Genomic DNA, 107,670 nt, shown 5'->3' with positions numbered 1-107,670 from the left:
CCAGCGTGCAGTAGCCATGGGTTTTGGATGTTGTGTGACGATTGGGAGTGCTTTGCAAGGATGGTGGTGGGGGAAGGATAACTCGTCGCGTGGCGACTCGCCCTGCGGGCCGCGCTAAAGCGCGTTGTTTCGCTACGCTCAACTCGAACCTGTCGAAGCTTCTCATCCTTCCCCAGCGTGCAGTAGCCATGGGTTTTGGATGTTGTTTGACGATTGGGAGTGCTTTGCAAGGATGGTGGTGGGGGAAGGATTCGAACCTTCGAAGTCTGTGACGGCAGATTTACAGTCTGCTCCCTTTGGCCGCTCGGGAACCCCACCATGGTATTCATGGATTTTCTGATTGTGATTGAAGGTTGTTACCTTCCCCGCGCGGCGCTCATGTTGACTCGTCTTGCGGTTTAACCTTGTTGCCAAGATTAAGATGGTGGTGGGGGAAGGATTCGAACCTTCGAAGTCTGTGACGGCAGATTTACAGTCTGCTCCCTTTGGCCGCTCGGGAACCCCACCACGATAATTCGTGGATTTAACGAATTTTAACACGCAGAAAGCTGACCGGCTTTCTGGCTAGCGTGACTGCGTAAGCGCTGTCTCGGTAAGCGGGGCGCATCATATCAAATGAAGCGGGAGTGTAAAGCATTGAAATGCAGAAAATGAATCGTTTGCCGTTTTTTTATGCGCGGCGGTGCATCTGTAAGCAGAATGCACCGCCAGCAAGGGTGATTACAGGATCACGGTGCGGTTGCCGTAGACAAATACCCGCTGCGCCAGTACGCGATACAACGCGCGGCTGAGCACATTCTTCTCGACGTCACGGCCGGCGCGCATCATATCGTCAGCGGAATAGGTATGATCAACGTGGATCACGTCCTGCATGATGATTGGCCCTTCATCCAGGCTGTCATTAACGTAGTGCGCGGTCGCGCCGATGATCTTCACCCCGCGCTCGTAGGCCTGATGATAGGGCCGCGCACCAATAAAGGCCGGCAGGAATGAATGGTGAATATTAATCACCTGGTTCGGATAGTGCTGAACAAACGCCGGCGTCAGTACCCGCATATATTTGGCCAGCACGACGTAGTCCGGTTGATACTGATCGATTTGCGCAATCAACTGCTGATCGTGCTGTTCGCGCGTCAGGCCTTCATGACTCACCAGGTGGAATGGAATATCGAAGCGTTCAACCAGCGTTTTCAACGTGTCGTGGTTGCCAATTACCGCGGCAATTTCTACATCCAGGCCGCCGTAGGCGCTTTTCATCAATAAGTCACCCAGGCAATGGGCTTCTTTGGTCACCAGAACCACAATGCGGCGTCGCCCGGCGCTGTGCAGTTCGCGCACTGAACCCTCTGGCAGTGCGCCATCCAGATCGGCCAACAGGGTGGTATCGTTGAAAATGCCTTCCAGTTCGGTGCGCATAAAGAAGCGCCCGGTACGGTGATCGACAAATTCATTGTTCTGCACAATATTAAGTTGATGTTTGTAGCAAATGTTGGTGATTTTGGCGATCAGCCCTTTGGCGTCAGGGCAGATAGTGCGTAATACTTTTCGTTGTACATTTTGATGTGGCATGGCAATGCTAATCCTGTCAGATACTGAACGCCTGACACCGCAGGCGATAACGTGCTTCAGGCCGAGGGCTTATTGCCCGCAGCATTTTTTATATTTTTTGCCTGAGCCGCAGGGGCAAACCGCGTTTCTGCCCGGCTGTGGCTTGACTCCGTCAATATAATACCAGCGTTGGTCAAGGCGAAGAAAGCGTGAACGTTCATGCATCGCCTTGACGTCGCCACTGGCGCCATCGACAAAGCGGGCGATAAACTCAACGAAGCCTTCGTCAGGCCCGATGCCGGCTTTTTCTTCAATGACCGTTAAACCCAGCCATTGGGTATCTTGAAAGCTGTCGACAATCGCTTTGCGCCACTCGTTGGCGTGGCAATCCGGATGCCAGCTGGCGATCAGATAATCCACATGCTGTTTAACATAGGCACTGAAGCGGGAACGCATCAGCAGGCCTGGCGTGGCGGGCGTTTGGACACCGTTGATATACGGTTCGCAGCATGCGTTATACTCCAGCCCGCTGCCGCAAGGGCATAATTCAGACAAATTAACTCCTCAAAAGAGCGAACGATATGAATACTGTTCGAGGCCAGGGGAAATGTAGCGCATAGGTTACCTAACCCGGTTCGATGGTGACAATGTACCCTGAGGTTACACTTGACACAATTCACCGATGATAGAGGCAAGCTATAATGCGACAAATAAAAGTTGGGCTGGCGCTGGGGGCAGGTTCGGCCAAAGGCTGGGCGCATATTGGCGTCATCAACGCGCTCAAGAAAATGGGCATTGAGGCCGATATAGTTGCCGGTTGCTCTGTCGGCTCGCTGGTGGGTGCCGCATATGCCAGCCATCGATTGCCGGCGATGGAAAAGTGGGTGCGCTCGTTCAGCTATTGGGATGTGATCCGTCTGATGGATCTGTCCTGGCAACGCGGTGGTTTGCTGCGCGGTGAGCGGGTATTCAATGCGGTCGGCCAACTATTAAACATTAACGATATTGCGCAATGTTCGCTGAAGTTTGGTGCGGTTGCGACCAATTTGAGCACCGGCCGTGAACTGTGGCTGACCAAGGGCGATATACACCAGGCGATACGCGCGTCGTGCAGTATGCCCGGATTACTGGCGCCGGTCTGGTTTGACGGCTATTGGCTGGTGGACGGTGCGGTGGTCAATCCGGTGCCGATTTCGTTAACCCGCGCCATGGGTGCCGATATCGTTATTGCAGTGGATTTGCAGCATGACGCACATCTGATGCAACAGGATCTGTTTTCAGTGCGTAGCGAACCGGACGAAGCGCCAGTGGCGCGTAACTGGCGGGGGCGACTGCGTGAGCGGATCGGCAAGATGACGGTAAAAAAACCGAACATTACCCCCACGGCAATGGAAATCATGAGCACCTCGATCCAGGTGTTGGAAAACCGGCTAAAGCGTAACCGCATGGCGGGGGATCCCCCTGACGTGTTGATTCAACCCTATTGCCCGCAGATCTCCACGCTGGATTTTCATCGTGCGGAAGAAGCTATCGAGGCGGGGCGGCTGGCGGTAGAGAAACAGCGCGACATGCTGCTGCCGCTGGTAAAAAACAGCTAGTTACGCGTCGCCAATGGCAGGGAGCATTTTCATGTCAATTTCCGGCAGGCATAACTGGCCATTTTGAGCCACTATTACATCATGACAAGGGAAGAGGTCCGGCCAATGGCATTACCACTGACAGACAAGCGCATTCTGATTGTTGAGGACGAACAGGTATTTCGTTCGGTGCTTGTTGGCTACCTGCAATCATTAGGCGCAGTTACCCATGAAGCGACCAATGGCTTGCAGGCGTTGAGTGCTGTTGATGATATCGGCCCGGATTTGATCCTGTGCGATCTGGCAATGCCTGAAATGGGCGGCATTGAGTTTGTTGAGCATCTGCGCCTGCAGGGAGTAAAAATCCCGGTATTGGTTATCTCGGCTACCGATAAGATGGCGGATATCGCCAAGGTGTTGCGATTGGGCGTGCAGGATGTGCTGCTCAAACCGTTAAGCGATCTCAATCGTCTGCGCGAGGCGGCATTGGCCTGCCTGTACCCGAACATGTTCACCTCACCGGCAATCGAAGAGGTTGAATTGCTGCAGGATTGGGACGCGCTAAGCAAAAATCCGTCGGAAGCTGCCAGGTTGCTCAAGCAGTTGCAGCCGCCGGTACAGCAGTCGATTGCCCATTGCCGGATTAACTACCGCCAATTGACTACCGACGAAAACCCAGGGCTGGTGCTGGATATTGCTGCATTATCAGAAAAAGATCTGGCCTTCTATTGTCTGGATGTCACTCGCGCCGGCGATAATGGCGTATTGGCGGCCTTATTATTACGGGCGTTATTTAATGGTTTGCTACAGGACCATTTAGCTAATCAACAGCATCGTCTGCCGCAAATGTCCACATTGTTAAAACAAGTTAATCAATTATTACGCCAAGGCAAGTTGGAAGGGCAATTCCCGTTGTTGGTTGGCTATTATCACGCCGAATATAAAAACCTGATCCTGGTTTCCGCAGGCTTACATGCCAATGTGAATACCGGCGACAATCAAATTCAGCTTAGCAACGGAGTGCCGTTGGGGACGCTGGGCGCCACCTATATGAATCAAATCAGCCAGCGCTGCTCGGCGTGGCAATGCCAGGTCTGGGGCACTGGCGGGCGTTTGCGCCTGATGCTCAGCGCAGAATAGCGGCTTATTGTAAGCAACTATTAACGGCAATTGAGCCGGTTGAAAATATTATTCCTGTCCGAAAACCCTCGATTAGGTAATTGTCTTAAAGTGATTCTATTTGATCGCAGTGTAATGCTCAGCGGTATTTAGCTGGTATACTCCGGGAGTTTGTATAGCGAGTGACGTTCATAATTTGAGCGCGCATCAAGAGAGGAAATAATGTCAGCGTTAAATCGTAAAGTCAGGAAAGCGGTCATCCCGGTTGCGGGCTTGGGCACACGGATGCTGCCAGCGACGAAAGCCATTCCCAAAGAAATGCTGCCGCTGGTTGACAAGCCCCTGATTCAGTACGTGGTCAATGAATGCATTGCGGCTGGAATCAGTGAAATCGTTTTAGTGACGCACTCCTCTAAGAATTCCATCGAAAACCATTTTGACACCAGTTTTGAGCTGGAAGCGATGCTGGAAAAACGCGTAAAACGCCAGTTGCTGGATGAAGTCCAATCCATTTGCCCAAAAGGCGTAACGGTGATGCAGGTTCGCCAAGGCGTGGCAAAAGGCCTTGGTCATGCGATCATGTGCGCCTATCCAATGGTGGGCGATGAGCCAGTGGCGGTAGTACTGCCGGACGTTATCATCGACGAGTACAGCGCCGATCTGAGCAAAGACAACCTGCATGAGATGTTGGCGCGTTTTGAACAAACCGGCGTCAGCCAGATTATGGTGGAGCCGGTGCCGCAAAAAGACGTCGGCAACTATGGTGTAGCAGACTGTCAGGGCCATCAGTTACAGCCGGGTGAAAGCGCGCCGATGGTGAGCGTGGTCGAAAAACCCTCGCCGGACCAGGCGCCGTCCAATCTGGCTATTGTCGGCCGTTATGTGTTGTCGGCCGATATCTGGGCGTTGCTGGCGAAGACACCACCCGGGGCCGGTGACGAGATCCAACTGACCGATGCGATTGATATGCTGATGCAAAAGGAACCGGTCGAGGCTTATCACCTGAAGGGTGTCAGCCACGACTGTGGTAACAAGCTCGGCTATATGCAGGCCTTCGTCGAGTATGGCATGCGCCATGCCAGCCTGGGCAAGGATTTTTCTCAGTGGCTGCAACAGTTGACAGCCACTGAACAAAAATAAGTTTCTTTTCCGTATTAATTTGAAAAACTAGGATTTTCCCATGAAAGTAACAGTTTTTGGTATTGGCTACGTTGGCCTGGTGCAGGCTGCGGTGTTGGCTGAGGTTGGCCATGACGTTATGTGTATTGACGTTGACGAGCGTAAAGTCGAAAACCTGAAAAAAGGGAATATCCCTATTTTTGAACCGGGTCTGACGCCGCTGGTGCAGCAGAATTTTGAAGCCGGTCGTCTGCATTTTACTACCGATGCACAGGCTGGCGTGGCACACGGCACCATTCAGTTCATTGCGGTCGGTACGCCGCCGGATGAAGACGGCTCCGCCGATCTGAAGTACGTTACCGCCGTGGCGCGCACCATTGCTGAACACATGACCGACCATAAAGTGGTGATCGACAAGTCTACCGTACCGGTCGGCACCGCTGACAAGGTGCGTCAGGTGATGACTGAGACCCTGGAGAAACGCGGCAGCAAGGTACCGTTTGACGTGGTTTCCAACCCGGAGTTCCTGAAAGAAGGCGCAGCGGTTGCCGACTGTATGCGTCCTGAGCGTATTGTTATCGGTACCGATAACAAAGAGGTGATTGAACCGATTCGTGAACTGTACGAACCGTTCAACCGTAATCACGATCGCATGATCCTGATGGATATTCGCAGTGCAGAGCTGACCAAATACGCCGCCAACTGCATGCTGGCGACAAAAATCAGCTTTATGAACGAGATTTCCAACCTGGCCGAACTGCTGGGGGCAGACATTGAAAAGGTGCGTCAGGGTATCGGCTCCGATTCGCGCATCGGTTATCACTTTATTTATCCAGGCTGCGGTTACGGCGGCTCATGCTTCCCGAAAGACGTTCAAGCGCTGATCCGTACCTCCGAGCACATCGGTTATCAGCCGAAGCTGCTGCAGGCGGTCGAGCAGGTGAACTATCAGCAGAAATACAAGTTGACCACCTTTATCAAACACTATTTCGGTGAGGATCTGGCGGGCAAAACCTTTGCTCTGTGGGGCCTGGCATTCAAACCGAATACCGATGACATGCGTGAAGCATCAGCACGGGTATTGATGGAAACGCTGTGGGAAGCCGGTGCCAAGGTGCAGGCCTACGATCCGGAAGCGATGAACGAAGCGCAGCGCATTTATGGCCATCGTGACGATCTGAAGCTGATGGGCACCAAAGAAGCCGCGTTGCAGGGTGCCGATGCGTTGGTTATCTGTACCGAATGGCAAAACTTCCGCGCGCCGGACTTTGATGTCATCAAATCCACCCTGAAGCAGCCGGTGATCTTCGATGGTCGTAACCTGTACGATCCGGAGCGTCTGGAAAGCCGCGGTTTCACCTATTATGCAATTGGCCGCGGCGCTTCGGTGCAGCCGGTTATCTAAGAGGTGAGCATGAAATTCCTGGTTACCGGCGTCGCAGGGTTTATTGGGTATCACGTTGCCGAGCGTTTGTTGGCGGCCGGGCATCATGTTGTCGGTATCGACAACATGAATGACTATTATGATGTCAGCCTGAAAACTGCGCGTCTTGATTTATTGGCCGGGAAACCGGCCTTTCAATTTATCGCGCTGGATCTGGCTGACCGCGATGGCATGGCCACATTATTTGCCGAGCAACAATTCCAACGGGTCATTCATCTCGCCGCGCAGGCCGGGGTGCGTTACTCGTTGGAAAACCCGATGGCGTATGCCGATTCCAACCTGATTGGTCATTTGAACGTGTTGGAAGGCTGCCGGCATAATAAGGTTGAACATCTGCTGTATGCCTCGTCCAGTTCGGTTTATGGCTTAAATCGCAAGCTGCCTTTTTCGACGGAAGATTCTGTTGACCATCCGGTGTCGCTGTATGCGGCGACCAAAAAGGCCAATGAACTGATGTCGCACAGTTATTCGCATTTATATGGTTTGCCAACCACCGGGCTGCGTTTCTTTACCGTCTATGGTCCGTGGGGGCGCCCGGATATGGCGCTGTTTAAATTCACCAAGGCCATTTTGGCCGGCGACAGCATCGATGTATATAACCACGGCGAGATGCAACGTGATTTTACTTACATTGATGATATTGCCGAGGCGATTGTTCGCTTACAGGACGTGATCCCGCAAGCGAATGCCGATTGGAACGTGGAGCAGGGGGCGCCAGCGACCAGTTCCGCGCCGTATCATGTTTATAATATCGGCAACAGTAGCCCGGTAAAACTGATGGAATATATCCAGGCGCTGGAAAATGCTTTAGGCGTCACGGCACGTAAAAATATGCTGCCGATGCAACCAGGCGACGTGTTGGATACCAGTGCGGATACTGCCGAGCTGTACCGCGACATTGGCTTTAAGCCGGCGACCAGCGTTGAGCAAGGGGTCAAACACTTCGTCGACTGGTATAAGGCATTTTATAAAGTGCAGTAAATGTACAATCTGATGGCAATATAAAGGGGCTTATGCCCCTTTTTTATTCACATCACCTTCCGTGGCTGCAAACAAAAAGGCTCCCAATGGGAGCCTTTAAGATGCACGGCAGAAACGCTATTACAGCAGGAAATCGTCCAGCGATTTACCTTGCTCTTCGATAGCTTTCTTAATTACCGCTGGCGTACGGCCTTGGCCAGTCCAGGTTTTCATCTCGCCGTTTTCATCTTTATATTGGTATTTAGCCGGGCGCGCTGCACGCTTGGCTTTACCCGCGGCTTTATTTGCTGCCATGGTTTGCAGCAGTTCGTTAGGATCAATACCGTCTGCAATCAGCATTTCGCGATATTGTTGCAGTTTACGCGTACGCTCTTCGATTTCCGCTTGAGCCTGGCTATCTTCTTCGCGACGTTCGTTCACTACAACTTCCAGTTTTTCAAGCATCTCTTCCAGCGTCTCCAGGCTGCATTCTCTTGCCTGTGCGCGCAGAGTACGGATGTTGTTCAAAATCTTTAATGCTTCGCTCATTGTCCTACTCTCAAATTATATTGGTGGGGGGCGTCTCGATAATAATAGAGTGCTCTTTTCCTTTCTGCAATAGCCAAATTGAGATGGATACTCAAATTTACCATTTAAAAATGCCTTAATCAGAACTGTCCGGGTAATAACATCTACTCCGCCGAGTTTTTACCGTTGGGCTGTTAAGTCAAATTTTCAACAGCACGGCTCGGCATTTTTTTTGCTTAAAAGGCTTTCATCGCAAAGATATAATTGTGTTTTATATGGTTTGTTCAACTGAAATCTGTGGGGTTAATCACGTATATCAACATGCAAACATTGTAAACAATAGGGGTATATTGGTAAAGATAACCGCAAAAGCGGCATGGCGGCAGCGTGTCGATAAAAATCACCTTTGCCGATGATAATTGATTTAAACAGCGGTTATCGACCCACAGGCTATTCAGCGCTGCGCTTTAGCCGCGGGGGAGGATAAAGGATATCTTTAATCATCAGGCTAAATCATTAGCGTTAATTAATGATACTGCGCGCGGGGAGAGTGGAAATAGCGTTGGGACCCTGATTATGGCGCTATATGTTTCATCCGACGGTTGTCAATCTGCACTAAGATTATTGCCGTCGGGATGCTGAGCGTCGAGTAAGCCTATGGTACACTCACTCGCTGAATCGCCCACCTGGATGTTTCTTATCCCATTGGAATTACTGGCTATGGCTCAACTCTATTTTTATTACTCTGCAATGAATGCAGGAAAATCCACTGCCTTGTTGCAATCTTCATATAATTATCAAGAACGTGGTATGCGTACGCTGGTGTTCACCGCCGAGATCGACCACCGCTTTGGCGTGGGCAAGGTCAGTTCACGAATCGGTCTGTCGTCCCAGGCGCAGCTTTATAATAATGAGACAGCGCTGTTCGCCATGATTAACCAGGAACACCAACAACAGCCGGTACACTGCGTGTTACTGGACGAAAGCCAGTTCCTGACCAAGGCGCAGATTGAGCAATTGTGTGATGTTGTCGACCAGTTGGATATCCCGGTGTTGTGTTATGGATTACGTACTGACTTTCTTGGCGAACTGTTTATTGGCAGCCAATATCTGCTGGCCTGGGCGGACAAGCTGGTGGAGTTGAAGACCATCTGTCATTGCGGTCGCAAAGCGAACCGGGTGCTGCGTCTTGACGAAAACGGCCAGGCAATGCAGGCAGGGGAACAGGTGGTTATTGGCGGTAACGAGAGTTACGTTTCGGTCTGCCGCCGCCACTATAAAGAAGCGATGCATGCGCTCGATTAGGTAAACCAGGTTATCGACTCTCCCCACAAACCCGCCTGATGGCGGGTTTTCTGTTGATAGCAAGCTTGGCACTCGTGTGGGGTAGCCGAGCCTGGCGTTGCTGAGGGCCAGGGTGGGCATCAGGCGTCAGGACAATGGTAGCAGGCGGTCCAGGCGCTTGACGCCGCTACCGTCGGTTCTGCTGGCTGTCGGCGTGTGTCAGACATAAAAAAACCCGCCTTTCGGCGGGTTTGTTCATATCAGCATAGCGTTACTTTTTGAGCTTCTTTGCTGCTTTGCTAGCGACCGGTGCAGCCGCTTCCTCAACGTCTTCGAACTCGCTGAATTTGCGGCCGTAGAAGGTATCCAGCATGATTTGTTTCAATTCGGCAATCAGCGGATAACGTGGGTTGGCGCCGGTACATTGGTCGTCAAACGCATCCTCAGACAGCTTGTCGACTTTTGCCAGGAAATCGGCTTCCTGCACGCCAGCTTCGCGAATAGAGGCTGGGATACCGAGTTCGGTTTTGATTTCGTCCAACCAGCCGAGCAGTTTCTCGATTTTCTGGGCGGTACGGTCGCCTGGTGCGCTCAGGCCGAGGTGATCGGCGATTTCAGCGTAGCGGCGGCGTGCCTGCGGACGATCGTACTGGCTAAATGCCGTCTGTTTGGTCGGGTTATCGTTGGCGTTATAGCGAATAACGTTGGAAATCAGCATCGCATTGGCCAAACCGTGCGGAATGTGGAACTCGGAGCCCAGTTTGTGGGCCATCGAGTGACAAACCCCCAGGAAGGCGTTGGCAAAGGCGATACCGGCAATGGTGGCGGCATTGTGAACGCGCTCACGTGCTACCGGGTTCTTCGCGCCTTCTTTGTAGCTGGCTGGGAGATATTCCTTCAGCAGTTTCAACGCTTGCAGTGCCTGGCCGTCGGAGTATTCATTGGCCAGTACCGAAACATAGGCTTCGAGGGCGTGTGTTACTGCATCCAGGCCGCCAAAGGCGCACAGCGATTTCGGCATGTTCATCACCAGGTTGGCATCGACAATCGCCATATCTGGCGTCAGGGCATAGTCTGCCAGTGGATACTTCTGACCGGTTTCATCGTCAGTGACCACGGCAAACGGCGTGACTTCAGAACCGGTACCGGAGGTTGTGGTGATAGCAATCATTTTTGCCTTCACGCCCATTTTCGGGAATTTGTAGATGCGTTTACGGATATCCATAAAGCGCAGCGCCAGATCTTCGAAATGGGTTTCAGGATGCTCGTACAACACCCACATGATTTTGGCGGCATCCATCGGCGAACCGCCGCCCAACGCGATAATCACGTCTGGCTTGAAGGAGTGCATCTGCTCGGCGCCTTTGCGCACGATGCTCAGGGTTGGATCCGCTTCAACTTCAAAGAACACTTCGGTTTCGATGCCATGCGACTTCAGCACGTTGGTGATCTGGTCGGCATAACCGTTGTTGAACAAGAAACGGTCGGTCACGATGAATGCGCGTTTGGCACCGTCGGTAGCCACTTCTTCCAGTGCGATTGGCAGGGAGCCACGACGGAAGTAGATAGATTTCGGAAGTTTATGCCACAACATGTTTTCTGCTCGCTTCGCTACAGTTTTCTTGTTGATCAAGTGTTTTGGACCGACGTTCTCGGAAATGGAGTTACCCCCCCACGAGCCGCAGCCCAGCGTCAGCGATGGCGCCAGTTTGAAGTTGTACAGATCGCCGATCCCGCCTTGTGATGCCGGGGTGTTGATCAGAATACGTGCGGTTTTCATCTTGTCGCCGAAGTAGGCGATGCGTTCCTGCTGGTTGTCCTGGTCGGTATACAGGCAGGAGGTGTGGCCGATACCGCCCATTGCCACCAGTTTTTCTGCTTTGTCGACGGCGTCTTCAAAGTTCTTGGCACGGTACATGGCCAGCGTAGGTGACAGTTTTTCGTGTGCGAACGGCTCGGATTCATCAACCAGTTTCACTTCGCCAATCAGCACCTTGGTGCTGGCTGGAACGGTAATACCGGCCATTTCCGCAATTTTTACCGCCGATTGACCGACGATAGCGGCGTTAAGCCCGCCATTTTTCAAAATGATGTCCTGTACGGCCTTCAGCTCCTTGCCTTGCAGCAGGTAACCGCCGTGGGTAGCGAAGCGCTCGCGTACCGCATCGTAAACCGAGTCCACCACGATAACCGACTGCTCTGAGGCGCAGATAACGCCGCTGTCGAAGGTCTTCGACATCAGAATCGACGCCACGACGCGTTTGATGTCGGCGGTTTCGTCAACCACTACCGGAGTATTACCGGCGCCCACGCCGATGGCCGGTTTGCCGGAACTGTAGGCGGCTTTCACCATACCAGGGCCGCCGGTAGCCAGAATCAGGTTCAAATCTGGGTGGTGCATCAGCTGATTGGACAGCTCGACGGAAGGTTGATCGATCCAGCCGATGATATCTTTTGGCGCGCCCGCAGCGATAGCCGCTTGCAACACGATATCTGCCGCTTTGTTAGTGGCGTTTTTGGCACGTGGATGCGGGGAGAAGATGATGCCGTTACGGGTCTTCAGGCTGATGAGTGCCTTGAAGATTGCGGTGGAAGTCGGGTTGGTTGTCGGGACGATGCCGCAGATCAAGCCAATCGGTTCGGCGATGGTAATGGTACCGAACGTGTCGTCCTCGGACAGCACGCCGCAGGTTTTTTCATCTTTATAGGCGTTATAAATATATTCGGAAGCGAAGTGGTTTTTGATGACCTTGTCTTCAACGATACCCATACCGGATTCTTCGACGGCCATTTTAGCCAGAGGGATACGTGCATCGGCGGCGGCGAGGGCAGCAGCGCGGAAGATCTTGTCAACTTGCTCTTGGGTAAAGTTGGCATATTCGCGCTGGGCTTTTTTGACACGCGCTACAAGCTCGTTCAATTCAGCAACGTTTGTTACAGCCATAGTGCTCTCCTGATAATGTTAAACTCTTTCAGTAAATAAGCCGTGCGAGCAACCAGTATAGTCAATGTTCGGAAGACGTTTGCCAAAAGCAAAGTATTTCCGTTGGTTAGCCTCACTTGCTGCTGATTTGCTTAAAGAGCTTTTCCAGGGCCGGAGCCGGCGATAATGACCTGTTCGCTAAAACTGTCCTACTCCCTGGCTACGACTAAGAGCTTAACTATTCCTGAGTAGTCATTTTGTGATTTAAATCATAAAAAGTGTTGGCTGACACCATTCAGCATGGCTTTGTTGAGAGTGTTTCTCATTTATGTGCCAAGAGGTGTTTTATGCAACAATAAATCACCTTGATGATTCGTTAATTTAACCTTGATTAAACATTTAATTATCATTGCTGCATCTGCAGAAAAATGCTGTCGCGGCGGATGGATTACCCTGGGTATTTCTATTACATTAGCGCGCGTGGGCGACGTCTCTTTTTACAGCTATTAATGCGGAGTGGTTTGTGGGCCAATCTTTGCTGGATTTTTCCGGCTATATAAAATTCTTTGTCGGTCTGTTTGCGTTGGTCAACCCGGTGGGGATCCTGCCGGTGTTCATCAGTATGACCAGCTATCAGGCGGAGGCGGGGCGCAATAAAACCAACCTGACGGCCAACCTGTCGGTGGCGATCATCTTGTGGACCTCGCTGTTCCTCGGTGAGGGGATCTTGCACCTGTTTGGTATCTCGATTGATTCATTCCGCATTGCCGGCGGAATCCTGGTGGTCACCATCGCCATGTCGATGATCAGCGGTAAACTGGGCGAGGACAAACAGAACAAACAGGAAAAATCAGAGAGCGCCATCCGCGAGAGCATCGGCGTGGTGCCGCTGGCATTACCATTGATGGCCGGGCCGGGGGCGATCAGTTCCACCATCGTCTGGAGTTCGCGTTACCACAGTTGGCAAAACCTGCTTGGTTTTACGCTGGCGATCGCACTGTTTGCCTTCTGTTGTTGGCTGTTGTTTCGAGCGGCACCTTTGTTGGTCCGTTTGCTGGGGCAAACGGGTATTAACGTTATCACGCGCATTATGGGACTGTTATTGATGGCGTTAGGTATCGAATTTATCGTCACCGGCATCAAGGCCATTTTCCCCGGTCTGCTGTAAGCATCTTATTCGTCATCCTCCCGGTTATTTCCTGTTTGACAACCCCGGCCGTTCGAGCGAGCAGCGTCCGGGGATCGCCTTGTCATGCCTGCTCGGCGAACCGCAAATCGACGGTGAAATGCCGCTCATTCCTAAAATTATTTTTAACGTTTAAACTTATTTATCTTCGCGCATTAAATAGGTGCAAATTGTGAGTATTTATTCAGCAAATGCACTATTTTGTGGCATAAATTCCACTTTGCAGCCAATCAAAAGCCATGAGCGTTATTTTAGCGCCTTTAATAGCCGCATATTTGCCCTTTATCCGCGGCTTTAGTGCCATTTTGCTGTTAATTTAGTCACATCATTCTGTAGGGCTTGTCTGACTGCTATCCAGGTGTTATTAGTGATTAATTCCCTATCGGCAGGTGTTTGTTCTTTGAACAGCATGTTTGTTAACTGAATGTTTGTTTCTTGTCGGCGCGCCGGTTTTACCGATGAGTCGCACCGGTTTTTATTTTATTTATTGTTTTATATCAATGGATTGAGGGTTGTTTCTTGGGGTTTTACTCCCATGTCCCAATCCGCGCTTCGGCTAATAAAAGAGAATTGCTTAACATTTTCGTAAAAATTATTGGCTAAGGATTTTTGCATCTGCTAATTTCCGAGCAACTTTCCTGACGATAATTTGTGGCGCAGCGAGCAAAGTAGGAACGAATTTTGCTGGGGTTGGTTAATCTCGAATTCCTATAAATATTTCGTACAAATCGTTAAGCCCCGGTGTTGGGCGAAAAGGAGCCTCGACTATGCAGCAAATCTTGAAGCGCACGCCGTTGTCTTGTGTCATTACACTATTGAGCATGGCGGCGCTGCATACCGTGCAGGCGGCGGAAGTTCCGGCCGGCGTTGAACTGGCCGCGCAGCAGAACATCGTGATCAATAACGGTTTGGAAGTTGCTTCATTGGATCCGCATAAAGTCGAAGGCAATCCGGAAAGCAATATCATTCTTAATCTGCTGGAGGGTCTGGTCAGCACCGACGCCAACGGTCACGTGACGGCGGCGGTTGCCGAGCGTTGGGAACAGCGCGATTTCAAGGTATGGACCTTCCATTTGCGCCCGGCGGCGGTGTGGAGTGATGGTTCGCCGGTGACCGCGCAGGATTTCGTTTACAGCTGGCGTCGTTTGGCCGATCCCAAAACCGGCTCGCCTTACGCCAGTTATTTGCAGTACGCCAAGATTGAAAATGCGGATGCCATTCTGAATGGCAAGCAAGCGCCGAAAACGCTGGGCGTCAAGGCGATTGATGAGCATACCTTGCAGCTGACATTGAGCGAACCGGTGCCGTACCTGCTCAGCATGTTGACCCATACCTCAATGAAACCGGTCAAACAGTCGGTGGTCGAGAAATATGGCGAAAAATGGACTCTGCCGCAACATTATGTCGGCAATGGCGCCTACCGCCTGAAACAGTGGGTGGTAAACGAACGCATCGTGCTGGAGCGCAACGCAAACTATTGGAACAACAAGGCGACGGTGATTTCACAGGCGACCTTCTTGCCGATTGCCTCGGAAGTCAGTGATGTAAACCGCTATCGCAGCGGCGAGATCGATATTACCAACAGCGCCATTCCACCAACGCTGTTCGGCAAGATGAAACGCGAGGTTCCCGATCAACTGCACGTTAATCCCTACCTATGCACCTTCTATTACGAAATCAACAACCAGCGTGCGCCGTTTACCGACGCTCGGGTGCGGGAAGCGGTAAAATTGACGCTCGATCGCGACATTATCGCCAACAAGATAATGGGACAAGGGCAAATCCCGGCCTACGCCTTTACCCCGAGTTTCACCGACGGGGGGCGCTTCACGCCGCCCGAGTGGGCGGGCTGGACACAGCAGCAACGTAACCAGCGCGCGAAACAGCTGCTGGCTGAAGCCGGGTTCGGCGCCGATAAGCCGCTCAAGTTCAGGTTGCTGTACAACACCTCCGATCAAAACAAGCAGCAGGCGATTGCCGCCGCCTCGATGTGGCAAAAAAACCTTGGCGCCGATGTCACACTGCAAAATCAGGAATGGAAAACCTCGCTGGAAAGCCGCCATCAGGGGCAATTCGACGTGGCACGCGCCACCTGGTGCGGTGATTATAACGAGCCCAGCGCTTTCCTGAATCTGGCGCTATCCGATAGCAGCAATAACACGCTGTTTTATAAAAATGCCCATTTCGATGCGCTGATGGCTGCCAGCTTGCAGGCACCGGATGCGGCGGCGCGGGCGCTGATTTATCAACAGGCGGAAAACCAGCTGGATAAGGATTCGGCGTTGATACCGGTGTATTACCGCGTCAGCGCGCGTTTGATTAAACCCTCGGTCGGCGGCTTTACCGGTAAGGATCCGCTGGACTACACCGATGTGAAGAATCTGTACATCATCAAGCAGTAAGGGGTATTACGCCACGACAACAACGTGAGTAATACGGGGAAGGCCGGATGCCGCATTCGTTCCGCGGCGACGGATCAACAGGCCTGACAAATGGGCAACGCGGGTGCACCGATTGGCCTGTGATAATAATAAACTGGAGTAGATCAATGACCAACATCACGAGAAAAACGCTACTGGCTGCCGGCATTATGGCCGCGCTGGGCATCACCACCGCCGGCAGTGCGTTTGCCGCGGTGGTGCCGGCAGGGGTACAACTGGCAGAGAAGCAAGAGATCGTCAAGAATAACGGCTCGGAAGTGCAATCGCTGGATCCGCACAAAATCGAAGGGGTACCGGAAAATAACGTCACCCGCGATTTGATTGAAGGTTTGGCCAACAACGGCGTAAACGGTGAAGTCGAACCTGGCGTGGCGGAAAGCTGGGATAATAAAGATTACAAAGTGTGGACCTTCCACCTGCGCAAAGATGCCAAATGGTCAAATGGCCAACCGGTGACGGCGCAAGACTTCGTCTACAGCTGGCAGCGCGTGGTTGATCCGAAAACCGCATCGCCATACGCCAGTTACCTGCAATATGCTCATGTAGAAAACGTTGATGACATTATCGCCGGCAAAAAAGACAAATCGACGCTGGGCGTCAAGGCGATTGACGATCACACCTTCCAGGTTACGCTGACCGAGCCGGTGCCGTATCTGGTTGAAATGACGCCGCACTACGCGATGAAACCGGTGAACAAAGACGCGGTAGAAAAATTTGGCGAAAAATGGACTCTGCCGCAGAACTACGTCAGCAATGGCGCGTATAAATTAAAAGATTGGGTCGTCAACGAACGCATCGTCCTGGAACGTAACCCGGAATATTGGGATAACGCGAAAACCATCATTAATAAAGTCACGTTCCTGCCTATTTCATCGGAAGTTACCGATGTTAACCGCTACCGCACTGGCGAAATCGACATGACCTATAACAACATGCCGATTGAACTGTTCCAGAAGCTGAAAAAAGACATTCCGCAGGAAGTGCATGTGGATCCGTACCTGTGCACTTACTACTACGAGATTAACAACCAGAAAGCGCCATTTACCGATGCGCGAGTGCGCGAAGCGCTGAAACTGGGGCTGGATCGCGACATTATCGTCCACAAGGTGAAAAATCAGGGCGATCTGCCAGCCTACAGCTTTACCCCGCCGTACACCGATGGCGCCAAGCTGACGCCGCCGGAATGGTTCGGCTGGACGCAGGAAAAACGTAACGAAGAAGCGAAGAAACTGCTGGCGGAAGCCGGCTATGGCCCGGACAAGCCGCTGACCTTCAACCTGCTGTATAACACCTCCGATCTGCACAAGAAGCTGGCGATTGCCGCAGCGTCAATCTGGAAGAAGAACCTGGGCGTCAACGTCAAACTGGTCAATCAGGAGTGGAAAACCTTCCTGGATACCCGACATCAGGGTAATTACGACGTTTCGCGTGCCGGCTGGTGTGCCGATTACAATGAGCCGAGCACCTTCCTGAACATGATGCTGTCGGACAGCAGCAGTAATACCCCACATTACAAGAGCGAAACCTTTGACCGCTTGATGACCGACGTGCTGACGGCGAAAACCAAAGAAGAACGCGCCGCGCTGTACCAGAAGGCCGAAGTTCAACTGGACAAGGATTCGGCTATCGTACCGGTCTACTACTACGTCAACGCCCGTCTGGTGAAGCCTTACGTGGGCGGCTATACCGGTAAGGATCCGTTGGACAACGTGTACGACAAAAATCTGTACATCATTAAGCATTGATACGGTGAGGGCCGCGGGCGATTGTCTGCGGTCCAGTCAAAATAATAAGCCGTCATCAGGCTGGAGCACAGGGTTAGGGCAATGCTGAAATTTATACTTCGACGCCTGTTAGAGGCGATCCCGACGTTATTTATCCTTATTACCATTTCATTCTTCATGATGCGTCTGGCTCCCGGTAGCCCGTTCACCGGTGAGCGCGCATTACCGCCGGAAGTGTTGGCAAACATTGAAGCGAAATATCACTTGAATGACCCGATCTGGAAACAGTACGGCCATTATTTATTGCAGCTTTCGCAGGGTGACTTTGGCCCGTCATTTAAATACAAAGATTATTCGGTCAACGATCTGGTTGCCAGTTCATTCCCGGTCTCGGCCAAACTGGGGGCAGCGGCGTTTATTTTGGCAGTGTTGTTTGGCGTGAGCGCCGGGGTTATTGCCGCGCTCAAGCAGAATACCAAATGGGATTATACGGTGATGGGGTTTGCCATGACCGGGGTGGTGATACCCAGCTTTGTGGTGGCGCCGCTATTGGTGCTGGTGTTCGCCATCACCTTGAAATGGTTGCCGGGCGGTGGTTGGAACGGTGGGGCGCTGAAATTTATGATCCTGCCAATGGTGGCGCTGTCGTTGGCGTATATCGCCAGCATCGCGCGTATCACCCGCGGCTCGATGATTGAAGTGCTGCATTCGAACTTTATCCGTACCGCGCGCGCCAAAGGCCTGCCAATGCACCGCATTATCTTCCGCCACGCGCTGAAACCGGCGCTGCTGCCGGTGCTGTCTTATATGGGGCCGGCGTTTGTCGGCATTATCACTGGTTCGATGGTGATTGAAACCATATATGGTCTGCCGGGCATCGGCCAGCTGTTCGTTAATGGCGCATTGAACCGCGATTACTCGCTGGTGCTGAGCCTGACCATTCTGGTCGGCGGCCTGACCATTTTGTTCAATGCGATCGTTGACGTGCTATATGCCGTTATCGATCCGAAAATTCGTTATTAAGCTGGAGCACGCCAATGATGTTGACTAAAAAGAACAGCGAAGCTCTGGAGCATTTCAGCGAAAAGCTGGAAGTGGAAGGGCGTAGCCTATGGCAAGACGCACGTCGTCGTTTCATACACAACCGGGCGGCGGTCGGCAGCCTGTTCGTGCTGGCACTGATCACGCTATTCGTGATCGTGGCGCCCTGGCTGTCACAATTTACCTATGACGATACCGATTGGGCGATGATGTCGGCTGCGCCGAGCATCGAGTCTGGCCACTATTTCGGTACCGACTCCTCTGGCCGTGACCTGTTGGTGCGAGTGGCAATCGGCGGGCGCATTTCGTTGATGGTCGGGGTAGCCGCGGCGATGGTGGCCGTGATCGTCGGCACGCTGTACGGCTCGCTTTCCGGCTACCTGGGCGGCAAGACCGACTCGGTGATGATGCGTTTGCTCGAGATCCTCAACTCCTTCCCGTTCATGTTCTTCGTCATCCTGCTGGTGACCTTTTTTGGCCAGAATATCCTGCTGATCTTCGTGGCGATCGGTATGGTGTCGTGGCTGGACATGGCGCGTATCGTGCGCGGACAAACGCTGAGCCTCAAGCGTAAGGAATTTATTGAAGCGGCGCTGGTGGGCGGGGTATCAACCCGTAATATCGTGCTGCGCCATATCGTGCCGAACGTACTGGGGGTAGTGGTGGTGTATGCGTCGCTGCTGGTGCCAAGCATGATCCTGTTCGAATCGTTTCTCAGCTTCCTGGGGCTGGGCACGCAGGAACCGCTGAGCAGCTGGGGGGCGTTATTGAGCGACGGCGCCAACTCGATGGAAGTTTCACCGTGGTTGCTGATGTTCCCGGCCGGCTTCCTGGTTGTCACTCTGTTTTGTTTCAACTTTATCGGCGATGGTCTGCGTGATGCCCTCGACCCGAAAGATCGTTAAGGAGTGCCACCATGAGCACCATTGAAAACCCGCAACTGCAAACCCGGGACACGGCGGCAACTCCGCTGCTGCTGGATGTGCAGGATCTGCGCGTCACCTTCGCCACGCCGGACGGCGATGTGACGGCGGTCAACGACCTGAACTTTGATCTGCGCGCCGGCGAAACGCTGGGTATCGTCGGTGAATCCGGCTCCGGCAAATCACAGACGGCATTCGCGCTGATGGGATTGTTGGCCAGCAATGGCCGCATCGACGGCTCCGCCAGGTTCAACGGCCGTGAAATACTCAATCTGCCGGAAAACCAGCTCAACAAGCTGCGGGCAGAAGAAATCTCGATGATCTTTCAGGATCCGATGACTTCGCTCAATCCGTACATGCGCGTCGGCGAACAGCTGATGGAAGTGCTGATGTTGCATAAGAACATGAGCAAAAGCGCAGCGTTCGAAGAGTCGGTACGAATGCTTGATGCGGTGAAAATGCCGGAGGCGCGTAAGCGCATGCGTATGTATCCACACGAGTTTTCCGGTGGTATGCGTCAGCGTGTAATGATTGCCATGGCGTTGCTGTGCCGGCCAAAATTGCTGATTGCCGATGAACCGACCACCGCATTGGACGTTACGGTGCAGGCGCAGATCATGACGTTGCTAAACGATCTGAAACGTGAATTCAACACCGCCATTATCATGATCACCCACGATCTGGGCGTGGTGGCCGGTATCTGTAACAAGGTGCTGGTGATGTATGCCGGTCGTACCATGGAGTACGGCAGCGCGCGCGATGTGTTTTATCACCCGAGCCATCCGTACTCGATTGGGCTGCTTAATGCGGTGCCGCGTCTGGATGCGGAAGGCGAATCCTTGATGACCATTCCCGGTAATCCGCCCAATCTGCTGCGCTTGCCGAAAGGTTGCCCGTTCCAGCCGCGTTGTCCGTATGCCATGGAACAGTGCGCCAGTGCTCCGCCGTTGGAGCAATTTGGCGAAGGGCGCTTGCGCGCCTGCTTCAAACCGCGGGAGGCGTTGGTATGAATACTGCAACCGACAAGAAAGTTCTGCTTGAGGTCGCCGATCTGAAGGTGCACTTCGACATTCATGATGACAAACAGTGGTTCTGGCAGCCGCCGAAAACGCTAAAGGCGGTTGACGGCGTGACGCTGCGCCTGTTCGAAGGGGAAACGCTGGGCGTGGTGGGGGAATCCGGTTGCGGCAAGTCAACGTTCGCCCGTGCGCTGATCGGCCTGGTAAAAGCCACCAGCGGCAAGGTGGCATGGCTGGGCAAGGATCTGCTCGGGATGAACGACGCTGACTGGCGTAAAACCCGCAGCGATATTCAGATGATTTTTCAGGATCCGCTGGCATCGCTCAATCCGCGGATGACCATTGGCGAAATCATCGCCGAGCCGTTGCGTACCTACTATCCGAAGATGCCGCGCCAGGAAGTAAAGGACAAGGTCAAGGCGATGATGTTAAAAGTCGGGCTGTTGCCGAACCTGATCAACCGTTATCCGCATGAGTTCTCCGGTGGCCAGTGCCAGCGTATTGGCATCGCGCGAGCCTTGATACTGGAACCGAAACTGGTGATTTGCGATGAGCCGGTTTCTGCCCTCGATGTATCGATCCAGGCGCAGGTGGTGAATCTGTTGCAGCAGCTGCAGCGTGAAATGGGTCTGTCATTGATCTTTATCGCTCATGACCTGGCGGTGGTGAAGCATATTTCCGACCGGGTGCTGGTGATGTATCTTGGCCACGCGGTGGAACTGGGCACCTACGATGAGGTGTATCAGAACCCGCAACATCCTTACACCAAGGCGCTGATGTCGGCGGTGCCGATCCCCGATCCGGACAAGGAGCAGGTCAAGCAGATCCAACTGCTGGAGGGGGAGTTGCCGTCACCGATCAATCCGCCGTCCGGCTGTGTATTCCGCACCCGTTGTCCGATTGCCGGGCCGGAGTGCGCCAAAACGCGGCCGCTGCTGGAGGGTAGCTTCCGGCATGCGGTGTCGTGCCTGAAGGTCGATCCGCTGTAACCCGCAGCTAAAAACAAAAAACCTGCCCATCGGCAGGTTTTTTTATGCGCCAGCGGCGATCATTCTTTCCACAGAATGTGACACAGCTTGTGATCTTTTTCACGGCAGATCAATACGCGGGCGTACACATCGTTGATCGGTTCGCCGTCGGCGTCAGCCAGGCCGATAACCACTTCGGCAAAGAAATCCGGATTCAGATCGTAATCGACGTGTTCCTGCCAGTCTTCAGCCGGGTCGTACAGTTCTGCACCGCCGCGTTCTTCAAACTGTAGATTGAACAGCAGAATATCCGCCGGATCCAGATTGTCGCCGGCCAGCTCCAGGAATATGTCATATGCCTGTTCCAGCGTTTCGTCTTCAGTAAGGCGGTTATTCAAATCCATAAAAAAATCCCGATAACAAATGATTTGGCGTTATTAAACCACGCCCGCCATGCCATTTACAGCAGCGGACTGAAAAAGTAAAACAGTCGTTCGACAATACGATGCCAAAACGGCCGCTTGAGCCACTGCCGGGCTTCCAGCAGCCTGGAGCGGGCGATGTAATCATCCTGTACGCAAGCCAGATCGCTGCCGAAACCGTCATCGTCAATCACCAGGGTGATTTCAAAATTCAGCCACAGGCTGCGCATATCGAGGTTCACCGTGCCGACCAGGCTCAGTTGGCCGTCGACCAGCACGCTTTTGGTATGCAGCAGGCCGCCTTCGAATTGGTAAATCTTTACCCCGGCTTCGAGCAACTCGGAAAAGAACGCGCGGCTGGCCCAGCGTACCATCATCGAATCATTGTCGCGCGGCACGATAATGCTGACCTCGACGCCGCGCAGCGCGGCGGTGCATATGGCGTGCAGCAAGTCATCGCTCGGGACGAAATAGGGGGTGGTCATGATCAACTGCTCACGGGCGGAGTACACCGCGGTCAGCAACGCCTGATGGATCATTTCCTCCGGGAAACCTGGTCCGGAGGCGATCACCTGAATGGTGTGGCCGCTTTCCTGCTCAAACGGCATGATGTTCATGTCCGGCGGCGGCGGTAGAATGCGCCGGCCGGTTTCAATCTCCCAATCGCAGGCGTAGACAATTCCCATGGTGGTGGCTACCGGGCCTTCCATACGCGCCATCAGATCAATCCATTGGCCAACGCCGGCATCCTGTTTGAAGTAACGCGGATCGACCATGTTCATACTGCCGGTATAGGCAATATAGTTGTCAATCAGCACCACTTTACGGTGCTGGCGTAAATCCATACGACGCAGGAAAACGCGCAGCAGGTTGACCTTCAGCGCTTCGACCACCTCAATGCCGGCGTTGCGCATCATGCCGGGATAGGGGCTACGGAAGAACTGCACGCTGCCGGCGGAGTCCAGCAACACACGACAATGAACCCCACGGCGCGCAGCGGCCATCAAGGATTCGGCGACCTGATCGACCAGACCGCCCGGTTGCCAGATGTAGAACACCATTTCGATGTTATGACGAGCCAGTTCGATATCACGGATCAGCGCCTTCAACGTGGAGTCGGTGGTGGTCAGTAACTGCAACTGATTGCCCTTGACGCCGTCGATGCCCTGGCGGCGATCGCAGAGTTGAAACAGTGGACGTGCCACTTCGCTGTATTCGGTGGCGAAAATTCGCCGACTTTCTTTTAATTCATTAAGCCAGCGGGCGGTCGATGGCCACATGGCCTTGGCGCGCTCGGCCCGCCGTTTACCCAGGTGTAATTCACCAAACGATAAATAAGCGACGATGCCGACCAACGGCAGAATGTAGATAATCAGCAACCACGCCATGGCAGAAGGCACCGCGCGACGCTTCATCAAAATACGCAGCGTGACACCGGCAATGAGCAGCCAGTAGCCGAATACCATGAGCCAACTGATTACGGTATAAAATGTTGTCATAAAGGCGAAAAATCCCGTTCGCAAACCACCAACGATGAGTGTACGCACAGAACGGAAAAGGGGAAACCTTTTCCCAACGGTTAAGTGACATAAATGTGATTGCCTTAAGGCACTTGGCGAAAGCAAAAACGTTACTTTTGTTTCTATTGGCAACGGCGAGACTGAGCGACGTCCGACTTGGATCGTCGACAGAAAGGTCTATAATGCCGGCGGTTGGTATCGAAAGCAGAAGTGGCGAAGTAATTATGAGACGCAGTAGAAATGAAGTAGGTCGTTGGCGCATGTTGCGACAGAGTCAACGCCGTAGGCACCGCTGGCTGGAGCGTCAGTCATGTCATTACCGGCATATTATTCGCGTGCGGCGGCGATTGGACGATCAGCACCGCCGGGCGTTACTGTTTACCGTATCCTGCGAATGGTAAGACTAAAACAGTCCCTGCGGGGACTGTTTGCCAATTTATTTGCGCATCATGTAGCTGAGTGCTGCGCTTCCCAGCGCCATCAACAGCGCGGCTGCCGTCAACACGGCAACAAAGGCCCGATCGAAGGCGGCACGCGCCAGGTCGACCAGTTGAGTGGCCTGTTGCGAGCTCAACGCCGATGCCAGACGCAGTGCTTCATCCAGACTGTCATACGCCAGACTGGATACCGGCATGTCGTTCGGCAACTGCAGACTGTGACTATAGATTGCCGTCATCATTCCCCCCAGTAACGTCACACCCAATACGCCGCCCAATTCGTAGGCAACGTCTTCAATCGACGCCGCCATGCCGGATTTATCTTCCGGGGCGTTGAGCATGATGGCGGTTGACGCGGCGGTAATCGCGCCCCCCAGACCAAAACCGGCAACAAACAGCCAAGCCAGTTGCCACAGCGGCGATGACTGATAGCACAACACCAGGCCGACAAAGGCGACGGTGGTCATGACACACCCGCTCAGAATCAGGTGTGGCTCACCGTAGCGCGGCAGCAGCAGACCCGCCAGCGGTCCGGCCAACGCCGATGCCAGTGGGATCGGCAAAATAAACAGCCCGGCCTGCAACGGCGTCAGGCCGTTGACCAGCTGTAAACGTTGGCTTAACACCAGTTCGACGCCGACCAGGGCCACCATCGACAGAATAGCCACCGACACGCCACCGGCGAACAACCGGTTATGAAACAGCGTGAAGTCGATCATTGGATATTCGGCTCGCCGTTGACGTCGCACGAACAGCGTCAGGAACAGTATGCCCAGCGCGCCGGCACAGGCCAGGGCGAACAGGGACGGTTGGCTTTTACTGAGCTCTTTCAGCGCGTAAATGGCGCCAACCAGACCGAGCATGATTTGCAGTGAGCCAATGATGTCATAGGGGCGTTTATTGCCACCGCCGCAGTGCGGGATCAGCCACCAGGCGAAGGGCAATACCGTTAACACCACCGGTACATTGATCAGGAACACAGACCCCCACCAGAAATACTCCAGCAACATGCCGCCAACTACCGGACCGACCGCCGCACCGCCGGATGCCACCGCAGCCCAGATGCCGATTGCCAGGGCGCGCTCGCGTGGTTCGCTAAACACGTGACGTACGATAGATAAGGTGGCAGGCATCATCATTGCCGCACCAACGGCCAAAAAGGCGCGGGCGGCGATCAACCCCTCGGCGCGACCAGAAAAGGCGGCGCACAGCGAAGCCAGGGCAAACACGGGCAAGCCGGCGATAAACATTTTTTTATGGCCAATGCGGTCGCTGAGCATACCGGCGCCCGGCAACAGACCGGCAACCACCAGCGGATAAGCGTTGACGATCCATAATTTTTCAGAGGCGCTGGCATCGAGCGCCTGCGTTAAGCGCGGCAAGGCGGTATACAGTACCGTCATGTCGATAATGATCAAAAAAAGTGCGGTGGAGACCATCGCCAGGATCAACCAGCGATTATTTGCATGCATAATAACGTCCTACTGACAGAAACAGCGAGAACCCTCTCGTCGCTGGGAGCTGACCGATGGCCATCGACCACGGGTAATGGCTATAATATAAATCCATACGTATGTATTGAAAAGAGGTATTCCTCAATGGGACGTCAACGAAGCATCGATCGCGACCGGGTGCTGGATGCTGCTGAAGAGATCGTGGCCAGCCAGGGGGCTGCCGGGTTAACCATTGACTCGGTTGCCAAAGCAATGGGGATTTCCAAGGGCGGGGTACAGTACTGTTTTGGCAATAAGGACGCCCTGATTGATGCCATGTTTGAACGTTGGGGCAAGGCGTATGATGAGGTTTTCACCCAGATAGCCGGCAGCGACCCCTCGCCGCTGACCCGGGTGCAGGCGCATATGCAGGCGACGCGCAGTTCAGATCAGGCCTCGAGCGCCAAAGCCGCCGGGCTGATGGCTACGCTGATACAAACACCGCAACATCTTGATAGCACCCGCGAATGGTACCGTGGGCGGATTGAGTCGTTGGATGTCACCAGCGAGCAGGGCAAACGCGCCCGTCTGGCTTTCCTGGCCACCGAAGGGGCGTTTATGCTGAGATTTTTTGGCCTGATGGAGATCGACCAGCAACAGTGGGAGGCGATGTTTGCCGATATACAGCGCTATCTCCTTGCGGCCACGGAAGAATAACTCAACGCCAGCGCCTGCCTATCGCACTGATAGCTGGCGAAGGAAATGGCTGTCGGCTAAGGTAATCGGACAAAATATTCCCTCGAAGACCTTGGCCAGCGACCTCCGCGCTGGCTTTTTTTTGCTTAAAATACCTGTTTGAACGGTTTGACCACCACCTCGCCATACACGCCTGCGGCGACGTAGGGATCTTGCTCAGCCCAGGCCTGGGCGGCTGCCAGCGAGGCGAATTCGGCAATCACCGTTGAACCGGTGAAGCCCGCAGCGCCGGGATCGTTGCTGTCGATCGCCGGATGGGGGCCCGCCACCAGCAAACGGCCTTCGTCACGCAGTGCCTGCAGTCGGGCAAGATGGGCCGGGCGAACCGACAGGCGGTTTTTCAGCGAGTCCGGTACGTCTTGTGCGTAGATCAGATAAAGCATTTTTCACCTTTAAAATCATTGCCATACAACGGTAAAAACAAAGTAGCGCAAAACGGCCCTCAAGGAAACCGTTTTTGCCGCAGTCGGTGCTGATGCCTTGAAGCGACTAACCTTTATTCGTATAGTGCCGAGCGCATGATAGATACCATTAACCAAAAGGTAGAGAAATGACGGAACGGGTCAGAGAACAACTTCACCTGCCAGCAGGCAAGCGTAAACTGCTGCTGCATTCCTGCTGCGCGCCGTGCTCGGGTGAAGTGATGGAAGCGATACAGGCATCCGGCATCGATTACGCCATTTTCTTCTATAACCCGAATATTCATCCGCAGAAAGAGTATCTGCTGCGTAAAGAGGAAAACATTCGTTTCGCTCAGCAGCATGGGGTGCCGATTATTGATGCTGACTATGATACCGACAATTGGTTTGCCCGTGCCAAGGGCATGGAAAACGAACCGGAACGCGGTATCCGCTGCACCATGTGTTTTGACATGCGCTTTGAGCGCACGGCGCTGTATGCCCATGAACACGGTTATGACACCATTTCCAGTTCGCTCGGCATATCCCGCTGGAAGAACATGCAGCAAATCACCGACTGCGGTATTCGCGCGGCTGCGCCGTATCCCGAACTGGTGTATTGGGACTATAACTGGCGTAAAAAGGGCGGCGCCTCACGGATGATCGAGATCAGCAAACGCGAGCGGTTCTACCAGCAGGAATACTGCGGCTGCGTTTATTCCCTGCGTGATACCAACCTGCATCGCAAGGCGCAGGGACGGCCATTGATCAAGCTTGGCGTGTTGTATTACGGCGATGATGAATAAGCCGAACGAACTGGTAGAACAACCCGCTGCGGCGGGTTTTTTATCGTGTTGAATCCGCGTCATCAAGGTTAAAAACAGGTGTATTGCTAGCAAAAAAAGCGAATGAAAAGTTAATGTTTTTGGGGCCGATGCGACGCAAAACGCCGAAACATGCCGATTGAAGCGATAGTTTGTCTTTCGTTATTGAATATGATTGCTATTTGCATTTAAACTTGGCGAACCAGAGGAAACAGAATCATTATGCCGCTAAAAAAGATGTTCCTTATTCGCCGTTTGTCAGTGCCGATTGTCCTTTCCGTTGGCTTGCACAGTGCCTTGGTTGCCGCGTTGCTCTATGCGTCGGTCAAGGAAGTGATGGATTTGCCGAAACCGGAGGACGCGCCTATCAGCGTCATGATGGTCAACACCGCCGCGTTGGCCGAACCGCCACCGCCGGCTCCCGCACAGCCGGAACCGGAGCCGGAGGTACAGCCAGAACCAGAGCCAGAACCAGAGCCGATTCCCGAACCGCCACCGCTACCCAAGGCGATTCCAAAACCGGAGCCGGTGAAGCCCAAGCCGAAACCAAAACCCAAGCCAAAGGTCGAAAGACCGCTAAAGCGCGAACCGAAGAAGGTAGAACCGCGTGAACCATCGCCGTTTGAAAACGATGCGCCGGCCAAACCTGTTGCCAAAGCGCCGGTGAAACAGGCTCCAACCGCACCGGTGACCGGCAACTCGCGCAATCTGGGGCCGAAACCGTTGAACCGTGTTGCACCGTTATACCCAGCGCGCGCGCAAGCGTTGCAGATAGAAGGGCGGGTCAGAGTGCAGTTTGACGTAGACAGTGATGGCCGTCTCAGCAACGTGCGCATTTTGTCAGCGCAACCGCGCAACATGTTTGAGCGGGAAGTGAAGCAGGCGATGCGCAGATGGCGCTATGAAGCCAAAGAGGGCAAGGATCTTATCGTCAACATTCAGTTTAAACTGGATGGCAGCGCTTCACTCGACTGATTCTTGCTCAGCCGCAATAAAAAAGGGTCGCGATTATCGCGACCCTTTTTGCTGACGGCAGTCAGGTTATTCGGCAAAACCGACGCGGAAGTTACGCTTCCCATCCGGCAATGCGCGCGAGTTACCTTCGTCATCGACCGCAACATAGGTAAATACCGCTTCGGTAGCGCGATAGCGTTGGCCGATCGGCGCGGAAGAAACCTTCTTTACCCAGACTTCGACGTTAATGGTAATGGAACTGCGACCGGTGCGGATGCATTGCGCGTAACAGCACACCACATCCCCGACGGCGACGGGCTTGAGGAAGGTCATACCATCAACGCGAACCGTAACCACCCGGCCCTCGGCAATCTCTTTCGCCTGAATGGCACCACCGATATCCATCTGCGACATCAGCCAGCCACCAAAAATATCGCCGTTGGCGTTGGTATCCGCCGGCATCGCCAGCGTGCGCAGTACCAGTTCTCCACTGGGTAAAGGTCGTTGTTGTGTCATAGCTGTCTGCTTTTTGAGAAATGGATCACATTATACTGCCCGCAGCAACGGCGACGGGCATTAACAAATTTGTAACTATTTTTTCTGTTCTTCTGGCATGTGCTTATAAATATAGACGCCGCTCAGCAAGGTGAACACCAGCGTCAATGCGGTCAGGCCAAACACTTTGAAATTGACCCAGACGCTTTGCGGCAGCCAAAAGGCGACGTAAATATTGGCCAGACCGCAGGCCAGGAAGAACAGCGCCCAAGCCAGATTGAGGCTGTTCCACACCCCTTGTGGCAGCGTCAGCTCTTTACCCAGCATGCGCTGGATCAGCGGCTTCTTCAGCACCAGTTGGCTTACCAGCAATGCCAGTGCGAACAGTGCATAAATGACCGTGACCTTCCATTTAATAAACAAATCGTTATGGAATACCAGCGTCAGGGTGCCAAACACCGCCACCATCACGAAGGTGATCAGCGTCATCTTCTCGACCTTGCGGTATTTAACCCAGGTGAAGACCAGTGCCAGCGCGGTGGCGACGATCAGCGCCCCGGAGGCGACATAAATATCGTAGAGCTTGTAAAAAGCAAAAAAAACAATCAGCGGGAGGAAATCAAGAAACTGCTTCATAAATCAATCCATCATCTATTCATCGGTCGACTATACCGGATTCGGTCAGATCTGTGTACCACGGCAAACTGTCGATTATCGGCGTTTGGCGGCAGAATTTCTGCCGGTTTGGCAAGAATTTGCATGAATTTACCTAGCGTCGCCGCCGATGATACCGGCCGCATGATACGCGTAATCATAGTCGGAGCGTGCGGCGTGACAGCATCGGTTACGCAATGGCATTTTCCGACACCGCTTCAATGCCGGCGTCCGTCGTTACCAATGGTGTATGTGCAGGCAACCTGGCCGGAGAGCGGGCAGGGCGAGCGCCGTTGTTGTGCTATGGGGTGCAATCTGGCGCAATAAATAAAAAGGGCACGCCGTGGCGTGCCCTGGTACAACTCTGTTGTTTATCAGCCGCGCAGCAGCATATACAAACGGAACAGGTAAATCAGCAACAGTGCAGAAACCAGGTTGCTCAGTGCGGTCAGCACTACGCTGGCGACGTTCGGGGTCAGCACCGACAGATGACTGACCAGGAACAGCACCAGCAATTTGGCCGCCAGCCACAGCATCATCGCCGGCACGATCACCCGTGCATTGGCGAAGGCCAGCTTGGCGCTCAGTTTCAACGAAGCGAACACGCCTTTCTTGTCGGCAGAGCTTATCACCGGCGCCAAAGAAAATGCGATGGCCAGAATCACTCCCGGCACCACGAACAGCGTCAGGCCAAGCTGGATCACCAGGGTACAGATGAACAGCAGCAGCAACAGTCGCGGTAATTCCGGTGCTGCCGCGCCGATGGCACGTAGAGCACTGACCGGCTGGCCTTGTGACACCAGGCGAATCAGCGTCAGCATACCGCCAACCAACAGCACATTGCCGACCAATGCCGAGATGGTGGCGGCAGCCGATACTTTCAGCAACACCATTTGTTGTTCAGGCGTCATTTGCTGAATGATGTCCTGAATACCCATCCCTGCGGATGTGGCAAAATCGCTTTCCGTTGCGGTCAAAATCTTCAACTGCTCGGCATCAGGGCTGAAAACCTGATTAAGCAATACCGAAATGAACGCGGTCAGCAGTGCCATCAGCAAGATGCTGGCCAGCTGATTACGGAAAAAGTTAAAACTGTCACGGTACAATGTGTTAGCCGTGATAGGCATGCAGACTCCTTGGCGTCGAGAACAGAGACAAATCAGTGGGCGATTGTACCTTGTTCCGGCTCACTGTGGCACCCCGCAAGTGACATGACGCTGATTTCTTCGACGATTGTGGTTTGCGGCAGCGATAACGGCATGGCAACCGGCAGCGGCGGCAGGCCATAACGTGCGCGAGCCCGATCGCAGGCTTCGTTGCGGATACCGTTTTCTCCGGATTGATCAAACTCCCGACAGGGCGAAGGCCGATTAAGATAGATGGAACAGGACACTGCAGTGCCGATCTCGCCATCCAGCGCTGTACATCGTGGGGACTTGCTATTGGTCCCCTGCATGCAACGCAGGAACGGGGTTAACGGCTCGGTAAGTGGTGAAGGGACGATGCCGCCGCCGTCATCGGCTTCAGCCCAGTAGAATGACACTCGAAAATAGGCGCAGCAGGCGCCACAACTGACACAGGGATTGAGTATTTCGCTCATCTTGATTGCCCACCGACTCCTTACGGCCACCAACCAAAACCAACATGAAGCGAAGAAACTACCCAGTCGCCTGATTTTTGGCAACTGAAATTTTGCGTTTCACTCTGTTGGCGGCTCTCTGCGTTTTTTGATTCAGATCAATTCTTGATTTATTAACCAGTTAAGTAACCTTGTTTTTGGTAGGAATTAATTTATTTACACATAAGATGTGATCTCGATTGGATCATAAATACCCTGTAGTAGGTATATTCGTCGAGTCTGTAAACCACACTAATGGAATGGATAATGAAAAAGACAACTCTGGTGGTATTGGCGGCTATGATGGCCCCGATGGTGGCAAGTGCGCATCAAGCGGGTGATTTCCTGTTCCGTGCGGGTACCGCAACGGTGCGTCCGACAACCGGTTCGGATGACGTGCTGGGGCAGGGATCGTTCAAGGCGGATAATAATACCCAGTTAGGCCTGACCTTCGGCTATATGGCCACCGACAATATCGGTATCGAGCTGCTGGCAGCCACGCCGTTTCGCCATAAGGTGTCGCTGAACGGCAAAGCCGTCAACGGTGACATCGCCACGGTGCATCAACTGCCGCCAACCTTGATGGCGCAATACTATTTTGGCGATCGGCAGGATAAACTGCGTCCGTATCTCGGGGTAGGTGTCAACTACACCACTTTCTTTGACGAAAAGTTCAATGACAATGGCAAGGGCGCCGGGTTGAGCAATCTGAGCCTGAAAGACTCGTGGGGCGTGGCGGCTCAGGCCGGTCTGGATTACAACCTGGACGAGCACTGGATGTTGAACATGTCGGTATGGTGGATGAATATCGAAACAAAAGTTCGCTTTGATGATGCCGCCGGTGAGCATCACAGCATTGATACGCGTCTTGATCCGTGGGTGTTCATGTTCGGTGCCGGTTATCGCTTCTGATAACCGTGATGCCTGAAACAGGGGAGCCGTCCGGCTCCCCTGTCGGCATCGTTACTTGACCTGCATAACGTTTTCAACCGATTTCACACCGGCCACGCCGCGCGTTACCTGCACAGCGCGGTTGGCATCGGCGCTAGAGCTTACGAAGCCGCTCAACTGCACTCGCCCCTTGAAGGTTTCTACGCTGATTTCAGTCGACTTGATCGATTTGTCTGCCAGCAGCGCTGATTTTACTTTTGTCGTCACAACCGTGTCATCAATATACCCGCCAGTCCCTTCAGAGGTTGCCGTCGGCGCACAGGCGCTTACCGCCATCGCCATCACCGCCGCCGCACACAGGGCTGAAAGGGTTTTGAATAGCTTCATAAATTACTCTCCATGCAATGTTATTTTTGTTGAAACTACGGACACAATCTATTGTGTGACAAGACGCGAATGAGTTCAAATGCGCGCCGTGTTTTTTGCACTTAGCTGCGGGTAGCTGCCTTCATTTCACTGACGAACGCGCCCAGTCTGGCGAGCATCTCGGCCGGTTGTTGCTGGTGCTGTTCAATGATTTTAACTATTGCAGACCCGGAAATCGCGCCGGCGGCACCGGCCTGTAATGCATCACGCACCTGTGACGGTTCGGAAATGCCGAACCCCTGCAGCGGTGGTGCAGCGCGGTATTCACGCAGCGTGTTGACCAAATGGTGTAGCGGCAACTGGGCGCGGCTTTCGGTACCGGTCACCCCGGCACGCGACAGCAGGTAGGTATAGCCACGGCCGTGCGAGGAAATTTCCCGCAGCAGATCGTCATTGGCGTTCGGCGGGCAGATAAAGATTGGCGCGATATCATGTCGCAACGCCGCAGCGCGGAATGGCGCAGACTCTTCAAACGGTACATCGGCGATCAGCACCGAATCGACGCCGACTTGCGCGCAGCGCTGATAAAACGCATCAATCCCTTTATGGAACACCAGATTGGCGTACATCAGCAAACCAATCGGTATCTCCGGGTGTTTTTGGCGAATGGTCGCCAGCATTTCAAAGCACTGGGTTGGCGTTACGCCGGCGGCAAATGCCCGCAGCGCGGCGCTTTGAATCGTCGGGCCATCGGCCAGCGGATCGGAAAACGGGATGCCCAGTTCCAGCGCATCCGCGCCGTTTTCGATCAGGGTATCGATAATTTGCAGCGACAGCGTCGGATTGGGATCGCCCAGCGTGACGAAGGGCACGAAAGCACCTTCACGTTGGCTTTCCAGGCGCTTGAACAGTTGCTGGTAACGTTCCATCAGATTTCTCCCCGTGCTTTCAAAATATCGTGAACGGTAAATATGTCCTTGTCGCCGCGGCCAGACAGGTTAACCACCAGAATCTGCTCTTTTTGCGGCGTTTCACGGATCATTTTCAGCGCGTGGGCCAGCGCGTGGGAAGATTCCAGGGCCGGAATGATGCCTTCATGACGGGAGAGCGCCTTGAACGCATCAAGCGCTTCGTCGTCGGTGATTGAAACGTACTCCGCACGGCCGATGCTATTAAGATAGGCATGTTGCGGCCCGACGGAAGGGAAATCCAGCCCGGCGGAAATCGAGTACGACTCTTCGATCTGTCCTTCGGCGGTTTGCATCATCGGTGCCTTCATGCCGAAATAGATGCCAACGTGGCCATGCTTCAGTGGCGCGCCATGCTGACCGGTTTCGATCCCGAGGCCCGCCGGTTCTACGCCGATCAGGCCGACGCTGGTTTCGTCGATAAAGTCGGCGAACATGCCGATGGCATTGGAACCGCCGCCGACGCAGGCCAGAACCGCATCGGGTAGACGTCCTTCGCGTTCTAACACCTGTGCTTTGGTCTCTTCGCCGATCATCCGCTGGAATTCACGCACGATGGTGGGATACGGGTGCGGACCGGCGGCGGTGCCGAGCATGTAGTGCGCGGTGTCGTAGCTGCCGGACCAGTCGCGCAACGCTTCGTTGCAGGCGTCTTTCAGCGTAGAAGAACCGCTGTGTACCGGGATGACCTCGGCGCCCATCAGCCGCATGCGGAACACGTTTGGCGATTGGCGTTCGACGTCCTTGGCGCCCATGTATACGCGGCACTTCAAACCGAGCAGGGCGCTGGCCAGCGCCGAGGCTACACCGTGCTGACCGGCGCCGGTTTCGGCGATGATTTCCGTTTTGCCCATCCGTTTGGCCAGCAGCGCCTGTCCCAGCACCTGGTTGGTTTTATGCGCGCCGCCGTGCAGCAAGTCTTCGCGCTTTAGATACAGCTTGGTGTTGGTGCCAGCGGTCAGGTTTTTGCACAGCGTCAGCGCCGTTGGGCGCCCAGCGTAGTTTTTCAGCAGATCGATAAATTCAGCCTGGAATTCAGGGTCGCGCTGGGCGCTGACGAAGGCTTCTTCCAATTGATTCAGGGCCGGCATCAGAATTTGCGGTACGTACATACCACCAAATTCACCGAAGTAGGGGTTAAGCAGCGTCATTATGTTTCCCGTCAATTATCTTGGTTAAATATCGTCATCAGTAGGCACGCAGCGTCTGGAACACCGCGGCGATACGATCGGCATCCTTGATGCCAGGCGTGCTTTCAACGCCGGAATTGAAATCCAGGCCGGCACAGCCGAGTTGCGCGGCTTCGACGCAGTTGTCGGCGCTCAGGCCGCCGGCCAGCATCACGTTGTCGAGATCCTCTCCGTGCAGCACACTCCAGTCGAAGCGTTGGCCGGTGCCGCCGGCGCCGTTGTCCAGCAGATAGCGGTCAACTTGTTGCAGCTCACGAGCCGGTACACGGTCTTTCACGCTTAGCGCTTTCCAGATTTGGCATGAGGATGGCAGTTTGGCGCGCAGCGTGGTGATGTAGGCCTGATCCTCCGCGCCGTGCAACTGCACGGCCTTCAGACCCAGGCGCTCAACGGTTTGCGCCACGGTATCCACCTGCGCATCACAGAACACGCCGACATAGTTGAGCGGTGCGCCGGAAATCACTTCCCGCGCGCGGCTGATGTCCACATAACGCGGTGAACGGCCGACGAAGATCAATCCGCCATAGTTGGCACCGGCCTGATAGGCCGCCGCAGCGTCTTGCGCACGCGTCAGCCCGCAGACCTTGTTGTCGCCCAGCAGCACGCGACGCACTGCGCAGCGCAGATTGTTTTCCGACATCAACGCACTGCCGATCAGAAAACCGTTGGCGAAGCGGCTAAGCTCGCGGATCTGACCGTAATTGTTGATGCCGGATTCGCTGATCACCGTCACGCCGTGCGGCACGCGCGGCGCCAGCGTGCGAGTGCGATCGAGATCGATGCTCAGATCGCGCAGGTCACGATTATTGATGCCGACCACTTTGGCCTCCAGCGCAATCGCACGCTGTAATTCATCTTCGCTGATCACTTCGGTCAGCACGCCCATGTCGAGGCTGTGCGCCACCGCCGCCAACTGGCGGTACTGTTGATCGTCGAGAACCGACAGCATCAGCAGTATGGCGTCGGCCTGATAGTAGCGCGCCAGGTAGATTTGGTACGGATCGATAATAAAGTCTTTGCACAGCACCGGTTGGGTCACGGTTTTGCTGACCAGTGGCAGGAAGTCGAAGCTGCCCTGGAAGTATTTTTCATCGGTCAGCACCGAAATTGCCGATGCATAATCCCGGTACACCCCGGCAATCTCCAGCGGATCGAAGTTTTCGCGAATCAACCCCTTGGAGGGCGACGCTTTCTTGCATTCAAGAATAAACGCCGTTCTGGTGCCTTGCAGCGCATGGTAGAAGCTGCGTGTGCTGGGGGCGATATCCTGTTGGAAGCTGGCCAGCGGCTGTTGTTGCTGTCGTGCTGCGACCCATTGCGCCTTGTCACGAACAATCTTGTTGAGCACGGTTTCCTGCATCATTTATCCTCTTGCTGCCAGAGCGGTCACTCGCTCATAGGCCTGTCCGCTATGAATCATGTCCAATGCCTGCTGCGCATTGTGGCGCAGGTCTTCCTGTCCGAATAACTTCAGCAGCAACGCGACGTTAGCCGCGACCGCTGCGGCGTGTGCCGGGTCACCTTTACCTTGTAACAACCGTGCCAGAATGTCACGGTTTTCTTCCGGCGAACCGCCCAGCAGCGATGCCAGCGGATAGCTGTCCAGACCAAAGGAGGCCGGCGTCAGACTGTAGCTGTCAATTTCACCGTTGTTCAGTTCGGCCACCTGGGTGGTGGTGTGGATGGCCACCTCGTCCATACCGCCGCCGTGCACCACCGCAGCGCGCTGATAGCCCAGCACGCGCAGAGTTTCGGCAATCGGCAGCACCAGTTCCGGGCTGTAAACGCCAATCAGCGCCAGCGGTGGGCGTGCCGGATTAATCAACGGGCCTAGCACGTTGAACACCGTCCGGGTTTTCAACTGCTGGCGCACCGGCATCGCGTGGCGGAATCCGGTGTGATACTGCGGTGCAAACAGAAAACATACGCCGAGTTCATCCAGTGCCTTGCGCGCTTGCTCTGCCGGCAGATCCAGGCGAATGCCAAATGCCGCCAGCAGGTCGGAGGAGCCCGAACGGCTGGAAACGCTGCGATTGCCGTGTTTGGCAATCTTGGCGCCGCAGGCCGCCGCCACAAATGCGCTGGCGGTGGAAATATTAATGCTGTTGGTGCCGTCGCCGCCGGTGCCGACGATATCGGCAAACGCATAGTCCGGCCGAGGGAACGGTTGGGCATCCGCCAATAAGGCCTGCGCTGCGCCAGCGATTTCTGCCGGGCGTTCGCCGCGGATCTTCATACTGATCAGAGCGGCGGCTAACTGGCTTGGTTCCAGCTCACCGCGCACGATGGCGCTGAACAACTGCTGGCTTTCCTGCTGGTCCATTGATTCTGAACGGTACAGTTTCTCAAGAATAGATTGCATCAATGTGTCCTCTGCTTACTTCGCCAGCGCCCAGGCCAGAGTTTGCTCCAGCAAACGTGCACCCTGGGTGGTCAGAATAGATTCAGGATGGAACTGGAAACCACATACGCGATCGGCATCGTGCCGTACCGCCATCACCATTTCCCCGAACTGTGCGTTGACCGTCAGTTCGGCCGGGATATTGCTGCCGACCAGCGAGTGGTAGCGTGCGACCGGCAGCGGGTTGGCCATGTCGCTGAACATCGCTTCGCCGTCGTGGCTAATGGCGGACGCCTTGCCGTGCAGGATCTCGCCGGCCTGGCCGACATGGCCGCCGTAGGCTTCGACAATCGCCTGGTGACCGAGGCAGATACCGATTATCGGCAACCGGCCCCGCAGGCGTTGCAGCAGTGTCGGCATACAGCCGGCGTCGGCTGGGGTTCCGGGGCCGGGCGACAGCATCAGCACCGGCTGTGTCATCTGCTGTAAACGGTCAATGATCGCTTCGGCAGCCACCTGATTACGGTAAATCACCACCTGATGGCCGCTTGAGCGCAGTTGATCGACCAGGTTGTAGGTAAAGGAATCGACGTTGTCGAGCAGCAGGATATCGGCCATCAGAATACCTCCTTGGCATGATGCGCGGTGGCGATGGCACGCAGCACGGCACGGGCTTTATTACGGGTTTCATCGGCTTCCGCCTGGGGGACCGAGTCCAGCACCACGCCGGCGCCGGCCTGTACGGTGGCAATGCCGTCTTCGACATAGGCCGAACGAATAACGATACAGGTATCGAGATCGCCGGTGGCGGTGAAGTAGCCTACAGCGCCGCCGTAGCTACCACGACGGCTGCCTTCGGAGGCGGCAATCAGTTGCATGGCGCGAACTTTGGGAGCGCCGCTCAGGGTGCCCATATTCATGCAGGCCTGATAGGCATGCAGCACGTCAAGATCGCTACGCAGGCTGCCGACCACCCGAGACACCAGATGCATGACGAAAGAATAGCGGTCGACTTTGGTCAGGTCGGCGACGTAACGGCTGCCGGCGGTACAAATACGCGCCAGATCGTTGCGCGCCAGGTCAACCAGCATCAGGTGCTCCGCCAGTTCTTTATGGTCGGTGCGCATTTCCAGTTCAATGCGGCTGTCGAGATCCAGATCGAGCGCGCCGTCCTGACGCCGACCGCGCGGACGGGTGCCGGCGATCGGGTAGATCTCGATCTGACGGTTGCTGGCGTCATATTTCAGCGCGCTTTCCGGTGAGGCGCCGAACAGCGTGAAGTCGTTGTCCTGCATGAAGAACATGTAAGGGCTTGGATTGCTGTCCTTCAACGTTTGGTAGGCTGCCAACGGTGCCGGGCACGGCAGCGAAAAGCGGCGGGACGGCACTACCTGGAAAATCTCACCCTGACGGATGGCCTGTTGCATGTGGCTGACCACTGCGCTGTATTCTTCATCGCTCTGGTTGCAGCTCAACTGCATGTCTGCCAGCGTTTGATGCGGGATGGGCTGCGGTGTCTTCTTCAGCTGTTGCTGAACCTGTTGTAGCCGTTGTTGCAGGCGTTGCCGCTCGGTATTGTCACCGGTGAACACGCTGGCTTGCAGGCGGGCAACGCCATGCTGGTGGTCGAGTACCAACAGGGTTTCCGCCAGATAGAAACAGAAATCCGGGCAACGCTGGTCATGGCGCAGCTCAGGCAAGTCTTCGAAGCCGGCGACCAAATCGTAGGCAAACAGACCGCCAAGCATCATGGCTTCACGCTCGTCGGCCGGCGAGTCGACCACCTTCAGCAGCGTACGCAATGCGTCGAACACCGACAAGGAACGCAGACGCGCATCTTCGTCCTGCACCGCGTCAATGCGCGGGAAGGACAGCTCACGGCCATTTGGCCGCGCTTCATTATGCACTTCTGCCGGTAACGCCTCGTCCAGCAACGGCAGCAGGGCCGCGCCGTTGGCGGTCAGGGCTTGCACGCTGACCTGACGACCCAGCGCGGTGATGCGCAGCGCACTGTCGATCACCAGCAGGCTCTGCAGGTTTTGCTTGCTGTTGATTTCCGCGGATTCCAACAGCAGGGTGGCCGGACGTGCGCCGCACAGCTGGTGGAAAATGGTGGTCGGATCGCCGCGATAACTGGCTTCGGCCTTCAGCAATGTCAGTTGTGGTTTGGTCATTATCGGTAGTTCCAGTTAAATTCTGTCCATAAAAAAGCCCGCGTAACGGCGGGCTTGGAGAATCTGCAGTGTCAGATGACAGGTATGCGATTACACCGCCCGCGAAAGGGAGGTACGCCACCAACGAAGAAGAGAAGTCTGTTTGCTCATTTTTATGCTCTCTCTGGTTATCATCCAACGGGATATTCAACACGGCCATTGCCGTGAACTTGTGTACTAGTTAACTGGTTCGAGGTGGCGATGTCAACCCTCTTTTTGCACAATGTGTTAGCGCCATCGGGTTTTTTCCCTTCCACCGCCGGTGTAGCCTGCCGGCGTGGGTACAGAATAGATTTCCGTCCAACCGGCAATAGAGGCTATGATGACGGCCCAAGCCATAGCCGGATATTTCTTTTGACTGACAGTAACCCTCAGCCCTCCGCATTTACGCTGTACGACCTTCATAGCCATACCACCGCCTCCGATGGCTACCTGACGCCAACGCAACTGGTGCAAAGGGCGGTGGAGATGCGGGTAGGCGTATTGGCCATCACTGACCATGACACCACTGCCGGCCTGGCCGAAGCTGCTGCGGCTATCGCACAGCTGGCGCTGCCGCTGCAATTGGTCAACGGCGTTGAAATCTCCACGCTGTGGGAAAACCATGAAATTCACATCGTCGGCCTGAACATTGACGTCACGCACCCGGCGATGGTGCAACTGCTGGCCGAACAAAGTGAACGACGCACGCTGCGCGCGCAGGAAATTGGCCTGCGGCTGGCCAAGGCGCGCATCGAAGGCGCCTATGAAGGCGCTCAGCGTCTGGCTGACGGCGGTGCGGTGACCCGTGGCCATTTTGCCCGCTATCTGGTGCAGAAAGGCGTAGCGGACAACATGGCGCAGGTATTCAAGAAATACCTGGCGAAAGGGAAAACCGGCTACGTTCCACCGCAGTGGTGTACAATAGAACAAGCTATTGATGTGATTCATCAATCCGGTGGGCAGGCGGTGATGGCTCACCCTGGGCGTTACGATTTGACCGCCAAGTGGCTGAAACGTCTGTTGGCACACTTTGCCGAACAGCACGGTGATGCGATGGAGGTCGCCCAATGCCAGCAGGCGCCGAACGAACGCAGCCAATTGGCCGCGTATGCGCAGGATTTCCAACTGCTGGCATCACAAGGGTCGGATTTCCATCAGCCCTGTTCGTGGATTGAACTTGGTCGCAAGCTGTGGTTGCCAGGTGGCGTGGAGCCAGTCTGGCGTGATTGGCCGCAGGCGCAGTAGCGATCCTGACGTAACACCTCAGGCGAACAACGTGGGCGGGGCCGTCCGCGTGTACCATTTTAGGAGCAATACATGAGCCAGCTTTTTTATATTCATCCAGACAATCCTCAGCCACGTTTGATTAACCAGGCCGTGGAAGTACTGCGCAAAGGCGGAGTCATCGTCTACCCGACCGATTCAGGCTATGCGTTAGGCTGCAAGCTGGAAGAAAAAGCCGCAATGGAACGAATCTGCCGCATCCGTCAGTTGGACGGCAATCATAATTTTACCCTGATGTGTCGCGATCTTTCCGAGCTGTCCACCTATGCCTATGTGGATAACAGCGCGTTTCGCCTGATCAAAAACAACACGCCAGGTCATTACACGTTTATTCTCAAGGCGACCAAGGAAGTGCCACGTCGACTGATGAACGACAAGCGCAAGACCATCGGGTTGCGTGTGCCGTCCAATCCGATCGCTCTGGCGTTGCTGGAAGAGCTCAACGAGCCGATGATGTCGACCACCCTGATGCTGCCGGGTAATGATTTTGCCGAATCCGATCCAGAAGAAATCAGCGATCATTTGGGTAAACAGGTCGAACTGGTGATTCACGGCGGATTTCTCGGGCAACAGCCGACCACGGTAATTGATCTGACTGAATCTTCGCCGGAAGTGGTGCGTGAAGGGGCAGGCGATCCGACGCCATTTCGCTGAAAACCCCCGCGGTGCCATCAACAAATTCTGAAAAATAGCGCCTCACGGCGGCAAGCGCCGTGAAAAGCGCTATTCTACAAGGACAAAACTGATAATGGCAGGATGCGTGGCGATGATTAAACAGGCTTTTATGGCGGTGGTATTACTGGTTTCGTTTGCGGCAAACGCCGGTTTTTACTCCGGTAGCGCGTTGCTCTCCGAAAGCGAAGGTTACGTAAAAAACAAAAACGGCACGGCAACCGTTGCACAAGCGCTGGATGGCGGCATGTTCATGGGCTATGTCGCTGGCGTATTTGATACTTACTCGATGCAGGGTAACCGCAACATTTGCCCCGATACCGGCATGAGCGTTGGTATGGCGTCGGATGCGGTGATGCAATACCTGAACGAACACCCAGAGCAACTTCATTATTCGGCACCTTCGGTGATCATGCTGGCGCTGTCATCCGCTTTCCCGTGTGAACGGCACTGATACCGGTGCATTTTGTGCTGATTGTTCCATTCGATGCGCTTTACCGGTTCCCGCTCGTTATTCAATAGGTTAACTGTCATAACGCTGTCATGTTACCGCCGACAATCATCTTGAACCGTTCGAGATAGGGGGGGAATATGACAGCGTTTGTTCACTGACAATACCCGACGAACCTGGCTAATTGTCAGGGCATCCATTTCGATTTATTAGAACCCTTTAGCTTAAAATTCGTGTAGTATGTCTGACCCCTGAGCATCGGGCGTGGCATCTGCCGTGACGCCCTTTGGCGTGCTTTTTTTTAAAAAATCTTACAATCCGGCAGGTTAGCGTTTTTTTAAAGCTAACTTGTTGATGACGCTATTATATACGACGCCTGTGAAGGCGACACTAGAGGTTGCTCAATGAGCGAAAAGTTACAGAAAGTTTTAGCGCGTGCCGGTCACGGTTCGCGCCGCGAAATCGAAACCATGATTGAAGCCGGGCGCGTCAGCGTTGACGGTAAAATCGCCAAGCTGGGCGATCGTGTCGAAGTCGTTCAAGGAATGAAGATCCGCTTGGACGGGCACGTTGTTTCGATCAAGGAATCCGAAGAAGCGGTTTGTCGCGTATTGGCCTACTACAAACCAGAAGGCGAACTCTGCACCCGTAGCGATCCGGAAGGCCGACCAACGGTATTCGATCGTCTGCCTAAACTGCGTGGGTCACGTTGGGTGGCCGTTGGCCGCCTGGACGTAAACACCTCGGGTCTGTTGCTGTTCACCACCGACGGTGAGCTGGCCAACCGCTTGATGCACCCGAGTCGCGAAGTCGAGCGGGAATATGCGGTGCGCGTGTTTGGCCAGATTGACGACGACAAAGTGAAGCAGCTTAGTCGTGGCGTACAGCTGGAAGATGGCCCGGCGGCGTTTCGTACCATCAGCTTCCAGGGCGGCGAAGGCCTCAATCAGTGGTATAACGTGACCCTGACCGAAGGGCGCAACCGCGAAGTCCGTCGCCTGTGGGAAGCGGTAGGCGTGCAGGTCAGTCGTCTGATCCGCGTGCGCTATGGCGACATCAACTTGCCGAAGGGTATTCCACGTGGTGGTTGGACCGAACTGGATCTGCCGGCCATCAACTACCTGCGTGAACTGGTCGATCTGCAACCGGAAACCGTCAGCAAACTGCCGGTGGAACGCGAGCGTCGCCGTGTCAAGGCGAACCAGATCCGCCGCGCGGTCAAGCGCCATAGCCAGGTGTCAACCGGCCGTCGTAGCGCCGCGGGCGGCAAACCAGGCAAGCCAAGCAAGCGTAACTAAGCGTTGCTACGTAGCCGCCACGCGCGGCTACGCTTTATCACCAATCAATTCCCTGTTGCGCTTTGATGCCGGCATCAAACGCATGCTTTACCGGCCGCATTTCGGTCACGGTATCCGCCAGTTCCAGCACATCCCGATGACAACCTCGTCCGGTAATCATCACCGTTTGATGGGCAGGGCGTTGCGCCAACGCCGTCAACAGTTCTTCCAGTGCCAGATAGCCGTAGCTGACCATATAGGTCACCTCATCCAACAGCACCAGATCCAGTGCGCTGTCGGCCAGCATTCGCTTGCCATGTTGCCATACCGCCTGGCAGGCGGCGCTGTCAGTGTCTTTGTTCTGTGTCTCCCAGGTAAAGCCGGTGGCCATGACCTGAAATTCCACGCCGTGTTGCTGGAGCAGATTTTTCTCGCCGTTTGGCCATTCGCCCTTGATAAACTGGATCACCCCGGCACGCATGCCGTGGCCGACCGCGCGCGTAACCGTGCCAAACGCGGCGGTGGTCTTGCCTTTACCGTTGCCGGTGAATACCAGCACTAAACCGCGTTCGTCCTGCGCGCTGGCGATACGGGCATCGACCTGTTCCTTCAGACGTTGTTGCCGTTGCTGGTGACGATCTTCGGTCATGCAGGCTTTCTCCTATTCGGCAGCGCCGGGTTTGCGATTGGGTTGGGCATCAAAGCTCATGCCGGTTTTACGGCGGCTGTCATCGCCCATCAAATACAGGTAAAGCGGCATGATATCAGCCGGGGTCTTGAGCTTGTTGCGGTCCTCGTCCGGGAAGGCATTTGCCCGCATATTGGTGCGCGTTCCCCCCGGATTGATGCAGTTTACCCGCAAATTACGACTTTTATATTCTTCCGCCAACACCTGCATCATGCCCTCGGTGGCGAATTTGGAAACTGCGTAGGCGCCCCAGTTGGCGCGGCCCGTTCGACCGACGCTTGAGCTGGTGAACACCAGAGAACCTGCGCTGGATTTCAGCAACAGCGGCAGCAATGCCTGGGTCAGCATAAAGGTGGCGTTGACGTTGACCTGCATCACCTCGTTCCACATCTCCATGGTTATGTCGGCCATCGGCACAATGTCGCCCAGCAGACCGGCGTTATGCAGCACGCCGTCGAGGCGTGGCACCTGGGCTGCCAGATCGTCAGCAAGCTGTTGGCACTGCTCTGGTGTGGCATGAAGCAGATCCAGCGTGATGGTAGACGCCGGCCGGCCGCCGAGGGCGGCTATTTCGTGTTGCACCGCCTGCAGTTTGCTTTCGGTGCGTCCCAGCAGCACCAGTTGCGCGCCGAAACGGGCGTAGGTCAGAGCGGCCTCGCGGCCGATGCCGTCTCCGGCGCCGGTGACGAGAATGATGCGTTGATCGAGCAGGTCATGTTTGGGGTTGTAGTGCACAATAATTCCTCGCGCCGAGATCGCTTTCCCGCGTTGCCTGGGGAAAAGCAGTGGGTGAGGAGGCCAGGCAAGGGGAGCAAAGGCTCGACCGCCAGGCTGGCCCCGCAGCGAATTTGTCTCATCAATTTGATGAATAATGCGTGTTATATGCCTGAAATGGATCGCATTTTCAATGATTAGCCGGCAGAAACGGCATTCTTTTGTAACAAAAACGGAACAATCTCAGCTTGGTTGTGCATAAAACGCCCCCATAACCTCAGATGCTCGCCCGTTTGACGTTGTTGGCGCGTGGCATCCTGATGCATGTAATTTTCATTTGGCCGCGACAGCCGCAACGTCGGTTGGCTAGAATGAGCGGAGTATACTAACAACCTGTAAAAAAGGCGGAATCTGTGGAGTTTATATCTGTTTACGGCCTGTTTTTGGCCAAGGTTGCCACGGTGGTGATTGCCATCGCCGCGCTGGCGCTGTTAGCGGTGAGCCTGGGGCAACGTAAAAGCCAGCAAAAAGGGGAGCTGCAACTCACCGATCTCGGTGAGCAATATCGAGAAATGCAGCGTGAAATGCGTCTGGCGCGGATGGGCGCGGCAGAACAAAAGATGTGGAGTAAACAGTTCAAGAAGCAGACCAAGGCCGACGATAAGCTCAAAAAGCAGCGTGCGAAATCGGGGGCGGCGCAAGCGAGCAAACCTTGCCTGTATGTGCTGGATTTCAAAGGCAGCATGGATGCGCATGAAGTGACGTCGTTGCGGGAAGAGATTTCGGCAGTGCTGGCGGTGGCCACGGCGGAAGACGAAGTGCTGCTACGGCTGGAAAGTCCGGGAGGCGTGGTACATGGTTATGGTTTAGCCGCGTCGCAGTTGGAACGCTTGCGCAAGGGCGGCATCCGTCTGACGGTCGCGGTGGACAAGGTGGCTGCCAGTGGTGGTTACATGATGGCCTGCGTGGCCGACCGTATCGTGGCGGCGCCTTTCGCCATCATCGGCTCGATCGGCGTGGTGGCGCAAATCCCCAACTTCCATCGCCTGCTGAAAAAGAACGATATCGATGTTGAACTGCATACCGCCGGCCAATTCAAGCGTACGCTGACGCTGTTTGGTGAAAACACCGAGCAGGGGCGCGACAAGTTTCGCGAAGACCTGAACGAAACCCATGAGCTGTTCAAGCAGTTTGTCCATCAGCAACGCCCGTCGCTGGATATTGACAGCGTGGCGACCGGCGAGCATTGGTTTGGTACCCAGGCGAAGGAAAAGGGGCTGATTGATGCGGTGGGCACCAGCGATGATTTGCTGATCGCCGAGATGGAAAATCATGAAGTGGTCGGGGTGCGTTATAGCCGACGCAAGCGGTGGGTGGATCGGTTCACCGGCAGCGCGGCGGAAAGCGCCGACCGCCTGTTGCTGCGCTGGTGGCAGCGTGGGGAAAAACCGTTATTGTAAGGCAAACGGGGGGCTTTCGGCCCCCTGTTTTTTTCTAATCGACCAGATGATATTTATCTGAGAGCAGGTGCGCCAGATGTTTAAACATATTAAACACCGCCGTCGTTTTTGCGGTTGGCAAGCCGTCCGGATCTAAAAAGAATTCGCCGCGAAAAACTAAAACTCCGCTTTTTTGTTCCACCTCGGTGGCTACCATACCGTGAAGATAATCTTCATGTTGGCGAATGATGTTATTTGCTTCTGACAGCAGACATTGACGGGTGATTGGGGATGTATTAGTGCGCATTTATTACACTCCAGACATATACTCTGCACATATTCTAACGCCGGTTGACGTTTGGCCGCAAACCGAGTCGGGTTTATTTGCCATCTGGATGGCCAGTTGTTGTTGCCGATTGGCGAAATCATCCTTTCCGTGCTAATTAGGTTGCGTGGCGTTTTTTATCAGGTACAGTGTGGGATTTTGTGGTATCGGGTGGAAGATTTTGTTTACGCTGCCAATGAGCCAGCGTCGTTCATACCTCTGGGGCGTGGGCGGAATGCAAGGACTTTCAGCAACTTGCCTTTAGGTTGAGCAGTTAAGCAGCCAACGGGAAAAAATATGTTGATCTCCAGCCAGACTGCCGCAATATAAAAAAGAGATGTGAATTGCTGCGATACGGCAAGTTAAAAGGCTTCTTTTTAGAAGAAATAAATTAGGTAAAGGTAAATATGGGTAAAGCTCTCGTAATAGTTGAGTCCCCGGCAAAAGCCAAAACTATTAATAAATATTTAGGAAATGACTACGTGGTGAAGTCCAGCGTGGGTCATATCCGTGATTTGCCGACCAGTGGCTCAGCCAGCAAAAAGAGCGCTGACTCAACAGAAAACAAAGCCAAGAAAAAAGTTAAAAAAGACGCAACGGCGGCGCTGGTTAATCGAATGGGCGTTGACCCGTATCATGGCTGGAAAGCACATTATGAAATTCTGCCGGGTAAAGAGAAAGTTGTTGCCGAGTTAAAAAATCTGGCGGAAAACGCCGACCACATCTACCTCGCAACTGACTTGGACCGCGAAGGGGAAGCCATTGCCTGGCACCTGCGGGAAGTGATCGGCGGAGACGATACGCGTTTTAGCCGCGTGGTATTTAACGAAATTACCAAAAACGCCATCCAGCAGGCCTTTAAAGCGCCGGGTGAGTTGAATATCGATCGTGTCAATGCGCAGCAGGCGCGTCGCTTTATGGACCGCGTGGTGGGCTATATGGTTTCGCCGCTGCTGTGGAAGAAAATCGCCCGCGGCCTGTCCGCCGGACGTGTGCAATCCGTTGCGGTGCGGTTGGTGGTAGAGCGCGAGCGCGATATCAAGGCCTTCGTGCCGGAAGAGTTCTGGGAACTGCACGCCGACCTGCTGGCGAAGGATGATACCGCGCTGCGGATGGAAGTGACCCATGCCGGCGGTAAGCCGTTCAAACCGGTCAATCGCGATCAGACCCATGCGGCGCTCAACCTGTTGGAAAAAGCCCGTTATACGGTGCTCGATCGTGAAGACAAGCCGACCAGCAGCAAACCGGGCGCGCCGTTCATTACCTCGACGCTACAGCAGGCCGCCAGTACGCGTCTGAGCTTCGGCGTGAAGAAAACCATGATGATGGCGCAACGGCTTTATGAAGCTGGCCACATCACCTACATGCGTACCGACTCTACCAACCTGAGCCAGGATGCGCTGAACATGGTGCGTGGTTACATTGGCGATAACTTCGGCGATAAATACCTGCCGAAAGCGCCTAACCACTACAGCAGCAAAGAAAACTCGCAGGAAGCGCACGAAGCGATTCGTCCTTCCGACGTCAGCGTGGTGGCGGAGCAGCTCAAAGACATGGAAGCGGACGCGCAGAAGCTGTATCAGCTGATCTGGCGGCAGTTCGTGGCCTGTCAGATGACGCCGGCGCAATACGATTCCACCACTCTGACGGTACAGGCCGGCGACTATCAGCTGCGCGCCAAGGGCCGTACGCTGCGTTTCGACGGTTGGACCAAAGTGATGCCGGCTCTGCGCAAAGGCGATGAAGATCGCACCTTGCCGTACGTTGAAATCGGTAGCGAGCTGGATCTGCAACAGCTGCTCCCAAGCCAGCACTTCACCAAGCCGCCGGCGCGTTACAGCGAAGCGTCGCTGGTCAAAGAGTTGGAAAAACGAGGTATCGGCCGTCCGTCGACCTACGCGTCGATCATTTCGACCATTCAGGATCGTGGTTACGTGCGGGTGGAAAACCGCCGTTTTTACGCCGAGAAAATGGGCGAAATCGTCACCGATCGGCTGGAGGAAAACTTCCGCGAACTGATGAATTACGACTTCACCGCGCGCATGGAAGACGGCCTAGATCAGGTGGCGAACAATCACGCCGAATGGAAAGCGGTACTGGATGAGTTCTTTGCCGAATTCAGCGAACAGCTGGAAAGGGCAGAAAAAGATCCGGAAGAAGGCGGCATGCGGCCAAACCAGATGGTGCTGACCAGCATCGCCTGCCCGACCTGTGGTCGTCAGATGGGGATTCGTACCGCCAGCACCGGTGTGTTCCTCGGTTGCTCTGGCTACGCGCTATCGCCGAAGGAGCGCTGCAAGACCACCATCAATCTGGTTCCCGAAACGGAAGTGCTCAACGTTCTCGAAGGGGACGATGCGGAAACCAATGCCTTGCGTGCCCGTCGCCGCTGCCAGAAATGCGGTACGGCAATGGATAGCTATCTGATTGATAACCAGCGCAAGCTGCACGTCTGCGGTAATAATCCGGCGTGTGACGGTTATGAGATTGAAGAGGGTGAGTTCCGCATCAAAGGCTACGATGGCCCGGTTGTGGAATGCGAAAAGTGTGGCTCTGAGATGCACCTGAAAATGGGGCGTTTCGGCAAGTACATGGGCTGCACCAACGACGAGTGTAAAAACACCCGCAAGATCCTGCGCAACGGTGATGTCGCGCCGCCGAAGGAAGATCCGGTTCCGTTGCCGGAGTTGCCGTGCGAAAAGTCTGACGCCTATTTCGTGTTGCGTGATGGCGCGGCCGGTGTGTTCCTGGCTGCCAATACCTTCCCTAAATCGCGCGAAACCCGTGCGCCGCTGGTGGAAGAGTTGCAGCGCTTCAAGGATCGCCTGCCTGAAAAACTGCGCTACCTGGCGGATGCGCCGGTTGCCGATCCGGAAGGTAACAAGACGCTGGTGCGCTTTAGCCGTAAGACCAAGCAGCAGTATGTGTCTGCCGAGAAAGACGGTAAGGCTACCGGCTGGACCGCGTTCTTCATCGACGGCAAGTGGGTTGAAACCAAGAAGTAAGCGTTGTTGATGGCAACAATCTTAAAAACCAGCCCGAGTGGCTGGTTTTTTTTGCCCTGAAAAGAACGGCCAGGGTATAGCCCGGTTGGTTTTGGTGCCTGGTCGGCAGATTGCGCGTTGATAACCATGCGGAATAATCGTTATCATTGTGTGACGGGGATCTATACTTGAAGCTGTAGCATGATATAGTGGTTATATAAAAAGATTTCTTATGATTAAAGCTTATTAACAACGGCGTTTTCTTCAGCATCTGGGTAAACACTGTGTTTATAGCGCGTAAACTCATCAGCCTTCAGCATACCGGGAAACACCGATATATCTGATTGCGGCCAGGCCGCAGTGTTTAACCTAGGATGGTATAAGATATGAAATTGCAGCAGCTTCGTTACATTGTGGAAGTGGTTAATCACAACCTGAATGTGTCTTCGACAGCAGAAGGGCTTTATACCTCGCAACCCGGTATCAGTAAGCAGGTGCGGATGTTGGAGGACGAGCTGGGCATTCAGATTTTTGCCCGTAGCGGCAAGCATCTGACCCAGGTGACGCCTGCCGGCCAGGAAATCATACGCATCGCGCGTGAAGTGCTGTCCAAGGTAGAAGCGATTAAAGCCGTGGCCGGCGAGCATACCTACCCGGACAAAGGTTCGTTGTACGTTGCTACCACCCATACGCAGGCACGTTATGCATTGCCGAACGTCATCAAAGGCTTTATCGAACGCTACCCACGGGTATCGCTGCACATGCATCAGGGCTCACCGACGCAGATCGCCGAAGCGGTGTCCAAGGGCACCGCGGATTTTGCCATCGCCACCGAAGCGCTGCACCTGTATGACGATCTGATCATGCTGCCGTGCTACCACTGGAACCGCGCAGTGGTAGTGAAACCCGATCATCCACTGGCCGGCAAAAGCCAGATTACCATCGAAGAGCTGGCTGAATATCCGATTGTCACCTACACCTTCGGTTTTACCGGTCGTTCTGAGCTGGATACCGCCTTTAACCGTGCCGGCCTCACGCCGCGTATCGTTTTTACCGCCACCGATGCCGATGTTATCAAGACTTACGTGCGCCTGGGACTGGGAGTTGGGGTGATCGCCAGCATGGCGGTGGATCCGGTTCAGGATCCGGACCTGGTCACCGTTGATGCCCGTGATATCTTTACCTACAGCACCACCAAAATCGGCTTCCGCCGCAGCACTTTCCTGCGTAGCTACATGTATGACTTCATTCAGCGTTTTGCCCCGCATTTGACCCGCGACGTGGTTGATACCGCCGTAGCATTACGTTCGAACGAAGACATCGAGGCGATGTTCAAGGATATTTTGCTGCCGGAAAAATAAACCGCCAAATTAGCAGCCGCATGCTGTTTCAATCATCTGGCGTGCGCTCAGCCGCTTGATTTGGACACAGATCGAGCTGGATTCAACGGGAGAGGCGTTCACTCTCCCGTTGTCACCTGCTTTAGCATTACCTAACCCCCTTGTTGACGCCGCGATCCCTGTTAAGAATCCCTTCGGCTGACCCCTGTAGCACGGCGACGCTAAAGCGGCTTGCTACCAGAAAGTCATCGCCACGTCGGCCGCGACCGACCTCTCACAACGTCAATCCTTCCGCCTTGATTGCCGCTTGTACCGTCGGTCGGCACATGATTCTGCTGTGCCAGGCTGCCAGATGCCCAAGGGAGGACAAGTCCACCTCCAGCCCATATACCGATACCATCCAATCGGCCTTCGCCCAGTTGGTCAGGGCAAACAGGTAACCATCGGCAATGCTGAAACGGTCGGTGGCCAGAAATTCCTGCTGCGCCAGTTGACCGTCTAGCCACTTGAAATGGTTGAACAGTTTCTGTTGTGCGATGGAAAAATAGCCGCCCGCGTTGGCACCATGGAAAATGGGCACAAACCCCTTATGGATCTCGCTGGTAAGAAAATTCAGCCATTCAAGTAACCGATAGCGTTCGATGGTGCCATTGGCCGGAGCCAGGCCAGACGCTGGCGCCAGATCGGCAATATATTGAATCAGCGTCACGCCTTCTCTGAACACCTCGCCGTTTGCCAATTCCAATGCCGGCACGTAGCCCAGCGGATTGATTTGATAATAATCCTTGCCACCATCATAGGTATGGGTTTTGGTATCTACCGGTACCAGAGTAAATGCCAGACCGGCTTCGCGTAGTGCAATGTGTGGGGACAGCGAGCAACTTCCAGGGGCAATGTAGAGCTTCATGTATCTTCCTTATCCGTATAGCGTGACGCCAGCTTAGCAATGCCGGTTGTTATTGGGAAGAAGGCACATTATTGTAGTGTAGGTACAAAAAGTATACTTGGTGAAAAACATGAAACAGGTGATTTCCGGTTGTTCAATCGAAGAGGCGATGAATCTGATTGGCGGACGCTGGCGTTTGCTGATCGTTTCCTACCTGTTCGAACGACCAAAGCGCTTTAGCGAACTACGACGTGATATTCCGTCAATTTCCCAGCGTATGTTGACGATGGATCTGCGGGCGCTGGAGTCTGCCGGTATCGTGCTGCGTACGGTATATCCTGAAGTGCCGGTGCGGGTGGTCTACAGTCTGACGCTCGAGGGACGACGGTTGGAAAAAGTGGTTGACGCGGTGAAGGAACTGGGATTGTGGCTGAAAGCAAGGCCGGCAGCGACCCACTCAGAACACCATGATTAGATTAGGGTTATATTGACCCGCCCGCTGTTGCAGCACCATTGCCGCTGGTATTAGCTGCGGCGACTTGCGCGTCTAAGCCATTATCTTTCCTGAAGATCTACGCCGTTAATTGCTGTTGCCTATCACTGTGATCAAATCGTGTTGTTATCAAAACGTTACGGTCTGTATGTGTTATCTTTAAACAAGACCTCAGTGATTACCCTGTTTTAGACATAATAAAAATGGAGGAGCTATGTCGTCCGATCTTCGTGAAACGAGTATGGATACGCTGGTTGCGCTGAATAGTAAGTATCACTATTACAGCTTGCCGCTGGCGGCAAGAACCTTAGGTGACATTGATCGGCTGCCAAAGTCGATGAAGGTGCTGTTGGAAAACCTGCTGCGTCATATTGATGGTGAAACGGTACTGGAACAGGATCTGCAAGCGCTGGTCGACTGGCTGCAAACCGGTCATGCCGATCGTGAAATTGCCTACCGACCCGCACGCGTGCTGATGCAGGACTTTACCGGCGTACCGGCGGTGGTCGATCTGGCGGCGATGCGTGAAGCGGTACAGCGTCTGGGGGGCGATGTCGAACAGGTGAACCCGCTGTCGCCGGTCGATCTGGTGATTGACCACTCGGTTACCGTCGACGAATTCGGCGACGACCAGGCGTTTGATGAGAACGTCCGTATCGAAATGGAGCGCAACAACGAGCGTTACACTTTCCTGCGCTGGGGGCAAAAAGCCTTCAATCGCTTTCGCGTGGTGCCGCCTGGTACCGGTATCTGCCATCAGGTAAACCTCGAATATCTGGGGCAAACGGTGTGGCATACCGAAGAGCAGAGTAAACAAATCGCTTATCCGGACACGTTGGTCGGTACCGACTCCCATACCACCATGATTAACGGCCTGGGTATCCTTGGCTGGGGCGTCGGCGGTATCGAGGCCGAAGCGGCCATGCTGGGTCAGCCGGTATCGATGCTGATCCCCGACGTGGTCGGTTTCAAGCTTACCGGCAAGCTGAGTGAAGGCATCACCGCCACCGACCTGGTATTGACCGTTACGCAAATGCTGCGCAAGCACGGCGTAGTGGGCAAGTTTGTGGAATTTTACGGTGACGGTCTGGCGCAATTACCGTTGGCGGATCGCGCCACTATCGCCAATATGGCGCCAGAATATGGTGCGACCTGCGGTTTCTTCCCGGTGGATGAAGTGACGCTGGGCTACCTGAAGTTGAGCGGCCGTAGCGAAGAGCAAATCGCGCTGGTGGAAGCCTACGCCAAGGCGCAGGGCATGTGGCGTTACCCGGGCGATGAGCCAGTGTTTACCAGCTCGCTGGCGTTGGATATGGCAACGGTAGAAGCCAGCCTGGCCGGGCCGAAACGGCCACAGGATCGGGTGGTGCTGTCCGGCGTGCCGCAGGCGTTTGCCGCCGCCACCGAACTGGAAATCAGCACGCAGAAGAAAAAGGCCGAGTCGGTGCCTTTTACCCTCGATGGGCAGACGCACGAACTGCATAACGGCGCGGTGGTGATTGCGGCGATCACCTCTTGTACCAACACCTCGAACCCCAGCGTCATGATGGCGGCGGGTTTGCTGGCGAAAAACGCGGTGAAGAAGGGCCTGCGGGTCAAACCCTGGGTGAAGACCTCGCTGGCACCCGGCTCCAAAGTGGTTACCGACTATTTTGATAGCGCAAAACTGACCCCTTACCTGGAAGAACTGGGCTACAACCTGGTGGGCTACGGGTGTACTACCTGTATTGGTAACTCCGGCCCGCTACCGGATCCGATCGAACAGGCAATTCGCACTGGGGATTTGACGGTCGGCGCGGTGCTTTCCGGCAACCGCAACTTTGAAGGGCGCATCCATCCGTTGGTGAAAACCAACTGGCTGGCGTCGCCGCCGCTGGTGGTGGCCTATGCGCTGGCCGGCAGCATGAAGGTGAATCTTGCCAGCGATCCGCTGGGTATCGGCCGCGACGGCAAGCCGGTTTATCTGAAGGATATCTGGCCAAGTAATACCGACATCGCCCATGCGGTGGAGGAAGTTCGCACCGATATGTTCCATAAAGAGTATGGCGAAGTGTTTGACGGCGACGAGATCTGGCAGTCGATTCAGGTCGCTGGCTCGGCAACCTATCCTTGGCAGGAAGATTCCACTTATATACGCCATTCGCCGTTCTTCAGCACCATGCAGGCGTTGCCGGATGCGGTACAGGACATCAAATCGGCGCGCATCCTGGCAATCCTGGCCGACTCGGTGACCACCGACCATATTTCGCCGGCCGGTAATATCAAGCGCGACAGTCCAGCGGGACATTACCTCAGCGATCGTGGGGTGGAAGCCATCGATTTCAACTCCTACGGTTCACGCCGCGGTAACTACGAGGTGATGATGCGCGGTACTTTTGCCAATATCCGTATCCGCAACGAAATGGTACCGGGGGTTGAAGGCGGCTATACCCGTCATCTGCCGTCGCAGAATCAGATGTCGATTTACGATGCCGCAATGCAGTATCAGCAGGAACAGGTGCCGTTGGCGGTGATCGCTGGCAAGGAATACGGCTCGGGATCCAGCCGTGACTGGGCGGCGAAGGGGCCGCGATTGTTGGGCGTTCGGGTGGTGATCACCGAGTCGTTCGAGCGAATTCACCGTTCGAACCTGATTGGTATGGGGATCTTACCGCTGGAGTTTCCGCAGGGTGTGACACGCAAAACGCTGGGATTGACCGGGGATGAGCTGATCAGCGTCAGCGGTTTGCAAGACTTGCAGCCGGGCCAGACGGTACCGGTGCACATCACCTATGCCGATGGTCGGGAAGAGGTGGTGAATACCCGCTGCCGCATTGATACCAATACCGAATTAACCTACTACAAGAATGATGGCATTTTGCATTACGTCATCAGGAAAATGCTGTAAAACAATCAGGGCACCGCAAGGTGCCCTGATTGTTTTGGCCTCCGGCTGACTATTTCTGGTCCAGCAGGTGACCCATTTTGGCGGCCTTGGTCGCCAGGTAACGCTCGTTCTTTGGGTTGCGGCCGACGATCAGCGGTACCCGTTCGATAATATTGATACCCGCCTCGGTCAGGATTTCGACCTTCTTCGGGTTATTGGTCAGCAAGCGTACCGCATCGACGCCCAACAGTTTGAACATGTCGGCGCACAGGGTAAAGTCTCGCTCGTCGGCGGCGAAACCGAGCTGATGGTTGGCCTCAACGGTATCCGCGCCCTTGTCTTGCAGGGCATAGGCACGGATTTTGTTCAGCAGGCCGATGTTGCGGCCTTCCTGGCGGTGATACAGCAGAATGCCGCGGCCTTCTTCGGCGATGTGTTCCAGCGCCGCTTCCAGTTGGAAACCGCAGTCACAGCGCAGACTGAACAGCGCATCGCCGGTCAGGCATTCTGAATGCACGCGCGACAGTACCGGCGTGTCGCCGGTAATATCACCGAAAACCAGCGCCAGATGATCGTGCCCGGTGGCCAATTCTTCGAATCCCACCATCAGGAAATCGCCCCAAGGTGTCGGCAGTTTAGCCTCTGCCACCCGTTTAAGCTGCATGTTACTCTCCACAAACCTGTTCGATTAAATCGCTGCGCCGCATGGTACGTCCGGCGTGACCGCCTGACCAGCACTAAAATCCGCGCTCGCGATTCACATGTCGTTATTATCGGCTATTTTGCCATAACTTCTTGCCCGGTGGTGCTCAGCAAAGCAGCATCCGTGGCTATCATTGCCATCGTCGATCTTATGCACTTAATTTTTCGCGTATTATTGAGATTACAAGATTGTTACACTGCCAGTTGGGCTGATAAGAGGGACAATGCATGTTTGAGATAGCAAAACGCACGGCGGGTGGGGCAATCGTGCTGCTGTTGATGCCGCTGGCGGTGTGGTTTTCCGGCTGGCTCTGGCAGCCGGGCGGTAATGATACGCTGCTAAAAGCGATGTTCTGGCTGACAGAAACGGTAACTTCCCCCTGGGGCCTCATTACCAGCGTGCTACTTTCCGCCTGGTTCCTGTGGTGCCTGCGCTTTCGCCTCAAGCCGGCGATCGGGCTGTTTGTGCTGCTCAGCGCGGCGATTCTGGTCGGTCAGGGCGTTAAGTCGCTGATCAAGGAGCGAGTGCAGGAACCGCGGCCCTTTGTGGTGTGGCTGGAACAGGCGCACGGCATTGATGAAAAGTATTTTTACTCGCTGCACCGTAACGCGCGTGGGGCCTTGGTAAAGGAGCAACTGGCAGAACAGACGCTGGTGCCGGCATGGCTGCGCAAGCATTGGCAATTTGAAACCGGTTTTGCCTTCCCGTCTGGCCATACCATGTTTGCCGCCAGTTGGGCGCTGCTCGGCGTTGGTTTGCTGTGGCCTCGTCGTCACTATAAAACCGTGGCGGTGCTGATGCTGTGGGCTACCGGCGTCATGGGCAGCAGGTTGTTGCTGGGCATGCATTGGCCACGCGATCTGGTGATGGCAACCGCCATCGCCTGGCTATTGGTGACCATCGCCTGTTGGTTGGCACAGCGCTGGTTCGGACCATTGACGCCGCCGCCAGAAGAGCAACGGGAAATAACCCAGCGAACCCCCCGCCATTGATAACCTTGCGGGCGCCTCTCAGGCGTCCGCGATCAGCACTTTCACGCCAAGTTTTTCGAACGCCTCAATCGCTGCCTTGCTGATGCCCTTATCGGTGATCAGATAGTGGATATGCTGCCAATCGCACGGCAGCGCAAACATTGACACTTTATCAATCTTGCTGGAGTCGGCCACCACATACACGGTATTGGCCGCGTTGATCATCGCCATTTTTACCTTGATATCGGTTTCGCTCGGGTAGCTCAACCCCAGCCGCGGCGAGATACAGGCGGTTGCCAGAAACAGCTTTTGCGCCAGTACGTTTTCGAAGAAGCTGGCCGCCTTGTCACCGGAGGTCGACAAGGTGGGGAATTTAAAGGTGCCGCCGGTCAATAGAATGTTCACCCCGGGCTCGCCACCGAGTTGCAATGCGATATTGACGGCGGTGGTGGTAACCGACAGTTTCTTGATATGGCTGAGATGATTGGCAATGGCAGTGGTGGTGGTGCCGGAATCGAGAATGATGGTATCGCCCGGTTCGATAAAACTGGCGGCCAGTTTGCCGATGCTGTCTTTTTCCGCCAGTTGGGTTTGCCGCTCGAGCATCAGTGCATGGGTATTCTGCTTGCCGTCGACCAGCGTGGCGCCGCCGTGAAAACGCTGCACGTAGCCTTGCTGCTGTAACACACGCAAATCGGTACGGATGGTCGCCTCGGTCAGGTTAAAGGCGTCGGTAAGCATTTTGACCGTCGCCGAGCCGTCTTCACGGATCATGTCGAGGATCTTCTCGCGCCGTTGTTGCATTTCCACCAACTGTTCACTTTTGCTTTTCAATCGAAATACTCCTTTTGCCGTTAAGGCACTTTCTGCCTCCCGTCACGGCTTCTGACACGTCAATCCCGAGCAATACCGCTGAATTCTAGCTTGCCAATAGTGATAAAGCCATTGATAAACCGCGGGTCATCTTTGGTTTTCATATGAAAGTCATTGTTGAGTGAGCGATCGCCGCCTGGCGGTTTTTAGACCGTTATTCAGTTGATTTACCCATTATCGACCGGCTATCGCCAGTTGGCTATACGTTTAACACAAGTTAATTATCGATTCATTTTTGTTTAAACTTTGATCTGGCGCTCAATAATTATCGATATTGCCATATATGATTTCATTCGAAAACCAAATGATGATTTTTTACGCCGTCTAGCAGTTAAAACGGCAATCATACCCAGCCAAGACGAGGTGATGATGGACTTTCAGGCGATTAAAAACACGGCGCGGCAGGCGCGCCGCTACGTCGTGACCATGAACCATAAAGCGGGCAAGGGCCACACCGGCGCCGATCTGTCAGAAATCGATATCATCTGCACCCTGTATATGGCGGTGATGGATCGCAGCCAGGCACGCCCGGATCAGGACCGCTTCATTTTGTCCAAGGGACACGGGGCGGGCGGCTTCTATTGCAGCTGCGCAGCGATGGGGCTACTCGATCCGGCAGTACTGGATCAGTTTATGGGCGATGACACATTGCTGGCCGGGCATCCGGTGCATCAGAAGCTACCGGAGCTTATCGAAATCAACTCCGGCGGGCTGGGGCACGGTTTGCCGATCGCCGTTGGGTTGGCGTTGGGCAACAAGCTGGCTGGCCGCGCGCACCGGCGCGCCTTCGTGCTGTTGGGGGATGGTGAGCTGGCGGAAGGCTCCAACTGGGAAGCCGCGATGGCTGCCAGCAAGTTCAAGTTGGACAACCTGATCGCCATCGTCGATCGCAATCGGCTGCAACTGGCCGGCAAAACCGAAGCCATCATGCCGCTGGAGCCATTGGCAGAAAAATGGCGAGCATTCGGTTTTGAAGTGATTGAATGCGACGGCCATGACCCGGCGTCGCTGGTTGAGGCGATGACCCGTGCTGGCCAAGACCAGCCGCGGGTGATTCTGGCGAACACCGAAAAAGGGCATGGCGTGTCGTTTATGGCGAACGTTGCCGCCTGGCATCACGCGGTACCTGACGATCAACAGCTGGCGCAGGCGCTGGCGGAACTGGAGAACTGAACATGCAAGATTTACGTGACGCAGTGGTCGCGACGCTGATCGAACAACAGCAGGCCGGCGCGGAGCTCAGTGTGATGGTCGCCGATTCGACGTCAACCTCCAAAATCGCGCCGTTCGAAAGCGCGTTCCCCGAACGGGTGATCAACGTGGGGATTGCCGAGCAAAATATGGTCGGCATGGCCGCCGGTATGGCGTTGAGCGGTCGCACGGTATTTACCGCCAACGCGGCGCCGTTTCTGTTCGCCCGTTCCAATGAGCAGATGAAAAATGACGTCTGCTATTCGGAAACCAACGTGAAGATGCTTGGCCTGAACGCCGGGTTTGGCTACGGTGCGCTGGGGGCGACGCACCATTGCATGAATGATATTGCTATTGCCCGTACCCTGGGCAATCTGGCGGTTTATGCACCTGCCGACGCACGCCAGGCCGCGGCGATTGTACGCCATGTCATTGCCCACCGAGGGCCGGCGTATATTCGCATGGACAGCGACAAGCTGCCGTTGCTGCATGACCAGGATTACCGTTTCCGCCCCGGCCAGCCGGAGGTACTGCATCAGGGCAGCGGTGCCCTGGTGTTCTGTCTGGGCACCCTGGCACACGAGGCGTTGCACGCGGTGGCACAGGGCGATAACCCGACCGTGGTATCGCTGCCGTCGCTGTGGCCGTTGGACGAACTGTCGGTAATGGCGCTGATCCGCGAGCATCAGCGGGTGATCACCATGGAAGAGCATGTGCTGAGCGGCGGGTTGGGCACCATTATCGGCGAGATCATGCTGAAGTATCAGTTGGCGCAATCGCTGACCACGCTTGGCGTTCCAGCGTATCAATTCACCCACAGCAGCAGCCGCGCCGCGTTGCGTCGGCAATATGACATCGACGCAGCAGGACTGCACCAGCATTTGAACCACTAAGGGGAATCGGATGAGCCACAACGAATACGACGTAAATTTACGCTACGGTGTCGACAGTCAGATGTCATTGGTCGGCAAAACGGCGGTGATTACCGGTGGCCTGGGCGGCATTGCGATGGCGACCAACCACATGCTGCTGGAAAAGGGCGCTCAACTGGTGCTGATGTACCCGGAATTCGAACAGCACCGGCTGGCAGAAGCTCGGCAGCAACTGGGGGATGCACAGGTGGCGTACCAGTCGTGCGACGTTACCGATCCGACGTCGGTGCATAGTGCCTTTTCCGCCGCGCAGTTGCGCTTTGGTCAGATTGATATTCTGGTCAACTGCGCCGGCTACGTCAATCTGCAACCGGCGACGGAAATTACGCTGGCGGAGTGGCAGCAGCATATTGCCGTCAATCTGACCGGGCCGTTTCTGTGCGCGCAGGAAATGGCGCGTCGAGCGATCGCCGGCGGACACGGCGGCAAGATCGTTAATATCGCCTCGCAGGCGGCATCGATCGCCATTGACCATCACTGCGCCTACACCTCGGCCAAAGCCGGGTTGCTGGGCATGACCAAAGTGATGGCCAAGGAGTGGGCGCCGTTCGGCATTACCGTCAATACCCTGTCGCCGACGGTGGTGTTGACCCCGATGGGCGAAAAGGCCTGGCGCGGCGAAAAAGGTGAAGCGATGAAGAAACTGATCCCTCTGGGGCGCTTCGCCTATACCGATGAAATCGCGGCGGCGATCCTGTTCTTTGCCAGCAACGGCAGCGACATGATCACCGGCGCAGACCTGATGATCGACGGCGGATTTACCATTTGGTAAGCGGCACCCCGCAGATTGCAAACACCAGAAGATGTTCAACACAACGATAAGAGAACGACATCATGAGAAAGATAGCAACGATCCTGACGTTATTCGCCGGTGTTGCCGCGTTGTCCGCGCAAGCGGCGGAAAAGGGCACCATCGCCATTCTGGTCAATTCGCTCGATAACCCGTATTACTCCGCCGAAGCCAAAGGGGCGGCAAACAAAGCCAAGGCGCTTGGCTATCAGACCCTGGTGCTGTCGCACGGCGAGGACGTCAAGCGCCAGGGGGAACTGATAAGCCTGGTTATTGGCCGTAAAGTGCAGGGCATTCTGTTGGACAACGCCGATTCACAGGCTAGCGTCGCCGCAGTGCAACAGGCTAAAAATGCCGGTATTCCCGTGGTGCTGATCAACCGCGAGATCCCGGTTGATGGCGTGGCGTTGGCACAAATCACTCACAACAACTTCCAGGCTGGCTCTGACGTGGCTAACCAGTTCGTCGAAAAAATGGGGGAGAGCGGAAAATATGCCGAACTGACCTGCAACCTGGCGGACAACAATTGCGTTACGCGATCCAAATCGTTCCACAATGTGATTGACCAATATCCGCAGATGGTCAGCGTGGCGCGTCAGGATGCCAAGGGCAACCTGTTGGAAGGTAAGCGCATCATGGATAGCATCTTGCAGGCGCACCCGGACGTCAAGGGCGTGATCTGCGGCAACGGGCCGGTGGCTCTGGGGGTAGTGGCGTCGTTAAAGGCCGCTGGACGTCAGGATGTCACGGTGGTTGGTATTGACGGCAGCAATGATGAGCGTGATGCGATAGTTAACGGCGATCTCTACGCCAGCGTGATGTTGCAGGCGCAGGCGATTGCCAGCCAGGGGGTGGAAATCCTTGACGCTTACTTCACTTCCGGCAGCTACAGCGGCAAGGAACGCATTATGTTCCGTGGCATTCCGATCGACAAAAGCAATGCGCAGAAGGTGAAAGACTTCAACTTCACGCCATAAACCACAGCGATGTCTGTTTCAACGCCCCGCCCAGGCGGCGGGGTGCGACGGGAGGGGTTGTTATGTCCATGCGCATTGCGCTGGCGGCCGCGGTCATGCTGACGCTCAGCGGCTGCCGTATCGTTTCACAACAAAAGTTGGCGGAGTTGCAAGCGCCGGTCAATCCCCATCTGGCGCAGGCGGGCGAGATCTATCGCCAGCAGATTGCGCCGCAGGTGGTCAACAGCGCGTTGCCATTGGCCGAGCTGATGAAGCGGATTGAACAGGCGAAAGATTTCGACGGCGCCTGCCAGCAGTTGGGCTATCGCGCCCAGCCGGAATTTCCTTGCCACTTCACTACCGTGGTCAGCGGTGAGATCGTCGCCATTAATAGCCGTTCGCGCAGCGGGCGGGTAACCATCAAGCCGGACGGTGCGCCGTTGGGTGCCGTGGAGGTGCAGATTGGCCCGGTGTATCGCGGCACCGTATTGCGTGACGGCTATCGCGGCTTGAACTACGGCGATTTCAACGATCAAACGTTGTTTGGCGAATTTGGCAAGGCGATCAATCAGGCGTCGATTGAGGGACTGGGCGGCTTCAAGCCAACGGTCGGTGAAAAAATTACCGTGTATGGCGTGTTCAGCAGTTGGCAGATGCCTGCCGAACCCTTGCTGCTGACGCCGGTGCGCATCCAACCGCAGGGGGGACTATGAACAGTCCGGTCATCATTGAAACCCATAACGTCTCGCGGCTCTATCCTGGCGTTACCGCGCTGGATAACGTCAATTATCGTGTGTTGCGTAATCAGGTCAACGTACTGATTGGTGAAAACGGCGCCGGTAAGTCCACCATGATGAAACTGTTGGCCGGCGTTGAACGGCCGTCGTCCGGCACCATCGAACTGGACGGGCAGCGCCTCGAACTGTCGTCTACCCAGCAGGCGGAAAAACACGGCATCAGCATCATTTTTCAGGAGTTGAACCTGTTTCCCAACCTGTCGGTGATGGACAACATCTTTATGGCCAACGAGTTCTTTCAACGCGGGCGTATCAACGTCGAGTACCAATATCAGCTGGCGAAGGCGCTACTGGCGAGGCTGGAACTGGACATCGATCCGCATATGCCGCTTGGCAATCTGGCGATTGGCCATCAGCAGTTGGTGGAGATCGCCCGCGCGTTGGCCAAGGACACCCGGGTGTTGATCATGGATGAACCGACCTCGGCGCTCAGCCAGGCGGAAGTCCGCACCTTGTTCAGCGTGATTGCGGACTTGAAGAAACGCGGCGTGACGTTGATTTATATCTCCCACCGACTGGAGGAACTGATGGAGATCGGCGATCACATTACGGTGTTTCGCGATGGCCGCTTTGTCGCTAGCGAACCGGTGGCCAACGTCAGCATTCCCTGGATCATTGAAAAAATGGTCGGCGAAAAGAAAAAGCAGTTCGATTACCAGCCTGCACCCCAGGGCGAGGAAGTTTTGCGGGTCGAACATCTGACCCTGCCGCATGAAAACGGTGGCTACCGGCTTAATGACGTCAGCTTTTCGCTGCGTAAAGGGGAAGTGATCGGCATTTATGGCCTGTTGGGCGCGGGGCGCACTGAACTGTTCAAGGTGATCAACGGCGTGATGAGCCACAGTGACGGGCGTATTTTTCTCAATGGCAAAACGGTCGAGCGCCTGAGCTTCCGCCAGAGAATGGCCGACGGCATGGTGATGGTGCCCGAAGATCGTCAGGCGGAAGGGTTGGTGCAGATGATGTCGATTGGCGCCAACATGACGCTGGCCAGCCACGGCTGGAATGCCATTGCGCCGATTCGCCGCACTGCCGAAGCGGCGGCGCTGAACGGCATGATCGAAAAACTGGCGATAAAAGTCAGCGATGCAGACCTGCCCGTCACCTCGCTCAGCGGCGGTAACCAGCAGAAAGTGGTGCTTGGCAAGGCACTGTTGACCGGGCCGCAGGTGGTGTTTCTGGATGAGCCGACGCGCGGTATCGACGTTGGCGCCAAGACCGATGTCTACCACCTGATTGGCGCCATGGCACGGCAAGGACTGGCGGTGATGTTTTCCTCTTCGGAACTGGATGAGGTGGTGTCGCTGGCGGATCGGGTAATGGTAATGGCTGACGGCCGATTGACCGCCGATTTGCCGCGTGAACAGGCCGATCGAGAAACGCTGATTCGCGCCTCAACTCCGCACGCATAAGGATCACGAGATGCAAACCAAATATCGACTGTATATGTATTTGCTACAGGCGCGCACCTTTATTGCATTGCTGCTGGTGGTGCTGTTCTTCAGCAGTATGGTGCCTAACTTCCTGACGGTATCCAACCTGTTGATCATGACGCAGCATGTCGCGATTACCGGTCTGCTGGCGGTGGGTATGACACTGGTGATCCTCACCGGCGGCATCGATCTGTCGGTCGGGGCGGTGGCTGGCGTATGCGGCATGATCGCAGGCGCGCTGCTGACGGTCGGCGTGCCGCTATGGGGCGACAATCTGCTGTTTCTTAACGTGTTTGAAGTGTGCGGCGTGGTGGTATTACTGGGACTGCTGTTCGGTCTGATAAACGGCACGCTGATTACCAAACTGGGGGTTGCGCCGTTTATCTGTACCCTGGGCGCCATGTACGTGGCGCGCGGCGCGGCGCTGCTGACCGCCGACGGTAAAACCTACCCCAATCTGGTGGGCATGGAGGCGCTCGGCAACACCGGCTTTGCCACGCTGGGATCGGGCTCGCTGTTCGGTATTTACAATCCGATCTGGCTGATGATGGCGGTGGTCGTGCTGGGCATCTATATCACCAAGAAAACGCCGCTTGGTCGTTATATCTATGCCATCGGCGGCAATGAGCCGGCGGCACGGCTGTCCGGCGTGCCGATCGTCAAGGTAAAGCTGTTCGTTTATGCCTTCTCTGGCATGTGCGCCGCGCTGGTCGGGCTGGTGATTGCCTCACAGTTGCAAACCGCCCACCCGATGACCGGCAACATGTTCGAGATGGATGCCATCGGCGCCACGGTGCTGGGAGGCACCGCCTTGAGTGGCGGTCGTGGACGGGTATTTGGCTCGATCATCGGCGCGTTTGTCATCGTTTTTCTGGCCGATGGTCTGGTGATGATGGGCGTCAGCGAGTTCTGGCAGATGGTAATCAAAGGGCTGGTGATCGTCACGGCGGTGGTGATTGACCAATTCCAGCAGCGTTTGCAGAGCAAAGTCACGCTGATGCAACGTCACGAAAAAAAGACAGCACAACCATTAACCGAGGTGAGCCATGGCTAGCAAGGATTGCATTATCGCGCTGGATGAAGGTACCAGCAATGCCAAAGCGGTGGTGGTGAATGCACAGGGTCAGGCGATTGCCAAGGCCAGCCGCGCGCTGCAGTTGCAGACGCCACAGGCCGGATGGGTAGAACAGCGTGGCGAGGATCTGCTGACGGCGTCGCTGGCGGTATTACGCGAAGCGATGGCGGCGGTAGGCGATCAGCGTATCGCCGCCATCGCCATCAGCAACCAGCGGGAAACCGTGATTGGCTGGTTGCGCGCCAGCGGCCAGCCGATTGGACCGGCGCTGAGCTGGCAATGCTCACGTACGGCAGCGTTTTGCCAACAGCTGCGGCGCGATCGGCAGGAACAGCCGATCCGCCAGATCACCGGCTTGCCGCTGGCGCCGCTGTTTTCCGCGAGCAAAATGCGCTGGCTGCTGGATAACACGCCTGATGGGCAGCAACTGGCTGCCAATGGCGAACTCTGTCTGGGTACCATCGATGCCTGGTTGCTATGGCAACTCACCGGTGGCCAGTCCTTCTGCTGCGATCAATCCAACGCGGCGCGAACGCAATTGCTGAATTTGGCGAGCGGCGACTGGGATGACGAAATGCTGGCGTTATTCGGCATCCCGCGCACGGCACTGCCACAGGTTTGTCCGTCGAGCCACCGGTTTGGGATTACTCAAGGCATTGACGGCATCGCCGACGGCATTCCGATCTGCGCGATGATTGGCGATTCCCATGCGGCATTGTATGGCCATGCGCTGGGGCAGACCGGGCGGGTCAAGGCCACCTACGGTACCGGATCGTCGGTAATGGCCCCCGTTGAAGATGTCGTTCAGGGGATGACCGCGCTGGCAACCACCATCGCCTGGCATGACGGCAAGCGTTTGCAGTATGCGCTGGAAGGCAACATTCCCCATACCGGCGATGCGCTGGCGTGGATGCTGTCGATTACCGGCGATGTTGAAGCACAGTTGCTGAACCAGTTGCCGGACAGCGTAGCGGATACCGACGGCGTTTATTTTGTGCCGGCGCTCACCGGAACCGGCGCCCCATGGTGGGATGACCGGGCGCGTGGCGTGATTTGCGGACTGAGTCGCAGCAGTCAACGGGCGCATCTGATTCGCGCCGCGCTGGAGTCGGTGGCCTACCAGATAGCCGATGTGATCGCGGTACTGCGCAGTCAGCCGGGCTTTAACCTGCGGCAGTTGATGGCCGACGGCGGGCCTAGCCGCAACGACTGGCTGATGCAGTTTCAAGCCGATCTGCTCGGTTGCCCGGTGGTGCGCAGCAACACGGCGGAACTGTCCGCATTGGGGGCGGCGCTGTTGGCGATGCGACAGTTATGGGGCTGGGATCGACAGCGATTGCAGGCCATGTTGCCGCAACACGATGAATTCACCCCGGATATGCAGCGCCATCGGCAACTGCAACACAGCTATCTGGGGTGGCAGCAGGCGGTGCTGCGCACGTTATGGCAGCCCGAAACGGCGTTATCTTCTGGAGAACAAGCGAGATGAAACGTGATTTTAGTGGGAAAACCGTGGTGATCACCGGCGCCTGTCGCGGGATTGGCGCCGGCATTGCGCAACGATTTGCCGAGCAGGGCGCCAATCTGGTGATGACGTCTAATGCCGATCGGGTGCACGCTACCGCCGAGCGGTTACGCCAGCAGTATGCGGCGAACATTCTGGCGCTCAACGCCGATGTGACCGACGAAGCACAGGTTGGCGATCTTTATCGACAGGCGTGGGAGACCTTTGGCAGCATCGATGTCTCGATACAGAATGCCGGAGTGATTACCATCGATCGTTTTGATCAAATGCCGAAAAGCGACTTTGAAAAAGTGCTGGCGGTGAACACCACCGCCGTATGGTTGTGTTGTCGTGAAGCGGCGAAATATATGGTGAAACAGCAGGGGGGCAGGCTGATCAACACCTCGTCCGGCCAGGGGCGGCAAGGATTTATCTATACGCCACACTACGCGGCCAGCAAAATGGGGGTGATTGGCATTACGCAAAGCCTGGCGCTGGAACTGGCGGCTCATCACATCACGGTAAATGCCTTTTGTCCGGGCATCATCGAGAGTGAAATGTGGGACTATAACGATCGCGTGTGGGGCGAAATTCTCGGCACGGCGGAAAAGCGCTACGGTAAAGGAGAGCTGATGGCCGAATGGGTCAAGAATATCCCGCTCAAGCGCGCCGGACAGCCACAGGACGTTGCCGGGCTGGTGGCCTTCCTGGCCTCCGATGACGCGGCCTATATCACCGGTCAGACCATCAACGTTGACGGCGGATTAATCATGTCATGACGTGACCACGTCACAAAAACCGCGACGACATCGGCGTCGCGGTATCCCTCGGTTGCAATCTGTCTTTTCGTCCCCATCTATTATTGATAAACCCCGCCTTTTGAGAAGCTTTCTCATTAATTTATACGGGAGGGTTATTTATTGCTGAATATGCCACCATCGCCAAGGATTTATCGCACGCCAGGGTTTCCCTGCCGCGATGGGAAATGCTAACTTAATGGTTAGGGACGCCACGTATGGGCATAATTCATCCGATTAACTCGGCATCGCGGGAAAGAATGTGAAATATTTGCTTATTTTTTTGCTAGTTCTGGTGATCTTCGTGATTTCCGTCACATTGGGTGCGCATAACGACCAGGTCGTGACGTTTAACTATTTGGTTGCGCAGGGCGATTATCGCGTCTCTACGCTGCTGGCTGCGTTGTTCGGTACCGGGTTTGTGCTCGGCTGGATTATTTGCGGCCTGTTTTATCTGCGTACGCGCATTGCGCTGGGCCGCGCCGAACGCAAGATCAAAAGGCTGGAACTGCAGCTTGAATCGCCTGCTGACCCAGCGGCTCAGCCCGTTGTCAGCAAGGAATAATCTTCTATGTCAGAGCTGCTGTTTCTGTTGCTGCCCGTCGCCGCCGCCTATGGCTGGTATATGGGCCGCAGAAGCGCTCAGCAGGATAAACAGCAAGAGGCCAACCGACTGTCGCGCGAATACGTCGCCGGGGTCAACTTCTTGCTTTCCAACCAGCAGGACAAAGCGGTCGATCTGTTTCTCGATATGTTGAAAGAGGACAGTAACACCGTCGAGGCTCACCTGACGTTGGGTAACCTGTTCCGTTCGCGCGGCGAAGTCGATCGCGCCATTCGTATCCATCAGGCTTTGATGGAAAGCGCCTCATTGACCTTCGAACAGCGTTTGCTGGCGGTGCAGCAGCTCGGTCGCGATTATATGGCCGCCGGGCTGTACGATCGCGCTGAGGATATGTTCAGCCAACTGACCGACGAAACCGACTTCCGTATTTCCGCACTGCAACAGCTGCTGGTCATCCATCAGGCGACCAGCGACTGGCAGAAGGCGATTGACGTGGCGGAAAGGCTGGTCAAACTGGGTAAAGACAAACAACGCATTGAAATTGCGCACTTCTACTGCGAACTGGCGTTGCAGGCGATGGGCAGCGACGATCTCGACAAGGCGATGAGCCTGTTGAAGCGCGCCGCGTCGGCGGACAAGCAGTGCGCACGCGTTTCGATCATGTTCGGCCGTATCTATATGGCGCAGGGAGAGTTCGGTAAAGCGGTAGAATCACTCAAGCGCGTGCTGGATCAGGACAAGGAACTGGTCAGCGAAACGCTGCCGATGCTGCACGAATGCTATGAGCAGTTGCCGCAGTTGCAGGGCGCATGGGCTGAATTCCTCAAACGTTGCGTGGAAGAGAACACCGGTGCCACTGCCGAACTGATGCTGGCCGAAATCATCGAACAGCATGAAGGGCGCGAGGTGGTGCAGGTCTATATCAATCGACAGCTGCAACGTCACCCCACCATGCGGGTGTTCTATCACCTGATGGATTACCACCTGGCGGATGCCGAGGACGGGCGCGCCAAAGAGAGTCTGTTGCTGCTGCGCGATATGGTTGGCGAACAGATCCGCACCAAACCACGTTATCGCTGCCACAAATGCGGCTTTACCGCCCACTCGCTATATTGGCATTGTCCATCGTGCCGCGCCTGGGCGTCGGTGAAACCGATCCGCGGTCTGGATGGTCAATAAAAAACGGGGCGAATCTTCGCCCCGTTTTATCTTCTTTGCTTATTTCTTCTTGCTGTTCTTCACGCCGGTTTTTAACAGTTGGCGCAACTTCTTGAGTTCTTTCTGGCTTAACGGCTGTTCGATGGCTTCTTCGGTTTCTTGATTATCAATTTCGCCGTGGTGCAGCGCGCCTGCTTTTTTGCTGGCCGCATCGGCAGTGACTGCTACTGCAAAGCTGTCTTCCAGGCGTTGACATACTTCGGCACTTAACGAGAGTTGACTCTCCAGAGCCGCAGCTTTGATTTTTTCTTTTAATTCCAGAGGAATTTTAATAGTCAGTGTCGATATCTCGCTCATTTTGAAGCCTTTCTGCGATTAGAAGATCTCAAGCTAAGCCAGTAACCTTTCACTGTCTAGTGTGTAATAAAAATTTAATATATATGTAACATTTGGCGGGGAGAGGAACGGCGAGGGCGAATCAGGAAGGGCCCAGCGACTCGGGCCCTATACCAACAGATATTATTTATAGATAACTGCGGTACCGTGCATCAGGTTGTTACCGGTGGTTGAGGTAATGCGGTAGCCGCTGGCTCCCTGGGCTTGCGCCTTGGCGGCCAGCTTGGCCTCCAGACCGCTGAGGGTCGACGCGTGGCCAGCAGAGACGACGCCTGCGGCGGTCAGGTTTTCTGCCTGAGTCATATCAACCGGCTCGGCGGCAACGGAAGCAAACGAAGTCATGGCGATAACGGCAGCTGCTGCAAAATATTTGATGTTTTTCATAATTGGCTCCAGATGTATTTTTCAGTTGGGAAGCGACTTGCTTCCGATGAGTTAAATGATATAGCAGCCAATAAAGAATAAAACCGGATATTGCTGAGTATCTTTATCAAATAATTTGATTGAAAATTTACCCATCTTGACGCTGCTTTACAGCGGGTGAGCTAGCTAAAAACGCTTCCTGACCGGCAATGACGGAAAGTGGCGTAAGATTACCTTTATCGTCAGCACGGTTGCGGCTGGGATTTCGACGGGCTGGCATGTAGAATGCGGCGGTCGGTTTTTACGGGTGATGACCATCCATGTCCATTTTACAGAAGGGTGAACAAATGAAGTCGGAAAATAAAACCAATAACAAGGGCTTAAAATCGTCGCCGATTATCGTTGCGCTGGATTACGCCGATAAAAATGCGGCGCTGGCCTTTGCCGATCGCATTGACCCGCAACACTGTCGGTTAAAAGTGGGCAAAGAGATGTTTACGCTGTTCGGGCCACAGTTGGTCAACGACCTGCATCAGCGTGGCTTTGACGTCTTTCTGGATTTGAAATTCCATGACATTCCCAATACCACCGCGCGCGCGGTGGCTGCCGCCGCCGAACTGGGTGTGTGGATGGTCAACGTGCATGCCAGCGGCGGTGCGCGCATGATGACCGCCGCCAAAGAGGCGTTGCAAGCTTATGGCGCCGACGCGCCGTTGCTGATTGCGGTCACCGTGCTGACCAGCATGGAGGCCGACGATCTGCGCGGCGTCGGTATCGATCTCGAGCCGGCGGCGCAGGCGGAGCGTCTGGCTCGCCTGACGCGCGATTGCGGTCTGGATGGCGTAGTCTGTTCCGCGCAGGAGGCTGAACGACTGAAGGCCGCCTGTGGTCGCGAATTTCAGCTGGTGACGCCGGGCATCCGCCCGGCAGGCAGTGCCGCCGGCGATCAACGCCGGGTGATGACGCCGCAACAGGCGTTGGCTGCCGGTGTCGATTACATGGTGATTGGCCGGCCAATCACCCAATCAGCCGATCCGGCCGCGACGCTGGCCGCCATTCGCGCCTCATTGGCGTAAAGGAGCGTGCGATGAATGATAACAATAGCCGACTGGTATACTCCACCGACGGCGGACGCATCAAGGAAGCGGAACCGCAGCCGCAGCGCGCCAAAGGTGACGGTGTGGTACGCATCCAGCGTCAAACCAGCGGCCGTAAGGGCAAGGGCGTTTGTCTGATTTCCGGCGTCGATCTGGATGACGGCGGATTGGAAAAATTGGCGGCGGAGCTGAAGAAAAAGTGTGGTTGCGGCGGTTCGCTTAAAGACGGTGTGATCGAAATCCAGGGTGATAAACGCGATCTGCTCAAACAGCTGCTTGAAGCCAAGGGCATGAAAGTCAAACTGGCAGGCGGTTAAGCGCTGTGGCCATGCCGCAGTACATCACTGCGGCATGGCATTGGGTGTTGCTTGGGCGTTAACCCGAGTCTGCAGCAAGACACCGCAGACAAAATGTAGACAGACCTGAAATTGTTATTGCTCGTTAATGCGTCAAAGCGTTATCGCTTTTGCCCGCCTTTGCGGCAGCGGTCTCATCCATCAGCGGCTTATTTGCCGACCTGATGACCGATGATCCCACCGACTGCGGCACCCCCCAACGTCCCCAATGCGCTACCATCGGTCAGCACTGCACCGCCGACTGCACCGGCACCGGCACCGATTGCGGTGTTACGGTCGCGTTTGGACATGTTGGAACAGGCGCTCAATGAAAACGCCAGGGTAATAGCCAGAGCGGCTGTGGCAAAACGTTTAGTGATAATCATCATGACTTCTCCTTAGCATTGGCTATATGGAAGTGCCTTAATAAGTATAGGCGTGATCCATCAAATAAGCCTGCTACTAACACCCATACAGTATCGAAATAAAACTTGGCATTTTTTGCTAAAAGCCAAATAAATAAAACCTGACGGCAGTGTTGCCGCCGTTAATTAGTATAAATACCTACACAAATATTCACAGGTAAAAAGTCTTAAATTCCTTATTAACTGCACGTGATTTGTGCTTTTTATCGGCAATCCGTCACCGGAGGAAGCAGGCTAGGGGCATCGAGTGCGCAGAAACGCTTTTCCAGCAGAAATCTGCGCGGTCTTTAGCTAATTTTGCCATACCTGCCACCGCCGTCGCCTTTGACAATAGGTCAAGAATACGCGATTGAGGAACAGCCGATGCTTAACGAACTAAAACAACAGGTGCTGGAGGCCAACCTGGCATTGCCGCGCCATAATCTGGTCACCTTTACCTGGGGCAACGTCAGCGGCGTCGACCGCCAGTCGGGCCTGATGGTGATAAAACCCTCCGGCGTTGAATATCCGGCAATGACGCTCAATGACATGGTGGTGGTTGAACTGGAAAGCGGCAAGGTGGTGGAGGGCAGTAAAAAACCCTCTTCCGATACTGACACCCATCGCGCACTGTATCTCGACTTCGCATCGATTGGCGGCATTGTGCATACCCATTCTCGTCATGCCACCATCTGGGCGCAGGCCGGACTGGACATTCCCGCATGGGGCACCACCCATGCCGATTATTTCTATGGCGACATTCCCTGTACCCGTCTGATGTACGACGACGAAATCGACGGTCGTTACGAATGGGAAACCGGCCGGGTGATTATTGAAACCTTCAACCAGCGTCAGTTGGATGCGGCAGCGCTACCGGCGGTGCTGGTGCATTCTCACGGCCCGTTTGCCTGGGGAAAAGACGCCGACACAGCGGTGCATAATGCGGTGGTGCTGGAAGAAATAGCCTATATGGGGATTTTTTCGCGCCAGCTGGTGCCCGGTTTGCCACAGATGCAGCAAATCCTGCTGGATAAACATTACCTGCGCAAGCACGGTAAAAACGCCTACTATGGCCAGTAAACAGCCTCAGTGACCTCGGGCATAGGCTATGCCCGAAGTCGTTATTCGTTGACCAGATCGAAGGCAATACCGCTGCGCTTTAACTGATGCTGATAATCCAGCGACAGGCGTGAGTCGGTGATCACGCGTCCGATTTTGGCCAACGGCCTTAAAGGATTGGCTTGAATCTGACCAAATTTGGACGAATCGGTCAGGATGATGTTTTCCACCCCTTTCTCCAGCACTGCATTTACCACGTCAGCACGCATCATATCGCGACCGGTGAAGCCGGTTTCTGCATGGTAGCCGTCAATGCCAATAAACGCCTTGTTGAAATGCACCTGCTGAATACACATGCGGGTTAGCGGACCAACCACGGTTTCGCTTTTTTTCTGGTAGATACCGCCGAGTACGATCACCTCGCACTCGGTCTCCTTGAGCAGATTGGCAATGTAATGGCTGACGGTGATCAGCGTGACGTGCTTGCGCTCGGCCAGATAGCGTGCCAGCAGGGCGTTGGCGCTGCCGCTTTCGATAAAAACCGTCTCGCCGTCATTGATCTGCGTGGCGGCATATTGCGCCAGCTTTTGCTTGAGGATGAAGTTGGACATCATGCGCGCATCGACATCGTCGCTTTCGAGCGCCAGTGCCGAACCGTGTACGCGTTTCAGATAGCTGCGCTTTTCCAGCAGGGTCAGATCCTGGCGGATGGTGACCTCGGAGACGCCAGCCGCGCGAGCCAACTCGCCGACGCTAATCCGCCGACGATCGTTGACCAACTGTAAAATGGTTTGTTGTCTTGAATTCATAATGACCTGATGGTGCGATTGCCAACGGGCGGCCGCAAAGATAAAAGTATAAATAATCAGTTTTGTTCACGCGATAACGGTATCGACGCATTAAGGGATAATGCGGTAAAGATAAGCGAATTTCCAGCCATGCGTATCACTAAATTATGATATGGGTCAAGAAGTTGCCCATAGCCGGTTTAGGGTCGACTGGCCGCACGCCGGTATAGCCCGTCGATGCCGCGCCGTTCGGCGTTGGCGGCAGCGAGTGCCAGCGCATTAATCAGCGCGTACGCGCCACTATCGCTTATGATGGTGTGAACACGGATAAACCCATTACGATTCAGGAGGCTTAAATGGAGCTTTACCTTGATACCGCCGATGTTAGCGCGGTGAAACGTCTGGCGCGCGTGCTGCCACTGCACGGTGTGACCACCAATCCAAGCATTGTGGCACAAGCAGGAAAACCGATTTGGGAGGTGTTGCCGGCGTTGCGCGACGCGCTGGGCGGAACCGGCAAATTGTTCGCCCAGGTGATGGCCGGCGATGCCGAACGCATGGTGGCGGATGCGGTGCTGTTGCACCAGCGCGTACCGGGTTTGATCGTCAAGGTTCCGGCCACCGCCGAGGGGCTTGCGGCAATCAAGAAGCTGAAGAGCATGTCGATCCCGACGTTGGGGACCGCCGTTTACGGCGCGGCACAGGGGCTGTTGTCGGCGTTGGCCGGCGCCGAATATGTAGCACCTTACGTTAACCGCGTCGACGCCCAGGGGGGAGACGGTATCGTCATGGTACGCGAACTGCAGCAGTTGCTGACGTTGCATGCTCCGCATGCCAAGGTGCTGGCCGCCAGTTTCAAAACGCCACGTCAGGCACTGGAATGCATGCTGGCCGGCTGCCAGTCGCTGACGTTGCCTGTCGGGGTGGCGGAGCAGTTGCTTGCCACGCCGGCGGTGGACGCCGCGGTTGCAACCTTTGAACAGGATTGGCAGAACGCGTTTGGTACCCATCTGCTTGGCTAAGGGGTGAGAGGATAGCTACAGGCGGCTCTTGCCGCCTTTATTGTCGTTGGTCTTTATTTTAAAACGATTAACCTTAAATATTGAAACTGCGTTTTGATATTATGCGTCCGATCACTTTAATTCAGCAATTGAACAGTTAATCTGCGCAACGAAATCATCAACGAAGTCTGCCCAAGTCGGTGGCTGTCGGCGATGCGTTGCTGTAACCCGTTCAAATTAAAGTGGAGTAGGTAATGCAGATCAAACGTGCGATAGACAAGATCCCAGGCGGCATGATGCTGGTGCCGCTGTTCATTGGCGCGGTGTGTCACACCTTCGCGCCGGGGGCGGGCAAGTATTTCGGCTCGTTCACCAACGGATTGATTTCCGGCACCGTGCCGATTCTGGCGGTATGGTTCTTCTGCATGGGCGCCTCGATCAAGTTGAGCGCCACCGGCACCGTATTGCGCAAGTCGGGCACGCTGGTGGTCACCAAAATCGCCGTAGCCTGGCTGGTGGCAGCGGTAGCGTCGCGTTTGTTGCCAGAGAACGGCGTAGAGATCGGCTTCTTTGCCGGACTGTCAACGCTGGCCCTGGTCGCGGCGATGGATATGACCAACGGTGGCCTGTACGCCTCGATCATGCAGCAATACGGCAGCAAAGAGGAAGCCGGCGCCTTTGTGCTGATGTCGCTGGAATCCGGCCCGCTGATGACCATGATCATACTGGGCACTGCCGGCATCGCCTCGTTCGAACCACAGGTGTTCGTTGGCGCCGTGTTGCCGTTCCTGGTGGGCTTTGCCTTGGGCAATCTCGATCCGGAACTGCGCGAATTTTTCGGCAAGGCGGTGCAAGCCCTGATACCGTTCTTCGCTTTCGCGCTGGGTAACACCATCGATCTGAGCGTCATCGCGCAAACCGGCCTATTGGGGGTGTTGCTGGGGGTATCGGTGATTATCATTACCGGTATCCCGTTGATTATTGCTGACAAACTGATCGGCGGTGGGGACGGTACCGCCGGGGTGGCGGCATCCAGCTCGGCCGGCGCGGCGGTGGCAACGCCGGTATTGATTGCTGAAATGGTGCCGCAGTTCAAGGCGGTTGCGCCGGCAGCCACCGCCTTGGTGGCCACCTCGGTGATCGTCACCTCGGTGCTGGTGCCAATCATCACCGCCATGTGGTCTCGGCGGGTCAAGGCCAGGGCGGCGATGCGCGAACAGATGGCAATGGTTAAATAAAACAAGGGCGCCGAAGGCGCCCTTGTTAATGCCGCAGCTCAAAGGCGTCCGGTTTGTTCGCGCAGCGTCACCTCCGATTCCTTCACCGTCGGGATACTGGAGTTCAATGCTCTGCGTATCACGAAGAAGGCAGAAACCAGCATCGTTACCGCCACCAGCATAAAGAAAGCGCACAGCGCGGCATTAATCTGATTGCTGAACACAATGGTTTCCATATCTTTCAGCGTTTTGGCCGGTGCGATAAGGGTGCCTTGCTCAATGCCGGCCGAGAACTTGTTCGCCTGTGCCAGGAAACCGATGCTCGGTTTCTCATGGAAAATCTTCTGCCAGCCGGCGGTCATCGAGGTGATGAACAACCACACCGTCGGCACAATGGTCACCCAGGCGTAGCGCTGCTTCTTCATTTTGAACAACACCACGGTACCGAGGATCAGTGCCATTGACGCCAGCATCTGGTTACCGATGCCGAACAGCGGCCACAGGGTATTAATCCCGCCCAGCGGATCGACCACTCCCTGATAGACGAAGAACCCCCAGCCGGCGACCGCCACCGTGGTGCCAGCCAGGTTGCCGAACCAGGAACGGTTGTTGGCCAGGCGCGGCACCGCCACGCCGACCAGATCCTGCACCATAAAACGGCAGGCGCGGGTCCCGGCGTCGACGGCAGTCAGGATAAACAGCGCTTCGAACAGAATGGCGAAGTGATACCAGAACGCCATCATCCCACGGCTGTTGAATACCTCGCTGATGATATGCGCCATGCCGACGGCAAACGTCGGCGCGCCACCGGCGCGTGACAGCACCGAATTTTCGCCGACGTCTTTGGCGATCAGCGCCAGTGTTTCCGGGGTCACGATAAAGCCCCAGCCGTTAATCACCTGCGAGGCGTTTTCCACCGTGGTGCCGATCAGCGCCGCCGGTGAGTTCATGGCAAAATACACGCCAGGATCGAGCACCGAGGCGCAAATCAGCGCCATGATGGCCACGAAGGACTCCATCAGCATGGCGCCGTAACCGATAAAGCGGATGTGACTTTCGCGTTCAACCAGTTTCGGCGTGGTGCCGCTGGAGACCAGCGCATGGAAGCCGGAAATCGCGCCGCAGGCGATGGTAATGAACAGGAACGGGAACAGGGCACCGGCGAATACCGGTCCGGTACCGTCAATAAAGCGTGATACCGCCGGCATCTTCAGCTCCGGCATGGCAAACACGATCCCCAGCGCCAGACCGATGATCACGCCGATTTTCATAAAGGTGGACAGGTAATCGCGCGGCGCCAGCAGCAACCACACCGGCAGTACCGACGCGACAAAACCGTAAATCACCAGAACCCAGGTCAGCGTAGTGCCGTGCAGGGTAAAGAACGGTCCCCAGTAGGGGTGCTGCGCCACGTTGCCGCCGTAAATAATCGCCAGCAACATCAGCACGAAGCCAATCACCGAAATTTCCGCGATTTTCCCCGGGCGGATAAAGCGCATGTAGATGCCCATAAACAGCGCGATCGGGATAGTAGCGGCGATGGTGAACAGGCCCCATGGGCTGTCGGCCAGTGCTTTGACCACTACCAGTGCCAGTGCCGACAGGATGATGATCATCACGCCAAGCGCGCCGAGCATGGTGATCACGCCGGCGAAGGCGCCAAGTTCCTGCTTGGCCATTTCGCCCAGCGAGCGGCCATCACGCCGGGTGGAAATGAACAGGATCAGGAAGTCCTGCACCGCACCGGCCATCATCACGCCAACCAGGATCCAGATGGTGCCTGGCAGAAAACCCATCTGCGCCGCCAGAATGGGGCCTACCAGCGGCCCAGCACCGGCAATGGCGGCAAAGTGGTGGCCGAACAGTACCCATTTATTGGTCGGGACGTAATCCAGCCCGTCGTTACGGCGCTCTGCCGGGGTCAGCCGTCGATCGTCCAGTTCGAAGACGTTTTTGGCGATAAACAGGCTATAAAACCGATAGGCAATGCTGTAACAGGCAACGGACGCCACCACCAGCCAGACCGCGTTGACATGCTCGCCGCGGCTGAGTGCCAGCATCGCGAAGGCAAACGCCCCGACCAACGCCACCGCTAGCCAGATTATTCCGGACTTGACGTTCTTCATGGTTAACAACTCCTTGGTGTGCAGAGTAGTGAGAGAGGTCATCAATGTTGTTATGAAGGTAAACACCAAGTTAAAAATAGGAGGTTTACGCACGAAGAGAAACCGCACGGATAAGAAATGTGAGCTCAGGCGAGTATTAGTGAAAAAACAAGATGATGAGGTCACCTTGGTCGGCGGGGCGCGTGACGGATGCCACGGAAAAAATCGGGCGCCATAAAGGCGCCCGACAAGCAGCGTAGTGGGTGGGCGGTTATGGTGCCGGGCGGGCGATCACGCTGCGGGTTTCCATCCGCACTTCGGCGATGGTGACTTGCAGGCTGTCGCTCTGGCGATAAACCACGTCGCCTTTCACCTGCACGGTGCCGGTATCCTGGCTACACACCAGCTCGTCGCGCACCGCGTGGATGAATGGAGCAGGGATGAACGCCACGGCGCCATTTTCCAGCAAACGGACACGCAGTCCACCGCGGGTGACGTCGATGATTTCCGCCTTGAAGCGGGTATCGGTGCCGGCCTTGTCTTGCAGAAAACGGGCATACAGCCAATCGCCGACGTCGCGTTCCGCCATCCGGTTCAGACGGCGACGCTCCGCCAATTGGACGGTGATCGCTTCCTGCGGTTTCTGCGCGGCCTGTTCGCTGATAATGGCTTTCAGCAGGCGGTGGTTGACCATATCGCCGTATTTACGGATGGGTGACGTCCAGGTGGCGTAAGCTTCCAGCCCGAGGCCAAAGTGCGGACCCGGCTCGGTGCTGATTTCGGCGAAGGTCTGGAAACGGCGAATACGGCTGTCGAGGAATTGCGTCGGCTGTGCGTCAAGGTGACGGCGCAGCTCGCAAAAGCCTTCCAGCGTCAGCAGTTTTTCGGCCTCGGCTTGTACCCCGTTGGCCTGCAGTACGCTGACTGCCTGTTCCACCAGCGCCGGGTCGAAGCCGGTGTGCACGTTGTAGATGCCGAACCCCAGACGATCGCGCAGCACCACGGCGGCGCAGACGTTGGCGGCAATCATGCACTCTTCAACGATGCGGTTGGCGGTACGGCGTTGCTCGGTGATGATGTCCAGCACGTCGCCTTTCTCACCGAGGACAAAGCGATAGTCCGGCCGATCCTTGAACACCAGCGCATGCTGGTGACGCCAGCCGTTGCGCGCATCACAGACCCGCTTGAGCAGGGTAATCTGCTGGGCGATAGCCTCGCTTGGCGGTTGCCAGCCGGCAATGCCGTCCAGCCAGTCGGAGACTTCGTCATACACCAGTTTGGCTTTCGATTCGATTTCGGCGGCGAAGAAATGGATATCGCTGCCCAACGCGCCGTCAGCGGCGATGGTCACGCGGCAAGCCAGTACCGGGCGACGCTCATTGGCGCGCAGCGAGCACAGATTGTCGGACAGGTCGCGCGGCAACATCGGGATGTTGAAACCCGGCAGGTAGTTGGTAAAGGCGCGTTTGCGGGCAATGTCATCCAGCGCGCTGCCCTGATCGACGAAGGCGGTCGGGTCGGCGATAGCGATGGTCAGTTGCAGGGTACCGTCGGCGTTCTCCTGAACAAACAGCGCATCATCCATATCTTCGGTGCTGGCGCTGTCGATGGTGACAAAATCCAGACCGGTCAGATCTTCACGCGCCAGAGTGGCGGTCGGCTGATGGGTAGCCGCCATTTCTGGCGCTTCCTTTTCGAGATTATGTCGTGCCAGCGTGACCCACCATGGCGCAAAGTGATCGTCGGCGTTGGTAATGAAATCAGTCAGCTCGGCATGGAAGCTACGGTCACCTTTCAGCGGGTGTCGACGCATTTCCGCCACCGCCCAATCGCCGGCCTGGAAGTCATGTGTCAGTTCACGCCCTGGACGACATTGAATCGCATCTTTCAGCAACGGGTGATCCGGCACGATTGACAGGCGATCGTCTTTCTTCTGTACCCGACCGACAAAGCGTGACAAGAATGGCTCGACCAGGGTTTCCGGCTCGGCGATTTCACGTTCTTTCTCGGTGTGGACGGTGGCGACGATGCGGTCGCCATGCATGACTTTTTTCATGTACGGCGGCGGGATAAAATAGCTCTTTTGGCCATCGACCTCTAAAAAGCCAAAGCCTTTCTCAGTCCCTTTTACTACGCCTTCAACACGCGGGGTTTGAGAGTGAAGTTGCTGTTTAAGCTGCGCCAGCAGCGGGTTATCTTGAAACATATCGTCCAGTGAATGGGTTGTGAGTGGCAAGATTTGCGGCTGACAGTTTTACGCGAATCACCCGCTGCGGGCAAGCCTGATATCACGCTTTTCCACACCCGCAGCGCGTTTTTTAGCGATATCAGGCCTGCTTACTCAGGCAATGCGCAGCGTGACTGACGCAGGCTCACGACGTATCGCCACCGGGATCGATTTGGAGGTTGGCGTGCCGGTACCGTCGCCAAAGCTGGCCAGCGGCACCAGCGGGTTGGTTTCCGGGTAGTAGGCCGCCAGGTTGCCGCGTGGAATAGCATAGCTCACCAGTTTGAAGCCACTGACCTTGCGCGTTACGCCGTCATTCCACAGGGTTTCAATCTCGACCCGCTCGCCGTCCTGCATCCCCAGTGCGGCAAGATCGTCTGGATTGATAAACAACACCTCGCGTTGGCCGTAAACGCCGCGATAGCGATCGTCGAGCCCATAAATCGTGGTGTTGTACTGATCGTGGGAACGCAGGGTTTGCAGAGTGAACGGCGCCGTCTGCCCGGCCAACTGTGGGAACAGGCTGTCGGGCAGCGCTGCGGCACCAAATTCCGCCTTGCCGCTTGGCGTGGCGAAGCGCAGTTCGGCGGCAGCGTTGCCGAGATAAAAGCCGCCCGGCAATTCGCAACGCGGGTTAAAATCGTCGAAACCGGCTATGGTGGCGGCGATGTGATCGCGGATCAGCGAATAGTCGTCCGCTAGCGCCAGCCAGTCGAGCGGCTGATTACCCAGCACCGCATCGGCGATGCCGCAGACGATCGCTGTTTCCGAGCGCTGACTGTCCGATAGCGGTTTGCCGATGCCTTCCGAGGCGTGCACCATGCTGAATGAGTCCTCGACGGTAATAAACTGCGCTCCGCTGGCCTGCATATCCTGTTCGGTGCGGCCGAGCGTTGGCAGGATCAGCGCGTCTTTACCGGTGATCAGATGGCTGCGATTCAATTTGGTGCTGATGTGTACCGTCAACCCGCAGTTACGCAGCGCCTGTGCGGTGCGTTCGCTGTCCGGCGCCGCTGCCGCCAGATTGCCGCCAAGCGCAATCAACACCTTGACCTCGCCGCGCAGCATCGCTTCGATCGCTTCTACCGTATTGTGGCCCGGCTCACGACGTGGCGAAAAATTGAAGTGCCTGGCCAGACTGTCAAGCAGCGCCGTCGGCGCTTTTTCATCAATGCCCATGGTGCGGTTGCCCTGCACGTTACTATGGCCACGCACCGGACACAGACCGGCGCCCGGCTTGCCCAATTGGCCGAACAGCAGTTGCAGATTGGTGATTTCACGCACCGTGGCCACCGAGTGCTTATGCTGGGTGACGCCCATTGCCCAGGTGCAAATCACCCGCGGTGCCGAGCGGTAAATCTCGGCCGCTTCGCGCAGCTGCGTTTCGCTCAGTCCCGACTGCTGGGTGATCTTCGCCCAACTGGTGGCGTCAACCTGCGCCAGATAGGCGTCGACTCCGACGCAGTGCTGCTCGATAAACGGCAAATCGAACAGGCCGACCTGGCCGGCAGCCTGCTGCTGTCGGTGGCTTTCCAGCAATGCCTTGACCATCCCGCGTACCGCCGCCATATCACCGCCGAGGTTGGGCTGATAATAGGCGGAACTGATCGGCGATGAGCTGGGTGTCAGCATCTGAATCGGGTTTTGCGGATCGGCAAAGCGCTCAAGTCCGCGTTCGCGCAGGGTGTTGAAGCTGACGATGCGCGCGCCGCGGCGGGCGGCATGTTTCAGGCTGTGCAACATGCGCGGATGGTTGGTGCCGGGGTTTTGACCAAACACGAAAATCGCGTCGGCCCGCTCGAAATCATCCATGCGGATGGTGCCTTTGCCGACGCCAATGCTCTGTTTCAGGCCGATGCCGCTGGCTTCATGACACATATTGGAACAGTCGGGGAAGTTGCTGGTGCCGAGCATGCGCCCGAACAGCTGATACAGATAGGAGGCTTCGTTACTGGCGCGGCCGGAGGTATAGAGTTCGATTTGATTGGGATTGTCCATCCGCTTGACGTGCTGGGCAATCAGCGCCAGCGCATCCGGCCAGCTGATGGGCTGATAACGATCGCTGTCGGCATGGTAGCGCATTGGTTGAGTAAGGCGGCCCTGATACTCAAGGAAATAATCGCTCTGTTGCAGCAGCGTACTCACGCTGTGGGCGGCAAAAAACTCTGCTGTAACCGCATGGAGGGTGGCTTCCCAACTGACGGCCTTGGCGCCGTTTTCGCAAAAGCTGAAGGTACTGTGATTGTCATCGCCCCAGGCGCAGCCGGGACAGTCGAAGCCGCGTACTTTATTAACGCGCATCAGATTGCGCAGGTTTTTCAATGCTTGCTTGCTGTCCAGCACGTAGCGGGTGGTGGCTTCCAATGAGCCCCAGCCGCCCGCCGCACCGGTATACGGTTTGATAGACGGTTTAAATTTCATTGTGGTCTTCGCAGGTGATTGTTGTCAGAAAGTGAACGCTTTATTAAGCGTTTTGAGTCTTTATGTCACAAGTCTAGGGGCGCGCGACGCAAGCGTCTAATCGAATAGGGCAATGATGGCATAGAGCGGGTTTATCGCACCCAGCTGACATACAAATGGTTGCATTATGTTATCCGCTGCAAAAGTCTAACGATTCCGCCAGACGATGCTTTAGTGCAGTCTATGTCACGGATTTATATTGCAATATTTGAGGAAGAGTGAGTGAAGCGTTCAGTATCGGCTGTGGTAATCGGGATTTTGTTGCCGCTGGCAGCGCAGGCGGCAGACACGGCAGGCGATTTTCCCTCGCTAACGCCGCCGCCAATTGATGCGGCATCGTATGTATTAATGGATTACGCCAGTGGCCAGATTATGGCGCAAAACCACGCCGACCAGCGGCGTAACCCGGCCAGCCTGACCAAATTGATGACCGGGTTGGTGATTGACCATGCGCTGGATCAGCACAAAATCAGCCTGGACGATGTGGTGACGGTGGGCAAGGATGCCTGGGCAGCAGGCAATCCGGTGTTCAAGGGATCGTCGCTGATGTTTTTAAAGCCAGGTGACAGGGTCACGGTTCGCGACCTGAGCCGCGGTATCATTATTGATTCCGGCAACGATGCCTGCGTGGCGATGGCTGACTACGTCGCCGGCAGCCAGACGGCGTTTGTCGACCTGATGAACAACAAAGCAGCGCAGCTGGGATTGAAAAATACCCATTTTGAAACCGTTCATGGCCTCGATGCTCCGGGGCAGTACACCACGGCCGGCGATCTGGCGGTGATTTCACGCGCCATCATCATGAGCGAACCGGCGGAATACCATATGTACAGCGAAAGGTCGCTGACCTGGAATGGTATTACCCAGCAGAACCGCAATGGGCTGCTGTGGGACAAAACGCTGCACGTCGACGGCCTGAAGACGGGCCACACCGAATCGGCCGGTTTCAATATCATTGCTTCCGCCACCGAGGGCGATCGTCGGCTGATCGCGGTAGTGATGGGGGGTAAAAGCCCTAAAGGGCGCGAAGAACAGGCGCGTAAGCTGTTGAGCTGGGGGCTGCGTGATTTTGACAGCGTGCGTGTATTCAAGGCCGGTCAGCCATTGGGCAACGAGGCGGTGTGGTACGGCGACCGGTCGCGGATCGCGGTCGGCGTAGCGCAGGATCGTTACCTGACGCTGCCAAAAGGCGAAGCGAGCAAGCTGAAGGCGCAATATGTGCTCAACGTCCCACGCCTTGAGGCGCCGTTGCCACAGGGGCAAACCGTGGGGGAAGTGCGCGTCAGCGACAATGGCAAACTGTTGGCAACGCTGCCGCTGGTCACCCTGCAGCCGACGGCGGCTGGCAGCGTATTTTCACGCCTGATGGATTATCTGCGGCTGAAAGTCTGATAGCGGCATCCGATGCGTTGGTAATGATATACTCCGCGTAGTAATCATTATTTGAGCCAATACATGGATATTAAGCAGCTGATCTACCTGTGTAATCTTGAGCGCGAAAGGCATTTCGGTCGGGCAGCGGAGGCCAGTTTCGTCAGTCAGCCGACGCTGTCGATGCGCTTGAAAAATCTTGAGAAAGAGCTTGGCGTGGCGTTGATCAACCGCGGCAACAACTTTGAGGGATTTACCGCCGAAGGCGAGCGGGTACTGGCCTGGGCGCGCGAGATTGTCTCGGTCTATCAGGGGCTGAAGCTGGAGGTGGAGGCACTTAAGCATGGTCTGAACGGCACCTTGCGTATTGGCGTGGTGCCGCAATGCAGCATTACCCTGGCGCAAATGCTCAAGGCGGTGAGTGAAAAGTACCCGCAGCTGGATTACCGGGTGGCAGTGCTCAGCGCCGATCAGCTGCTGGAGGCGCTCACCGCCCATACGGTGGATATCGGCATCGGTTTCTTTGAGTTACCGACGCTAAAAGAGTTGCATTTTCAATCACAACCGTTGGCCGACAGCGGGGTGGAACTGGTGTTCCATCCGCAGCATTTTCCGCAGTTGGTCGACGATGCACCGCTGACGCTGGCAGACGTGGCTGCGTTACCGCTGTGTCTGGCAGAACCGACCCGCTATTTCCGCCGCTATCTCGATCAGAACTTCCGTGAGGCGGGGCTGTCGCTGCAAGCGCGGGTGGAAACCACCTCAATCTTTCAACTGTTGCAGTGCATTTTTGTCGGCCTGGGTTGCGGACTGTTCCCACATGGCAATCTGCTGCCGGAAATGACGCCGCAGCTGCTGCGTCGACCCATCGACATTACGCCGATGTCACGTCACGCGGCAGTGGTGATTGCCGAGCCAGGGCGTGCCACGCCGCTGGCGCAGCACTTCTTCGACGCGGCGCAGGGCTGGCTGTTAGACTAGCGGCACGGGTGTCGGACACTGCTGTGCCGTCAGCGCGTCGCCGAGGCTGTAGCGCAGGCGGTTTTCCCAGGCATACAGCGCGCTGGTCAGGATCGCTTCCAGCGCCTGCGCCTGACTCAAACCCAGGTTGAATAACGGTTGCACGTTTTGCGGAGTAAATTTTTCCGGTGAGCGCGTCAGATCGGCGCTGACCTGTATCAGTGCCGCACTCAACCGATCGTCCAGCTGTTGCTGCGCCTGGGCGATATCGTCAAACAACGCCCGGACCAGCTGCGGTTGCGCCACCTCTGCTGCCGCCTTGGCGGCGCAATAGCGGCTACCGTTGATGCGCGAGGTGACCAGCGCGCTGAGTGCCTTCAACCGTGGCGAAAGTCCATAACCAGATTGGCTGATGGTATTGAACACCCCGTTGCGCTCGCGCAGTGCGGCGGCGTCGTGTGCCAGCAGTCGGTAATAGGGCTCGCCACGTGCATTCGGGTGGCTTTGGTCCAGCACGTCCAGTTGCTCGGCATTGGCTACGGCGACATCGACCAGCGGTAAGCGGGGCTGCCAGCTTAACGACTCGAGGCTGAACTCCGCAGCCGAGGCATCGTTGATGCTTGGGAAACCAGGCACCAACGCCGTCGGTCTGCCGGCCAGCGCCGCCACGCCGGCCACGACCCGCGCCTGATAGCTGACAAACCCAATAATCTGTGTGAATGAGATTATATCGGCAGTGCTGAGGCCAACCTCGGACAGTTGCTGCACAGCTTTATGGCAGATCAGCGTGGGATGGGTGGCGAGTTGGCGGGCGTACTGGGTAATCTGCGCTAAACGAATATTGCTTTCACGGGAGGCGTCGGGGCTGTCGAGCGGAGCAAGACGGGCGGCATAGTGGCTACACAATGCCTGAACGCCGGTCACCTGAGCGACGGTCAAGGCGGTACACAGGCGATCGTAAGGTGACAACGTCACGTAACGCGACAGCGTCACCCGCTCCGGAAACAATACTCGGCAACTGTCGAGCGAGGCGCTAAATACCGGTGCGCGGGCAATCAGGGCGTTATTGAGTGCGGCGTCGGCAAACTCGCCAAGGCCAAGTAAAAAGCGATCGCGCACACCGGCTGCTTGCGGTTGCAGCGGCGAATCGCCGCGTACGCTGCTCTGGGTTTCGTGATACCACTGGTTGTGGTGAGGGCGGCGCAGCGCTTCCATTGGGCTGGGGTTGCTCATCAGTGCGATATCCTGTCGTTTGATCTGCTCAACGTAGGGGATATCCTCACCGATTCGATTGGCGAGATAAAATAATGTTACGTGCTAATCCATAACTGAAAAGAATAAAATATAATTTTACTGCGCAAAAATGTAATTAGTATTTGCGATTATTGACTAACGCAGCGCCGGCGGGCCGCGGTCCCGGCCCGCAGCCCGTGGCGGACGGTCATTTCAATTCGAGTTCATTCATCGCCGCAATATTGAAACCGCCGTCGACATGAACAATTTCACCACAGATGCCGGCGGCCAGGTCCGAGCATAAAAAGGCGGCGGTGTTGCCGACGTCTTCAATGGTGACGGTGCGGCGGATCGGCGTAACCGCTTCGCAATGCGCCAGCATCTTGCGGAAATCCTTGATGCCCGATGCCGCCAGCGTACGGATTGGCCCAGCGGAGATACCATTGACCCGTACGCCGTCCGGCCCCATGGCGTTGGCCATATACCGCACGTTGGCCTCCAGCGAAGCCTTGGCCAGGCCCATGACGTTATAATTGGGGATGGCGCGCTCAGCGCCGAGATAAGACAGCGTCAGCAGCGCCGAGCCGGGGTTGAGCATGCCGCGGCAGGCTTTGGCCAGCGCGACAAAACTGTAACTGCTGATATCGTGGGCAATGCGGAAGCCCTCGCGGTTGACGGCGTTGAGGTAGTCGCCGTCCAGCTGTTCGGCGGGAGCAAAGCCGATGGAATGCACCAATCCGTCAAAGGTCGGCCAATCGGCCGCCAGCGTGGTGAACAGTGCGTCAATGCTGGCATCCTGCCCGACATCGCATTCCAGCACCCGCGTCGAGCCCAATGCGGCAGCGAACTCCACCACGCGCGGCTTCAGTTTGTCATTCTGATAGGTGAAGGCCAGTTGCGCACCTTCACGCTGCATCGCTTGCGCAATGCCATAGGCGATCGACAGTTTGCTGGCCACGCCGGTAATCAGTATGCGTTTGCCGTTGAGAAATCCCATAACAATGATCCTCCTGGTGGTAGAGACAGGCAGCGTACGCGGCTAGAATTTACCGCCGTCACGCCGCCAGGCATCGGCGGTCAGCGCTTCGCCAAAATGGCTGGCGATCAGGCGGCGGGTGAGATCGTGCAGCGGGGCAGCCAGCACTTCGGCAGTACTGCCGCGCTCAACGATTTCACCTTCGTGCATCACCATCACCTGATCGCTGATGTGTTTCATCATGCCCAGATGCTGGGTCACATAAATGTAGGCGATACCGTGTTTTTCCTGCAGTTCGAGCATCAGGTTGATGATTTGCGAACGCATCGACATATCCAGTGACGCCAGCGCTTCGTCGGCGACGATCACTTTCGGTTGCAGGATCAGTGCACGCGCCAGCGCGACTCGCTGCTTCTGGCCAGAGGCCAGCATATGCGGATAATAATAGGCGTGATCCGGCAGCATGCCCACTTGGCGCAGCGTCTGGTTAATGTGTTGCTCACGCTCCGAGGCTTCCAGATCGGTATTCAGGCGCAGCGGGGCGTCGAGCAGCTGACCGATGCGCTGACGCGGATTGAGCGAGGTGCTGGGATCCTGGAAAATCATGCGGATGCGCTGACTGCGATAGCGGTAATCGCCAAAAGCCAGCGGATGATCGTCGATCAGCAATTCTCCGGCGCTCGGCTCCACCATGCCAGACAGCATTTTCGCCAGCGTTGACTTGCCGGAACCGTTTTCGCCGATGATGGCCAACGTCTGGCCTTCACGCAGGGTAAAGCTGACCGATTTAACCGCCTCGACGTGCTGACGACGGAACAGCCCGGTGCGATAGCGGTAGGTCTTGCTCAGGTTACGCACTTCCAGCAACGTTTCCATGTTATTGCTCCTCCATGTTCAGCGGGAAGTGGCAGGCAAACAGATGGTTTTTCACCGGACGCAGGCGTGGGGTTTCGATGCATTTCTTTTGTGCATAAGGGCAGCGCGGCCCCAAACGGCAGCCGATTGGCAGGTGCTCCAGTGAGGGAATCGCTCCCGGCAGCGTGTTCAATCTGCTTTTGTGCGGCAGCGAACGGCCAAAGTCAGGCATCGCGCGGATCAGCGCCTGGGTATAAGGGTGGTGCGGCGTCGCCAGCAAATCTTCGCATTGCGCACTTTCCACCGTTTGACCGCAGTACAGTACATTTACCCGGTCGGCCCATTTGCTCATCATCTGCAAGTCATGGCTGATCAGCAAAATGGTGGTGTTGTTGTTTTGATTAAGCCGCGACAACAGGCGGAAAATCTGTGCCTGGGTGGTGGGCTCCATGGCGTTGGTGGGTTCGTCGGCTATCAATAACCGTGGCTGGTTGGCCAGCGCGATGGCAATCATCACTTTCTGGCATTCACCTTCGGTCAACTCGTAGGGGAAACTGCCCATGATATCATCATGATCCTTGATGCCGACGCGGTGCAGCAGCTCGATGGCGCGGCGCTTGCGCCAGTTGACGCGTTGCCACCAACGCCCCTTGAAGGTCCAGCCGGGGATCGCCTGCGCCAACTGACGTCCGATGCTTTCGGACGGATCAAGACAGGACTGCGGCTCCTGAAAAATAATCGATACGTTGTGGCCGACCAGTCGGCGTCGCTCACGTGGCGTTAATTGCAACAGGTCGATATCGTCAAAGCGGAAACGATCGGCGGTGACGCGCCAGTTATCTTTGGTTACGCCACAAATCGCTTTGGCTATCAGGCTCTTACCTGAGCCTGACTCACCCACCAGGCCACGGATTTCACCTTCGCTCAGCGTCATGCTAACGCGATCCACCGCCTTGACCGGCCCGTCGGCGGTCATAAATTCAATCGTCAGATTGCGGATATCGAGTAACGGCATTATTCCACTCCCGCATTGATTGCGCGGCGCATGCCGTCGCCCAATAGATTGGTCAGCAACACGCTCAGCATGATCGCCGCTCCCGGCAACATTACCGTCCAGGGCGCGACATACACCAGTTCCAAGGAATCGCCGAGCATCGCGCCCCATTCAGGCGAGGGCAACTGCGCACCAAGATCGAGGAAACCCAGCGCGGCGATATCCAGGATCGCCATCGACAGCGCACGGGTAAATTCGGTTACCAGCACCGCAGCGATATTCGGCATCACCGCGAACCATAAAATCTGCAGCGTCGTGGCGCCATCAAGGCGTGCTGCCACAACGTATTCTTTTTCCAACTCGTCGTGCACCGCGCTGTAAATGGTGCGCACCATACGTGGCAACAACGCCAGCCACACCGCCAGCATCGCGTGCTCGAGCTTCGGCCCGATAAATGCCACCACCACGATAGCCAGCAGCAGCGACGGGATTGACAGCAGGGTGTCGAGAATATGATTCAGCACCGCCGAGCGCAGGCCGTGTGTCACGCCGGCGAACACGCCGAGGATCACACCGATAACGGCAGCGGCGAGGGTTACCAGCAGCGCCGAACCATAGGTGGCGGCGGTGCCGGTGAGCAGACGACTGAGAATGTCGCGGCCCAGGTCGTCGGTACCAAGGAAAAACGATACGTTGCCGTAGCGCGACCATGAGGGCGGCAATAGCTGGTAACCAAGGAATTGCTGGTCAAGCGCATAAGGCGCCAGCAGGCTACCGAACAGCGACAGCAGGATCAGCGCAATCACACCGTAGAACCCGATCATCGCCAGCGCATCGCCATAAAAAATCCGCCAGGTGTAACGCAGCGGGCTGGGCATTTTCTTTTCACGGTATACGTTATCGAAGGGCATACCATTCCTTATGTTTCAGTGGGTTGGTTGCCGCACCGAGGATATCGGCCAGGACGTTGATGGTGATGACCAGCGTACCGACCACCATCACCCCGGCAGAAATCGCCGCGTAGTCCTGCTGGCGGATGGCGTTGATCAACCAGCGCCCCAGTCCGGGCCAGCTGAACACCATTTCGGTGATCATCGCCAGCGTCAGCATGGTGGAGAACTGCAACCCGAGCTTGGGTATGATTGGCGGCAGCGCATTGTGCAGCACGTGGCGACGAATGATGGTAAAGCGCGACAGGCCGCGCGTCGCCGCCGCCTTGATGTAGTTCTGGCTGAAGACATCGTCGGTGCTGATGCGCATCAGGCGCACCACTTCGGTGGTTGGCGCAACCGCCAGTGCCGCGATGGGCAATACCATATGGCGCAGGGCGCTGGCGATCATCTCCGCACGATAGGGAGAATCAGACAACCAGGCGTCGATCAGTGCAAAGCCGGTGACGTGTTTCACCGGGTACAGCAGATCAAAACGGCCGGATACCGGCAGCCAGCCCAGGTGCAGTGAGAAGAACAGCATCATCAGCAGCGCCAGCCAGAACACCGGCATGGAAAAGCCCAGCAGCGCAAAAGTGCTGATGGCGGTGTCTTGCCATTTACCACGCAGCACGCCAGCGATGATGCCCAGCGGAATGCCCACCAACAATGCCAGGGTAAACGCCAGAATGCACAGTTCCATGGTGGCGGGGAAGACTTCGCTGAGCTGTTCGCTGATCGCCTGACCGTTAATGCTGGATACGCCGAAATCCCAGTGCAGCAGGCTGACGAAGTAGAATTGATAGGCGTCCCACAGGCCGGCGCCGTTGAGCGGCGCACGCGGGGTAAAATAGCTCAGGCTGAAGCTGACCAGCGTCAGCAGGAACAGCGTGATGATCAGCAGTAAAAAGCGGCGTAGGGTAAAAATAATCACTTTTTCGCTCCCTCTGCGGCTTCGCGGTACACGCCGGCAAACGACGCATTACCGAACGGGCTCAATACCAGCCCCTTGATATCATAACGGTAGGCCTGCAGGCGGAGTGAGGATGCCAACGGCAGCACCGGCAACTGTTGTTCCAGAATTTTTTGCGCCTTTTGATAGTTTTCGATGCGTTGTGCCAACTGCTGGGAAAGCAGGGCATTTTGCAACACCTCGTCGAAGCCCGGATCACACCAGTGAGCATAGTTGGTTTGCGAGCGGATTGCCGCGCAGCTCAGCAGTGGCCGGAAGAAACTGTCCGGATCGTTACTGTCGGTAGCCCAGCCCGTCAGGGTAAGGTCGTGGTTCATTTCCATTAGCCGCGCTTCCTGGAAACGGCCCTCTACCGGCACGATAGTGACGTTAACCCCCACCTGCGCCAGATCGGCCTGGATCAGTTCGGCAGTTTTCAGCGGGCTTGGGTTGTAAGACTGCGATGCGGTCGGCACCCACAGTTTGAGGTTCAGGTTCTCAATGCCTGCCTGCTTGAGCATTTGTCGCGATTTGGCCGGGTTGTATTCGGTGATGTGCGCTTCGTTATCGTAGGCCCATGACGCACGCGGCAAAATCGAGGCGGCGGTTTCGGCAGTACCGTAGTAAATCGACTGCATCAGTCGCTGGTTGTTGATCGCCAGTGAAATCGCCTGCCGTACCTTCAGATCGTCGAACGGCGGCTTGCGGGTGTTGAACGCCAGATAGGCGATGTTCATGCCCGGGCGCAGCGTCAGGCGCAGGCGTGGATCGTCACGCAGGATAGACAACTGGCTGGCCGCCGGATAGGCCAGCACGTCGCACTCGCCGGTCAGCAGTTTCGACAACCGACCGGTACCGCCGGCGCTCATGTCGATCACCACCTGCGCCATGCGTGGCTTGCCCTTCCAGTAGGCGTCATTGCGTGCCAGCCGGATGTACTGGCCGGAGCGGTATTCATTGAGCAGGAAGGGGCCAGTGCCGACCGGCTCGCGGTCGATCATTTCCTGTTTGCCGGCCTGCGACAGCTTATCGGCATATTCTGCCGACAGCACCGGGGCATAGTGGGTTGCCAGGTGCCACAGGAAGGAGGCATCCGGCGCCTGCAGGCGTATTTCGACGGTGTAGTTATCGAGTTTTTTTACGCTCTGCACCGAATCGCCAAATTGCAGGCTGTCAAAGTAAGGGTATTCGCCACCGTTGACATCATGATAAGGGTGCTTCTGGTTGAAGACCCGTTGGAAGCTGAACACCACGTCGTCGGCATTCAGTCGGCGCGTCGGGGTAAACCAGTCGGTGGTCTGGAACGGCACATCCTTGCGCAGGTGAAAACGGTAGGTTGCGCCGTTATCCAGCACCTCCCAGCCTTGCGCCAGTTCGGGGATCAGACGATAAGTGTATGGATCAACGTCCAGCAAGCGATCGTACAGCTGGGCGGCCAGGGTATCGACCGTCAGGCCGCTGCTGGCCATCTGCGGGTTGAAGGTGTTCAGTATGCCGCTGACGCAATAGACAAAACCATGTTGCCGAATGTCCGGCAGTGCCGCGGCGGAGGCGGTCGTTGGTGCCGGTGGAACGGCCGCAATGGCCGAGCCGCCAAGGCATAACGTCAATATCCAAAGGGGTAAACCACGCATAGAAGCTCATGGGTTAATAAGCAATAGCGTTAGTGTACCGTACTCTGGCGATCTGCCCAATTCCTTGCATGCAATGACCGTATTTTTTGCTGATGGATTAAGCGCTTCGCTGCTTTGCAAAGGTGGCGTTGACCTAAACATCAATGATGGTTATGTTATAACATAACAATATCGTATTGCATTTTCGTTAAATCCACATTAATGAGTCAGAGGAAACATGGAAAAAACAGTATCGTCCAACCTGCCGCCATTGCCGGATGCGCAGGCCTGGCGCACAGAGAGAGGCGTGATTGACCTGGATTGGGTCGGGATGCAGGGCATAGCATTGCCGTTGGAACTGGCCGGGCGACCGCTGGCGGCGCAGATCAATGCCAGCATCAACCTGCGTGGCAGCCGAGACGGCGCGCGCGGTATTCATATGTCGCGCCTTTACGCCGCGCTGGATGGCTTGACCCAGGGGGAGCTAACGCCTCGGCGTATCATTACCACCCTGAACGATTTTTTACACTCGCAGCCAGCGCATAGCGATCGCGCGCAGTTAACCATCAGTGGCGATTTGCTATTGTCACGCCCGGCGTTGGTCAGCGCGCAACGCGGCTGGAAAAGTTACCCGCTGTGTATTGAGGCACAGCTGGCCACGGTGCCCAGGTTAACGCTGAAAGTCGGAGTGGCATATTCATCAACCTGTCCCAGTTCTGCCGCGCTCAGTCGTCAGGCTGCACAACAACAATTTCTGGTTGATTTTGACGCGGAGTCAACCAGCCTTAGCCGCCAGCGAGTGGCTGAATGGTTGGGTTTGCACGGTATGCCGGCAACGCCGCACAGCCAACGCAGCTGGGCCTGGGTAACGGTCGAGCTGTCGCCCGATGAGCAGACCGTACCGGTGATGACGCTGATTGAGCGCATTGAACACGCGTTGGGCACGCCGGTACAAACGCTGGTCAAGCGGCTGGACGAGCAGGCTTTCGCCCTGGTCAATGGCCAAAACCTGATGTTTTGTGAAGATGCTGCGCGCCGGTTGTATAACGCGCTGCAAGCATCCTGCCGTTATCGTGCAGGCCAGGTGGTGGTTGAACATCAGGAGAGTCTGCATGCTCACAATGCGGTGGCGCAACTGAGCTGGCAGGAGGATGACGATGTTGCGTAAAAATCCCAGCGGCCATTTGCCGCAGGTGTCACCAAAGGCTTATATCGATCCGACCGCCATTATTTGCGGACGGGTGATGATAGGTGATTATGTTTATGTTGGCCCTTACGCGGTGATCCGTGCCGATGAGCTTAACCCCGACGGCGAGTTGGAACCGATCGTCATTGGTGCCCATTCCAACATTCAGGACGGGGTGGTGATTCATTCCAAGGGCGGGGCGGCGGTTACCATCGGTAGCTATAGCTCGATCGCCCATCGCGCCATTGTGCATGGTCCCTGCCGTATAGACGATCGGGTATTTATCGGTTTCAACAGCGTGTTGTTCAATTGCCATGTGCGCAGCGGCTGCGTGGTGCGTTACAACGCGGTGGTAGACGGGGTGACGCTGCCGGAAAACCGCTATATCCCCTCAACTGAGCGCGTCGGTGTCGACAGTGATTTATCGCGTTATGCGGCGGTGGATCGTGATGCGTTGCAATTTTCCGAAGAGGTGGCGGCCACCAATATTGCGCTGGTACGGGGCTATCAGGCATTACGTAATGAATTTTGACCTGCACGGACTGATGGCTAATTGCACAATATTGCTGTGGTAATGAGAAAATTTCTCAACAAAGTACTTTACAGATGATACTGAGAACCATTATCATCGCTTGGCAGTTCACGGAAGGCCTCGCCTTGTGGCCCGATGTGGAAGGCACGACATTGCTCACATTGCTTCCAGTGTTTCTTAAGCCAGCTCGGGTGCTGGCTTTTTTTTTGCCTATCGCCAAGGTCTGCTGACCGCACCCCCAATTCCCCCCGAACGCCGCTGACGCCGGATTATTCCTATTCTGCGCAAAATCGGGCCACTTGCTTGTCGAGTTGAAAATTTCCACGGATACTCACAACATGTAAAAGCAATCCCATCGCGTGTCAGGTCATTACATGTTTATATTTATAGTCGCGCCCGTGGCGGTAAAGATTAATTACACGGTGAGCGAAGCTCTTTGGCTAGCATTGCGTGTTGGCAACCTGGTAGCAAAGGGATGAAACGACATGAACGTGCTTAATTATTCAAGCAAGACCACTCTGGTTAAGTTATCTCTCGCACTCTCTGATTTTCTCTTTTTTGTATTATCGCTGTTAATCGCCGTTTATCTGGTCGATCTGTTTGGTGGTAATATCCGTGATTTTATCCCCGAATCGGAAATGAGCGCGCGTTTTATGACGCATGTCATGTTGGCAGTATTATGCGTGGGATGGTTCTGGGTGAGATTGCGTCATTACAGCTATCGCAAACCGTTTTGGTTTGAGCTCAAGGAAGTGGTGCGTACTTTGCTGATCTTTGCCGTCTTCGATCTCGCCATGGTGGCGTTTTCGATGTGGCATTTTTCACGCTATGTCTGGGGGCTTACCTGGTTGTCGGCGCTGGTGCTGGTGCCTCTGGCGCGCGCAATAGTCAAACGGATACTGGATGCGTTTGGTCTGTGGAAAAAACATACGGTGATTATCGGCAGCGGGAAAAATGCCTGTGATGCCTATGCCGCATTGCAAAGTGAAGAAATTCTGGGTTTTGCTATCTGCGCGTTTTTTTCAAGCGACCAAACCGGTGCCAGACAATTAATGGGCATTCCAATCATTGATGATGAACAGCAACTGTGGTCGCAGTGCGATCCACAATTGACTCAGTTTGTGGTGGCGCTGGAGTTTGACCAGCATGCGTTGCGTGATCGATGGCTTAAAACGCTGGCAAAACATCATTGTCGTTCGGTTTCGGTGATCCCGACGTTGCGCGGCGTGCCGCTTTATGGCACAGACATGTCATTCATTTTTAGCCACGAAGTGATGATCCTGCGGGTGAGCAATAATTTGGCAAAAAGATCCTCGCGATGTCTAAAAAGGACTTTTGATATTATTGGCTCGGCGATCATTATTCTATTACTGGCGCCGGCATTGCTCCTACTGTGCTATTTGGTATCGAAAGATGGCGGTAGCGCAATTTATGGGCACCAACGGGTCGGCCGAGACGGTAAAAAATTTAATTGTCTGAAATTCCGCTCAATGGTGGTGAATTCGCAACAGGTGTTGCAGGAGTTGCTCGAACGGGATGCCGACGCGCGTGCAGAATGGGAAAAGGATTTCAAACTTAAAAACGATCCACGTATTACTCGCATTGGCCGCTTTATTCGTAAAACCAGTCTGGATGAATTACCGCAACTGTTTAACGTATTAAAAGGGGAGATGAGCCTGGTGGGGCCCCGCCCGGTAATCGAAAAAGAGCTGGAGCGTTATGCGGGTGACGTCGATTATTACTTTATGGCAAAACCAGGGATGACCGGACTGTGGCAGGTCAGTGGTCGCAATGACGTTGATTATGACACCCGCGTATATTTTGATGCCTGGTATGTAAAAAACTGGTCGCTGTGGAACGACATCGCGATTCTGTTTAAAACCATCAATGTGGTGTTAAAAAGGGACGGTGCATATTAATCGAATGCCTGATGTTGCCACTGGCCTCGCCGGGAAAGGCCGCGATATGAAAAGCCAGCGCTGATTGCAGTGGCCTATAATCGGCGTGCTGCCGCATTCAGGCGGCTATTCGCCCTCTGCCGCCGAGGTGGAATGTGCTTCTTCGGGCCGATCGTTTTGCAGCAGCGCGTGCTTTTTTAGCATGCCGCGCAGTTGATGGTAGCTCAGTCCCAGCAGTTGCGCTGCCTTGCGCTGATTGAAACGACCTTGCTGCAAGGCTGACTCCAGCAGCTTTTTCTCCTGCTGATTCTGCCAGCTCTTCATATCCAGTGGCAGTGCGGGCAGCGCGTCGCCGTGCGGTTGGCGCGTGGTTGCTGCGCTGGCGACGTGGCGGGCAAAGGGATTGATGATGATCTCATCCAGCGCGCTGCTGCTGGTGCCATGGCGATACACTGAACGTTCAACCACGTTTTTGAGTTCGCGCACGTTACCCGGCCAGGCGTAACTCAGCAACGTGTCACGGGCGCGCTCGGTAAAGCCGGGGAACAGCGGCAACGACAACTCTCTGCACATCTGAATGGCAAAATGCTCAGCCAGCAGCATGATGTCCTGCTGACGCTGGCGCAGCGGTGGCAGTTGCACCACATCGAACGCCAGCCGATCGAGCAGATCGGCGCGGAATTTGCCCGCCGCCGCCAACGCCGGCAAATCGTCGTTGGTGGCGCACACCAGCCGTACGTCAACCTGCAGCGGCTGGCTGCCGCCGACGCGCTCCAGGTGACCGTACTCAATCACCCGCAGCAGCTTTTCCTGCACCAGCATCGGCGCCGTGGCTAATTCGTCCAGAAACAGCGTACCGCCGTCGGCGCGTTCAAAACGCCCGAGATGACGTTTTTGCGCGCCGGTAAAGGCGCCTGCCTCATGACCAAACAATTCAGAATCCAGCAGGTTTTCGTTTAACGCCGCGCAATTGAGCGAAATGAACGGCCCTTGCCAGCGGTTGGAAAGATAATGCAGACGATGGGCGATCAGCTCCTTGCCCGTGCCGCGTTCACCTATCACCAATACCGGTTTGTTCAACTTTGCCAGTTGTGAAACTTGTTCCAATACTTCAATAAAGGCATTCGCTTCGCCTAACAGGTTTTCGATCTGCTCGCTCATGATGAAATTCGCCAATAGTTGGTGAGGATAATCACTTTACAGGATGCTGGCGTTGAGTCAAAAATAAATAATTATTGTTTTTCAATGATATAAAAGTTGGCACGGGTTTTGATTATATCTCTGTGTAAGCCGTTACCCCTAACGTGGCGCTTGAGACGCCATCGACACCAAGAGGAAGTAAATTATGGGCATTTTTTCTCGTTTTGCCGACATCGTGAACGCCAACATCAATACGCTGCTGGATAAGGCAGAAGATCCGCAAAAACTGGTGCGACTGATGATTCAGGAGATGGAAGACACTCTGGTAGAAGTGCGTTCCACCTCGGCGCGTGCGCTGGCGGAGAAAAAGCAGTTGCTGCGTCGCATCGAGCAGGGCGAAACCCAACTGAGCGACTGGCAGGAAAAAGCCGAACTGGCGCTGCGTAAGGACAAAGAAGATCTGGCTCGTGCGGCACTGATCGAAAAACAGAAGGTTGCCGATTTGATCGCCACCTTGACGCAGGAAGTTGCCACCGTTGAAGAAACGCTGACGCGTATGAAAAGCGAAATCGGCGAATTGGAAAACAAACTGACCGAAACACGTGCACGTCAGCAGGCGCTGACATTGCGTCATCAGGCGGCATCATCCTCGCGTGAAGTGCGTCGCCAGTTGGACAGCGGTAAACTGGATGAGGCGATGGCGCGTTTCGAGCAGTTCGAACGCCGTATTGACCACATGGAAGCGGAAGCCGAAAGCATCAGCATCGGTAAAAAGAAATCGCTTGATCAGGAGTTCGCCGAACTGAAGGCGGATGATGCCATCAGCGAGCAGCTGGCGGCGCTGAAAGCGAAAATGAACCGTTCAGAGTAATGCTCCAGCGGCCGCCGGTATGGCGGCCGCCGATGAAAGACGACATAAGAAGGAAAAAAAATGAGTGCTTTACTCCTTGCCATTCCGTTGACGATTTTTGTGCTGTTTGTCGCACCGATTTGGCTTTGGCTGCATTACAGCAATCGGCAGCAAAGCGGCATTCAGCTCAGCCATCAGGAAATGCAGCGTCTGGCGCAGTTGACCGACGATGCCAAACGCATGCGCGAACGTATTCAAGCGCTGGAAGAGATCCTTGATGCCGAACACCCGAACTGGAGACAGTCTTGATGAACAATACGCTGGGCAGTAAAAAGCTGTATCGCGTGCCGGAAGAAGGCATGGTGAAGGGCGTCTGCGCCGGCCTGGCGCATTATTTCGACGTGCCGGTACGCCTGATCCGCGTTATCGTGGTGCTGTCGATGATTTTCGGTCTGTTCTTCCTGACGCTTATCGCCTATTTTACGCTGGCCTTTCTGCTGGAAGACGCGCCGGCCAGCCGCTTCGATGGCGAACATCAGCGCACGCCGCGCCAGTTGCTTGACCGGCTGGAATATGAACTGGGCAGCGGTGAACAACGCTTGCGTCAGGTTGAGCGCTACGTCACTTCAGACACCTTCGGCGTGCAAAGCCGTTTTCGCAAGCTGTAACCTGTTACGCGTTCCTTTCCGCACCGATCTGCGTAGCGCAGGTCGGGCATATCGTCTGTTCCCCTTGATTCTCTTGCCGGAGGGCATTCCATGAACAAAACTTCAGCTATTAATGGCGCTAAAACCTCCACGTTCAAGCAAGGAGCAGCTGCAATGTTGAAGACATTGTCTAAAGTCATCATCATAGGGTTAATGAGTTACGGGCCGGCGGGGGCAACCTCATGGTTGCTGAAGACCGTCAGCCGCAAACCGCTGCGCCTGCTATTGGCGGTGGTATTGGAACCGTTGTTGCGCAAAGGGCTAAACACGCTGTTCGGGCGTTATACCCGCTAACGGCAAGCGCTAACCCGGTGCGCCGGCCAACCGGTAATGCTGCGCTTTGCAAGGTAAAAGGTATCTGCCAAGGAGAAGAATGAAACGTTTGCAAAATGAGTTAACCTCGCTGGTCAATCGCGGTATCGATCGTCATCTGCGTCTGGCGGTGACCGGCTTGAGCCGCAGCGGCAAAACGGCGTTCATCACGGCTTTCGTCAATCAATTGCTTCATGTGCACAGCGGCGCCCGCATGCCGCTGTTTTCGCCGGTGCGTGAAGAACGGCTGCTGGGGGTGAAACGCATTCCTCAGCGCGATCTGGGTATTCAGCGCTTTACCTATGACGAAGGACTGGCACAGCTGTATGGCACACCACCGAGCTGGCCGACGCCGACGCGTGGCGTCAGCGAAATTCGTCTGGCATTACGCTACCGCTCCAACGATTCGCTGCTGCGCCATTTTAAAGAGACCTCGACCCTGTATCTGGAAATCGTGGATTATCCGGGTGAATGGTTACTCGATTTACCGATGCTGGAACAGGATTATCTGGCCTGGTCGCGGCAAATGACCGGCCTGTTGCAAGGCGACCGCGCCGAATGGGCCAAGCCGTGGCTGGCGCTGTGTGACACCCTCGATCCTTTGGCACCGGCGGATGAAAACCGGCTGGCGGCGATTGCGCAGGCCTACACTGATTATCTGCTGCGTTGCAAGACCGAAGGGCTGCATTTTATTCAGCCGGGCCGCTTTGTGCTGCCGGGCGATATGGCCGGCGCGCCGGCGTTGCAATTTTTCCCGTGGCCGAAAGTCGATGCCAGCGGCGAATCCCGGCTGGCGCAGGCTGACAAACACACCAATATTGGCATGCTGCGTACGCGTTTTAACTATTACTGCCAGTCGATCGTCAAAAACTTTTATAAAGAGCATTTTTCCCGCTTCGATCGCCAGATCGTATTGGTGGACTGTCTGCAACCGCTGAACAGCGGGCCACAGGCCTTCAACGATATGCGGCTGGCGCTGACGCAGCTGATGCAAAGTTTCCACTATGGCAAGCGTACGCTGTACCGTCGGCTGTTTTCCCCTACCATCGATAAACTGATGTTCGCCGCCACCAAGGCCGACCATATCACTGCCGATCAGCACGCCAATCTGGTATCGCTGTTGCAGCAGTTGGTGCAGGAGGCGTGGCAGAACGCTGCGTTTGAAGGCATCAGCATGGACTGCGTCGGGCTGGCCTCGGTGCAGGCAACCGAAAGCGGTATCGTCGATCACCAGGGGCAGCGCATCCCGGCGCTGAAGGGCAGTCGCCTGGCAGACGGTGCGCCGCTGACAGTGTTCCCCGGCGAAGTGCCAGCGCGTTTACCCGGCCCGGCCTTTTGGCATAACCAGGGGTTCCACTTTGATGAGTTTCGTCCACAGGCGATGAGCGTGGACAGCCCGTTACCGCATATTCGTCTGGATGCGGTGATGGAGTTTTTGCTGGGAGATAAATTGCGATGAGCGAACCGTTAAAACCGCGTATCGATTTTGAACAACCGTTGCAAGCACCGCAAGAGCCGGTGCTGCGTGCCGGGATGGCCTTTGATCAACGCCAGGCGGAAAACTTCCTGCCGATCGCGGAGCAGTTGGATGCGAGCGAAGAAGAAGGGCGAGCGGAAGGCATCGTCAATGCAGCGTTGAAACCAAAGCGCAGCCTGTGGCGCAAAATGGTGAGCGCCGGACTGGCGTTGTTTGGCGTCAGCGTGGTGGCGCAGGGCGTGCAGTGGCTGCACGACGCCTGGCTGCAGCAAGACTGGATTGCCCTCGGTGGCGGCGTAGCGGGTGGGTTGATTGTCTGCGCCGGCGTTGGCTCGGTATTGACCGAGTGGCGCCGGTTATACCGCTTGCGCCAGCGTGCGGAAGAACGCGACGTCGCGCGCGATCTGCTACACAGCCATGGTCTGGGCAAAGGGCGCGAATTTTGCGAAAAGCTGGCACGTCAGGCGGGGCTGGATCAGGGGCACCCGGCGTTGCAGCGCTGGCAGGCGTCGCTGCATGAAACGCAGAACGACCGGGAAGTGGTGGCGTTATATGCCAAACTGGTGCAGCCGGTACTGGATAATCAGGCGCGCAGGGAAATCAGCCGTTCGGCGGCGGAATCAACGCTGATGATTGCCGTCAGTCCGTTGGCGCTGGTGGACATGGCGTTTATCGCCTGGCGTAATATCCGGCTGATCAACCGCATTGCGGCGCTGTATGGCATCGAACTGGGCTACTTTAGCCGTTTACGTCTGTTCAGACTGGTATTGTTGAACATCGCCTTTGCCGGCGCGTCGGAACTGGTGCGCGAAGTGGGTATGGACTGGATGTCGCAAGATTTGGCGGCGCGGCTTTCAGCGCGAGCGGCGCAGGGCATTGGCGCTGGTTTGTTGACCGCACGTCTCGGCATCAAGGCTATGGAACTGTGTCGACCGCTTCCCTGGCTGGAGGGGGATAAGCCAAAACTTGGGGATTTTCGCGGACAACTGATCAATCAGTTGAAGGACACCATGAAGAACAACAGCAAGAAAGAAAAATAATCCTGCTGGCCGCATCGCTCCCGGTGCGGCCAATTATCTCAAGGCGTAAGCCGCGCTTGACGAAAGCATTTCCCGCTGTGATTTGTTGATAATTATCCAAAAAATCCCTGCTGACTATGATAATCCACCAAGAGTAAGCTAAAATGACGCCGATGGTGTTATTCGGTTGCGTTTAAACTCATCAATGACAACGATAAATCAGAGCCCTGTCAACTTTTGCTGACAGATCGCTTCTTCCGTCCGGGATGAGAGAGTATCATGGTCGCCAATCATCCCGCGTACGTAAAACCTGCAAAAATAAGGCCACTACTGATGCGTTTGGAAGTATTTTGCGAAGACCGGCTCGGTCTCACTCGAGAACTACTCGATCTTTTGGTATCGCGCAGCATTGATTTACGTGGCATCGAAATCGATCCTATCGGCCGCATTTATCTCAATTTCTCACAGCTTGATTTCGATACATTTCGCGCGTTAATGGCCGAAATCCGCCGCATTGACGGCGTTACCGACGTACGTACCGTCAATTTCATGCCGTCCGAGCGTGAACATCGCGCATTGCGCGCGCTGCTGGAGTCGATGCCGGAGCCGGTGTTCTCCATCGACATGAAGGGCAAGGTCGAACTGGCCAACCCCGCCGCACTGGCGCTGTTCAGCCTGAACGAAGACAAGATCCGCAATCAGACAGCCGGTCAGCTGATTGGCGGCTATAACTTTACCCGCTGGTTGGAAAATGAACACGCGGCGCCGCACTCTGAGCGGGTGGTGATCCGCAGTCAGGACTTCCTGATGGATATTACGCCAATCCACCTCGAAGATGAAAACCATCAGCACGATACCGTGGGTGCGGTGGTGATGTTGAAATCAACCGCGCGCATGGGGCGGCAGTTGCAAAATCTGTCGGTGAATGATGATACCGAGTTTGATCATATCATCGCCGTCAGTCCGAAAATGCGCCAGGTACTGGAGCAGGCACGCAAGCTGGCGATGCTTGACGCACCGCTGCTGATTATCGGCGACACCGGTACCGGTAAGGACATTCTGGCGCGCGCCTGCCATTTGCGCAGCCCGCGCGGCAAGCTGCCGTTTCTGGCGCTTAACTGCGCGGCACTGCCGGATGACGTCGCGGAAAGCGAACTGTTCGGCCATGCCGCGGGCGCCTATCCCGGCGCGACCGCCAGCAAGAAAGGCTTTTTTGAGCAGGCGAACGGCGGCTCGGTGCTGCTGGATGAAATCGGCGAGATGTCGCCACGCATGCAAACCAAACTGCTGCGCTTTCTTAACGACGGTACCTTCCGACGCGTCGGCGAAGATCACGAAGTGCATGTCGATGTTCGCGTGATCTGCGCCACCCAGAAGAACCTGATCGAACTGGTACAGCGCGGCGAGTTCCGCGAAGACCTGTATTACCGCCTGAACGTGCTGACCATTACCATTCCACCGCTGCGCGAACGGCCGCAAGACATCATGCCGCTCACCGAACTGTTTGTGGCGCGCTTTGCTGACGAACAGGGCGTGGCGCGGCCGAAGCTGGCGAGCGATCTTGGTGGTTTCCTCAGCAAATACGGTTGGCCCGGCAACGTCCGTCAGTTGAAGAACGCCATTTACCGTGCGTTGACGCAAACCGAAGGCTTCGAGCTGCGGCCGCAAGATATCGTTCTGCCGGAATTTGAAGTGGAAATGTCATTGGGCGACGAAGTGCTCGACGGTTCGCTCGACGATATCAGCAAGCGTTTCGAACGTTCGGTGCTGACACGCCTTTATCGCACCTATCCAAGCACGCGTAAATTGGCTAAACGGTTGGGAGTATCACATACCGCCATCGCCAACAAGCTGCGTGAATACGGCCTCAGCAGCCGCAAGCCGGTGGAAGACGGCGAAGAGTAAAAAAAAAGCCCGACATGAGCATCGGGCTTTTTTATTTGGCGTTACTTCAGCGTCGCCAGCGCGGCTTGGTAATTCGGTTCGGTGGTAATTTCGTTGACCAGTTCGCTGTACAGGACATTGTCCTGACCATCGAGCACCACCACCGCGCGCGCGGTCAGGCCGGCCAGCGGACCGTCGCTGATTTCTACGCCGTAAGCCTGTTTGAATTCAGCGCCACGCAGGGTCGACAGCATCACCACGTTGCTCAGGCCTTCCGCGCCGCAGAAACGGGACTGGGCAAACGGCAAATCGGCAGAAATGCACAGCACCACGGTATTGTCCATTTCGCTGGCAAACTGGTTGAACTTACGCACTGAAGTGGCGCAGACGCCGGTGTCGATGCTCGGGAAAATGTTCAGCACTTTGCGTTTGCCGGCGAAGCTGCTCAGCGTCACGTCTGAAAGGTCTTTGGCAACCAGTGAAAACGCCTTGGCGCGATCGCCAGCCTGCGGCAGTTGGCCGGCAACGGCTACCGGGTTACCTTGAAAATGTACTGTCTGAGTCATGACTTGGTTCCTTTTAAGGGGTTTGATACAAAGGTATTAACCTAATTGAGCGGCCATCAGGTTGGCATTTAACATTAGGTTCACACCCTGTCGACAGTTTAAGTCAACAATGGCTACTTGGATATATAAAATTGGCTAAATAGTTGTATATATTAGAATACATCCGCGTACTGGCGTCACAGGGTGCGTTTTTTCATTCAGGAGCCACGATGAGAAGCATGCATTTTTATCCTCAATCCTGGCCATTGCGTAGCGCGTTCGTTATCGCGCGCGGCAGCCGCACGCAGGCCGACGTAGTGGTGGTGGAAATCGAGCAGCAGGGCGTGTGCGGTATTGGTGAATGTACGCCATATCCGCGCTACGGTGAAAGTGAAGGTTCCGTGATGGCGCAACTGGCGGCGATGGTGTCGGCGATCGAAGGCGGTGTTACGCGCGCTCAACTGCAACAGCTGATGCCGGCCGGCGCGGCGCGCAACGCGCTGGATTCGGCATTGTGGGATCTGGAGTGTCGGCAGCAGGGCGAAAGTCTGTGGCAACGCAGCGGTATCAGCGCGCCGCAACATATTACCATGGCACAAACCGTCAGTATCGCGACGCCGGAGGCGATGGCCTTTGCCGCCTTGGAGCTGTATCACCAAGGCGCCACGCTGTTAAAAATCAAGCTGGACGACCATTTAATCAGCGAGCGGTTGGTGGCCATTCGCGGCGCGGTGCCGAAGGCGACGCTGATCGTCGATGCCAACGAGTCGTGGCAGGCAGAAGGGCTGGCGGCGCGTTGCCAACTGCTGGCAGATCTGCAGGTGGCGATGCTCGAGCAGCCGCTGGCGGCCCACGAAGACCAGGCCTTGGAAAACTTTATTCACCCGTTGCCGATCTGTGCTGATGAAAGTTGCCATACCCGCGACGACCTGCCGACGCTGGCCGGTCGCTATGAAATGGTGAATATCAAGCTGGATAAAACCGGAGGGTTGACCGAAGCACTGGCGTTGGCGGCACAGGCGCGTCAACAGGGACTGGCTATCATGCTTGGCTGCATGTTATGCACCTCGCGGGCGATAAGCGCCGCGCTACCGTTGGTGCCGGGCGCGCGTTTTGTCGATCTTGACGGGCCGACCTGGTTGGCGCAGGACGTTGAACCGGGGCTGGATTTTGCCTGCGGCGCTATTCGGCTGGAGAGTGAATAACGCCGCCGTAGGCCGCCGTTAATCCGGATAAACCAGCAGTTCGATCATGGCGTCCAGGTATTTTTCGCTGGCTTCATCGGCCGAAATGGGCGGGAATTCGGCGGTGATACAGGGCAATGACAGATCGGCGCACCAACTGCCAAACGAACCGGGGGTTTCGTAACCGACGCTGCTGACCAGCGGCAGGGCGAATTTATGTGACAACCATACGCCAAGATGTGAGCTGTCAGGATCTTCGATACAGGCCAAAGGCTCATGAAAAGACACCACCCAGCGCGGTTTCAAGCGGTGGATCAAATGGCATAACGCCTGAGTTTCCGGCTCGGAACCGGGGCGACCGCCGGTAGAAAGCTTGACGTCACGGCTAGACGCCGCGCTGTTCCAGCGATAAACCGTATCCCCGGAGCGCCAGTTGGCGGCGGGGAAGTTACGGTTGAGATCGACGCCGTTGGCATTGGCCCGCAGACCCAACTGGCAACCGTCCGGATTGACCGCCAAAATGACGTGATGGCGTAACCTGGCCGGCGAAATGCTGCGTAGCGCGCAAGACAGCGTAACCACGGCGGCATTCTCATCGCCATGCGTTCCGGCGATCACCAGTCCTGTTTCCGGGCCGCTGACCGCAGCCGGAAAATACAGCAGCGGTGCGCCTAACAACGATTTCCCGTAACTTTCTCCTGCAACGGCCAATTGGCCACGTTCACTGCGTGGTCGCTGTTGAATCATGGTGTGGTCCCGTAGTGCCAATGTAAGTTAAGACGATTGTTATTTTATTCAGTGTATTACGCTTTGGTGCAACTTTCCCAGCGCAATGTTTCACCCTGCTGGAAATCCTTGTCCATAATGTAAACAGTGTCAATTTGCTGACAGCGTTATCACTCACCGAGACTCAGGAGCGTTGATGAAAGCGATAGCCGTGACAAAAATCGGCGCAGAACCACAGGAAATCGAGCTGGCCAAGCCGGTTGTCAAACCAGGTCAGATCCTGGTGAAGCTGGCGGCGGCCGGGTTGAATCCGTTCGACTGGCGGGTGGCGGAGGGTTTGCTGGAGGGTAAGCTGCCGCATATTTTCCCCTTGGTGCTGGGCGTTGACGGCGCCGGCGAGGTGGAAGCCATCGCGCCAGACGTTACGCGTTTCCGGCCCGGCGATCGCCTGGTCGGCAGCTTTCTGTTCGGCGTGGTGGGCGCCGGCAGTTATGCGCAATATGCGGCCATCGATCAGCATGCGGCGTTGGCGCGGGTACCGGATGCCGTTAGCCTGAACGCTGCTGCCGCGTTGCCGGTGGCCGCAGGCGCGGCGTTGAAAGCGCTGGAAAAACTGGCATTACCGGCAGGTTCGCAGGTGGTTATCGTCGGTGCTAGCGGCGGCGTAGGGCGCTTTGCCGTGCAGTTGGCCAAATTGCAGGGGCTGACGGTTATCGCCACCGGCGCAGCGGATAGCCGCGCCAGCCTACATACGCTGGGGGCCGACGTGGTAATCGATCACCACCAGGCACCGCTGGCGCAGCAGTTGTTACAACGTTATCCGCAGGGCGTTGATGGCATCATCGATCTGGCAAGCGACGTCGACGGCTTCAGCGCGTTATTGGTCAGCGTACATCATGGCGGCGCGGCGGTTAGCACCCTGGGGGCGGCACTACCCGATCGACTCAGGCCGCGCGGATTGCATGGCGGCAATCTCAACGCGCAGATCAACGCCGAAGAACTGGCGTTATTGGTAGAAAAAGTGGCGCGTGGCGAATTGCAGATCCCGCTCGAGCGCATGGTGTCCATCCGCCAGGCGCCGGCAATGCTGGCTGCCAGCAAGGCCGGCGGCGCGCGTGGTAAAACCGTGCTGAATATTGACTGGTAGCGCCGGCATCGAGGCTTGATATACTGATGTCATGCCAAGCCGATAACCAGAAAGAGGATGTTATATGCCAGTTGCCCGAGTAATTGCCCATTACAGTGAAAATACCCAGGATACTATTACCCTGCTGTGCGGCGTCGATGATGAAAACCAGATCCGCCAGGGCGAGTGGTTCGGCGTTGTGAAGAATGACGACGGTCGTGGTGATGAATCCAACTATCCGTTTACCCTGCACGTGGATTACCAACGGGACGCGTTCTATCTCGATTACGGCTATGACGACGTGGACGCGCGTCAACTGCAAAATACCGACATTCATCAACGCCCGTTGGCGGAAAAAGGTGTATTTACCATTTTCGATGAAGAAGAGGGTGAAGAGTTCAGTTATCAGATTACCAGCGTGCATTTGTACGATTGATTATCCTGCCGTTATACCGATACCCGCGCCTGTCGCGGGTATTTTTTATCGTTTGTCGCCCAGTTTTTAAATCTAGTTGCTCTCTGGCTATAGGTCTGCGCGATCTTGTGCTATATGATAAATAATTCAGATGGTTAACTCGGGATGATTGATGATGGCGATAAAAATAATTCAACGGCGTTTTCGTTTGGCGTGTTGTGCCGTAGCGGTCAGCACCAGCTTTAGCGCCACAGCCGCACAGGTACCGGCCGGCACCGCGTTGGCCGAAAAACAGGAAATTGTTCGCCACATCAAAGACGAGCCGGCCTCGCTCGATCCCATCAAAGCGGTGGGTCTGCCAGAAGCGCAGGTTGCTCGCGACTTATTCGAGGGATTGGTCAATCAGGACGCACAGGGCAAAGTGATACCCGGCGTCGCCACCGGCTGGAAAAGCAGCGACAATCAAACCTACATTTTCACCCTGCGTAAAGATGCGCGTTGGTCCAACGGTGACCCTGTCACGGCTGAGGATTTCGTTTACAGCTGGCGACGGTTGGTCGATCCTGCCAGTCTGTCGCCTTTTGCCTGGTTCGCACAGCTGGCTGCTATACAAAACGCCGAGGCGATCATCGCCGGCAAAATGCCCGCCGACCAATTGGGTGTGACGGCAGTGGATAAATACACGCTGAAGGTGCAGTTGAATAAGCCGGTGCCATATTTTGTCAGTCTGACGGCTAACTTCAGTTTGTTCCCAGTACCGAAAGCGGTAGTAGAAAAATATGGTAATGACTGGACTCGAGTCGGCAATCTGGTGGGCAATGGTGCCTTCACGCTACAGCAGCGGGTGGTCAATGAAAAACTGGTGCTGGTGCCAAACCAGCACTATTGGGACCATGCACATACC

Annotated in this window: 101 protein-coding genes, 2 tRNA genes, 1 other RNA gene, 1 pseudogene and 1 other annotated feature (1 of these 106 running past the window's edge); of the genes and pseudogenes, 60 read left to right on the top strand and 45 right to left on the bottom strand. The window is 55.7% G+C overall.

Annotated features, from left to right (window positions below; translation table 11 throughout):
• Positions 1-61: 61 nt before the first annotated feature.
• The 5 genes from ACCC84_RS05965 to ACCC84_RS05945 form a co-directional block, all read right to left on the bottom strand.
• Positions 62-187, bottom strand: a non-coding RNA gene (locus ACCC84_RS05965) — RtT sRNA.
• 46 nt (positions 188-233) lie between these two features.
• Positions 234-318: transfer RNA gene (locus ACCC84_RS05960), tRNA-Tyr, on the bottom strand.
• Between the two features lie 104 nt (positions 319-422).
• Positions 423-507: transfer RNA gene (locus ACCC84_RS05955), tRNA-Tyr, on the bottom strand.
• A gap of 213 nt (positions 508-720) precedes the next feature.
• The gene (gene purU / locus ACCC84_RS05950) at positions 721-1,569 is read right to left on the bottom strand and encodes a formyltetrahydrofolate deformylase (RefSeq protein ID WP_004962336.1); all 849 of its coding nucleotides are present in this window, start codon (positions 1,567-1,569) and stop codon (positions 721-723) included.
• 69 nt (positions 1,570-1,638) lie between these two features.
• The gene (locus ACCC84_RS05945) at positions 1,639-2,103 is read right to left on the bottom strand and encodes a YchJ family protein (protein WP_039992049.1); all 465 of its coding nucleotides are present in this window, start codon (positions 2,101-2,103) and stop codon (positions 1,639-1,641) included.
• Between the two features lie 146 nt (positions 2,104-2,249).
• Here ACCC84_RS05945 and rssA point away from each other — a divergent pair, with 146 nt between their 5' ends.
• The 5 genes from rssA (at position 2,250) to ACCC84_RS05920 (ending at position 7,788) form a co-directional block, all read left to right on the top strand.
• Positions 2,250-3,146 carry a patatin-like phospholipase RssA gene (gene rssA, locus ACCC84_RS05940; protein ID WP_004962339.1) on the top strand — a complete coding sequence of 299 codons (897 nt, stop codon included), beginning with the start codon at positions 2,250-2,252 and terminating at the stop codon, positions 3,144-3,146.
• Between the two features lie 105 nt (positions 3,147-3,251).
• Complete coding sequence (gene rssB, locus ACCC84_RS05935) at positions 3,252-4,265, top strand: two-component system response regulator RssB (protein WP_198773979.1); 1,014 nt, start codon at positions 3,252-3,254, stop codon at positions 4,263-4,265.
• A gap of 201 nt (positions 4,266-4,466) precedes the next feature.
• Positions 4,467-5,384 carry a UTP--glucose-1-phosphate uridylyltransferase GalU gene (gene galU / locus ACCC84_RS05930; protein WP_004962345.1) on the top strand — a complete coding sequence of 306 codons (918 nt, stop codon included), beginning with the start codon at positions 4,467-4,469 and terminating at the stop codon, positions 5,382-5,384.
• A 40-nt stretch (positions 5,385-5,424) separates the two neighbouring features.
• A complete protein-coding gene (locus ACCC84_RS05925) occupies positions 5,425-6,768 on the top strand; it encodes a UDP-glucose dehydrogenase family protein (RefSeq protein ID WP_004962347.1) in 1,344 nt (447 codons plus the stop codon).
• Positions 6,769-6,777: 9 nt separating this feature from the next.
• On the top strand, positions 6,778-7,788 hold the full coding sequence (locus ACCC84_RS05920; protein ID WP_371901645.1) for an NAD-dependent epimerase: 1,011 nt from the start codon (positions 6,778-6,780) through the stop codon (positions 7,786-7,788).
• Between the two features lie 120 nt (positions 7,789-7,908).
• Here ACCC84_RS05920 and hns read toward each other — a convergent pair whose 3' ends face one another.
• The gene (gene hns, locus ACCC84_RS05915; protein ID WP_004962351.1) at positions 7,909-8,316 is read right to left on the bottom strand and encodes a histone-like nucleoid-structuring protein H-NS; all 408 of its coding nucleotides are present in this window, start codon (positions 8,314-8,316) and stop codon (positions 7,909-7,911) included.
• A gap of 699 nt (positions 8,317-9,015) precedes the next feature.
• Here hns and ACCC84_RS05910 point away from each other — a divergent pair.
• Positions 9,016-9,600 (top strand): thymidine kinase, encoded by a 585-nt coding sequence (locus tag ACCC84_RS05910; RefSeq protein ID WP_039992053.1) that lies wholly within the window; start codon positions 9,016-9,018, stop codon positions 9,598-9,600.
• A gap of 250 nt (positions 9,601-9,850) precedes the next feature.
• Here the strand turns inward: ACCC84_RS05910 and adhE are convergent, their stop codons facing one another.
• On the bottom strand, positions 9,851-12,523 hold the full coding sequence (gene adhE / locus ACCC84_RS05905; RefSeq protein ID WP_004962358.1) for a bifunctional acetaldehyde-CoA/alcohol dehydrogenase: 2,673 nt from the start codon (positions 12,521-12,523) through the stop codon (positions 9,851-9,853).
• 502 nt (positions 12,524-13,025) lie between these two features.
• Between adhE and ACCC84_RS05900 the strand changes: the two genes are divergently transcribed.
• The 7 genes from ACCC84_RS05900 (at position 13,026) to oppF (ending at position 21,825) form a co-directional block, all read left to right on the top strand.
• Entirely contained in the window at positions 13,026-13,670 is a 645-nt protein-coding gene (locus ACCC84_RS05900; RefSeq protein ID WP_004962365.1) for a YchE family NAAT transporter, read from the top strand.
• 785 nt (positions 13,671-14,455) lie between these two features.
• Complete coding sequence (locus ACCC84_RS05895; protein ID WP_004962370.1) at positions 14,456-16,090, top strand: ABC transporter substrate-binding protein; 1,635 nt, start codon at positions 14,456-14,458, stop codon at positions 16,088-16,090.
• A 146-nt stretch (positions 16,091-16,236) separates the two neighbouring features.
• Complete coding sequence (gene oppA / locus ACCC84_RS05890; RefSeq protein WP_198773981.1) at positions 16,237-17,874, top strand: oligopeptide ABC transporter substrate-binding protein OppA; 1,638 nt, start codon at positions 16,237-16,239, stop codon at positions 17,872-17,874.
• A gap of 81 nt (positions 17,875-17,955) precedes the next feature.
• Complete coding sequence (oppB, locus tag ACCC84_RS05885; RefSeq protein WP_004962376.1) at positions 17,956-18,876, top strand: oligopeptide ABC transporter permease OppB; 921 nt, start codon at positions 17,956-17,958, stop codon at positions 18,874-18,876.
• 14 nt (positions 18,877-18,890) lie between these two features.
• Positions 18,891-19,799, top strand: a complete 909-nt coding sequence (gene oppC, locus ACCC84_RS05880; RefSeq protein WP_004962380.1) for an oligopeptide ABC transporter permease OppC — start codon at positions 18,891-18,893, stop codon at positions 19,797-19,799.
• A gap of 11 nt (positions 19,800-19,810) precedes the next feature.
• Positions 19,811-20,827, top strand: coding sequence for an ABC transporter ATP-binding protein (locus ACCC84_RS05875; RefSeq protein ID WP_004962382.1), 1,017 nt, complete (start codon positions 19,811-19,813; stop codon positions 20,825-20,827).
• Entirely contained in the window at positions 20,824-21,825 is a 1,002-nt protein-coding gene (gene oppF, locus ACCC84_RS05870; protein ID WP_004962386.1) for a murein tripeptide/oligopeptide ABC transporter ATP binding protein OppF, read from the top strand. The genes ACCC84_RS05875 and oppF overlap by 4 nt, the downstream gene beginning before the upstream one ends.
• A gap of 59 nt (positions 21,826-21,884) precedes the next feature.
• Here the strand turns inward: oppF and ACCC84_RS05865 are convergent, their stop codons facing one another.
• Both ACCC84_RS05865 and cls read right to left on the bottom strand, forming a co-directional pair.
• On the bottom strand, positions 21,885-22,208 hold the full coding sequence (locus ACCC84_RS05865; RefSeq protein ID WP_004962388.1) for an HI1450 family dsDNA-mimic protein: 324 nt from the start codon (positions 22,206-22,208) through the stop codon (positions 21,885-21,887).
• A gap of 56 nt (positions 22,209-22,264) precedes the next feature.
• Positions 22,265-23,725 (bottom strand): cardiolipin synthase, encoded by a 1,461-nt coding sequence (gene cls, locus ACCC84_RS05860; RefSeq protein ID WP_004962391.1) that lies wholly within the window; start codon positions 23,723-23,725, stop codon positions 22,265-22,267.
• A 245-nt stretch (positions 23,726-23,970) separates the two neighbouring features.
• On the opposite strand from cls, the gene ACCC84_RS05855 reads away from it, so the two are divergent.
• The gene (locus ACCC84_RS05855; RefSeq protein WP_071586710.1) at positions 23,971-24,147 is read left to right on the top strand and encodes a YciY family protein; all 177 of its coding nucleotides are present in this window, start codon (positions 23,971-23,973) and stop codon (positions 24,145-24,147) included.
• Between the two features lie 35 nt (positions 24,148-24,182).
• On the opposite strand, the gene ACCC84_RS05850 is transcribed toward ACCC84_RS05855, so the two are convergent.
• On the bottom strand, positions 24,183-25,655 hold the full coding sequence (locus ACCC84_RS05850; RefSeq protein WP_004962396.1) for an MFS transporter: 1,473 nt from the start codon (positions 25,653-25,655) through the stop codon (positions 24,183-24,185).
• Between the two features lie 126 nt (positions 25,656-25,781).
• Between ACCC84_RS05850 and ACCC84_RS05845 the strand changes: the two genes are divergently transcribed.
• Positions 25,782-26,333, top strand: a complete 552-nt coding sequence (locus ACCC84_RS05845) for a TetR/AcrR family transcriptional regulator (protein ID WP_198773983.1) — start codon at positions 25,782-25,784, stop codon at positions 26,331-26,333.
• Positions 26,334-26,458: 125 nt separating this feature from the next.
• Here the strand turns inward: ACCC84_RS05845 and ACCC84_RS05840 are convergent, their stop codons facing one another.
• On the bottom strand, positions 26,459-26,755 hold the full coding sequence (locus ACCC84_RS05840) for a YciI family protein (protein WP_004962405.1): 297 nt from the start codon (positions 26,753-26,755) through the stop codon (positions 26,459-26,461).
• 167 nt (positions 26,756-26,922) lie between these two features.
• On the opposite strand from ACCC84_RS05840, the gene ACCC84_RS05835 reads away from it, so the two are divergent.
• Positions 26,923-27,576, top strand: a complete 654-nt coding sequence (locus ACCC84_RS05835; protein ID WP_039992054.1) for an epoxyqueuosine reductase QueH — start codon at positions 26,923-26,925, stop codon at positions 27,574-27,576.
• A gap of 240 nt (positions 27,577-27,816) precedes the next feature.
• Positions 27,817-28,569: a TonB system transport protein TonB gene (gene tonB / locus ACCC84_RS05830; RefSeq protein WP_371901644.1), complete on the top strand. Its 753-nt coding sequence runs from the start codon at positions 27,817-27,819 to the stop codon at positions 28,567-28,569.
• A gap of 66 nt (positions 28,570-28,635) precedes the next feature.
• Here the strand turns inward: tonB and yciA are convergent, their stop codons facing one another.
• The 4 genes from yciA to ACCC84_RS05810 form a co-directional block, all read right to left on the bottom strand.
• Positions 28,636-29,064 (bottom strand): acyl-CoA thioester hydrolase YciA, encoded by a 429-nt coding sequence (yciA, locus tag ACCC84_RS05825; RefSeq protein ID WP_039992056.1) that lies wholly within the window; start codon positions 29,062-29,064, stop codon positions 28,636-28,638.
• Between the two features lie 75 nt (positions 29,065-29,139).
• A complete protein-coding gene (locus tag ACCC84_RS05820) occupies positions 29,140-29,679 on the bottom strand; it encodes a septation protein A (protein WP_102991013.1) in 540 nt (179 codons plus the stop codon).
• A gap of 392 nt (positions 29,680-30,071) precedes the next feature.
• Positions 30,072-30,824, bottom strand: a complete 753-nt coding sequence (locus ACCC84_RS05815; RefSeq protein ID WP_004962411.1) for a YciC family protein — start codon at positions 30,822-30,824, stop codon at positions 30,072-30,074.
• 32 nt (positions 30,825-30,856) lie between these two features.
• Positions 30,857-31,297, bottom strand: a complete 441-nt coding sequence (locus ACCC84_RS05810) for a YkgJ family cysteine cluster protein (protein WP_004962412.1) — start codon at positions 31,295-31,297, stop codon at positions 30,857-30,859.
• A gap of 285 nt (positions 31,298-31,582) precedes the next feature.
• Here ACCC84_RS05810 and ompW point away from each other — a divergent pair, with 285 nt between their 5' ends.
• Positions 31,583-32,227: an outer membrane protein OmpW gene (ompW, locus tag ACCC84_RS05805; RefSeq protein WP_088499705.1), complete on the top strand. Its 645-nt coding sequence runs from the start codon at positions 31,583-31,585 to the stop codon at positions 32,225-32,227.
• Between the two features lie 51 nt (positions 32,228-32,278).
• Here the strand turns inward: ompW and ACCC84_RS05800 are convergent, their stop codons facing one another.
• From ACCC84_RS05800 to ACCC84_RS05775, 6 genes and pseudogenes are all read right to left on the bottom strand, one after another.
• Positions 32,279-32,593 carry a BON domain-containing protein gene (locus ACCC84_RS05800; protein ID WP_004962417.1) on the bottom strand — a complete coding sequence of 105 codons (315 nt, stop codon included), beginning with the start codon at positions 32,591-32,593 and terminating at the stop codon, positions 32,279-32,281.
• Between the two features lie 101 nt (positions 32,594-32,694).
• Positions 32,695-33,501: a tryptophan synthase subunit alpha gene (gene trpA, locus ACCC84_RS05795; protein ID WP_004962419.1), complete on the bottom strand. Its 807-nt coding sequence runs from the start codon at positions 33,499-33,501 to the stop codon at positions 32,695-32,697.
• Positions 33,501-34,694, bottom strand: a complete 1,194-nt coding sequence (gene trpB, locus ACCC84_RS05790; RefSeq protein ID WP_088499925.1) for a tryptophan synthase subunit beta — start codon at positions 34,692-34,694, stop codon at positions 33,501-33,503. Before trpB ends, trpA begins: the two co-directional genes overlap by 1 nt.
• A gap of 34 nt (positions 34,695-34,728) precedes the next feature.
• Positions 34,729-36,090, bottom strand: a complete 1,362-nt coding sequence (trpCF, locus tag ACCC84_RS05785; RefSeq protein ID WP_182646445.1) for a bifunctional indole-3-glycerol-phosphate synthase TrpC/phosphoribosylanthranilate isomerase TrpF — start codon at positions 36,088-36,090, stop codon at positions 34,729-34,731.
• A 3-nt stretch (positions 36,091-36,093) separates the two neighbouring features.
• Positions 36,094-37,689, bottom strand: a pseudogene (trpD, locus tag ACCC84_RS05780) (bifunctional anthranilate synthase glutamate amidotransferase component TrpG/anthranilate phosphoribosyltransferase TrpD).
• Positions 37,689-39,245 carry an anthranilate synthase component 1 gene (locus tag ACCC84_RS05775; protein ID WP_004962428.1) on the bottom strand — a complete coding sequence of 519 codons (1,557 nt, stop codon included), beginning with the start codon at positions 39,243-39,245 and terminating at the stop codon, positions 37,689-37,691. The pseudogene trpD and the gene ACCC84_RS05775 overlap by 1 nt, the downstream one beginning before the upstream one ends.
• Before the next feature lie 28 nt (positions 39,246-39,273).
• Positions 39,274-39,374 (bottom strand) — a sequence feature (Trp leader region).
• 264 nt (positions 39,375-39,638) lie between these two features.
• Here ACCC84_RS05775 and rnm point away from each other — a divergent pair.
• The 4 genes from rnm (at position 39,639) to rluB (ending at position 42,971) form a co-directional block, all read left to right on the top strand.
• The gene (rnm, locus tag ACCC84_RS05770) at positions 39,639-40,511 is read left to right on the top strand and encodes an RNase RNM (protein WP_039992061.1); all 873 of its coding nucleotides are present in this window, start codon (positions 39,639-39,641) and stop codon (positions 40,509-40,511) included.
• Between the two features lie 72 nt (positions 40,512-40,583).
• Positions 40,584-41,204: an L-threonylcarbamoyladenylate synthase gene (locus tag ACCC84_RS05765; RefSeq protein WP_004962449.1), complete on the top strand. Its 621-nt coding sequence runs from the start codon at positions 40,584-40,586 to the stop codon at positions 41,202-41,204.
• Positions 41,205-41,316: 112 nt separating this feature from the next.
• Positions 41,317-41,676 (top strand): Rap1a/Tai family immunity protein, encoded by a 360-nt coding sequence (locus tag ACCC84_RS05760; RefSeq protein WP_039992063.1) that lies wholly within the window; start codon positions 41,317-41,319, stop codon positions 41,674-41,676.
• A 401-nt stretch (positions 41,677-42,077) separates the two neighbouring features.
• Positions 42,078-42,971 (top strand): 23S rRNA pseudouridine(2605) synthase RluB, encoded by an 894-nt coding sequence (gene rluB / locus ACCC84_RS05755; protein ID WP_004962458.1) that lies wholly within the window; start codon positions 42,078-42,080, stop codon positions 42,969-42,971.
• Positions 42,972-43,008: 37 nt separating this feature from the next.
• Here rluB and cobO read toward each other — a convergent pair whose 3' ends face one another.
• The 3 genes from cobO to ACCC84_RS05740 all read right to left on the bottom strand — a co-directional run bounded on the left by cobO (position 43,009) and on the right by ACCC84_RS05740 (position 44,678).
• The gene (gene cobO, locus ACCC84_RS05750) at positions 43,009-43,599 is read right to left on the bottom strand and encodes a cob(I)yrinic acid a,c-diamide adenosyltransferase (RefSeq protein WP_004962459.1); all 591 of its coding nucleotides are present in this window, start codon (positions 43,597-43,599) and stop codon (positions 43,009-43,011) included.
• 12 nt (positions 43,600-43,611) lie between these two features.
• Positions 43,612-44,373 (bottom strand): YciK family oxidoreductase, encoded by a 762-nt coding sequence (locus tag ACCC84_RS05745; protein ID WP_039992065.1) that lies wholly within the window; start codon positions 44,371-44,373, stop codon positions 43,612-43,614.
• Between the two features lie 176 nt (positions 44,374-44,549).
• A complete protein-coding gene (locus tag ACCC84_RS05740) occupies positions 44,550-44,678 on the bottom strand; it encodes a hypothetical protein (protein ID WP_004962464.1) in 129 nt (42 codons plus the stop codon).
• 87 nt (positions 44,679-44,765) lie between these two features.
• Between ACCC84_RS05740 and sohB the strand changes: the two genes are divergently transcribed.
• Positions 44,766-45,812: a protease SohB gene (sohB, locus tag ACCC84_RS05735; protein WP_004962466.1), complete on the top strand. Its 1,047-nt coding sequence runs from the start codon at positions 44,766-44,768 to the stop codon at positions 45,810-45,812.
• A gap of 34 nt (positions 45,813-45,846) precedes the next feature.
• Here sohB and ACCC84_RS05730 read toward each other — a convergent pair whose 3' ends face one another.
• Positions 45,847-46,098 (bottom strand): YciN family protein, encoded by a 252-nt coding sequence (locus ACCC84_RS05730; RefSeq protein ID WP_198773985.1) that lies wholly within the window; start codon positions 46,096-46,098, stop codon positions 45,847-45,849.
• A 425-nt stretch (positions 46,099-46,523) separates the two neighbouring features.
• Here ACCC84_RS05730 and topA point away from each other — a divergent pair, with 425 nt between their 5' ends.
• Together topA and cysB are read left to right on the top strand one after the other, a co-directional pair.
• The gene (topA, locus tag ACCC84_RS05725; protein WP_088499704.1) at positions 46,524-49,121 is read left to right on the top strand and encodes a type I DNA topoisomerase; all 2,598 of its coding nucleotides are present in this window, start codon (positions 46,524-46,526) and stop codon (positions 49,119-49,121) included.
• A 365-nt stretch (positions 49,122-49,486) separates the two neighbouring features.
• Positions 49,487-50,461 (top strand): HTH-type transcriptional regulator CysB, encoded by a 975-nt coding sequence (gene cysB / locus ACCC84_RS05720; protein ID WP_004962477.1) that lies wholly within the window; start codon positions 49,487-49,489, stop codon positions 50,459-50,461.
• A 253-nt stretch (positions 50,462-50,714) separates the two neighbouring features.
• Here the strand turns inward: cysB and gstA are convergent, their stop codons facing one another.
• Complete coding sequence (gstA, locus tag ACCC84_RS05715) at positions 50,715-51,347, bottom strand: glutathione transferase GstA (RefSeq protein ID WP_371901643.1); 633 nt, start codon at positions 51,345-51,347, stop codon at positions 50,715-50,717.
• Positions 51,348-51,456: 109 nt separating this feature from the next.
• Between gstA and ACCC84_RS05710 the strand changes: the two genes are divergently transcribed.
• A complete protein-coding gene (locus ACCC84_RS05710; protein WP_004962481.1) occupies positions 51,457-51,801 on the top strand; it encodes a winged helix-turn-helix transcriptional regulator in 345 nt (114 codons plus the stop codon).
• 232 nt (positions 51,802-52,033) lie between these two features.
• Positions 52,034-54,706, top strand: a complete 2,673-nt coding sequence (gene acnA / locus ACCC84_RS05705; RefSeq protein ID WP_371901642.1) for an aconitate hydratase AcnA — start codon at positions 52,034-52,036, stop codon at positions 54,704-54,706.
• A gap of 49 nt (positions 54,707-54,755) precedes the next feature.
• Here the strand turns inward: acnA and ribA are convergent, their stop codons facing one another.
• Entirely contained in the window at positions 54,756-55,349 is a 594-nt protein-coding gene (gene ribA / locus ACCC84_RS05700; protein WP_004962489.1) for a GTP cyclohydrolase II, read from the bottom strand.
• Between the two features lie 266 nt (positions 55,350-55,615).
• On the opposite strand from ribA, the gene pgpB reads away from it, so the two are divergent.
• A complete protein-coding gene (gene pgpB / locus ACCC84_RS05695; protein WP_004962491.1) occupies positions 55,616-56,380 on the top strand; it encodes a phosphatidylglycerophosphatase B in 765 nt (254 codons plus the stop codon).
• A gap of 18 nt (positions 56,381-56,398) precedes the next feature.
• Here the strand turns inward: pgpB and ACCC84_RS05690 are convergent, their stop codons facing one another.
• A complete protein-coding gene (locus ACCC84_RS05690) occupies positions 56,399-57,193 on the bottom strand; it encodes a DeoR/GlpR family DNA-binding transcription regulator (protein WP_039992071.1) in 795 nt (264 codons plus the stop codon).
• Positions 57,194-57,601: 408 nt separating this feature from the next.
• On the opposite strand from ACCC84_RS05690, the gene ACCC84_RS05685 reads away from it, so the two are divergent.
• From ACCC84_RS05685 to lapB, 11 genes are all read left to right on the top strand, one after another.
• Positions 57,602-58,405, top strand: coding sequence for a transketolase (locus ACCC84_RS05685; RefSeq protein ID WP_039992715.1), 804 nt, complete (start codon positions 57,602-57,604; stop codon positions 58,403-58,405).
• Between the two features lie 2 nt (positions 58,406-58,407).
• Positions 58,408-59,316 (top strand): transketolase family protein, encoded by a 909-nt coding sequence (locus tag ACCC84_RS05680; RefSeq protein WP_371901641.1) that lies wholly within the window; start codon positions 58,408-58,410, stop codon positions 59,314-59,316.
• 10 nt (positions 59,317-59,326) lie between these two features.
• Entirely contained in the window at positions 59,327-60,127 is an 801-nt protein-coding gene (locus ACCC84_RS05675) for a GolD/DthD family dehydrogenase (RefSeq protein WP_004962508.1), read from the top strand.
• A gap of 62 nt (positions 60,128-60,189) precedes the next feature.
• On the top strand, positions 60,190-61,122 hold the full coding sequence (locus ACCC84_RS05670; protein WP_004962510.1) for a D-ribose ABC transporter substrate-binding protein: 933 nt from the start codon (positions 60,190-60,192) through the stop codon (positions 61,120-61,122).
• Between the two features lie 62 nt (positions 61,123-61,184).
• On the top strand, positions 61,185-61,814 hold the full coding sequence (locus tag ACCC84_RS05665) for a DUF2291 family protein (protein WP_004962513.1): 630 nt from the start codon (positions 61,185-61,187) through the stop codon (positions 61,812-61,814).
• On the top strand, positions 61,811-63,310 hold the full coding sequence (locus tag ACCC84_RS05660) for a sugar ABC transporter ATP-binding protein (protein WP_004962515.1): 1,500 nt from the start codon (positions 61,811-61,813) through the stop codon (positions 63,308-63,310). Before ACCC84_RS05665 ends, ACCC84_RS05660 begins: the two co-directional genes overlap by 4 nt.
• Positions 63,311-63,320: 10 nt before the next feature.
• On the top strand, positions 63,321-64,385 hold the full coding sequence (locus ACCC84_RS05655) for an ABC transporter permease (protein ID WP_004962517.1): 1,065 nt from the start codon (positions 63,321-63,323) through the stop codon (positions 64,383-64,385).
• Positions 64,378-65,895 carry an FGGY family carbohydrate kinase gene (locus ACCC84_RS05650; RefSeq protein ID WP_371901640.1) on the top strand — a complete coding sequence of 506 codons (1,518 nt, stop codon included), beginning with the start codon at positions 64,378-64,380 and terminating at the stop codon, positions 65,893-65,895. Before ACCC84_RS05655 ends, ACCC84_RS05650 begins: the two co-directional genes overlap by 8 nt.
• On the top strand, positions 65,892-66,689 hold the full coding sequence (locus ACCC84_RS05645; RefSeq protein WP_198773035.1) for a glucose 1-dehydrogenase: 798 nt from the start codon (positions 65,892-65,894) through the stop codon (positions 66,687-66,689). The genes ACCC84_RS05650 and ACCC84_RS05645 overlap by 4 nt, the downstream gene beginning before the upstream one ends.
• Before the next feature lie 280 nt (positions 66,690-66,969).
• Entirely contained in the window at positions 66,970-67,272 is a 303-nt protein-coding gene (locus tag ACCC84_RS05640; protein ID WP_004962523.1) for a LapA family protein, read from the top strand.
• A 6-nt stretch (positions 67,273-67,278) separates the two neighbouring features.
• On the top strand, positions 67,279-68,451 hold the full coding sequence (lapB, locus tag ACCC84_RS05635; RefSeq protein WP_004962525.1) for a lipopolysaccharide assembly protein LapB: 1,173 nt from the start codon (positions 67,279-67,281) through the stop codon (positions 68,449-68,451).
• A gap of 39 nt (positions 68,452-68,490) precedes the next feature.
• On the opposite strand, the gene ACCC84_RS05630 is transcribed toward lapB, so the two are convergent.
• Together ACCC84_RS05630 and bhsA are read right to left on the bottom strand one after the other, a co-directional pair.
• Complete coding sequence (locus ACCC84_RS05630; RefSeq protein ID WP_088499702.1) at positions 68,491-68,787, bottom strand: Arc family DNA-binding protein; 297 nt, start codon at positions 68,785-68,787, stop codon at positions 68,491-68,493.
• 162 nt (positions 68,788-68,949) lie between these two features.
• Positions 68,950-69,210, bottom strand: a complete 261-nt coding sequence (bhsA, locus tag ACCC84_RS05625; protein WP_004962530.1) for a multiple stress resistance protein BhsA — start codon at positions 69,208-69,210, stop codon at positions 68,950-68,952.
• A gap of 326 nt (positions 69,211-69,536) precedes the next feature.
• On the opposite strand from bhsA, the gene pyrF reads away from it, so the two are divergent.
• Both pyrF and yciH read left to right on the top strand, forming a co-directional pair.
• Complete coding sequence (gene pyrF, locus ACCC84_RS05620) at positions 69,537-70,265, top strand: orotidine-5'-phosphate decarboxylase (RefSeq protein ID WP_182646443.1); 729 nt, start codon at positions 69,537-69,539, stop codon at positions 70,263-70,265.
• Between the two features lie 11 nt (positions 70,266-70,276).
• On the top strand, positions 70,277-70,603 hold the full coding sequence (yciH, locus tag ACCC84_RS05615) for a stress response translation initiation inhibitor YciH (RefSeq protein WP_004962536.1): 327 nt from the start codon (positions 70,277-70,279) through the stop codon (positions 70,601-70,603).
• 188 nt (positions 70,604-70,791) lie between these two features.
• Here yciH and osmB read toward each other — a convergent pair whose 3' ends face one another.
• Positions 70,792-71,010 (bottom strand): osmotically-inducible lipoprotein OsmB, encoded by a 219-nt coding sequence (gene osmB / locus ACCC84_RS05610; protein WP_004962538.1) that lies wholly within the window; start codon positions 71,008-71,010, stop codon positions 70,792-70,794.
• 399 nt (positions 71,011-71,409) lie between these two features.
• Here osmB and araD point away from each other — a divergent pair, with 399 nt between their 5' ends.
• Positions 71,410-72,105, top strand: a complete 696-nt coding sequence (gene araD, locus ACCC84_RS05605; protein WP_371901639.1) for an L-ribulose-5-phosphate 4-epimerase — start codon at positions 71,410-71,412, stop codon at positions 72,103-72,105.
• Positions 72,106-72,146: 41 nt separating this feature from the next.
• On the opposite strand, the gene ACCC84_RS05600 is transcribed toward araD, so the two are convergent.
• Positions 72,147-72,893 (bottom strand): DeoR/GlpR family DNA-binding transcription regulator, encoded by a 747-nt coding sequence (locus tag ACCC84_RS05600; protein ID WP_004962546.1) that lies wholly within the window; start codon positions 72,891-72,893, stop codon positions 72,147-72,149.
• A gap of 335 nt (positions 72,894-73,228) precedes the next feature.
• Here ACCC84_RS05600 and fsa point away from each other — a divergent pair, with 335 nt between their 5' ends.
• On the top strand, positions 73,229-73,894 hold the full coding sequence (fsa, locus tag ACCC84_RS05595; RefSeq protein ID WP_004962555.1) for a fructose-6-phosphate aldolase: 666 nt from the start codon (positions 73,229-73,231) through the stop codon (positions 73,892-73,894).
• A gap of 233 nt (positions 73,895-74,127) precedes the next feature.
• Positions 74,128-75,111: a 2-keto-3-deoxygluconate transporter gene (gene kdgT / locus ACCC84_RS05590; RefSeq protein ID WP_004962557.1), complete on the top strand. Its 984-nt coding sequence runs from the start codon at positions 74,128-74,130 to the stop codon at positions 75,109-75,111.
• A gap of 38 nt (positions 75,112-75,149) precedes the next feature.
• On the opposite strand, the gene ACCC84_RS05585 is transcribed toward kdgT, so the two are convergent.
• The 3 genes from ACCC84_RS05585 to ACCC84_RS05575 form a co-directional block, all read right to left on the bottom strand.
• Complete coding sequence (locus tag ACCC84_RS05585; RefSeq protein WP_039992075.1) at positions 75,150-77,216, bottom strand: carbon starvation CstA family protein; 2,067 nt, start codon at positions 77,214-77,216, stop codon at positions 75,150-75,152.
• Between the two features lie 250 nt (positions 77,217-77,466).
• A complete protein-coding gene (locus ACCC84_RS05580) occupies positions 77,467-79,401 on the bottom strand; it encodes an exoribonuclease II (RefSeq protein WP_198773038.1) in 1,935 nt (644 codons plus the stop codon).
• A 135-nt stretch (positions 79,402-79,536) separates the two neighbouring features.
• Complete coding sequence (locus tag ACCC84_RS05575) at positions 79,537-81,843, bottom strand: FdhF/YdeP family oxidoreductase (RefSeq protein ID WP_371901638.1); 2,307 nt, start codon at positions 81,841-81,843, stop codon at positions 79,537-79,539.
• Between the two features lie 261 nt (positions 81,844-82,104).
• On the opposite strand from ACCC84_RS05575, the gene dacD reads away from it, so the two are divergent.
• A complete protein-coding gene (gene dacD, locus ACCC84_RS05570) occupies positions 82,105-83,274 on the top strand; it encodes a serine-type D-Ala-D-Ala carboxypeptidase DacD (protein WP_039992078.1) in 1,170 nt (389 codons plus the stop codon).
• Positions 83,275-83,337: 63 nt separating this feature from the next.
• A complete protein-coding gene (locus ACCC84_RS05565) occupies positions 83,338-84,234 on the top strand; it encodes a LysR family transcriptional regulator (protein ID WP_004962576.1) in 897 nt (298 codons plus the stop codon).
• Here the strand turns inward: ACCC84_RS05565 and ACCC84_RS05560 are convergent.
• The 7 genes from ACCC84_RS05560 to sapA all read right to left on the bottom strand — a co-directional run bounded on the left by ACCC84_RS05560 (position 84,226) and on the right by sapA (position 91,786).
• Positions 84,226-85,428 carry a CMD domain-containing protein gene (locus ACCC84_RS05560; protein WP_198773175.1) on the bottom strand — a complete coding sequence of 401 codons (1,203 nt, stop codon included), beginning with the start codon at positions 85,426-85,428 and terminating at the stop codon, positions 84,226-84,228. The genes ACCC84_RS05565 and ACCC84_RS05560 overlap by 9 nt on opposite strands.
• A 226-nt stretch (positions 85,429-85,654) precedes the next feature.
• Positions 85,655-86,443, bottom strand: a complete 789-nt coding sequence (gene fabI / locus ACCC84_RS05555) for an enoyl-ACP reductase FabI (RefSeq protein WP_004962579.1) — start codon at positions 86,441-86,443, stop codon at positions 85,655-85,657.
• Between the two features lie 42 nt (positions 86,444-86,485).
• The gene (gene sapF / locus ACCC84_RS05550) at positions 86,486-87,298 is read right to left on the bottom strand and encodes a putrescine export ABC transporter ATP-binding protein SapF (protein ID WP_371901637.1); all 813 of its coding nucleotides are present in this window, start codon (positions 87,296-87,298) and stop codon (positions 86,486-86,488) included.
• A 1-nt stretch (position 87,299) separates the two neighbouring features.
• The gene (sapD, locus tag ACCC84_RS05545) at positions 87,300-88,292 is read right to left on the bottom strand and encodes a putrescine export ABC transporter ATP-binding protein SapD (RefSeq protein ID WP_004962587.1); all 993 of its coding nucleotides are present in this window, start codon (positions 88,290-88,292) and stop codon (positions 87,300-87,302) included.
• A complete protein-coding gene (gene sapC, locus ACCC84_RS05540; protein WP_004962594.1) occupies positions 88,292-89,182 on the bottom strand; it encodes a putrescine export ABC transporter permease SapC in 891 nt (296 codons plus the stop codon). The genes sapD and sapC overlap by 1 nt, the downstream gene beginning before the upstream one ends.
• Positions 89,169-90,134, bottom strand: coding sequence for a putrescine export ABC transporter permease SapB (sapB, locus tag ACCC84_RS05535; RefSeq protein WP_004962597.1), 966 nt, complete (start codon positions 90,132-90,134; stop codon positions 89,169-89,171). The genes sapC and sapB overlap by 14 nt, the downstream gene beginning before the upstream one ends.
• Complete coding sequence (sapA, locus tag ACCC84_RS05530) at positions 90,131-91,786, bottom strand: ABC transporter substrate-binding protein SapA (RefSeq protein WP_371901636.1); 1,656 nt, start codon at positions 91,784-91,786, stop codon at positions 90,131-90,133. Before sapA ends, sapB begins: the two co-directional genes overlap by 4 nt.
• A 217-nt stretch (positions 91,787-92,003) precedes the next feature.
• Between sapA and folE2 the strand changes: the two genes are divergently transcribed.
• The 3 genes from folE2 (at position 92,004) to wbaP (ending at position 95,402) form a co-directional block, all read left to right on the top strand.
• The gene (folE2, locus tag ACCC84_RS05525) at positions 92,004-92,933 is read left to right on the top strand and encodes a GTP cyclohydrolase FolE2 (protein WP_004962604.1); all 930 of its coding nucleotides are present in this window, start codon (positions 92,004-92,006) and stop codon (positions 92,931-92,933) included.
• The gene (locus tag ACCC84_RS05520; protein ID WP_039992079.1) at positions 92,923-93,483 is read left to right on the top strand and encodes an LbetaH domain-containing protein; all 561 of its coding nucleotides are present in this window, start codon (positions 92,923-92,925) and stop codon (positions 93,481-93,483) included. The genes folE2 and ACCC84_RS05520 overlap by 11 nt, the downstream gene beginning before the upstream one ends.
• Positions 93,484-93,968: 485 nt before the next feature.
• Complete coding sequence (gene wbaP / locus ACCC84_RS05515; RefSeq protein WP_371901635.1) at positions 93,969-95,402, top strand: undecaprenyl-phosphate galactose phosphotransferase WbaP; 1,434 nt, start codon at positions 93,969-93,971, stop codon at positions 95,400-95,402.
• A gap of 105 nt (positions 95,403-95,507) precedes the next feature.
• Here wbaP and pspF read toward each other — a convergent pair whose 3' ends face one another.
• Positions 95,508-96,542: a phage shock protein operon transcriptional activator gene (pspF, locus tag ACCC84_RS05510; protein WP_371901634.1), complete on the bottom strand. Its 1,035-nt coding sequence runs from the start codon at positions 96,540-96,542 to the stop codon at positions 95,508-95,510.
• A gap of 184 nt (positions 96,543-96,726) precedes the next feature.
• Here pspF and pspA point away from each other — a divergent pair, with 184 nt between their 5' ends.
• From pspA to tyrR, 7 genes are all read left to right on the top strand, one after another.
• Positions 96,727-97,392: a phage shock protein PspA gene (gene pspA, locus ACCC84_RS05505; RefSeq protein ID WP_004962608.1), complete on the top strand. Its 666-nt coding sequence runs from the start codon at positions 96,727-96,729 to the stop codon at positions 97,390-97,392.
• A gap of 60 nt (positions 97,393-97,452) precedes the next feature.
• Positions 97,453-97,680, top strand: a complete 228-nt coding sequence (gene pspB / locus ACCC84_RS05500) for an envelope stress response membrane protein PspB (RefSeq protein WP_039992081.1) — start codon at positions 97,453-97,455, stop codon at positions 97,678-97,680.
• Positions 97,680-98,039, top strand: coding sequence for an envelope stress response membrane protein PspC (gene pspC / locus ACCC84_RS05495; protein ID WP_004962613.1), 360 nt, complete (start codon positions 97,680-97,682; stop codon positions 98,037-98,039). The genes pspB and pspC overlap by 1 nt, the downstream gene beginning before the upstream one ends.
• A gap of 90 nt (positions 98,040-98,129) precedes the next feature.
• Positions 98,130-98,372 carry a phage shock protein PspD gene (gene pspD, locus ACCC84_RS05490; RefSeq protein ID WP_004962616.1) on the top strand — a complete coding sequence of 81 codons (243 nt, stop codon included), beginning with the start codon at positions 98,130-98,132 and terminating at the stop codon, positions 98,370-98,372.
• 79 nt (positions 98,373-98,451) lie between these two features.
• Positions 98,452-99,849, top strand: coding sequence for a YcjX family GTP-binding protein (locus ACCC84_RS05485; protein WP_004962618.1), 1,398 nt, complete (start codon positions 98,452-98,454; stop codon positions 99,847-99,849).
• On the top strand, positions 99,846-100,907 hold the full coding sequence (locus ACCC84_RS05480) for a YcjF family protein (protein ID WP_004962619.1): 1,062 nt from the start codon (positions 99,846-99,848) through the stop codon (positions 100,905-100,907). The genes ACCC84_RS05485 and ACCC84_RS05480 overlap by 4 nt, the downstream gene beginning before the upstream one ends.
• 312 nt (positions 100,908-101,219) lie before the next feature.
• A complete protein-coding gene (gene tyrR, locus ACCC84_RS05475; protein WP_039992082.1) occupies positions 101,220-102,791 on the top strand; it encodes a transcriptional regulator TyrR in 1,572 nt (523 codons plus the stop codon).
• Between the two features lie 41 nt (positions 102,792-102,832).
• Here tyrR and tpx read toward each other — a convergent pair whose 3' ends face one another.
• A complete protein-coding gene (gene tpx, locus ACCC84_RS05470; RefSeq protein WP_004962627.1) occupies positions 102,833-103,336 on the bottom strand; it encodes a thiol peroxidase in 504 nt (167 codons plus the stop codon).
• A gap of 209 nt (positions 103,337-103,545) precedes the next feature.
• On the opposite strand from tpx, the gene ycjG reads away from it, so the two are divergent.
• The gene (gene ycjG, locus ACCC84_RS05465) at positions 103,546-104,520 is read left to right on the top strand and encodes an L-Ala-D/L-Glu epimerase (RefSeq protein WP_371901633.1); all 975 of its coding nucleotides are present in this window, start codon (positions 103,546-103,548) and stop codon (positions 104,518-104,520) included.
• A gap of 18 nt (positions 104,521-104,538) precedes the next feature.
• Here ycjG and mpaA read toward each other — a convergent pair whose 3' ends face one another.
• Positions 104,539-105,246, bottom strand: coding sequence for a murein tripeptide amidase MpaA (mpaA, locus tag ACCC84_RS05460; RefSeq protein ID WP_273868342.1), 708 nt, complete (start codon positions 105,244-105,246; stop codon positions 104,539-104,541).
• A gap of 175 nt (positions 105,247-105,421) precedes the next feature.
• Between mpaA and ACCC84_RS05455 the strand changes: the two genes are divergently transcribed.
• From ACCC84_RS05455 to ACCC84_RS05445, 3 genes are all read left to right on the top strand, one after another.
• Complete coding sequence (locus ACCC84_RS05455; protein WP_371901632.1) at positions 105,422-106,372, top strand: NADP-dependent oxidoreductase; 951 nt, start codon at positions 105,422-105,424, stop codon at positions 106,370-106,372.
• Between the two features lie 64 nt (positions 106,373-106,436).
• On the top strand, positions 106,437-106,787 hold the full coding sequence (locus tag ACCC84_RS05450) for a hypothetical protein (RefSeq protein ID WP_004962638.1): 351 nt from the start codon (positions 106,437-106,439) through the stop codon (positions 106,785-106,787).
• Positions 106,788-106,941: 154 nt separating this feature from the next.
• Positions 106,942-107,670, top strand: the start of a protein-coding gene (locus tag ACCC84_RS05445) for a peptide ABC transporter substrate-binding protein (protein WP_039992716.1). Its footprint extends 903 nt past the window's final position; 729 of the gene's 1,632 nt are visible here — the first part of the coding sequence; its start codon is at positions 106,942-106,944; its stop codon lies beyond the right edge, outside the window.

It is taken from the genome of Serratia odorifera (assembly GCF_041448735.1).
Classification (GTDB): Bacteria; Pseudomonadota; Gammaproteobacteria; order Enterobacterales; family Enterobacteriaceae; genus Serratia_F; species Serratia_F odorifera.
Note: the sequence above shows the minus strand (reverse complement) of the source record. Positions and strands in the feature narration are given on the sequence as shown.

Bases quoted from the DNA above. Each gene is read 5' to 3' on its own strand.
- fabI (WP_004962579.1), bottom strand. From the start codon at position 86,443: ATGGGATTTCTCAACGGCAAACGCATACTGATTACCGGCGTGGCCAGC.
- mpaA (WP_273868342.1), bottom strand. From the start codon at position 105,246: ATGATTCAACAGCGACCACGCAGTGAACGTGGCCAATTGGCCGTTGCA.
- yciH (WP_004962536.1), top strand. From the start codon at position 70,277: ATGAATGATAACAATAGCCGACTGGTATACTCCACCGACGGCGGACGC.
- ACCC84_RS05850 (WP_004962396.1), bottom strand. From the start codon at position 25,655: ATGCATGCAAATAATCGCTGGTTGATCCTGGCGATGGTCTCCACCGCA.
- sapF (WP_371901637.1), bottom strand. From the start codon at position 87,298: ATGGAAACGTTGCTGGAAGTGCGTAACCTGAGCAAGACCTACCGCTAT.
- ACCC84_RS05855 (WP_071586710.1), top strand. From the start codon at position 23,971: ATGAGACGCAGTAGAAATGAAGTAGGTCGTTGGCGCATGTTGCGACAG.
- ACCC84_RS05740 (WP_004962464.1), bottom strand. From the start codon at position 44,678: ATGCATCAGGATGCCACGCGCCAACAACGTCAAACGGGCGAGCATCTG.
- pspB (WP_039992081.1), top strand. From the start codon at position 97,453: ATGAGTGCTTTACTCCTTGCCATTCCGTTGACGATTTTTGTGCTGTTT.
- gstA (WP_371901643.1), bottom strand. From the start codon at position 51,347: ATGAAGCTCTACATTGCCCCTGGAAGTTGCTCGCTGTCCCCACACATT.
- ycjG (WP_371901633.1), top strand. From the start codon at position 103,546: ATGAGAAGCATGCATTTTTATCCTCAATCCTGGCCATTGCGTAGCGCG.
- ACCC84_RS05765 (WP_004962449.1), top strand. From the start codon at position 40,584: ATGAGCCAGCTTTTTTATATTCATCCAGACAATCCTCAGCCACGTTTG.
- ACCC84_RS05480 (WP_004962619.1), top strand. From the start codon at position 99,846: ATGAGCGAACCGTTAAAACCGCGTATCGATTTTGAACAACCGTTGCAA.
- ACCC84_RS05485 (WP_004962618.1), top strand. From the start codon at position 98,452: ATGAAACGTTTGCAAAATGAGTTAACCTCGCTGGTCAATCGCGGTATC.
- ACCC84_RS05450 (WP_004962638.1), top strand. From the start codon at position 106,437: ATGCCAGTTGCCCGAGTAATTGCCCATTACAGTGAAAATACCCAGGAT.
- pspA (WP_004962608.1), top strand. From the start codon at position 96,727: ATGGGCATTTTTTCTCGTTTTGCCGACATCGTGAACGCCAACATCAAT.
- oppA (WP_198773981.1), top strand. From the start codon at position 16,237: ATGACCAACATCACGAGAAAAACGCTACTGGCTGCCGGCATTATGGCC.
- ACCC84_RS05645 (WP_198773035.1), top strand. From the start codon at position 65,892: ATGAAACGTGATTTTAGTGGGAAAACCGTGGTGATCACCGGCGCCTGT.
- kdgT (WP_004962557.1), top strand. From the start codon at position 74,128: ATGCAGATCAAACGTGCGATAGACAAGATCCCAGGCGGCATGATGCTG.
- adhE (WP_004962358.1), bottom strand. From the start codon at position 12,523: ATGGCTGTAACAAACGTTGCTGAATTGAACGAGCTTGTAGCGCGTGTC.
- ACCC84_RS05585 (WP_039992075.1), bottom strand. From the start codon at position 77,216: ATGAAGAACGTCAAGTCCGGAATAATCTGGCTAGCGGTGGCGTTGGTC.
- ACCC84_RS05920 (WP_371901645.1), top strand. From the start codon at position 6,778: ATGAAATTCCTGGTTACCGGCGTCGCAGGGTTTATTGGGTATCACGTT.
- oppB (WP_004962376.1), top strand. From the start codon at position 17,956: ATGCTGAAATTTATACTTCGACGCCTGTTAGAGGCGATCCCGACGTTA.
- hns (WP_004962351.1), bottom strand. From the start codon at position 8,316: ATGAGCGAAGCATTAAAGATTTTGAACAACATCCGTACTCTGCGCGCA.
- ACCC84_RS05560 (WP_198773175.1), bottom strand. From the start codon at position 85,428: ATGGAAGCGCTGCGCCGCCCTCACCACAACCAGTGGTATCACGAAACC.
- tpx (WP_004962627.1), bottom strand. From the start codon at position 103,336: ATGACTCAGACAGTACATTTTCAAGGTAACCCGGTAGCCGTTGCCGGC.
- rssA (WP_004962339.1), top strand. From the start codon at position 2,250: ATGCGACAAATAAAAGTTGGGCTGGCGCTGGGGGCAGGTTCGGCCAAA.
- tonB (WP_371901644.1), top strand. From the start codon at position 27,817: ATGCCGCTAAAAAAGATGTTCCTTATTCGCCGTTTGTCAGTGCCGATT.
- ACCC84_RS05710 (WP_004962481.1), top strand. From the start codon at position 51,457: ATGAAACAGGTGATTTCCGGTTGTTCAATCGAAGAGGCGATGAATCTG.
- ACCC84_RS05665 (WP_004962513.1), top strand. From the start codon at position 61,185: ATGTCCATGCGCATTGCGCTGGCGGCCGCGGTCATGCTGACGCTCAGC.
- ACCC84_RS05675 (WP_004962508.1), top strand. From the start codon at position 59,327: ATGAGCCACAACGAATACGACGTAAATTTACGCTACGGTGTCGACAGT.
- ACCC84_RS05845 (WP_198773983.1), top strand. From the start codon at position 25,782: ATGGGACGTCAACGAAGCATCGATCGCGACCGGGTGCTGGATGCTGCT.
- ACCC84_RS05660 (WP_004962515.1), top strand. From the start codon at position 61,811: ATGAACAGTCCGGTCATCATTGAAACCCATAACGTCTCGCGGCTCTAT.
- ACCC84_RS05835 (WP_039992054.1), top strand. From the start codon at position 26,923: ATGACGGAACGGGTCAGAGAACAACTTCACCTGCCAGCAGGCAAGCGT.
- bhsA (WP_004962530.1), bottom strand. From the start codon at position 69,210: ATGAAAAACATCAAATATTTTGCAGCAGCTGCCGTTATCGCCATGACT.
- ACCC84_RS05650 (WP_371901640.1), top strand. From the start codon at position 64,378: ATGGCTAGCAAGGATTGCATTATCGCGCTGGATGAAGGTACCAGCAAT.
- sapD (WP_004962587.1), bottom strand. From the start codon at position 88,292: ATGCCGTTACTCGATATCCGCAATCTGACGATTGAATTTATGACCGCC.
- trpA (WP_004962419.1), bottom strand. From the start codon at position 33,501: ATGGAACGTTACCAGCAACTGTTCAAGCGCCTGGAAAGCCAACGTGAA.
- ACCC84_RS05775 (WP_004962428.1), bottom strand. From the start codon at position 39,245: ATGACCAAACCACAACTGACATTGCTGAAGGCCGAAGCCAGTTATCGC.
- ACCC84_RS05600 (WP_004962546.1), bottom strand. From the start codon at position 72,893: ATGAATTCAAGACAACAAACCATTTTACAGTTGGTCAACGATCGTCGG.
- ompW (WP_088499705.1), top strand. From the start codon at position 31,583: ATGAAAAAGACAACTCTGGTGGTATTGGCGGCTATGATGGCCCCGATG.
- pspF (WP_371901634.1), bottom strand. From the start codon at position 96,542: ATGAGCGAGCAGATCGAAAACCTGTTAGGCGAAGCGAATGCCTTTATT.
- cysB (WP_004962477.1), top strand. From the start codon at position 49,487: ATGAAATTGCAGCAGCTTCGTTACATTGTGGAAGTGGTTAATCACAAC.
- oppC (WP_004962380.1), top strand. From the start codon at position 18,891: ATGATGTTGACTAAAAAGAACAGCGAAGCTCTGGAGCATTTCAGCGAA.
- oppF (WP_004962386.1), top strand. From the start codon at position 20,824: ATGAATACTGCAACCGACAAGAAAGTTCTGCTTGAGGTCGCCGATCTG.
- ACCC84_RS05875 (WP_004962382.1), top strand. From the start codon at position 19,811: ATGAGCACCATTGAAAACCCGCAACTGCAAACCCGGGACACGGCGGCA.
- ACCC84_RS05520 (WP_039992079.1), top strand. From the start codon at position 92,923: ATGTTGCGTAAAAATCCCAGCGGCCATTTGCCGCAGGTGTCACCAAAG.
- sapA (WP_371901636.1), bottom strand. From the start codon at position 91,786: ATGCGTGGTTTACCCCTTTGGATATTGACGTTATGCCTTGGCGGCTCG.
- ACCC84_RS05925 (WP_004962347.1), top strand. From the start codon at position 5,425: ATGAAAGTAACAGTTTTTGGTATTGGCTACGTTGGCCTGGTGCAGGCT.
- ACCC84_RS05685 (WP_039992715.1), top strand. From the start codon at position 57,602: ATGGACTTTCAGGCGATTAAAAACACGGCGCGGCAGGCGCGCCGCTAC.
- ACCC84_RS05670 (WP_004962510.1), top strand. From the start codon at position 60,190: ATGAGAAAGATAGCAACGATCCTGACGTTATTCGCCGGTGTTGCCGCG.
- ACCC84_RS05760 (WP_039992063.1), top strand. From the start codon at position 41,317: ATGATTAAACAGGCTTTTATGGCGGTGGTATTACTGGTTTCGTTTGCG.
- cls (WP_004962391.1), bottom strand. From the start codon at position 23,725: ATGACAACATTTTATACCGTAATCAGTTGGCTCATGGTATTCGGCTAC.
- ACCC84_RS05565 (WP_004962576.1), top strand. From the start codon at position 83,338: ATGGATATTAAGCAGCTGATCTACCTGTGTAATCTTGAGCGCGAAAGG.
- topA (WP_088499704.1), top strand. From the start codon at position 46,524: ATGGGTAAAGCTCTCGTAATAGTTGAGTCCCCGGCAAAAGCCAAAACT.
- pspD (WP_004962616.1), top strand. From the start codon at position 98,130: ATGAACAAAACTTCAGCTATTAATGGCGCTAAAACCTCCACGTTCAAG.
- sapC (WP_004962594.1), bottom strand. From the start codon at position 89,182: ATGCCCTTCGATAACGTATACCGTGAAAAGAAAATGCCCAGCCCGCTG.
- pgpB (WP_004962491.1), top strand. From the start codon at position 55,616: ATGTTTGAGATAGCAAAACGCACGGCGGGTGGGGCAATCGTGCTGCTG.
- ACCC84_RS05810 (WP_004962412.1), bottom strand. From the start codon at position 31,297: ATGAGCGAAATACTCAATCCCTGTGTCAGTTGTGGCGCCTGCTGCGCC.
- yciA (WP_039992056.1), bottom strand. From the start codon at position 29,064: ATGACACAACAACGACCTTTACCCAGTGGAGAACTGGTACTGCGCACG.
- ribA (WP_004962489.1), bottom strand. From the start codon at position 55,349: ATGCAGCTTAAACGGGTGGCAGAGGCTAAACTGCCGACACCTTGGGGC.
- rssB (WP_198773979.1), top strand. From the start codon at position 3,252: ATGGCATTACCACTGACAGACAAGCGCATTCTGATTGTTGAGGACGAA.
- cobO (WP_004962459.1), bottom strand. From the start codon at position 43,599: ATGACCGAAGATCGTCACCAGCAACGGCAACAACGTCTGAAGGAACAG.
- ACCC84_RS05865 (WP_004962388.1), bottom strand. From the start codon at position 22,208: ATGGATTTGAATAACCGCCTTACTGAAGACGAAACGCTGGAACAGGCA.
- osmB (WP_004962538.1), bottom strand. From the start codon at position 71,010: ATGATGATTATCACTAAACGTTTTGCCACAGCCGCTCTGGCTATTACC.
- araD (WP_371901639.1), top strand. From the start codon at position 71,410: ATGCTTAACGAACTAAAACAACAGGTGCTGGAGGCCAACCTGGCATTG.
- rluB (WP_004962458.1), top strand. From the start codon at position 42,078: ATGAGCGAAAAGTTACAGAAAGTTTTAGCGCGTGCCGGTCACGGTTCG.
- ACCC84_RS05800 (WP_004962417.1), bottom strand. From the start codon at position 32,593: ATGAAGCTATTCAAAACCCTTTCAGCCCTGTGTGCGGCGGCGGTGATG.
- folE2 (WP_004962604.1), top strand. From the start codon at position 92,004: ATGGAAAAAACAGTATCGTCCAACCTGCCGCCATTGCCGGATGCGCAG.
- trpCF (WP_182646445.1), bottom strand. From the start codon at position 36,090: ATGCAGGAAACCGTGCTCAACAAGATTGTTCGTGACAAGGCGCAATGG.
- pyrF (WP_182646443.1), top strand. From the start codon at position 69,537: ATGAAGTCGGAAAATAAAACCAATAACAAGGGCTTAAAATCGTCGCCG.
- ACCC84_RS05840 (WP_004962405.1), bottom strand. From the start codon at position 26,755: ATGCTTTATCTGATCTACGCACAAGACGTACCGGACTCGCTGAAAAAC.
- acnA (WP_371901642.1), top strand. From the start codon at position 52,034: ATGTCGTCCGATCTTCGTGAAACGAGTATGGATACGCTGGTTGCGCTG.
- ACCC84_RS05820 (WP_102991013.1), bottom strand. From the start codon at position 29,679: ATGAAGCAGTTTCTTGATTTCCTCCCGCTGATTGTTTTTTTTGCTTTT.
- ACCC84_RS05895 (WP_004962370.1), top strand. From the start codon at position 14,456: ATGCAGCAAATCTTGAAGCGCACGCCGTTGTCTTGTGTCATTACACTA.
- ACCC84_RS05910 (WP_039992053.1), top strand. From the start codon at position 9,016: ATGGCTCAACTCTATTTTTATTACTCTGCAATGAATGCAGGAAAATCC.
- ACCC84_RS05680 (WP_371901641.1), top strand. From the start codon at position 58,408: ATGCAAGATTTACGTGACGCAGTGGTCGCGACGCTGATCGAACAACAG.
- purU (WP_004962336.1), bottom strand. From the start codon at position 1,569: ATGCCACATCAAAATGTACAACGAAAAGTATTACGCACTATCTGCCCT.
- wbaP (WP_371901635.1), top strand. From the start codon at position 93,969: ATGAACGTGCTTAATTATTCAAGCAAGACCACTCTGGTTAAGTTATCT.
- ACCC84_RS05815 (WP_004962411.1), bottom strand. From the start codon at position 30,824: ATGCCTATCACGGCTAACACATTGTACCGTGACAGTTTTAACTTTTTC.
- ACCC84_RS05455 (WP_371901632.1), top strand. From the start codon at position 105,422: ATGAAAGCGATAGCCGTGACAAAAATCGGCGCAGAACCACAGGAAATC.
- ACCC84_RS05580 (WP_198773038.1), bottom strand. From the start codon at position 79,401: ATGTTTCAAGATAACCCGCTGCTGGCGCAGCTTAAACAGCAACTTCAC.
- ACCC84_RS05655 (WP_004962517.1), top strand. From the start codon at position 63,321: ATGCAAACCAAATATCGACTGTATATGTATTTGCTACAGGCGCGCACC.
- ACCC84_RS05575 (WP_371901638.1), bottom strand. From the start codon at position 81,843: ATGAAATTTAAACCGTCTATCAAACCGTATACCGGTGCGGCGGGCGGC.
- fsa (WP_004962555.1), top strand. From the start codon at position 73,229: ATGGAGCTTTACCTTGATACCGCCGATGTTAGCGCGGTGAAACGTCTG.
- ACCC84_RS05730 (WP_198773985.1), bottom strand. From the start codon at position 46,098: ATGCGCACTAATACATCCCCAATCACCCGTCAATGTCTGCTGTCAGAA.
- lapB (WP_004962525.1), top strand. From the start codon at position 67,279: ATGTCAGAGCTGCTGTTTCTGTTGCTGCCCGTCGCCGCCGCCTATGGC.
- pspC (WP_004962613.1), top strand. From the start codon at position 97,680: ATGAACAATACGCTGGGCAGTAAAAAGCTGTATCGCGTGCCGGAAGAA.
- ACCC84_RS05630 (WP_088499702.1), bottom strand. From the start codon at position 68,787: ATGAGCGAGATATCGACACTGACTATTAAAATTCCTCTGGAATTAAAA.
- tyrR (WP_039992082.1), top strand. From the start codon at position 101,220: ATGCGTTTGGAAGTATTTTGCGAAGACCGGCTCGGTCTCACTCGAGAA.
- galU (WP_004962345.1), top strand. From the start codon at position 4,467: ATGTCAGCGTTAAATCGTAAAGTCAGGAAAGCGGTCATCCCGGTTGCG.